The following is a 115,343-nucleotide window of genomic DNA, read 5'->3' on the forward strand; positions in this document are numbered from 1 at the left end:
GCCAGCAGTCTGGGCTGCTTAGCAGTAGCTGAAGGTTGAGCTACATTAGCAGCCAAATCTACGTCAGCTGTCTGAGCAACATCATCTGTCTGAGTGGCAGTAGCAGGCTTGTTGTGGGCTGTAAGCTGTGGTTGACTCTGGTTCTCATCGAACTGATAGAATGCAAAGAAGCCTACAAGTGCCAGAACGACTGCAGCAGCGGCCCAATAATATCGGCGCATGAAGGTAACCTTGGGGGCAGGCTTGGGCTCGAGGCCCATCTGTTGACTGATGTCCTCCCAGAGTCCGGCTGGTGGCGTCATCTCGTGCCCTTCCAGCTTCTGCTTCATTTGTTTAGTCCAATCCTCTTTCATCCCTGTTTGTTCGTTAATTCCTTTATTCTGCGTGCCAGCCATTGTTTGGCGTAATGTAGCTGAGAGCTTGATGTACTCTCCTTAATTCCTAGTAGTTCGGCTATTTGCCGATGAGAGTAGTTTTCGAACACATAGAGGTTCAACACGGTGCGATAGCCATCAGGCAGTTCGCTGATCAATTGGTGCAGCTGGTCGGCTGAGATCCGTTCTGTTTCAGGAGCTTCATCTGCGATATGGGCTTGTTGCAACTTTGTATCGTCCTGCTCTACGAACTGCAGTTTCTTTTTCTCCCTCAGGAATGATAGTGCCTCGTGGGCCACTATCCTGACGAGCCAGCCTTTGAACGCTTCTTCGCCTCTATACTCCATTGTTGCGATAGATGTGAATATCTTCACAAAACTGTTCTGCAACACGTCCTTCGCATCATCGCGATTAGGAATATAGCGGTAGCAGACCGATGACAGCTCACCGATGTACATCTGGTAGAGCTCACCCATCGCCCGTTGGTCTTTCCGACGTATACGTTCAACGATATTATTGACCATTTTCTGCTCGCGTTCTATTATAAGAAGCCAAAAGTACTCAAATCTTGTATGACACGGGCAAGTTTTTTTGTTTCTTTAACATTATTCCATACAAGAATTGCCTTTTGGGTGCATTATTAAGGCAGAATGAAACCCAAAAAACGTTGTAAGTATGAAAAAGAACCTGATTGTTTTTTCAGCCCTTGCGCTGAGTAGTGCGATGGTATCGTGTACCACCTCATCAGAGGAGCAGATTGACTTAGGCGAAACCAAGCATGTGGTAAATATGCTGTCTGAGTCGGAGCCTATTAAGTTGACTCAAGAGCAGGAGGCATTTGCCAGCAAGAATAACCGTTTTACACTGAACTTCCTGAAGACAGTGAACGATGCAGACCAGAGCGGCAAGAGCTTTATCTACTCGCCACTCAGTATTACCTATGTATTAGGCATGGTGAACGCTGCTGCCGTAGGACAGACGGAACAAGAGCTGGAGCAGACGTTAGGCTTCCAGCAGGGAGGTATCCAGGCTGTTAACGATTATTGTAAGAAGCTGATTGAGGGGCTGCCAAAGGTTGATAACAAGGTGACACTGAACATAGCTAATGCGCTGTTTGTCAATCAGGACAGAGCAACCTTGAAGTCACAGTATCAGCAGGATATGCAGAACTATTATGATGCTAAGGCAGAGAATCTTGATTTTACCTCGAACTCAGCACTCAGCACCATCAATGGTTGGGCAAGCGATCATACTAATGAAATGATTCCTGAGATTCTGGATGAAATAGATCCTAATGTAGTTACTTATCTGCTTAATGCCATCTATTTCAAAGCAGACTGGGCTTCGAAGTTCGACCAGAAGAATACGAAGGAAGAAACTTTTACCACGGATAAAGGTCGTAAGAAGTTGCCGCTGATGCACCAGAATGTGCTGATCAATTATTTGGAGAATGAAACATATAGCGCTATCGAGATGCCTTATGGAAATGGTAGTTGGCGAATGACGGTGATGCTGCCGGAAGAAGGTAAGACCACCGACGACATTATCAGTCGTATTTCGAAACGAGGTAAGTTAGAGGGGTATGGATTCTGTGGAACGATGGGTGATATCTATCAACCTTACGAGACAGATTTGAAACTGCCACGCTTTGAAACCGACTCTGACACAGATGAATTATCCATCGGTCTTATCGGCTTGCTCAAGCAGATGGGCATAAATCTCGCTTTCGACAGCGATTTTGCAGAGATTCCCAATATGTGTGAGCAAAGTGGAGTCTATATCTCTATGATGCGTCAGAAGGCGAAAATCAAGGTTAATGAGGAAGGTTCTGAAGCAGCGGCAGTTACCATAGCAGGAACAAAATACACATCTTCTATAGAGCCTGTGGAATATCCCAAGGCTACCTTCCACGCTAATCGCCCATTTGTTTATGTGATTAGAGAAGCTTCATCGGGCGTTATCTTGTTCGTTGGAAAGTTTACAGGACAATAAAAAAAAGAGGTTGAAAAAACCTCTTTTTTATTTAATCGTCTGCGAAAGCAGCTGCTTCAGCTTCGGCTATGATATCCTCACGCGATTTCTCTTTGTGCGAGATGTCTGAAAGATCGAATTCCTTTTCTGATAAATCGATGGTTGGAGCTTTCGTGGACTTCTTAGCAGGTTTTACTGCAACCTCTTCTACTGGTTCCTGTTGCTCGATGATAAAGTTCTGCTGCTCCTTCTCTGGATCGGGCACAGCCATTGCCGGCTCTTCTTCCATCTGGGTGCGAGCGGTCTTGGCGGCAAATACGGCATCCACAAACTGAGGTTCGCGCTTCAGGCGCTGCAGGGTGTCTTTCGAAGCCTTCTGCTGCGCCTCTTTCTTCGAATAGCCAGAACCACTCTCGCCACTCACGCCCTCAATCTGTACCATATAGGTAAACACAGGGCTGCCGTTCTCGTCTTTCTTCTGTTTGGTGAGCTTATACTCCAAACGTACACGATTCTTCTGGCTCCACTCAAGGAGTTTCGACTTGAAGTTGACCTCCTTGAATGCTACCTTGTCTATATCAATAAACTTGCCCAGCACCTGATTCTCGAAGAACCACAGGCAAGCCTCGTAGCCACGATCCAGATAAATGGCACCTACCAACGCCTCGAAAGCATTTCCCTCAACATAGCTGTTGTGCGAGGTTGAATGACCTGCTGAGATCAGCAGATTGCTCAATCGCATCTCGGTGGCTAACTTTCCAAGCGTTTCGCGGCTGACGAGTTTCGATCGTGTGTTGGTCAGGAATCCCTCGCGCTTACCCTCGTAGTGACGGTAAACGATGTAACCCACAGCAGCGTCGAGTATGGCATCGCCCAGGAACTCCAGTCGCTCATTGTTCAGCGGCTTGCCCTTGTCGTTGCGCTTGCGGATGCTCTTGTGCATCAGCGCCATCTTGTAATACTCGATGTTGTGGGGGTAGAATCCCAGTATCTCATAAAGAGAAGAAAAAAGCTCCTTCTCCTTGCGGAAAGGGAGCTTGATTCTATCAATGATGTTATTAAGCCTCATACTTCTTGAATACTACACAGGCATTATGACCACCAAAGCCGAAGGTATTGCTGAGACCAGCACGTACCACACGCTTCTGAGCCTTGTTGAATGTGAAGTTCAGGTTGTAATCAATCTCAGGATCCTCATCTCCCTCCTCGTGGTTGATGGTTGGAGGAATGATATCGTTCTTAATAGCCAGAACGGTAGCCATTGCCTCAACAGCACCAGCGGCACCCAGCAGGTGACCAGTCATTGACTTGGTAGAAGAGATGTTGAGCTTATAGGCAGCATCGCCGAATACCTCCTTGATGGCCTTGGCCTCAGAGATATCACCAACGTGGGTAGAAGTACCGTGTACATTGATGTAGTCGATGTCCTCAGGCTTCATGCCTGCGTCCTCAAGAGCGTTCTGCATCACGAGCTTAGCGCCCAGACCCTCGGGGTGAGAAGCAGTGATGTGGTGAGCGTCAGCGCTCATGCCAGCACCTACCATCTCAGCATAGATCTTAGCGCCACGAGCCTTAGCGTGCTCCAGCTCCTCCAGGATCAAGCAACCAGAACCCTCGGCCATGATGAATCCATCGCGGCTGGCGCTGAATGGACGGCTGGCTTTCTCTGGCTCGTCGTTGCGTGTAGAAAGGGCATGCATGGCGTTGAAACCACCTACGCCAGTAGCGCAGATAGCAGCCTCGGCACCACCAGCAACGATAGCGTTAGCCTTACCCAAGCGAATCAGGTTGAAGGCGTCGGCCAGTGCGTTTGAAGAAGATGCACAAGCAGAAGCGGTGATATAGTTGGGGCCATGGAAGCCATACATGATTGAAATCTGACCAGCTGCGATATCAGCAATCATCTTGGGGATGAAGAAGGGGTTGAACTTAGGACCATCGGCTTCGTGAACACCGTAGTATTTTACTTCGTCCTCGAAGGTCTTAATTCCACCGATACCTACGCCGTAAACCACGCCGATACGGTTCTTGTCTTCTGTCTCCAGATCCATGCCGCTGTCTTCAACAGCCTGCTTAGCAGCAATCAGGGCCAGCTGAGTGTAGCGGTCCATCTTACGTGCCTCTTTGCGGTCCAGGAAATCGTTCACGTTGAGGTTCTTTACCTCACAAGCGAACTTAGTCTTAAAATTTGTTGTATCGAAACTTGTAATAGGTGCTGCGCCGCTAACTCCGTTGAGCAGGTTATTCCACATCTCTTCAGGAGTGTTGCCCACTGGCGTAACTGCGCCAAGACCTGTTACAACTACTCTTTTTAATTCCATAAGCTTAAATTAAAGCATAATGGTTGCTTCTAAGTGTTAGAAAGCAACCATTATGTTGTGAACAAATATTATTTTGCGTTCTCCTCGATGTAAGCGATAGCATCGCCAACAGTACCGATCTTCTCAGCCTTATCATCGGGAATAGAGATACCAAACTCCTTCTCGAACTCCATGATCAGCTCAACGGTATCCAGTGAGTCTGCACCCAGGTCGTTTGTGAAGCTAGCCTCAGCCTTTACTTCAGCCTCATCTACACCGAGTTTGTCTACGATAATTGCCTTTACTTTGCTTTCAATTTCTGACATAATTGTAATACTTTAATTTGTTAATAATGATGTTGCTATCTTGAAATTTTTCCGACTTTAGGTCGAAATCGGGTGCAAAGTAACACAATTTCTTTCACTTACGCAAATTTTTTTAAGAAAAACTTGCTTTAGTTTGCACACTACGGGGTGATTTGTGCAAAAATATGCTATTTTTTGGCGCCCTTAATACTATAAAAATACAAAATATGATGATTTTATTCAATTTTAGTTGGTTATTTGAAAAACTTTCTGTAGTTTTGCAAAATAAAAACGAATACAAATATGACATTTACAGAAGAGTCTAATCAAATTTTTAATCGAGCCATCAATGATTACCATGTCACCGATGATGTAGATACACCTATAAAGAATCCGTATCAGAAAGACAGTATCCAGCATAGTCTTTATAAGAAGTGCTGGATAGACACGGTTCAGTGGCATTATGAGGATATCATCCGCGATCCCCATATTGATCCCATTGAGGCGCTGGCCTTAAAGCGCCGTATTGACCGTAGCAATCAGGACCGTACCGATTTGGTAGAGGAGATCGATTCATATTTCCGTCAGTATTATAGCGATGTGAAGCCTCAGGCCGATGCGCGCCTGAATACAGAGAGCCCAGCATGGGCTGTCGACCGTCTGAGCATTCTTGCCCTGAAGATATATCACATGCAGGAGCAGGTGAACCGTACTGATGCCGAGCCAGCGCATATTGCCAAATGTCAGGCTAAGCTCAATGTGCTGCTCGAACAGCAGAAGGACCTCTCGCTGGCTATCGACCAGTTACTGGAGGATATCGCAGAAGGCCGCAAATACATGAAAGTGTATCGTCAGATGAAGATGTATAACGATCCCGCTACTAACCCTATCTTGTATAATCAGAAGTAACAAGGCTGATGAAGAAAGAGCATATACTGGTCATAAGATTCTCTGCTCTTGGCGACGTAGCCATGATGGTGCCTGTGGTATGGGCGCTGGCTCAGCAGTATCCTGATATCCGTATCACGGTGCTGAGCCGTAAGTTTGCGCGCCCGTTGTTCGATGATCTGGCTCCGAATGTGAATTTCATGGAGGCCGATCTGAACAAGGAGTATCACGGCGTCAGAGGACTGAATGCCCTTTACCGCCGATTGGTTGCCAAGCAATTTACGAAGGTGGCCGATTTGCATAATGTTCTACGTTCAGAGTATCTCCGCATGCGTTTCAATCTGGGCAGATACCGTGTAGAGCATTTGATTAAGAACCGTAGTCAGCGCCGTAAGCTGGTTTCTGGCAAACAGGATAAGCGCGTGCAGCTCCCGTCATCGTTCGAGAACTATGCTGCTGTGTTTGAGCGCTTGGGCTATCCGGTTGACTTGAGGCAGTTCCGCTCCATCTTCTCCGCCGAAGGTGGTAATCTGAATCTGCTGCCAGCCGTGTTTGGTCCTAAGAAGAGTTTTGAGCAGTGGATTGGTATTGCTCCGTTTGCTGCTCACGAGGGTAAGGTGTATCCGCCTCGCCTGATGGAGCAGGTCATCTATCGCCTGATACAGGCCTATCCTAAAGGTCGCATCTTCCTGTTTGGCAGGGGCGAAGAGGAGGAGAAGTACTTCCAGTTGTGGTGTGCCCAGTATCGCCAGTGTGTATGTGTTGGCAAGCATTGCGAGGGGATGTATCAGGAGCTGATCCTGATGAGTCATCTCAATGTGATGCTCTCGATGGATTCTGCCAACATGCATCTGGCTTCGCTCACTGGTGTTCCTGTGGTGAGTGTGTGGGGAGCCACCCATCCTATGGCTGGATTCCTGGGTTATAACCAGAATCCGGAGAATGTGATCCAGATTGATCTGGAATGCCGTCCATGCAGTATCTATGGCAACAAGCCTTGTCAGCGCGGCGATTATGCTTGTCTGCAGAACATTCCGCCTGAGCGGATTGTTGACAGAATAATTACCATTATTAATAACTAAAAACTAAGACGCTTATGAAGTACATTTGTGAAGTTTGCGGATACGTTTACGATCCGGCAGAAGGCGATCCCGATGGTGGCATCGCTCCAGGAACAGCATTTGAGGATATTCCTGATGATTGGGTTTGCCCCGTTTGCGGTGTGGGCAAAGACAGTTTCAAGCCTGAATAATTTCATGCGAACAAATAGGTTCATCATCAGATTGACGTCGGTTATAGCTGTCTTATCGGCTATAGTGCTGGTTTCATGTAGATACGATGCCAGCGACTTCTTCCAGTCGTTTGATGATGAACCTAACGTAAGCCCACTGGCCACAGAGCTTGGTTTCAGCAAGGACCGTCCGTTGGTCATGGGTATGAATACCAGTTATGCTCCTCTGCAATATGTGAACAACCAGGGCGTACCAAGTGGTTACGATGTGATGTTCACCAAGAAACTGCTGAAGCGGATGGGCATCCCGTTTACTTTCTCACCTAACCATTGGGACAAAATGTCGCCAGGCATCATTGGCGGCAAATACGATATGGGCATGTTGGTCTATTCGCCCTATCGTAAAGATACAACCAACTATTCTGAAGCTGTATTCCGTATGTATTATCAGGTGGTTTACAGGAAACAGGACTTTTCGGAGTTTGATTTCCGTCACCTGAAAGGCAAGCATATGGCTTATATGAAATCACGTCCTATCGGCATGATGCTGAAGGACGAAGGGGCTATCGGCCATCCGATAACCGATCTGAGCGAGGCTTTTGTTGAATTGGCTGACGGTAAGTACGATGGTGTGATCTGCTATCGTTTCCAGGCTAAATATAATATCGGACTTCTGCGTATGTCGAGGCAGTTGCAGGCCGACGACCTCTCGTTAGAGCCTCGTGAATACTGTTATGCCAGTCACGACAAGCGACTGATTGATGCCATCAATGCCGAACTGAAGAAGATGGAGGCCGAAGGCATCATCGATGAGATATATGGCCAGGAAGTGGCCGAACGGTTTGGCGATATCAAGATACCCATGTGGGTTTGGTGGCTGCTCACCTGTCTGGTGTTTATGTTTATGGTGGTCTATGTGGTCAACCGCAATCGCTACAGCCACCATTTGCAGCGTGCCAACGTGCAGTTGCAACAGAAGAACAAGGCCCTCCAGCTGGCTACTGCCAGAGCCGAGGAGAGTACCCGTATGAAGAGCAACTTCATCAAGCAGATATCGCACGAGATACGTACGCCACTGAATATCGTATGTGGCTTTACACAGGTGCTGACAACGACCGATGTCGAACTGGATAAGGCGCAGAGGCGCGAGATGTCGTTGCAGATTATAGAGAACACGGAACGTATCACAGGACTGGTGAATAAGATGCTGGCGCTGGCCGATGTCAATAGTAGTGCCATATTGGAGCGTGAAGACCATACATCGGCAGCCATGATAGCCCAGGAGGCCATCAAGGCTACAGGTATCGATAAGGCATCGCAGTTCGTATTCAGACTGATTAAGCAGACGGGTACAGAGCTATTCTTTGATACCCATCAGCGCTCGGCAGTACAGGCGTTGGAGCAATTGCTTGACAATGCCAAGAAGTTTACCCAACAAGGACAAGTAACATTAACAATAAGTAATCACGACGGCCAGGCATGCTTTGTGGTAGAGGATTCAGGCATATCGATACCCGTATATCAGGCCGAGCGCATATTCGATGAGTTTGTACAGTTAGACGAATATAGCGATGGAACAGGCATCGGACTGGCTATAGCGCGTAGCTTGGCGCGCCGACTGGGTGGTGACATCGTTCTCGACACCACCTATACCGGAGGCGCGCGATTCGTGATGACCTTGCAAAGCGAGAAAGAAGAAACGGCATGAAACAACAAGTATATCCTATCATAAGGTTCCCTGAGAAGGGAACCGTTTTGTATCCCTATCGTCGTCATCCCTTAGTACAGCCAGGCGCCATCGAGCAGCATTTCGCTCGTGAGCTTTCTGCCAAGTTGCCTGCTGGCGTGGAGTGCATCCTCAATGCCTGCATCATCACTACTGATAAGCAGCCGCCTTACTATCCCGATTTGGCGCTGGTGGTAGCTGGTCGCCCTGATATCCGTATCGATGTGGAGATCGACGAGCCTTATCAGAAGAGCACGCGCGAGCCTATCCACTATCAGTCGTGTGGCGATGTGTTTCGCGATCATCTGTTGAATCGTCATGGGTGGACGGTGGTGCGATTGGCCGTTCAGCAAATCACTCAGGAAGCCAGCATCTGTGCCGACTATCTGGTGGAACTGCTTTCGGCTATGACGGCCGATATGGCTACAGCCGGGCAGCATGTCTTCACCTCTGTGCCCTTTCCTGTTGAGCCTTGGAGCCGCCATGATGCCCTGAAGATGGCGTACTGGCAGAAGGTGGCAGGCGAAGACCGCCAGTGGATAGTCGACAGATACGCCCTCGACGAGCAGGAACTGAAGTGCAAGCCGCTGGTCAGGCCTTTCGAGAAAACAGATGATATGTGCGAGAAGATGGCCACCTTTCGCGATGCTGGCTGCTACGAGCAGGATGCTTTCATTGATTTTGAGCCCGAGGAACATATCTATATATATAAAGGAATAAAGCGCATGCTGCCTGTGAGCTCGTTGATAGCCTACTTCTACGATGAGTTCCAACCTCTGTCACAGGCCGAGAACCAGTTGCGATATAAAGGCATACCCGTAGAGGAGTGCCTCGATAAGTGGGCCAAGGCAGGCCGATTGGCCAGCGAGGTAGGCACCTTTGTGCATCTGCAGACAGAGAACTACTTCCAGCGTGGATTTTTCGAGACAGAATGCCAGCTACAGTTCGGCTCTGAGACCGAAGTGGTGAACGTGGAACAGGAGAAACTGCACTTCCTGCGCTTCATCCGCGACTACGATATCGAGCCCTATCGCCAGGAGTGGCCTGTCTATGATAAGGATCTGAACATTGCCGGCACCATCGACCTGATTTGCCAGAACGACGATGGCGAGTTTACCATCTACGACTGGAAGCGTTCGTCGAAGGTGGTCAACGCCCAAGGACAACCCATCGTAGAGGGTTTCCGTGGTAAGATGAGCCACAACGGCATCAGTCTGCCCGACACCTCGTTCTATCACTACTGCATCCAGCAGAACCTGTATCGCTACATGCTCGAGCGCCATTACGGCATCCGCATCAAGGCAATGAACCTGGTGGTGCTCTGTCCCGACTATCCCACCTACTACGTGGCCCAAGTGCCTAAGATGGACCAGCTTATCCAGCAGATTGTCACCATCTGCCAGCAAAGAGACCTGGGCCACCGGTTGCTGTTGTAATGTACATTTAAATAATTAGCCAGTCCTTTCACTGAAGGACTGCAATCCTCTAACTAAAAGACTGGAGTCCTTCAGGCGGAGGACTCCAGTCTTTGTTACCAAGTACTGAACCAGTGATTAATCCACCCAGTTCAGTTTCTCTACATAAGCATCAAATTTCAGTTCTTCATGGCCAACAATCTTTAGCGCTGCCTCCACCTCTTTGATTTCGCTGGGCGAACATAGCCGCGCACCCTTGCGACGCTCGAAGTAAGGGTTTCTACCGAACTTGCCCTGAAGTCGGTAACGGAACGTATCGTACTCGCTAGGCAGCATCTTGGTCTGCATATTCTTGAAACCTTTACCATACACCTGGGGCTTATCGCTGCGATAGAACTCGCAATCTCCCGTGGGTTTTGTGTACTTTGGATTCACAATTGTCACACTATGATAATCATCGGGCAAAGCCTGCATCGCCAGCTGGCGAAGACAGTGGTCAGCCATTTTGCAATCCGACTGTATGCAATGCAGAAAACAGCCAGGCACATCTTTGTAATTAATCTTATTCTCCATTATTTTTATTTTTTATGTAAAACATACTCAACACCTCACTTTACGAGGCTGATATCCTTTGTAGCAGAGGGTTTGAGGCGAGTGAGGTGTTTGCGAAACTACTCACCTGACACCTCACTCAACACCTCATGCAATTTTCAGAGGCACCACATTGTAGAATTTCACATGTCCGCGCTCAGTATGCTCAAAGCCCAGGTCCTTCATCGCATAACCCAGATGAATCTTGGTACTCTGGTCGCTCTTTACCGAGGGGTATTCCTTGCGGATCAGCTCAATCATCTGCTTGGTGTTCATAGCCTTCACCTTCTCGCCCTCATGGGGCTTGCGGAAACAGCTCTCAACAATCTCGGCTATATCCTTCTCATCGGTATAGTTCAGGTTCAGCTGCTGGATACGCGCCACCTGCTCGTTGGTGAACCAGTAGGGTGCTTCGAGTTCGTTCACCTCGTACACCAGCTGGGCATACAGCTGTTCGTAGTCAATCTCGCCCGTATTGTCGATATACTGCCCCTGAGGGATTTCAATGCAGATATATCGTCGACTACCCGTTACATCCGACAGCGGATGAGGATTGTTGGTAGTGGCTACAAACGATGCATAGCGGGGGCGATCCTGTTGCGAACTGCCATAGATGGTACGTCCGTTGACCTTGATTTTCGAGAGCGTCTGCTTCAAGGCCGCCTGCTGACTGGGACGGATGGCGTCCAGCTCATCGAGATTCACCAGCAGATTGTTTGTCAAGGCCATCTCCTTATCAAACTTGTTCGATAGGTTCAGGTGGTCCAGATAATACTCCTGCAGTTCAGAAGGCAGCAGACGTGCGATGAAGGTCGATTTGCCACAGCCCTGCGCCCCAATCAGTGTGGGCACACTCTCGTTGGCATGCAGCCTGTCCTTCTGCAGCCAATGCGCCACAGCCGATCGGAACCAGATGACTAAGAAGTCCAACTGTTCGCTGCTGATACCTGGCAGACGGCTGAACAACCTGGCCAGATGATTCTGCCCGTCCCATTTAGGCAGATGCATCAGATACTCACTGATAGGATTGTACACGGGCGTTGCATCCGAGTAGATCACCTCTTGTATATCAGTCTTAGGACTGTTTTTGGTAATCTGCTCCTGCTTACCCTTGCGAACGATGCTGTTCAGCGCTTCAGGTGTTAGCGTTCTCCAAACAGGCTGACTATCAGGAGGTTCTGCGCTAAGGGTTACATACTCTACCTTACCATTCAGTACATTGCGACGGAACTGGTAGTTGTCACTAAGGAACTGCTCTACGGCGAGCGAGTTCTGCTGAGAGACTCCAAGAGACTCTCCGTTAATTGTTAGTTTCTCCATAAGATAAAGAATTTAATTTTAAGTTTGTTGATTATGTGCACTTTTCATACTCGCGTATGTTTTTGTGTACGGTTTTTGGCTATTGCCTTTCGGTTGGCAAAGGTACAAAAATAAAAAAGCGGTTGTCCGTCTTTCCTGTTAAATTTTTGTTAAATTCTTCAAGTGTTAAAATCGAGTGAGGTTTTAAGTGAGATGTTTAGTGAGTAGTTTGCCAAACACCTCACTCGCCTCAAACCCTTTGCCACAAAGGATTTCAGAGCCTCAAAGTGAGGTGTTGACCAGTTTCTTTTTATAACTTTTTTTTGTATAATACTTGGAAGTTTCGAATATATTTCCTATCTTTGCAGCCGAAAGGAAACCGCTTCCTCCCGCTGAAATGAAAGAGTAGCACCGTAATCGGGTTAGCAAATCAGTTCAGCGGTTTTTTTATTTCTTCAGGTTTTGTATTTCAGCGTCAAAGGTTTTCTGGTCGATAATTGCATATGGTTTGAACAAACCTGTATTCTTGATTTTGCGTATGCAGAGATAAGCTTTACCACCAAGCTCGCGGCTGAAATAGGCAAAGAATGCAGTCTCAGGATGTTTGCCAGGAATAACAGCTCGCCATCCCTCATAAGTAGCTTTTTCTATAAAGCCTTTAATATCTCGTGCAACCATATTTTTAAAAGCATTAAAGCGGTTATCCTGAGTATTTTTGCTGGCTATCGTTTTGAGGTCCGACTTAGTTATCTCAACATCCATTGTAATGCCATTAGTCACAGTAAAGCGCAAGGGGTTATCTTTTAAAGCATCTGCCATTTGTATGACTTCTGCTCTAAGCCTCTTACTTTCTATATAGTATTGCTCCTCTGTACGTTGATTAACCTTTTCCATACAATTTGCAAATATAACAAGTATTTGTGAATCTTCCAAACTTTTATCAGAAAAACTCATTTTTCTTGCATAATACTTGGAAGTATCGAATATATTTCCTATATTTGCACCGTCGCTGGTAGCCCCTAAGGGGCTAAGCGTGCGATCTTATTTTATGATAAAGACGTTTTCGAACGTCTGTCGTTGTGAGCCAAGAACTTCGCAAACTCTTAACATCACAGCAGGCAGATGGCAACGAGGCGTCTACGTGGTGCGTATCTATATACCATATTTATATAGTCCGTACTGGCGTGGGCTTCTGCGTTGTCTATCCTGTGTGATGTGGGCAATGCGAAGGCCTTTGGCTCCAGGATGGGCAAAGAACAGACACCTACGCCTTTTTTCGTATTATAAGCAGAACCTAAAACAATCTATTAACCGCCGACTTTGGGGTGTTTGTAGGCAGTAGAGATAATATGTGGTATACCTATAATCGCCGAAAAAACATTGATATTGTTTCTGATGATATGCAGTTGTTTATGAAGTCTTTATTTAACTCCATTTTATCTGTAAAGAAGAGTTTTTTGTTTTGGACTATAAATAATCAACGCATTAGTAAGAAGAATTATTCATATGTTGAAAGAGCATTTGCGTATGAACTATATTTTCAATGGAATATGGATAATACTATTTGTGGTAGTCCAATGTATATGCTCCGAAAAAAATATAGGATTAATGCTGAAATAAGAAAGGAATTCATGGAGAAACTTAATACAAGAAGTAATTATGGTTATCCAGACCTTGTCTTGCATAAAGGAAATGGCAGTGGGAAAAATTATATCGTTTGTGAAATAAAAAGAAAAGAAACTGTAGAAGTCGACAATCCTTCTTTAGTAAAGGATATTAATAAATTGGGTTTTTTCCTCCGAGATGACATACATGTAAAAGATAGCATTGTAAATTGGAATGGTTATAAATATGGTGTTTTTCTTTTAATAGGGAAGTATTTCCAAGGTGGAATTGTTGAAATTGGAGAAAAAGATATTGAGGATTATATAGATGTTTCTAAGGTTAAAGTAAAACCAGAATTACAAGAACGTATTATTTGCGCGATATACAACGGCGCAAAATTAAAATATTCTAATCTAAAAGATTTGATAGAAGCAAATAGTAAAACTAAAACAAATAAAAGCATATGAAAACTAATCGTTACCTTTTGGCAATGGCCTTGCTAGTGGTGGGGACAATGTCTGCATTTTCGCAAGTTTCAAACGACAATGAGGATGAAGTATATAAGATTGATGCACGAGTAGGAAAGAACGCCTATGTACCAGGACAGGTTTTGTTGAAGTTCAAGGATGACAGTCCTGTTAAGGTAAGCAGAACTCGTGGTGTTTTCAACTCTGTTGATAATAATGCAGTAAGTGCTGTATTGAAAGAGTTTGGCGTTAATAAGATGGATAAGCTCTTGCCAAATGAGAATCCTAATCGAACTCTCAGGAAGACACGCGCTTTTAATGGAGAAACAATCAAGGAGCATGATTTAAGTCAGCTCTATCTGGTTGAAATGGATGAGGCACACGCACCACAAACTATGCAACTCGTTGATCAATTGAAGAAACTTGATGCAGTAGAATATGCAGAGCCAAATTATAAAGTATATTTGACTGATGCAGAAATTGCTGGCAGCTTTGCTGGCAATCCATATACCACCCAACAATGGTATTTGGACGATTATGGTGTAAAGCAATTGTGGAATAAACCCATTATTAATCCTAAACGCCCTGTTATTGCTATACTTGATACAGGCGTTGATATGACCCATCCTGATTTGAAAGATAATCTTTGGACCAATACAGCAGAAGCCGAAGGTGAAGCAAATTATGACAATGATGGAAATGGTTTCGCTGGCGATGTTCATGGTTGGGACTTTATCAACAATACACCCAATATACGTGACTTTAATATGCACGGAACCCATGTGGCTGGTATTGCTGCAGCAGCAAATAATGGTATTGGCATTATTGGCGCAAATCCGATGGCACTCATTATGCCAATATCTGTGATGCAGAGCGATGGAACTGGTGATGTGGCTACAATCGTAAAGGGTATAGGTTACGCTGTAGACAATGGTGCTTCTATTCTCAACCTTTCATTAGGAACTTATTCTAATAGTATTGTTTTACGTCAGGCTTTGGAGAAAGCATACCAGACCGCGGTAATTGTGGCTGCAGCAGGAAATGATGGTAGATGTATCAATACACCACATCATCCCGTACCATGTTATGGAGCTGCTCCCATGTTTCCTGCAGCCTACTCGTTCGTTCTTGGAATTCAAGCGACAACATCTAGTGGAGGTTTAGCTGGCTTTAGTAATTACGATGATAATGGCAATACTTTTTCATCTGTTACGACTCTTCAAGACCCCGATGGTTTCAATTATGAATTGAAAGCTCCAGGAACAGACATGTTGAGTACAATACCTGGTGGAAGATATAAGGTACTGCAAGGAACATCAATGGCAGCTCCGCTTGTTGCTGGTGCTATTTCTGCACTAAAAATGGTAAAGCAATATGATACTCAAGAAATTCTATGGGGCGATTTGCTTCATACCGATAACATTGCTCAAGCATACGCCGTTACGAATCGTCCCGCGGAGCTTGATTTAATGAGAATCATGTATCGTGAGCGTAAGGAACTTACAGATGAAACAGAAGATGACTATGGTGGCGATGGTGAAATTGATGCAGGCGAGACGATATCTCTATATCCTGTAATCCGCACAACCTTTGGGGCGGCCAGCAATATTCAGATGAAACTAGAGATGGGTGATGATTTTGAAGACCCTAACACAGTAGAGATTCTGACTCCTGGTTGGATTGCCTTTGGTCAGCCACTGAGCGCTTATGCCAAGTCTGTCAGTATGAACCCTATGAAGTTAAAAGTCGCCAACAACATCGCTGATAATCGCCACATCAAGATGAAATTTACTGCTAAGTGTGATGAGACCTCTACGCTCTATGAGGGCCATTTCACAATGGTCGTGGTGAACATGAAGAAGATAAGTGGTTTGATTAGTAAGGATACTACCCTCACTGCCGACCATGTTTATCTAGTGAATGAGAATATCGGTATTCAGGAAGGTGTTACGTTGACAATCGAGCCCGGCACACGCTTGGAGTTTGAGGAAGGTATGGGGCTTGCATCATTTGGCAAACTCGTTGCGAAGGGAACTCCAGAAAATCCTATCGTCTTTACCGGTCATCATGGTGCCAATTGGGCTGGAATTAAATCTCATGAGTCAAGTGGAGAACATAAGCACGAGGCTTTTTTATATACCAATGCTGATAGAACCTTGTTTACCTTGCTTCCAACAACGCTGACACCCTTCAAAATAGGAGGAACTTATGAAGAAGCTTGCTTTAGTGATACAGAAGATGATCATAGTAAATGTTTTTGTTTGCATGACTATATTGATGACTGGAGTCCTGATATGACAGACAAGCAAAATTTGCTAACAGATCCAAATTACATAACACCGGCAGTGCTTAGGATGTTTAACGATTACAATGAATACTGCAATATGTATGCACAATCGTATACTATTGAAAAGAATAACTATGGATCAATTGAAACTACTTTTGTAAGCTGGTCAACGTATGACAATCCTCGTGATACAATTTCGTATTGTCGTATAGATGCGGCTCCAGGGGATTATCAACCATATTCGAAGGATTGTGTTTTTCATGATTGTAGTCCATTCAATGGCTTGGATGGTGTGAGAAATACAATACATAACTTTCAGACACCTTACGGTAGTAATATTAGTAATTTGTCAACAAATTTGCGATATTCAAATATAGTAAATATTTATCATGGCAAATGGAGTGCCGAAGGTTTGCCAAGTTATAGCTCATTATATAACAACAATTATTTCAACAATCTTGGTCTATGCAATGTGGGAGGTAAGTATAATGGTAAGAGCTATTGGTTGGCTAATAGAGCTTTAACGCCGAGTGTAGACAAATCAGAACATCCTTCTTATCTCGGCACAAGCCGAGAGGATATTGTCCGTCCATATGTCTATGAGATTGGCAATGCTCCTGATACCTATGGCCAGATTGACCTGAGCAATATGAGAAAGACACCCATTCCCGAGGCTCATGGCATCGTGTGGAAGGTTGTTGTTAACGGCAAGGATGCTCAGGATGAATATGAGGACTTGGCGCCGCTGGGTGTAGGTAAGCATAAGTTTGAAGTCTATTTCAACCGTCCAATGAATAAGGCGGTTGTACCACAGATTGCTTTTGGCGTTCGTGGTCCTTTTACTCAGAATGCTGTGGCAGAAGATGGCTCATGGAATACAGAAGGGACTATCTACACTGCCTATACCACTATCAATGGTAAGACAAAGAGTGATGGTGAAAACCGCATCTACGTATGGGGTGCTGAGGATAATGAATATTTCGAAATTCCTTATGAGAAAGATCGCTTTAACATCCGCATTAATGCGGCAGGAAGTCTGGCGACAGGTTTTGCTGGAGAGGCAAAGATGGGACGCGTAGAGCTTACGTGGAATAACGAAAGCAACGACTTTGAGGATGCAATGGGATTCAACATCTATCGCTATACCATTGATGAAGAAGATAAAGCTGATACGATTTGCATCAATAAAGAAATTGTAGATATTGAAACTACAGAATACGTTGATTACGATGTAACGCCAGGCACGACCTATTATTATATGTATAAGGTGCTAAGCACAGACTTGAAAGAATACGATGTCTCAAACGTTGTGGCTGTAACTCCTTTGACAGCATCTTTAGGCGATGCCAATGGTAGTGGTGAAGTTGAAGTAACCGATGTAATTACCACAGTAAACTACGCTGCTGGCATGAATCCTAAACCATTTATCTTTGAAGCTGCCGATGTGAATGTAGATTTGGCAATTGATATTCTGGATGTGGTAGGCATTATTCAGAAAGTGCTGAATCCTACTGCAGGTGCTCGTGCTGCTACACGTGTTGATGAAGAGGCTGTAGCCATCTATACCATAGAGGATGGTGTGCTGTATGTGGAGAGCCCTGTGGCACTTGGTGGCGTTCAGGTTCAACTGAATTTGCCAAGAAAGGCTGATATAGTTGTTGCAGAAGACCTGAATGGCTTTGAACATACATCTAGCTGGCTATCGAATAACGATTATCTGTTTATGGCATACAACCTGAGTGGAAAAACGCTACCTGCTGGTAAACATGCCCTACTGAAGATAGGTGAGGCAGAGATTACGAAACTGATTCTGAGTAACACCAGAGGTGGTTTGGTTCCTAACAATCCTGGTGATGGCACAACCAATGTCGATGCAATGGGGGCCAAGGTGATGCAGCAGGATGGCATCTTCAACCTGAAAGGACAGAAGATATCTGGCAAAGCCTGTGATCTGGAGAAACTGCCAAGGGGCGTTTATATCATCAATGGTGAGAAGGTAGTGAAGTAAGTATTACTAATAGGAATGCTTATGATTACGAAGATGAAGTGTATTCTTGCTGGTGTGCTCCTATGCTTAGGCATGGGAGCCAGAGCTGGGAATACTGTAACGATATCGTCGACAGAGGGAGCACCTGGCGATGAGGTGACGATAAGTGTTGGTTTGCAAAACAGCGATGCAGTATCGTCATTACAGGTGAGCATCCCACTAAACGAGAACCTAACGTTGGTGGAAGGTTCTGGACTACTTGGCAATAGGTGTGGGAACCATCAGTTAACAGTGGGTGTAAAGGATGGCGTGCTAAATGTGTTTGTATATTCGATGTCGATGGCTAGCATTAGTGGCAATAGTGGTGAGGTGGCTTCGTTTAAACTGAAGCTTGGTAACCAGCCATTATCAGCGACTTTAGCACCATCAAAATTGGTATTAACTAATAGTGCAAGTACACCTGTTAGTGCCAGTTCGCAAAGTGGTACGGTAACCATCCGTTGTGCCAAGGCGCAATATAGCGCAACAGAGATTGACTTTGGGGCTGTGCCCATTCGTGAAACCTATCAGCAGACAGTAACAGTTACGAATATTGGCAATGCTGATTTGAAGATAACAAACTTGGTGTTTTCTGATGTGATGACGTTTTTTTCGTCTACCACATTGCCATTGACAATTGGGGCGGGTGAATCGAGAGATATCAATATCACATACCAACCAACTGAGCGTGGCAATATTACCAAATCGTTAAAGGTAGAATGCAACAGTTCGTCGAAACTAAATACTATCCAGCTAAAAGCACAACCTTTTGCTGTGAACGAACTACATGTACAACCTGCATCAGGTATTAGCGATGAGGAAGTGACTGTATCTATGACTATGAACAATATGGATGCCATCAGTGGCTTGCAGTTGGAGTTTACCTTGCCAGAGCAGTTGCAGTATGTGGATAACAGTTTCGCACTTTCAAGTCGTAAACAGGACCATCATGCGGTTGCCTCGCTGAATGGGAATGTAGTGCGTATCATTGCTTATTCTGGGAATGATAAGCCATTTACAGGCGAAGATGGTGAGATTGGCTCGTTTAAGGTGAAGCTAGTTGGTCGTTATGGCGTTACGCTTACGCCAACCAAGACAGTACTTTCGGCAACAATTAATAATAAGGTAGAGAATGTGCTTTCTCAGGTTTATGGTGGAGAGATTACGATACAAAGTCCTACCATTTCTTGTGATGATGCATTAGACTTTGGAGCCGTTGCTGTAACAGAGACTTGTGAGAAGACATTTACTATTAATAACGATGGTTCTGCGCCATTGACAATTAATCGTATTGTCTTTAATAACGAGAATCTTTCGATCAAGGAGTCTTTGCCTATTGTTATCCCTGCATCTAGTAGCAGTAATGTAACTGTGGTTTATAGCAGCGAAGAACAAAAGGCTTTTGAGGCAAAGATGCAGATTTATAGCAATGATCCAGACTTGCGACTGAAAGAAGTAACGGTAAGAGGAAGTAGATTTGCGCCCAATTATCTGGCGTTAAGAGCTGATGACGTATTTCCACACGAGAATCTGAGTATAGATTTGGAATTGAATACGTATGATCCTATTATGGGATTGCAATTTGATATGGAGTATTCTGGAGAGTATTACGAGGCTTTTGATAATAACTACAAATTGGAATCAAGGGCAGAAGGTATGACTGTTGATACTCGTCAGATTGATAGTAATACACTAAGAGTGTTCTGCTATTTCTTATCGGGCAATGGTATTGCTCCTGGTAATGGGAAAGTAATGAGCCTGCTATTGAAGCCAAAGAATGAAAACATTCCGCAAGGTTCTTATAATGTTAAATTAAAGAATATCATATTCAGTGCGGAGAATCTGACTGATAAGTATGCGGGCACTGATACGCAGTGCTCATTTGTGGTCCTTGATGGTTCGTTAGTAACAATTACAGCTAAGAGCGTTTCTCGTCAATATGGTAGTGATAATCCTACCTTGGAATATGAAACAACGGGGGCCGCACTTTTTGGAGAGCCAGAAATTACATGTTCTGCGACTTCATCTTCGAATGCAGGGAGTTATAATATAGTTGTTAGTAAAGGCTCTGTAAGAAATAAAAATGTATCTTTAGTAAATGGTACTCTCACAGTTACATCTAAGATAGTAGAAACCCCATCGATAACTTTGAGCCAAACCAGCTATACCTATGATGGTACAGCAAAGGAACCAACAGTAACAGTAAAGGATGGTGGCACAACTATTCCTACATCAGAATATTCTGTCAGCTATACCAATAACACCAATGTTGGCACAGCAACTGTTACGATTACTGATGTTGATGGTGGAAACTATGCAGTCAGTGGTAGTACAACGTTTGCGATATCTTCTGCTGATGGTAGCCTGACACCTCCAGCAGGTAAGAGCGACCTGGTATATACTGGCACAGCTCAGGATCTGATTACTGCTGGTAGTACGACAACAGGTACATTGCAGTATTCTCTTGATGGAACGACCTATTCGACTACGATTCCTCAAGGCATTAATGCTGGTAGCTACATTGTTTACTACAAGGTAAAAGGTGATGCTAATCATAATGACATAGCTGCTCAGCACTTTACAGTAATTATTGCTGCAAAGACGGTTGAGAGTCCAACTATCACTTTGAGCCAAACGAGCTATACCTATGATGGCACAGCGAAGGAGCCAACAGTGACTGTAAAGGATGGTGGCACAACAATCCCCGCAACGGAATATTCAGTCAGCTATACCAACAACACCAATGTAGGTACTGCAACTGTAACTATCACAGATGTTGATGGTGGTAACTATGCAGTCAGTGGTAGTACGACGTTTGTGATATCTTCTGCTGATGGTAGCCTAACGCCTCCAGCAGGCAAGAGTGACTTGGTTTATACTGGCACAGCTCAGGATCTGATTACTGCAGGTAGTACGACAACAGGTACGATGCAGTATTCACTCGATGGAACCAATTACAGTACGCAGATTCCTCAGGGCACCAATGCTGGTGGCTATACCGTTTATTATAAGGTAAAGGGTGACGCTAATCATAATGACATCGCGGCCCAGCACTTCTCTGTGATTATCGCAGCAAAGACAGTTGAGAATCCTACGATTACTTTAAGCCAGACCAGCTATACTTATGATGGTACAGCGAAGGAGCCAACGGTGACTGTTAAGGATGGTGGCACAACAATTCCTGCAACAGAGTATTCAGTCAGCTATACCAACAATACCAATGTTGGTACTGCCACTGTAACTATCACAGATGTTGATGGTGGTAACTATGCAGTCAGTGGTAGTACAACGTTTGCGATATCTTCTGCAGATGGTAGTCTGACGCCTCCTGCAGGTAAGAGTGACTTGGTATATACTGGCGCAGCTCAGGATCTGATTACTGCTGGAAGTACGACGACAGGTACGATGCAGTATTCGCTTGACGGAACCAATTACAGTACGCAGATTCCTCAGGGCATCAATGCTGGTAGTTATATTGTTTATTATAAAGTAAAGGGTGACGCTAACCATAATGACATAGCAGCTCAGCACTTTATGGTAATTATCGCAGCAAAGACAGTTGAGAATCCTACGATTACTTTAAGCCAGACCAGCTATACTTATGATGGTACAGCGAAGGAGCCAACGGTGACTGTTAAGGATGGTGGAACAACGATTCCTGTAACGGAATACTCAGTCAGCTATACCAATAATACCAATGTTGGTACTGCCACTGTAACTATCACAGATGTTGATGGTGGTAACTATGCCGTCAGTGGTAGTACGACGTTTGCGATATCTTCTGCAGATGGTAGTCTGACGCCTCCAGCAGGTAAGAGTGACCTTGTATATACTGGTGCAGCTCAAGATCTGATAACTGCAGGTAGTACGACAACAGGTACAATGCAGTATTCTCTTGATGGAACGACCTATTCGACAACGATTCCTCAAGGCACCAATGCTGGTAGTTATACCGTTTATTATAAGGTAAAAGGCGATGCTAATCATAATGACATAGCAGCCCAACACTTCACAGTGATTATTGCGGCAAAGGCAGTTGAGAATCCTACGATTACATTGAGCCAAACCAGCTATACCTATGATGGCACAGCTAAGGAGCCAGCAGTGACTGTTAAGGATGGTGGCACAACTATTCCTACCTCAGAGTATTCTGTCAGCTATACTAACAATACCGATGTTGGCACAGCAACAGTAACGATTACAGATGTTGATGGTGGTAACTATGCAGTCAGTGGTAGTACGACGTTTGCGATATCTTCTGCAGATGGTAGTCTGACGCCTCCAGCAGGCAAGAGTGACTTGGTATATACTGGTGCGGCTCAGGATCTGATAACTGCTGGAAGTACGACTACTGGTACAATGCAGTACTCACTTGATGGTACAACCTATGCGGCAACGATTCCTCAGGGCACCAATGCTGGTAGTTATACCGTTTATTATAAGGTAAAAGGCGATGCCAATCATAATGACATAGCAGCTCAGCACTTTACTGTGATTATTGCGGCAAAGACGGTTGAGACCCCAACTATCACTTTAAGTCAGACCAGCTATACCTATGATGGCACAGCAAAGGAGCCAGCTGTGGCAGTAAAGGATGGTGGAACAACAATTCCTGCAACAGAGTATTCAGTCAGCTATACCAACAATACCAATGTTGGCACAGCAACAGTAACGATTACGGATGTTGATGGTGGAAACTATGCAGTCAGTGGCAGTACAACGTTTGCCATCTCTTCTGCTGATGGTAGTCTGACGCCTCCAGCAGGTAAGAGTGACTTGGTATATACTGGTGCAGCTCAGGATCTGATTACTGCTGGAAGTACGACTACAGGTACGATGCAGTATTCGCTTGACGGAACCAATTACAGTACGCAGATTCCTCAAGGCACCAATGCTGGTAGTTATACCGTTTATTATAAGGTAAAGGGTGACGCCAACCATAATGACATTGCAGCCCAGAACTTCCGAGTAACGATAGCTAAAGCTTTGCTAACAGTTTCGGTAGGTAATTACGAAATGACTGAAGGTGAAAGTGTTCCTCGCTTTACCATCAGCTATGATGGCTTTGTGAATAACGAGACTGTAGCCGTATTGACTATAGCTCCTACCGCAAGTTGTGAGGCAACCTCAGAAAGCAAACCTGGTACTTATGCTATCACCATCAGTGGTGGTGTGGCAAAGAACTATTCATTCAGTTATTCTGCTGGCACGTTGACTATTAAGACAAAGAAAACCTTTGTGGATGATAATAGTGGCAGCGGTGAGGGCGAGGATGATAATTCTGCCGAATACACTATTAACGAGTCGTCAGGTGGCGAAAGCGAAGAGAACACAGTTGCCATCACTAACGATGAAGGCGTAAAGGGAGCTTTCTCAATCCCAGAAACTGTTGAGCATAATGGAACGTCATACACAGTAACGGAGATAGGTGAGAGTGCCTTCGAGAACAACAAGGATCTTACGGATGTTACTATCCCAAGTTCTATCACAACCATTGGCGACAAATCCTTTAAGGGGTGCAGTAATCTGAAATCGATAACCGTTTATATAACGACACCTATCAGCTTGTCTGGTGCTGCTGCTCGTGGTATGATGACAAGGGCTGGAGATAGTTCGATATTTGATGGTGTGGATAAAGCTACATGTATACTCTATGTGCCAGAGGGCAGCGTGGAACTCTACAAAGCAGCGCCTGTTTGGTGTGAGTTCCAGAACATCCTTGCAATTGGCTCTACTGGTATTAATGGTATAATAATGAATGGTGAACCGCAGGAAATCTACGACTTACAAGGACACAAGGTAAAGGCAAAAGCCACTACGCTTGAAGGCCTACCGCGAGGTGTATACATCGTGAATGGTAAGAAGATCGTTCTTAAATAAAAGCAAAAGGGGGCGAATTCGCCCCCTTTTGCATCTCGTTTCTATTATTTCATATACTCTCTCTTAAACCACATCTTGAAAACAGGGTCTTCGAGATATACACCATCTGCATCTGTTTCTATAAGCTCTTTATCGAGTAATGATTCTTTAATGCGTGAGATATTAGACTTGCTGCCCAAATTGTACTCCTCGAGTACTGCCTTACTACCAAAATCAGAATGTACTCCATTACAGATGGCACGTATAAAATTAATCTGATATGATGTCAGGCCTTGCAACTGCTCCTGAAACAACCCTGAACACTGGGTCATTAATGCTTCTACGCCAGTATTGAATTCCTGTTCTGTTGTTTCTTGATCAGTTTCTGCTAATATGTTCCAGGCTAATTGCTGAACGTAAGACGAGAGATTTTCTACAGTTTCGCAGATTCTTCTTGCCAATTCTTCAGAGATTTTTTTGCCTTGATATTCGAATCGAGACTGAATAAAAGGAACCCAGTCTTCGGTAGAAATCTTATCGAGGTACATCATTTCGCCAAATTGATAGAAAGGCATCTTGCGGTTTTGAAATAGTTTGGTCATCAGATGCTTCTTGCTACCAAACAGACAATATGATACGTTTTGCTGATGTTGCCAAACGCCTCGTATTCGTTTCTGAATTGTTAGCGAATCTGTGAATTCTCCTATTTGCTGAAACTCATCAATACACACTACTATATGTTTACCCTGCTCTTTTGCTATCAACTCTGGCAGTTGTAGTATTTCTTCTGGTTGGTAATTCTGAGGAGTTATACCAAGCGAAAGCGAGATGTCGGACATAGGTTCTGGCGAAAATGAAATCTTAGGAGTAAGACGTACAAGGAATCGCTTGATATTCTCGATAATATGCTCTGATTTAGTAGCTGTTTCCTTCATTAGCACTGTGGCAAAGCGGTTATAGAAATCATATTCACTTCGACAATCATAAATGTCCATGTAGACCACCTTGATCTCTGGATTAGTAATCTCCGACTTCACCTTTTTGACAATCGAACTCTTGCCCATTCTACGAGGAGAAATAAGGATTACATTAATACCATTCTCGAAGTTTAACTTCAAGCGCTTAGTTTCCTTTACTCTATCTGTAAAATTCTCGCCTTCAACCGAAATGCCATATACAAATGCTCTCTTCATAAGCCATTATCTTAAGTATTTGGTTGCAAATATAAACAAAAAAACAATGGTACACAAGTATGTGGACCACAAAGTTGTGTACCGTTATGTTTTTTTAGCTTTTACGTGCTATTTTGTGGTGACGCAGCGGAGGTTCTTTCCATCGGCGTCTCTGGGTCGAAACGATGGCTGTAGAACAGGTCGACACTACCAAAGTTGTGCCAGAAACCCAGACTTACCTTGGGCAGCAACACGCCTGAACGTCCACAACGCTCATATCTTCCAAATAATTACAGCAAAAATAGTTCAGAAGTTTAGATGTTTAGATTTTTTTGCTAAAAAGTTCGTTTATTTGCAGAATTGTTGTATCTTTGCAGGCAGTAATCGGTTCTCCGTTGTGGAGATTAATAGGGAATCGGGTGAGAATCCTGAACAGTCCCGCTGCTGTAAGTCGTCCTTGATGAGGCGCAAACATATATGTCACTGAGATTTTTGGGAAGACGTTTGCTGCCAGACGATAAGTCAGAATACCTGCCGATGAAGACTATAGCCGCATGCTGTACTCTGGGGATAGGCGGTGGTGGCGCAGATAAATGATGGGAAAGCGAAAGCTTACATTGGCAATGGCTTGCGTGTTGACGATGACAACGGCAGCACAAAGCAAGTTGGACTCCGTACAGCATGTACGGGAGATTATCGTCGTGTCGAAACCTGCCATGCGTGAGGTGGTGCCCAGTCAGAAACTGAAGGGCGAACTGTTAGAACAGTTGAATACCCACTCTGTGGCTGATGCGCTGCGATATTTTTCTGGTATCCAACTGAAGGATTATGGCGGTGTGGGCGGCATCAAAACGGTAAATATCCGCTCGATGGGTACGCATCACTTGGGCATCAGCTACGATGGTGTGCAATTAGGTAATGCGCAGAACGGACAGATAGACCTGGGCCAGTTCTCATTAGACAATGTGGAGGATATCACGCTTTATAACGGACAGAAGAGTGCCATCTTCCAACCTGCCAGCGACTTTGGTAATGCTGGTGCCATCTATATCCGCACCAAGGCGCCTGATTTCACGAAAGGAGAAAAGACTCACCTGCGATTCAAGACCCAGTATGGTTCGAGCGATATGCTTAGACTGACTGGTCTGTGGGAGCAGCAGTTGTCGCAGACGGTCAGCTCGTCAGTAAGTGCCGGCTTCCTGACAGCCAGCGGTAAGTATAAGTTCCATTACGAGCGCAAGTATCCAAACGGAGAGACGGCTTGGGATACCACAGCTGTGCGACAGAATGGCGATATACACGCTGAGCGCTTGGAGGCAAACGTGTTTGGACGATTGGACCAGGGCAGTTGGCAACTGAAGGCCTACCTGTATAACTCGGCACGAGGTATTCCTGGTGCCATCGTGAACAACGTGTGGCGACGTGGTGAGCGCCAGCAGGATCTGAACACCTTCCTGCAAGCCGATTATAATAAGAATATAGGCGATGGATTCAGTACCCGTTGGCTGGCTAAGTATGCCTATTACAACACTCACTACGTGAATAACGACAAAACCCAGTTGCCTGTTGACAATCGCTACAAGCAGCAGGAGCTTTATCTTTCAACAGCCAATGTGCTGGAACTATTGCCCAACTGGAGTGCATCGCTGGCCTACGACTTCAAATGGAACAAGCTGAATGCCGATATCTATAACTTTGCTTTCCCCACGCGACTCTCCAATCTGGTGAGTTTAGCTACAGCCGTCGACTACAAGCACCTGAAGGCGCAGGGCTCTATCCTGGTCACCTTTATCCACGACAAGACCTATCGCAGGGGCGACTTTGCAAGTCTGAATAGCAGTCGTTCGCTCTCGAAACTCACGCCAGCGCTGTTTGTGAATGTGTATCCATTCCGCGGCACCTTCTTCTCTATGCGAGCCTACGTGAAGAAGAGCTTCCGCATGCCTACCTTCAACGACCTGTACTATACCGATATGGGTAATGCCAACCTGGTGCCTGAGAGTGCCCTGCAGTATGATGCCGGTTTTGCCCTTAACAAGCACTTTGAGCACGGTGTTGTTCGCCATGCAGAGATGCATTTCGATGTCTATTATAATACGATTCGTGATAAGATTGTGGCTTACCCCAAGGGGCAGCAGTTCCGTTGGACAATGCTGAACTTGGGCAAGGTGCATATCAAGGGCATCGACGTTGAGGCTGAGGCTGATTTCAAGATCGGCAAGGATCTGATAGCTACCACTCGCGCCCAGTACACCTATCAGGATGCGCGCGATGTAACTGATCCCGAAACCTCGTATTACAAGCATCAGATACCCTATATCCCCTGGCACTCGGGTTCGGCTATCGTGGGGCTTACCTACAAGAACTGGAACGTGAACTACTCGTTTATCTATGCTGGTGAACGCTACGACGAGCAGGAGAACATACTCTATAACCACATGGAGCCCTGGTACACCAGCGACCTGAGCATCATCTACCGTTTCAATTATCAGAAAGCGCGTTGCAAGGCGCAGTTGGATGTGAATAACGTGCTGGGACAGGACTACGAGGTTATCGTAAACTACCCCATGCCTGGTCGTAACTATGCATTAACCCTTAGCGTTGAGATATAATAAAGGTAAAAAAGTAAAAAGGTAAAAAAGTAAAAAGGTAAAAAGGTAAGAAAGTAAAAAGGTAAGAAAGTAAATATGGCACAAGAAAGAATACATAGCTATACAATGAAGGTAAAAAGGCTTTTACCTTTATACCTTTTTACCTTTTTACTTTTAACGGCCTGTCGTCAGGACGTGATGATTGTGCCGATAGAGAAGACCGATACGGGTGGTAAGGCGCAGAAAGGCGATATAGTGGGCATGTATCTGCTCAACGAGGGTAATATGGGCATGAACAAGTCGACCCTCGACTATCTCGACCTGTCGGGCAGGGAACCAACGGTGAGCTATTACCGTAACATCTATTCTGAGCGTAACCCCAGTAGCGTACTGTCGCTGGGCGATGTGGGCAACGATTGTAAGATATACGGTTCACGCCTTTGGCTCGTCATCAACTGTTCTCATAAGGTAGAGGTGGCTCGTGCCGATTCTGCCTTCAAAATCGGAAAGGTTGATATCCCTAACTGCCGCTATGTAACCTTCAAGGATCAGTATGCCTACGTATCATCGTATGTGGGTTCTGTGTATAGTGGTAGCAGCAGTCCGTTGGGTAGCGTGTATAAGGTAGATACGCTCACGTTGCAGAAGGTTGACTCCTGTACGGTTGGCTATCAGCCCGAGGAGATGGCGATTGTTGGCAATCTCCTCTATGTGGCCAATAGTGGTGGCTATCAGGGTATGACAGGCCAAGGCTATGAGAGTACGGTGAGTGTGATAGACCTGAAGACGATGAAGGAGACAGAAAAGATTGTGGTGGCTCCCAATCTGCATCACCTGAAAGCTGATAAATACAACCAGCTGTGGGTTACGGCTCGTGGCAACTATATGGATGAGGAATCGACTATCTGGTGGTTGGTACCCGACAGCGATGGAAGGATGACGGTAGGCGGGCATATTGACCAGCCTGTCAGCGACCTCTGTATCGTAGGCGATTCGCTCTATTTCTATGGCAGTCAGTGGAGTGAGGTGTCGATGAGCAATACCATTACTTATGGAATCATCGGTGTGAGAAAGCATCAGATAGTGAGCACGAGCCTTTCGGCTGCGCCTGAAATCAGTAAGATCCGTATGCCGTATGGCATCATCGTCAACCCCATCCATCGCGATTTCTATCTGATGGATGCCAAGAACTATGTATCGAGTGGCGAACTGCTGCACTTCCTGCCCGATGGCACCTTCGACTGGAAAGTGAAGACTGGCGATATACCAGCCCACGCAGCATTTGTATTTAATAGTAAAAAGGTAAAAAAGTAAAAAATGGCAAGAATATTGAAACATATAATAAACAGCATAATGGATAAAGGGTGGTTAAAGGTTTTACCTTTTTACCTTTTTACCCTTTTACCCTTGCACGCCCAGCGCATGGACGACGTGGCTGTACACTCCAAATATATCAAGGCTGTAGATGAATATCGTCCAGCCCCAGGACAGTATGTGAACGATGTGCCAGAATACGAGGAGGGCGATACTGAGGCAGAAATGATTCTCAAGTGTAATGAAAACCTGGCAGGTCTTGGGCCCGTAGATTCTCATCTGGTGGCACTTGGTGGCTGGGGTGGTTATATCACCTTCCATTTCGACCACTCTATTGCCAATATCCCAGGCGAGCGCGACTTTGCCGTTTGGGGTAATGCCTATCAGGAAATGCAGAATCTGGTGTTTGGCGGTATGAACGAGGCTGGTGTCGTGATGGTATCGAAGGATGTGAATGGCAACGGCCTGCCTGATGACCCCTGGTATGAAATCAGTGGCAGTTGCGATGTGGATAGCGTGGGCAAGGTGATTTATGACTACGAGGTGACCTATCATCAGAACCCTATGGGCGATATCCCCTGGGATGACAATCAAGGCCACAGCGGCACCATCGATCGCAATCACTACCATACTCAAGAGTATTATCCCCAGTGGTTGCCTGATAACCTTACCTTTAAGGGGACCCGACTGCCTGATAATATGCTGAACCTGTCGGATCAGGTTGATAAAGGCTGGAGTCCATATTATTATGTACTGATAGGCTTCCGCTATGGCTATGCCGACAATCTGCCCAACTTTTCTGATAAAGCTGATGCCACCTCTTACAATTACGAGGGGTGCGGCATCGATATCTCGTGGGCTGTAGATGAGAACCGCCAGCCTGTGAATCTGGATTTCGTCGACTTTGTGCGTGTATATACAGGACTCAATCAGAAGTGTCCCCAGCCAGAATGGTGGGGCGAGACATCCACAGAGTTTGCTGGTGCAGAGGATATTCATCTCGATGCCTCGCTCGAGGCTATTAGAAATGCCCAGACGGGAATCCATGCCGTGGGTCAGGATGATTCGTCGAAGCTGTTCTACGACCTTCAGGGACGGAAAGTGACTCCTACGAAGAAAGGGGTGTATATTCAGAACAAGAAAAAGATAGTAATCAAATAACTTTTATTTTTTACTTAAAACAAAACAGTTATGAAAACAAACAAATTCTTTGGACTCGCAGTCCTCGTGTGCGGTTTCGCCTTGTCGTTCACTTCTTGTGATAACGAAGACAACCCTGTTAACAGTTTCAAGACTTATACGATCTCGTTCGAGAATCAGGCCTTGAATAATGATGGCTATTGGTGTGGTGACGAGAGTGGTGTTAAGTTCAGTAATTGGGGCGCTGATGCTTATGCATGCAATTACGTTGAGAGTGGCGTATCTTTCCCTGCTAATTATACTCCAGCATATCTCAGTTGGACAGGTTATGCTATCTCAAATCGTACTGCAACTACTTATGCGAATATGATTCCTGACCAGTTTAATAATACCACTGGTACTGCTCATTCTGGTAATAAATACTGTGTGGTTTATACCTTTGGTGAGACTATCGACCTGAACGGTGGAGAGCCTGTATGGGTAAATGGTTTCTGGTACACAAACGATGCTTGGACAGTTGATGCCATCCTGAATGGTGATGGTATGACTCCTGGTGCTTTCGATGCTACCGACTGGCTGAAGTGCACTGTTACTGGTACAAAAGCTGATGGTACGACAGCATCTGTTGACATCGATCTGGCTAAAGATGGTGAATATGTTAGTGAGTGGAAGTACTGCGACCTCAGTAGCCTGGGTAAGGTTAAAGACCTGAGCTTCACATTTGATGGCAGCAAAAAGAACAGCTATGGTCTGACCACTCCTTCATACATGTGTATCGATGACCTTCAGATTGTGAAGTAATCATGCTGATTAAGAATAAATGAAATACATCAAACTATTATTCCTGGCAGTATTGTTTTCTGCCTGCAAAGGTGGTCAGAAGACCGCTTCGATGCAGACAGAGGGCGATACTGTCGCTTTTAAGTATGCCACACAGATCAGCGTCGTCAAGTATGACGGCTATACGGTGGCTACGTTAAAGAATCCTTGGAAGGAAGGTATGACGTTGCATCGCTATGTGCTGATACCTGCTGATCAGGCGATTCCCAACCATATCCCTAATGGAACCATTATCCGAACACCATTGAAGCAAGCGGTGATGTTTACTACCGTTCATTGCGCCATGCTGATGGAGTTTGATAAGCAGGATTGTATCTCGGGCGTTGCCGATCTGAAGTATATCAAGATACCTTGGATTCAGGAACAGGTGGCCAAAGGTCGCATTACCGATGTGGGCGATGGTATGAGTCCTGTGATAGAGAAGATTATTGATGAACGTCCTGATGCGCTCTTTCTGTCGCCTTTCGAGAATAGTGGTGGCTATGGTAAGCTTGAGGATATCAATATTCCTATTGTAGAATGTGCCGACTATATGGAGTCGTCGCCGTTGGCACGGGCTGAATGGCTGCGATTCTATGGTATGCTGTTTGGTTGCGAGCAGCAGGCAGATAGTTTGTTCCAAGCGGTCGATAAGCATTATCATCAACTGAAGCAGTTGGCTTCAAAGGCCAAAACCCAACCATCAGTGTTGATGGACAAGGTGACAGGTAGCGTTTGGTATGTACCAGGTGGCAAGAGTACGATAGGGCAGATGATTAAGGATGCCAATGGCCGTTATCCCTGGGCTGATGATGAGCATAGCGGTTCTATCTCATTACCTTTCGAAACAGTCTTGGAGCGTGCTGGTGAGACTGACGTGTGGCTTTTCAGATACAGTAGTGATCATGATATCACCTACGATGAACTACTTGGCGAACATCATGGCTACAATCAGTTCAGTGCGTTCAAACATCAAACGGCTTATGGGTGCGATGTGGAGCGTTCGCCTTTCTACGAAGAATCGCCCTTCCATCCAGAAAGACTGCTGAACGACTTTATAAGGATTTTCCATCCGGAAATCGAGGGACTTGCACCTTTGCGTTATTATGTAAAGGTTAGTCGCTGACCTCAGTCAGATGATCAAGATACGCTGTGATAGCCTCGACCAATAGGTCGTTCTCCTCAGGTGTCTGGGCTGTTACGCGGAAGTAGCTGTCGTCGAGTCCGCGGATATTCGACGCATCACGAATCAAGATGCCATGATTGTCGAGAAGCCATCGTTTCAGTTCCTGAGCTGTTCCTCTGGCGATACTCACTAACATAAAGTTGGTGTCGCTTTTCATGACCTTCAGATCGTCGAGGGCTTCCAGGTTCTGGTGCAGTCTGGCTGCCTCTCGCAAGTGGCCTTTCAGGTCGGGAATCATGTTAGTATCGTGTTGTATCAGATATTTGCCTGCCTCTATGGCCAGTGCATTGATAGCCCAAGGCTGACGAATCTGTTTCAGTCTGCCAATGATAATCGGTGACGCAACGATATAGCCTAATCTAAGGCCTGGTATGCAGTACTTCTTTGAGAGCGAATGGATCAGCATCAGATTGAACACATCTGTCATCTCCTTAGGATCCAGTGTGTTGGCCAAGGTGTAGTCGGCATACGACTGATCAATCACATACAGATAGCGTGGATGCTTCCTGACAATATGATTGAGCATGCCCTTTACCAGCACATTGCCTGTAGGATTGTTAGGATTACATATCCAATAGATACGGTCCTTAGGCAATACGTCCATCTCATCTTTCACATCGTATGAGATGATATGGTTGAACATGCGGCAAGCATCCTCGTACTCACTAAAGGTGGGATGGGGGATGATGGATGCCCAACCTCGATAAAGCTGTGCTATCAGATAGACTGCCTCGTTGGCGCCACTTGTCACCATGACGGTATTCTCTTTTACGCCCAGCTTCTCGGCAATCATGTGTTCTAACGTATGAGCATCAGGCTCTGGATAATGGGCCACCACATCGAAATGCTGCATCAGGTGCTCTTTCAGCTCTGTGTAGTCAGCCTGACTGTACACATTCGAACTGAAGTTAATCTTCACCTTATCACCATAGCGGTATATGTCATCACCGTGCCCGTATATCATAAACTTAATAGATTAAATCATTTTTGTTACTTTGATTGCCATTGTTTCAGGTTCGAAAACTATGCCGTCTCGTTCTATAAACCTACTCAGTGCGCCTTGTTCTGCCAGCATCTGAGGTGCCCCGATGGCCATTTCCTCGTTGCTGGTCATCAGCCAGATGGTATCAGCCATTTGTAGGGCCAGCTCCACATCGTGGGTTGAAAGGAAGATGACCTTCCCAGCCTCTCTGCTGATGCGGCTTAGCAGTTGCAGAACCTCTACTTTACTGGGATAGTCGAGAAAGGCTGTTGGTTCATCCAAATAGATGACTGGCGTTTGTTGTGCCAGTGCTTTGGCTATCATGGCTTTTTGTCGTTCGCCGTCGCTCAGCGTGTGAACCTTACGTTTACTAAGTGTCTCAATGCCCACCATCGCAATGGCTTCGTCAACCACCTGTAGGTCGTCTTTCGAATAGGTGCCCCAGAATCCGGTATAGGGCGATCGGCCTAAGCTGACCAGCTCGCGAACGGTCATGTTCCTCACGTCTGGTTTCTCTGTCAGCACCACACCTATCAGCCGGCTCAATTCCTTATCGCTGTAGCTCGATAGTTCGCGCCCTTCCAGCAGAATCTCGCCATCTGTCTGTGGCTGAAACGAAGATAGGGTTCGTAAAAGTGTCGATTTTCCTACACCATTGGCGCCCAGCAGACAGGTCAATTCACCACTTTTGATGGTGCCATTGATGCTCGTAGCTACCGTTTTGATTCCGTGTTTCGTCTGGTAGCCAATGCTTAGATTGTGTAGTTGTATCGTTTCGCCCTTTATCTTCACGCTGCAAAGGTAATAAAAAGTTTGAAATGTTGAATAAAAATCGCAAACTTTTTTCTCTAATTGAGTTTTGTGCTATGACAAAAGGTGGGTAATCAGTATTTTTATACCAATTGTAATCAATATGATACCGCCTAACAGTTCTGGTTTCAGCTTACGTGCAATCGATTTGCCGAACTTTACACCAAGCTGATAGCCGAATAGGCTGAACAGGAATGACACAAGACCGATAACGCATAAAGGACTGATAATCTGGGTAACGGCATTATAGCCTGTGCAAGCAAAGGAAATGCCGATGGCAAGTGCATCAATGCTTGTGGCTACGGCTAACAGCAGTTGGGTTTTCAGGTTCTGGGGGTTAAACAGCTTTTCTTCTTCAGGGCCAAACGACTCACGAATCATTTTTCCGCCGATAAAGGCCAGTAAGCCAAAAGCTATCCAGTGGTCTATTGCCTCCAGTTGTTCACTGAAGTGATTAGTGCCTAACCAGCCAATTAAGGGCATCATGGCCTGGAATAATCCAAAAAGGAAAGCCATGCGGAGAATCATAGCCCATAGCCAGCGGCGTACAATCACCCCGCTTACGATAGAAACCGTAAAGCAGTCCATAGCCAGTGCAACGGCTAACAACCAGATATCAAACGAGTTCATGATGTACTTATTTTGCTCTTTCTTACACTTTGGGCTGCAAAATAACAACTTTTTTTTGAGATAACCAAATTTTTTCTTACCTTTGCGCTCTGATAATCTCTAACAACTAAATTCGTAATCCTAACAATGAAAAAGATTCTTTTCTTAGGTTTTCTTTTGGTCACAGCCTTTTCTGCAAGGGCTGAGCAGGTAGTTATCCAGACCAAAAACACCACGATGGTGCTGAACGTTGAGGGCGATAAGCAACCTCAGTATGTGTATTATGGTCATAAACTGAGCACCTTTGATCTGCAGAACCTGCAGATGCCTCGCAATGGTCGTATGGATGCTTATCCGGCTTATGGCATGAACTGTCCAGCTGAGGCTGCTATCGCCATGACGCACAGTGATGGCAATCTGTCGACAGAACTCTTTGTCGATCATCTTGACAAGATTGAGGCTGATGCTCAGGGCAATCAGGAGTTCCGTATTCATCTGGTGGACCATGTGTATCCCGTTTCTGTCGACCTTTGTTTCAAGTCCTATTTTAACGAGGATATCATTGAGACCTGGTCTGAGATCAGGAACAACGAGAAGAAACCAGTTACGCTGACCCAGTTTGCCTCATGCGCTCTGCCCATTCGTCGTGGCAATGTATGGCTCTCGCACTTCTATGGTTCATGGGCCAACGAGGCTCGATTGGTGGAAGAGCCAATCCTGCCAGGTGAGAAGGTTATCAAGAATAAGGATGGTTCGCGCAACTCGCATACAGACCATGCCGAGGTGATGTTCTCGCTCGACGGTAAGGCTCAGGAGAATCGTGGCGACGTGATTGGTGCTGCTCTCTGCTACTCTGGTAATTACCAGCTGAAGGTGGAGACCGACGATACGGAATACCACTATTTCTTTGCCGGTATCAACCCCGATAACTCGGCTTATCATCTTAAGAAAGGTGAGCTTTTCACTACGCCTAAGGTAGCGTTCAGCTTCTCTAAATGCGGTTTGTCAGGCGTATCGCGTAACTTCCACAAGTGGGGACGCAAGTATATGCTGGCTCATGGTGACAAGGAGCGTAAGATATTGCTCAACTCCTGGGAGGGTGTATATTTCGACATCAATCAGCAGGGTATGGACCAGATGATGGGCGACATTGCCTCGATGGGTGGCGAACTCTTTGTGATGGATGATGGATGGTTTGGCGATAAGTACCCACGTAAGACTGATAACTGTGCGCTTGGCGACTGGGTGGTAGATAAGAACAAATTGCCAGAGGGTATCGAGGGATTGCTTCGCGATGCCAGGAAGCACGGCATTAAGTTCGGTATCTGGATTGAGCCAGAGATGACCAACTCTGTATCAGAACTGTACGACGCGCATCCGGATTGGATTATCAAGGCCCCCAAGCGAGCTCCTGTTCAGGGACGTGGCGGTACTCAGCTGATACTGGATATGGGCAATCCTAAAGTGCAGGACTTTGTGTTCTCGATTGTCGACAATCTGATGACCAAGTATCCAGAGATAGATTATATCAAGTGGGATGCCAATATGCCGATCCTGAATCATGGCTCACAGTATCTGACGATGAACGATCAGAGTCATCTCTATATAGAGTATCACCGTGGTTTTGAGAAGGTTTGCCAGCGTGTACGTGCCAAGTATCCTGACCTGACTATCCAGGCTTGTGCTTCTGGTGGTGGACGTGCCAACTGGGGGGTGCTGCCTTACTTCGATGAGTTCTGGGTGAGCGATAATACCGATGCCCTGCAGCGTATCTATATGCAGTGGGGAACCAGCTATTTCTTCCCTGCTATCGCGATGGCTTCGCACATCTCGGCTACACCTAACCATACCGTATTCCGTACCACAGCCATGAAGTATCGTATCGATGTGGCTATGAGTGGGCGCTTAGGAATGGAAATCCAGCCAAAGAACATGACTGATGATGAGAAGGAACTCTGTCGGAAGGCTATTGCTGAATATAAGCAGATACGCCCAATCGTACAGTTTGGCGATATCTATCGTCTGGTTTCGCCTTATGATAAGGTGGGACTTGCTTCGTTAATGTACGTCAACGAGCAAAAGTCGAAGAGTGTGTTCTTCTGGTGGAAGACAGAGTCGTTCCAGAACGAGCATCTGCCTCGTGTAAAAATGGCTGGTCTCGATGCATCGAAGAACTATAAGATTCACGAGTTGAACCGTATCGACTTGAAGCCTCTTGATGTAGAGGGTAAAGTGTTCAGCGGTGCCTACTTGATGAATCACGGACTTGAGATGCCTTATCGCAACGAGCCCGAGTGGTCGAAGAAAAACGATTGGAGCAGTCGCGTATTACTGCTCGAAGCACAATAACGGATTGTTTACAAACTTAGAACAAAGGTGACATGGCAGCCTGGTAGATTCTTTTCTGCAAGGTCGAGCATGCCACCTTGTTTTATCATGATGCGGCGGCTCAATGATAGGCCTATACCGCTGCCAGTGCGCTTGGTAGTAAAGAATGGTACGAACAACGACTGACGATTCTCGGCAGGAATGGGTAGTCCGTCGTTGCCGATGAAAAGGGTGCTGGCTGATGGTTCTTGCTCTACAATCATTTTTGTAGCTTCGGCCTCGATGGCGTTTTTCGCAAGATTCATCAGTACTTGGCGCAACATTCCCTTGTCGGCAGTAACGGTGGTGTCTGCAGGCACGTCGATGGTCCACTCCAATTGCTGGTAGGTCTTGCTCAGGTCGTCAATCATCGAGCGGAGATTGAAAGCAGCTAATACTGGTTTCTCGAGTTCCGACATCTTGCGATAGTTCACCACGAAATCGCTGAGATGGCGCGAGGTGTCATGGATGGCCTTGATACCATCCTCTAATGGCGTGTTCTTAACATCGGGACGACTTAGTAACGATTGGCTGATGCTGGTGATGGGCGCAGTGGCGTTCATCATCTCGTGGGTCAGCACACGAGTGAGTCGCTCCCACGATTCTACCTCATTCTTGTTGATTTGTTGACGGATGTTCTCGCCCAACTGGTTGAGTGCTTCCTGCATGGCACGTTCGCCAGGCAGCAGATTGTTGGTGGGCAGACGGAACGAGAAGTCTTGATTGCGAATGGCTTCCTGCATCAGGTGGGCACGCAAACGGAGTCTGTGCTGATGGTGAATGATACCACTTACCAGCACTACCAATACGATGCATAATATGATGAGAAGCCACGTCATAGGCGTTTCATCTTGTTGTAGAGTGTCTGACGAGTGATGCCAAGCAGTTGGGCTGCTTGGGTGAGATTACCGTGACAGTGGTCGATAGTGCGGCGGATATGCTCCTGTTCCACTTCGTCGAGACTGACGATTTCGTTCTGCATATCCAGCACATCCTTCAGTTTGCGCAGTAGCTCGTCGTTATCCCAGGGTTTGGTGATAAAGTCGGCAGCGCCATTCTTCAGTCCCTTCACGGCCAGATTGATATCTGCATAGGCTGTGAGCAGAATGACAGGTGTCTGCGGATGCTGCTTGCGAACAGCACGCAGCCAGAACAGTCCCTCATTACCATTGTTTACGCCAAGAGTATAGTTCATGTCGAGCACTACGATGTCGATGGTCTGTTGGGCCATCGTTTTCAGGATGTCATCTGGGTTTGTTAAGGTCAGCACTTGTTCGAAGGTGCTGTCAAGCAGATAACGCATAGCGGTAAGGATGGCTGCGTTATCATCAACGATTAATATAGTTCCGTACTTATTCATAATGATGATTTTTGTGTGCAAAGATACGAATAAGTGAGCAAAAAGCCAAATTTTATTTGAGCTTTTTCGGACGAAAGTATCTTCGGCGAAGCCAAAGTAATACTTTCTGTCTAAAAGTCATACAAATGGGTGTATAAATTTTAGACAATCAGCCTTTGGAGCCCTATTTTTGCTTGGCTCGTAATATTTATTACCCTATCTTTGCACCAGAAAATTTTAATGGTAACGCTATATGAAAAGGTTTTTATTATTCTGTACCTCAGCATCTCTGTGTTTCAGCACCAGTCTGGCGCAGAGCTTCAACATGCAGCAATGCATGCAGTATGCGGTGCAGCATAACCACGAGGTGAAGCAGGCCGAGCTGGAACTCGACAACTATAAGGCATCGAAGACGGGTGCTATCGGTAAATTCCTGCCTTATGTGGATGCTGGCATCGGTGCCCAGTATAACTTTGGTCGTGCCATCGATCCTGAGACCAATGGCTATACCGATGTGAGTACCTTTTATAATGGCTATCAGCTCTCGGCATCGTTGCCCATCTTCGATGGCTTCAGCCGTCTGCATGCTCTCAAGGCCGCCAAAGCCAGCGAGCTGATGGGACGCGCCAGTCTGCGCCAGCGTCAAGATCAGACTGCCCTCGACGTACTGCAGGCCTATACCAGCGTGGCTTATTACGATGGATTAGTAAAAATGGCCGCGGAGAAAGTTGAAGAGACGTTGTTGTTGCTCAAGCAGGTAAAAGTGCTTGAAGAGGTGGGGCGAAAGAGTGCTGCTGATGTGGCTCAGGTGGAATCGCAACAGGCTGAGGCCGATTACGAACTGACACGCCAGCAGAACCTTTATGCCTCGGCTATATTAGAACTGAAAAAGGCCATGAACTATCCTTTGAGCGATAGTCTGAGCCTGGAATATATTCCCAACGTGGGAATGTTTGGTTCCCAGTGTGGGAACAATTCATTCCCAACGTGGGAACAAAATCTGGATAACGAGCGCCATCCAGAACTGCAGGTGGCCCGTTATCGCATGCAGACATCGAAACATGAGTGGCATCAGGCTCGCGCTTCTCTTTATCCATCACTCTCTCTGAGTGCGGGCCTGAGCACCACTTATTACAAAACGCTGCATAACGATGCTGCAGAGACTTTTCGCAACCAGCTGAAGAACAATATGGGTGAGTATCTTGGTGTATCAGTCAGCATTCCGCTCTTCAACCGTTTGCAGACCCTTACCAGCATTCGCAAGGCCAAGAACAACTACAAGATTGCCCAGGAGGCTTACGACCAGAAGCAGTTGGAACTGACCAAACTGAGCAGTGAGGCTTGGAACGACTGGCAGGGCTATCAGAAGCAGACCATACAGATGGAGAAGAAGGTGCAGGCCGACAGTTTGAGCTATCAGCTCACACGACGCCAGTTCGAAGAAGGTCTCTCAACAGCTATCGATGTGCATACCACATCGGCTCAGCTGCTCAACTCGAAGGCCACCCTGCTGCAATGCCAGTTGATGGCTATGGTAAAGGAACAATTAGTAAGATATTATAAAGGAGAAACAATATGGACAGAGTAATCGAAAAAACTAAGAGTCAGCAACTGAAGAAGTATTGGCCATACGCCGCAGGCGGCAGCTTGTTGTTAGTCATGCTGATTTGGCTGATATTCGGCAACCACGCCTCGACGCTCAAGGTGAGCAAGGACGAGATGACCATCAGCGAAGCACAGCGTGCCGAGTTTAAGGACTATGTACGTACCAACGGGCAGGTGCTGCCCATCCAGATAGTACAGATTTCGCCTGAGGAGGGTGGTATCGTGATGGAGAAGGTGGTTGAGGAAGGCACGATGGTGCATAAGGGCGATGTGATTGTACGTCTGTCAAATTCGAACCTCGACCTGCAGATCCTGAATGCTGAGGCTGAGCTGGCTGAGAAGCAGAACCTGCTGCGTAACACCCAGGTGGCTATGCAACAGGACCGACTGAACAACCAGACCGAACAGGCTCAGTTGGATATGGACACCCATCGCAAACAGCGTACCTATGATCAGAACAAGCGTCTGTATGCCGAGAAGCTGATCAGCAAGGAGGATTACATCAAGTCGCAGGAGGATTACCAGCTCTCAGCCAAGAAGCGCTCGCTCATTACCAAGCGTCTGAAACAGGACTCTATCTATCGCACTGTTCAGATGGACCAGATGGAGGACAACCTGCAGAACATGCGTAAGAATGTGGTGCTGGTGCGCCAGCGTAAGGATAAGCTCGAGATACGCTCTGCTATCGATGGCGAACTGGGGCTGCTCGATGTGGAGCTGGGGCAGAGCATCCAGCCAGGCCAGAAGATAGGACAGCTTAACGACCTCTCGGATTATAAGGTACAGGCCAGCATCGACGAGCATTATATCGATCGCGTTCGTCCAGGTCTTACCGCCACCTTTACCCGTGGCGACAAGCAGTACCAACTCCAAGTGCGCAAGGTGTATCCAGAGGTGCGCGATGGCAAGTTCCGCTGCGATTTCATCTTCAAAGGTGCGAGACCTGAGAACATCCGTTCAGGTCAGACCTATTATATCGACCTCGAACTGGGTCAGCCCGAGCAGGCCATCATCATTCCTCGTGGCACTTTCTTCCAGACCACCGGTGGCCAGTGGATATTCGTGCTCGACAAGAGTGGACAGAAAGCCTATCGCCGCCAGATTCGCATAGGGCGCCAGAACCCTCAGCACTATGAGGTGCTCGAAGGTCTTGAGCCAGGCGAGCGTGTAGTGACCAGCGGCTACGAGGCATTTAAAGATAACGAAGTATTGGTCATCAAATAACCAAAAGATATGGACGTTTCCAGAAATATGCTTTATATGGCGCGTCGCTTCAAGACGGCGACAGTGCTCAACTTCATCGGACTCACGGTAGCCTTCGCAGCCTGCTATCTCTTCCTGACGCAAGTCGCGTACAACCATTCCTATAATAAAGGACTGACCAACTATCAGCAGCTTTATCGCGTGGAAGTGCCTGCGATGTTTGACCACAGCAAGTGGCAGTCGATTGTAAACCGCTTCTTGGCAGACGAGTTGGCTAAGTTGCCTCAGGTGGAAGGTATGGCCTTGCTGCAGTGTTGGCAGAATGATTGTCGTTTTACGAAAGACGGTACTGAGTTTACATTTAAGTCTTGTAAGGTTAGCAATGATGCGCTGAAGACTATGGCTCCACGCCTGCTCGACGGCAAACTCGGTTGGAAGGATGGTGAACAGAAAGGACTGATCATTCCTGCCTCAGTAGCCGTAAAGTATTTTGGGACTACGCAAGTGGCGGGTCGCTGTATGTGGAACGACAAGGACAGCATTGTTGTGAGAGGTGTCTATGAAGATTTTCCTGACAACAGCATCATCGACAATTACGTCTATGGCTGTATGGGAGACGAGAATGAGGGAAACTTCCAGAACTACAACTATAACTGCTATCTGCGCTTGAGGGAGCAGATGGATACGGAGAAAGCCAAGCAACAGATTCTAACCCCGTTGGTAGAGAAGATGCATCAGATGTACATCGAACACGGTGCTGAGGATCAATGGGATGAGGGAAAAACGAAAGAAAGTCTCAACCTGCGCCTGCAACCCATCACAGAGACTTGGTTCGCAGGTGTTGACCCTGAGCATGACAGAGGTAACAAGGCTGTTGACTGGATTCTCCAACTTTCGTGCCTCTTGGTACTGATAATCGCTGCCATCAACTTTCTGAACTTCACGCTGGCTGAGAGTCCGATGCGTATCAAGAGCATCAACACACGTCGCGTGTTGGGCAGTTCTGTGTCATCGCTCCGCCTGGGCGTTGTCGCTGAGTCTGTATGTACTTCGCTTTTAGCATTTCTGTTGGCAGTCATAGTCAGCTATCTGTTGTCGCAGTGGCCATTCATTAGCGAACTCACCGTTGGCAGCATTGCCTTAGGCGATCATCCATTGCTATTGGTGTGTCTTTGTTTGGCAGCCATTGTTGTTGGTATCGTTGCTGGTGTCTATCCAGCTTTCTATGCAACCAGTTTCCAACCTGCACTCGTCCTGAAAGGTTCCTTCGGACTTACGCCTAAGGGGCGCCAACTGCGCACCTTATTGCTTTGTCTGCAGTTCCTTATCACCAGCGTGATGGTGGTCTATATCGGCATCCTCTATCTGCAAAGCCACTACATCTTCAACTCCGACTATGGTTACGACAAGGACGAGATTCTGTATGCGGATACTTGGGAACTGTTAGACAAGCAGGATGCCCTGCGCTCGGAGCTGATGCAGCAGACGGGTGTGGTTGATGTGGCCTATTCGCAGTTCTCTCTGGGAACTGGCGACAGATATATGGGTTGGGGACGCGGTGACAAGAATCATCAGGTGCAGTTCACGGCTCTGCCCGTAGACTGGCACTATCTCCGCACGATGGGCATTGAGGTGATTGAAGGGTGCGACTTCAACGAGCACGATGGCGACGTCATGATCATCAACGAGTGTGCCCGTAAGAAATGGGACTGGGTAAAGATGGACCAGAAACTGCTGGATGAGGAGATGTCAATGACGGTCGTAGGTGTTTGCCGTAACGTGCGCTTTGCCTCTACCCGTATTGATAACAATGATTCGCCGATGGTATTCCTTGTCTATGGCGAGAAATATCTGAAAGAAGGATGGACCAACAATCTTGGTGTGATTAATATCCGCGTGGCAGCAGGTATCGACAAGGTAGCGATGCGCCAGAAGATCAAGGACATCTTTATGAAGTTAGGTGCCAAGCACGAGCCGGATGTGAAGTTCCTCGATCAGCAATTGGAAAATACCTATCAGGAGGAGTTCCGCTTCATCCGTCAGGTGCTCGTCTTTTCTGTCATCTGCCTCATCATCACCCTGATTGGTGTGTTCTGCATGACGATGTTCGAGACGGAGTATCGCCGCAAGGAGATTGGCATCCGCAAGGTGATGGGCTCATCTACGGGCGAAATCCTCACGATGCTCTCTCGTCGCTACATCTGGTTGCTCATCGGTAGTTTCATCGTCGCCGCTCCATTGGCCTGGTATATCGGCAACCAATGGCTTCAGGGCTTCGCTGAGCGCACACCTATCTATTGGTGGCTCTTCCCCTCAGCCCTCCTCGCCGTCGCCATCATCACCCTCGCCACCATCATCATCCAGAGCTGGCGCGCTGCCACCGAGAACCCTGTCAACAGTATCAAAAACGAATAACCCATAAAACCGCATGAAAAGTTATTTCCGATTCCTATCGCGCAACAAGCTCTACACACTAATTAATGTGGTAGGGCTTGTGGTGTCGTTGACGTTTATCATCCTGCTGGGCGACTACACCTGGCGCCAGTACAGCATCGACTCGTGGCACAAGAATGCCGATCGTATTTATCTGGTGGGTCATCAGGAGGCTTTTGCCATGTGGCCCGAGGCTGTGAAGAGCATCAAGGATATGTGCCCAGAGGTGGAACAGACCTGCTGTGTACTCAGTCAGAAGGGTAGAGTAAAGTACGGACAGCAAGAGGTGACCGAGGCTGATGACGAGAATGCCATCATTATGCTGACCGACTCTGCTTTCTTTAAGTTCTTCGACTTCCCTTTGCTGGCAGGCGACAGACTCTCGGCGCTTGATGCACCTGATAAATGTGTGATTACAGAGCGACTGGCCAAGCACTTGTTTGGTGCGAAAGACCCGATAGGCGAATCGTTGCAGCTTGTAGGCGAGTGTTCGAGCGACTATGCAAAAGAAGATTTCGACACGACGCTGGTTTATACCATCAGCGCAGTAGTGAAGGACTTCGACCATACGGTATTGCCTAACGAGACACAGGTGATAGCCAATATGGCACGTTATCCACAGTTGTTAGGTTATCATTTCCAGAATTATAATTTCGCCAGTACTGCGTTTGGTAGCTGCAAGGCTTTCTTTATGCTCCGTCCTGGCATGACACTCGACAGCAAAACCAAAAACATCGACAACTATATCTCCAAGAACTACCATCCCCTGATGGGTGAGTTCAAAACAAGTATCACCCCCTTGAAGGATGTGCTGTTTGCACCGCAGAATGGTGGTAAGGATCTGGTGAAGGGCGATAAACAGCGCCTGCACATCTTGTTGGCGGCAGTATTGATTCTGCTATTCTTTGCGATTACCAACTACATCAATCTGACGGTAGCCAACACAGGTTTCCGTGCCAAGGAGATGGCCACCCGGAAGCTGTTTGGAAGTAGTCAGATGCGTGTGTCGCTCAAGCTGATTGTTGAGTCGACATTGATGGTGGCACTCTCGTTTGTGATAGGTCTGTTCCTGGCGGTAAGTCTGCAGGACGATGCTGCTAACCTGTTTCGTGGAAAGATCGCCCTGTTAGAGGATATCAATGTGGTGAGTGTAAGTGTTAGTCTGGCCTTTATCCTGCTAACGGGCATTGTGTCGGGCATCCTGCCATCTATGCAACTCTCGCGCTATCAGCCTATCGACATAGTGAAAGGTAACTTCCGCTACCACTCAAAAATGGTGCTGGGACGTTTGTTTATCATTCTGCAGAGCGTGATTACGATAACCATGCTTACTGCCACACTCGTTGTATGGTTGCAACTGAACCATCTGATACATGCACCACGCGGTTTCGATGCCGAGAACCTGTATTGTATTATGAGTCCTGATGGTAAGAGTCAGACCATCGGAAAACAACTGGCCGAGATGCCGTTTGTAGAGAAGGTAGGTACCTACGAGGGAGGACTGTTTAATTACACCTTCCCTGTGGCTATGGGTATCATGCGGGGCGACAGTTTCATGATGCTGTTTTGCACCACCATGGACCAGGCCTCTTTCGACCTGTTGGGACTGAAGATTATCAAGGATCATGGCTCGAGCAATGGTAGTTATTATCTTACCGAGAATGCGCTGCACCAGTTGGGTTATAATAATGAGACGCGCGTGTTGGATTTTGGTACCGGTAGCACCGCTCCGATAGGTGGTGTGTTGAACGAGATCAAGCTGGCCAATGTGCTCGAAGGCGAAGTGCCGCCTTTTGCTATCTGTATAGATAAGCATAAGACGTTCCCTTATTTCCTGGTAAAGACCAATGGCGATAAGAAGGCCAAGGCTGTTTTCCAGGAGATGGTTAAGAAACTCGAAGATCCTAATGCCCCCAAAGTATTTGGTCTGGAACGTGTGCAGAGCGTTGAAGAAACAATAGCAAAAGCTTTTGAGAACGAGCGTAACACCCTGCGCATCGTGTCGCTCTTCACGCTCATTGCTGTTATCATCTCTATCTTGGGTACCATCGGCATGTCGCTCTTCTTCATCCGTCAGCGCCAGAAAGAGATCTCTATCCGTAAAGTGATGGGATCTACTTCGACCGAAGTACTGATGTTAATGCTCCGTATCTTCTCAATACCTATGCTGATTGCGTTTGTCATAGCTGTACCCATCTCGTGGTATGTGATGACCGACTGGCTCAGCAATTTCAGTTATCGCATCGCGCTCAGTGTCTGGATATTCGTAGCGGCTGGGTTTACCTGCTTCATCATCTCGCTGCTTACCGTTGTTTTCCAGAGCTGGCGCGCTGCATCTGAGAACCCTGTGAACAATATCAAAACCGAATAATCAGGGGAGTGTAAATAAATCATACGATGGTGTGTATAAAGATTAGACGAACGCCCTCTGGGCACTCAAAAAAGCTTGCATATCATATAAAATGATCGTAACTTTGCAATGTGAAAATTAAAAAACAAAGTAATAACAATAAAAAAAGTACGATTATGAAAAAGTTTATGATTAGCTCAATGATGTGCCTGATGGCTCTGACCTCAAATGCACAAGTGATGACATCTGCAACTGTGGATAAGGTTTACAACACAGTCTCTCAAGCTACCGATGCCGCGTTCGTGTATAACGCTGATCGTGACGCTGATGGAAACATTGCTACGATGGTGGTTTATCAGGAGAAGACTCTACGCAAGGGTAACTTCACCCTGACGCCCATCTACCGTTACCAGTACACCTATGCTACCGATGGTATGCTTATCAGTCGTACTAAGTACGTGTGGCACAAACAGCAGTGGCAGTGTGCAGGTCGTCACAACTACTCTCTGGATGCCGATTTCTATACTGCTACTTATAGCCGCTGGAACAAGAAGAAGGCTGATTTTGACGAACCTGTAGGTAAGATAACCTATACCCTACAGCCCGATGAGAGTGTTGTCAGTGTGGCTTGTTACAGTCGCCAGTACAACAAAGCCGATATGCAACTGGAGTGGCAGGCACCTATAGAAAGTTATACGATGAACATGGATTATTATCTTACACAGAAATAAATAAAGAATAAAAAATGAAGAGTTATTTCCGATTCCTCTCACGCAACAAGCTCTACACATTAATCAATGTGGTAGGGCTTGTAGTGTCGTTGATGTTTATCATCCTGCTGGGCGACTACACCTGGCGCCAGTTTACGATCGACTCGTGGCATCAGCAGGCCGAACGAATCGTTCTGGTAGGTAGTCAGGACAACTTCTTTATGTGGCCACAGGCTGGTGGCGATATCAAGGCCATGTGTCCTGAAGTGGAGCAGTCGTGTGCCGTGATGAGCCAGAGTGGAAAGATAAAATATGGCGAAAGGGTGATAGAAGATGGCGACGACAAGAGCAGTATCCTGTTGGTTGATTCTTCTTTCTTCAACATCTTCGACTATGAGTTGACGCAGGGTAACAAGCGTTATGCACTTGATAAGCCTGATAAATGTGTGATCACCGAGCGACTGGCCAAGCGCTTGTTTGGCGATAAGAACCCTATGGGTGAGTCGATTCAGATTACTGGCGAACGCCATGTGCGTATCGGAAATGATGATCCTTACGATAGTACGCTGGTATATACCGTTAGTGCGATAGCCAAGGACTTTGATCATACGGTACTGCCCAACGAAACGCAGATTATCGTGAACATGCAGCGCTATCCACAGGTGATGGGCTACAAGCTCGAGAACTATACGATGGCCTATGGTCCCCATGGTTATAGCAAGGTGTTCCTGATGCTGCAATCAGGCACCAGCCTCGACAGCAAGAAAGCTGTTGTCGCCGATTATCTGGCCAAGAATTACTATGGTAAGTGGGAGGCAGAGAACCTGACCTTTACACCACTCAAGGATATCATGTTTGCCCCACAGAACAATGGCACAGGTATGCTGAAAGGCGATAAGACGCGACTCCACATCCTGCTTGCAGCTGTGTTGGCCATCCTGTTCTTTGCCATCAGCAACTATATCAACCTGACGGTTGCCAATACGGGTTTCCGTGCCAAGGAGATGGCCACCCGTAAACTCTTCGGCAGTAGTCAGAAGGATATCTCGCTGAAGTTGATTGCCGAATCAACCCTGATGGTGGCCGTATCGTTTGCCATCGGTCTGGCTTTAGCCTTTGCCTTGCAGGATGAGGCTATCGATTTGTTTAAGGGTAAGATCGACCTTGCTGGCGACATCAGTCTGGGCACCGTTAGTGTCAGCATCGCTTTCATCCTGTTGGTGGGTATCATCTCAGGTATCATGCCTTCGTGGCAGATTTCTCGTTTCCAGCCCATCGACATCGTGAAAGGTAGTTTCCGTTTCCGTTCCAAGATGGTGCTGGGTAAGATCTTTATCATTCTGCAGAATGTAGTTACGGTAGTGATGCTTACTTCGGCGCTTGTTATCTGGTTGCAACTCAATCACCTGATCCATGCCCCGCTGGGCTACAACACCGAGAATCTGTTTGTTATTAACGCCCCTGATGGGAAAGACCAAACAGTGAGAAACCTCTTGGAAAAGATGCCTTTTGTGGAGAAAATAGGTAGATTCGAGAAAACCTCGCTGGCTACTGGTACCTGTAGCATGCAAAGTGTGACGCGCAACGATAAAGTCATCACTCTCTTCTTGTTAGACCTTGACAAAACGGCCTACGATCTTTATGGCTTGAAAAAGAAGAAAGACTATGGACAGACCAGCGACGGCTACTATCTGACGGAGGAGGCTATGCGCCAGATGGAATATACCGACACCACCACACAGACTGTTTGGAATAAACCTATCGCTGGTGTGCTTAACGATATCCATCGTATCAATGTGTTGCAAGGTGTGGAGCCTTTTGTCATCCAATTCAAGGATTCGTTCAACTATCCTTCGTACTTGGTGAAGACCAATGGCGACAAGCAAGCCAAGGCGGCATTCCTCAACATGATGAGGGAACAAGGGGTGCCTGAGGCTGATCTTGAGTGGAATGTGCAGTCGCTCGAGGAGAGTATAGCCGAAACCTTCGCCGATCAAAAGAATACGCTCAAGATTATCTCGCTCTTTACCATTGTGGCTATCGTCATCTCTGTATTGGGCTTCATTGGTATGTCGCTCTTCTTTATCCGTCAGCGACAGAAGGAGATTGGTATCCGAAAGATTATGGGCTCTACCTCGCACGAGGTGATGACGCTTATGCTGCGCACGTTCTGTGCACCATTGCTGGTATCGTTTGTCATCGCTATCCCGCTGTCGTGGTACGTGATGACCGACTGGTTGAGCAACTTCAGTTACCGCATCAACCTGAGTGCTTGGATATTCGCTGTTACCTGTGCTTTTGCCCTGCTGGTAGCTGTACTCTCGGTTAGCATCCAGATTATCAAAGCCGTGCGTACCAACCCGGTGGAGAGTATTAAAACCGAGTAACAGATGGTAAGTGTATAAAAATCATACAGTGAACCGTATAATGTTTAGACATACCGCCTTTAGGGCTTGCAAAAATCTTGCAGATATAGGTTAATAGCCGTATCTTTGCAGCGTAAACATCAACAAATAATGAATATGAACGTTATCAAATCTCTCAATCAGCGTGGTCAGCACAACTGGATTAAGATCCTTTGTCTGGCTGTTGGTCTGGCTACTGGAATAGTATTAATAGGTAAGGCTGGTTTCGAACAGTCGTGGGATAAGGACTTTGATACGAGCGACCGCATCTATGTGCTTTACGAGGATGTGATTCGCGATGGCGAATACCAGCATTACTCACAAACATCGGGTGCTATCGCTCACGGCTTGAAGCGCTACTGCCCGCAGGTTGAGGCCGCTACCCGCTATACAGGCTTTGGCTGGGACCTGCCACTGGTTACCGAAGACGATAAGCGCATACGTACCAATTTCTTCTTTACCGATAGCTGTTTCTTCGATGTGTTTCCCTACCGTATTCTGGCAGGTAATCCAAAGAAAACGCTCAGTCAGCCCAACTACTGCATGATTCCGCAGTCGATAGCCGAGAAACTGGGTGGCGACGTGATTGGTAAGAAGGTGTATTATAATAAGCGTGGCAATCTGGCACTCACTATTGGCGGTATCTACGAGGATATCCCCCTGAATACCCGACTGCACGATTTGGAGGTGCTGGTATCGATGCCTACACTGCCCCAGATAACCTGGGATGGTCGCGACAACTGGGTGGGTAACGACCGCTACTTCGGCTATGTGCGCCTGGCTAAGGGTATCACCCCCGACGACCTGAAACCGCAAATAAAGAAGATGCGCCATGATAACCTGCCTGCCGACGAACTGAAGAAGGCCGGTGTGGATCTCGACTACTCGCTGCGCCCGTTGGCCGACTATCACACGCAGGACGATGCTACACGCCGAATGATTTGGATTATCTCGTTGCTGGCCATGGTGCTGATTGGCTGTGCGGTGATGAACTATCTGTTGCTGGTGGTTGGTGGCATCAGTCGCCGAGCTCGCGAGATGGCTGTACACCGTTGCTATGGTGCCGAGGCACGTAACATCTACGGACGCGTGATGATCGAGAGCGTGCTGCACCTGCTGTTATCGCTGGCACTGGCCGCAGGCTTGTTGTTCATCTTCCAGGATACGATCCAGGAGCTTACGGGCACACCACTACCGGTCATCCTTACCACAGGTCATAACATCTGGTTCATCGCCCTCACTTGTCTGGTGGTGTTGGTCATCACTGGTCTGGTTCCTGGTTGGGCTTATACCCACATCCCCATGACTGCCGCCTTTAAGCATTACAATCATTCTCACCGTGTGTGGAAGATGCTGTTGTTAGGTTTGCAGTTTGCTTCGGCCACCTTCCTCTTTGTGTTGTTGCTGGTGGTAGGTCGCCAGTATCAGCTGATGGTGAACGACAATCCTGGCTACGACTATTCTACTCTGGCTGATATCAATACCGACGAACTCTCGTTGGCACAGACACGATTGGTGGTTGATGAACTCAAGAAACTATCGGGTGTGAAAGGTGTTACTACATCTTATGCCTATCTGCCCGAAATGCAGAGTGGCGATAATATCTTCCTGCCAGGCGATGATAAAGAGTACATGAATGTGGCCGACCTCTTTGATGTGGGAGATGGCTATTTCGAGGTGATGGGCATTCCTGTGATTGCCGGTCGTAGCTTTACTGAGCAGACTGATACCATGCGCGAGGCAATGGTAAGCCGAAAGTTCGAGGAGCGTATGAAGCAACTGGCTGGCTGGGATCAGGCTGTAGGCAAGCAGGTAATCTGTACATCATACGAAGGTCCTTACACCATCGTGGGCGTGTTCGACGATCCTCGTATTGGCAGTATCACTCATCCTGATAATCGTCCAAGTATCTGCTTCTATGACCATAGAATGAGGTACACACATCATATTACTGTGCGTTTTCACGATATGGATGCACTCGATGCGGCTAACAAGCGGTTGCACGAACTGATCCCTGAGAGTCCTGAGGTTTCGCTCCGTCCCTATACCATGTTGATGACGCAGCTTTATACCGATGCGCAGCGTTTCCGCAGTACCGTGATGATTGGTGGAATGGTAGCTTTGATTATTGCCCTGATCGGACTGATTGGTTACCTGGCTGGTGAGATGGCTCGCCGACAGAAGGAGATTGCCATCCGTAAGGTGAACGGTGCCCATATCATCGATGTTCTACAGCTCTTTATCCGCGACATTCTGCGCCTGGCTTTGCCTGCAGTGGTTATCGGAGCCATTGGTGGCTGGTATGTATCGCGCTTGTGGTTGGAGCAATTCAGCGAAAAGGCTGTCCTGTTGCCAGTACTCTTCGGTCTTTGTGCCCTGGCAGTAGTGGTGATTATCCTCTCGGTGGTTTGCATTGGCTGCTATCGTGTGGCCAGCAGCAATCCGGTAGATTATCTTAAGAACGAATAAATAGTAAATCTTTAAATAATAAAACTTATGATTAAGTTAGAAAACATTCAGAAGGTGTTCCGTACCGAAGAGGTGGAGACCGTTGCATTGGGCGGTGTATCGCTCGAAGTAAAGAAAGGCGAGTTCGTGGCCATCATGGGTCCATCGGGCTGTGGTAAATCAACCTTGCTTAACATTCTGGGCTTGCTCGATAATCCTACCAGCGGCCAGTATCTGCTGGATGGTCAGAATGTGGGCTCGCTCAAGGAAAGTCAGCGCACCAAGGTTCGCAAGGGCCAGATTGGTTTTGTGTTCCAGAGCTTTAACCTGATTGATGAATTGAATGTTGAAGAGAATGTAGAACTGCCTCTCACTTATCTGGGTGTGCCCAAGAAGGAGCGTAAGGCAAGGGTAGAGGAGGTATTGCGCCGTATGGCTATCAGTCATCGTGCCCACCACTTCCCTCAGCAGCTTTCTGGAGGTCAGCAGCAGCGTGTAGCTATTGCTCGTGCCGTTGTGATGAATCCTAAGATTATCCTCGCCGACGAGCCCACAGGTAACCTCGATTCAAAGAACGGACTTGAGGTGATGCAGCTGCTTACCCAACTGAATCAGGAAGGCACCACCGTGGTGATGGTGACCCACTCGGAGCGTGATGCCGGTTATGCCCAGCGCACCATCAACTTGCTCGATGGTCAGGTTGTGCCCGAGGTAACACTCTAAGAAAGAGCCTCTTTTACGCCTTGCATATTGCTACGCGATACCGGTATAGCATCGTTAGTATGCTTCATGATAAGTTGCATGGCGTGTGAGTTAGAGATAATCTGCTCTACTTGAGCCAGATTTACTAAGAATGCGCGATGGCAGCGTACAATCATGGGATAGGCTTTCAGATCGTCCTCCATCTGTTTGGAAGTGGCACGTAGCATATCAGTGTGTACCTCACCATCGCGCATATAGCATACCTTTACGTAGTTGCCAACAGCCTCGATATATTGCAGGTTGGCAATGTTGAGTTCAATCGTATCGTTGGTATTGCCAGAAAGTGTTATGGTATCAGGGGCTTTTGTTTCGTTGCTGGGTTGTGGTGCTGATGCTGTAATTTTTTTCAGCTGCTCGTTAAGCAGGCGCATTTCTTCTAGCTCAACAGCCAGATACTTGCTGCGGAACTTAAAGCGCCAGTACAGTCCGATGGTAAACGAGCAGAAAGCGATAATCAGGAGCGTTTCGATGTAGTTAATCACCGAAAGCTGGTTGCCCGCCACGTATTCGTTGATTACAAAGTGGCGATACAAGCAGATAGCCAGCGATACTAGCGGGGTGTTGATCAACTGGAAATATAGGTTTCGACGGATAATATAGCCAATGCCTTTCTTAAACGATCGCGGCATGCGAACAATATACTTCAGAATCAAATCGGCGATGATACAAACAGCTACGCCGATTGTCCAGATGGCCAGCAAATGGATATAGGCCTGCCACTGCCAGGTGTCGAGTCCGAATGGCTTAAAAACTGCCAGTGCAACGGCTACAAAGGATACACTGGTTATGCGGGTCATCATTGTTTCTTTGCGTCCTTCTTTCATCTTAAATCCGGTCTATGGCTTTTCTACACTTCAGTTTGTCTTTCTCGGTAAGTTGGGGATGCATGGCTGTGCCACCACGTTCGATGGTGCTTACAATCTTGAAACCTGCATAGCGGGCAATCTCGCGCATGGAACGGATGGCGCCACGCGACTGCTTGAACAATATGTTCCAAGGCCAGGGTGTGGTGCAGGTGCTGATAAGAATACACTTTTTACCTTTCATTAGTGGCTCTGGAAAGCGGTTCGTATCGCGCATCATGCCATAAACCTGACGGTCGAACATCAGTTTCATCTGTCCGGGTATGTTCCCCCAGTAGCATGGTGCGCCCATAATAATGGCATCGGCCTGCTGCATCATCCTCAACACTCGCTGCGAATCGTCCTCAGCCAGTACACACTTCTGCTTTGTTCTGCAGGCCATACAACCAGTACAAGGCTTCACGGTCAGGTTGTTGGTATGTACCATTTCCACCGTGTCGCCTCGCTTCTCGGCCTCTTCGCTCATCATAGCGAGCATCTGCGAAATGAGTCCATTCTTTCGTGGGCTACCGTTTATGATCAGAATATTCATTCCCTTTTCAATCCTTTACCATTACAATAAAACGCTGCGAAGATACATATATTTGCCGAAACAACCAAACCATCCGTCACAAAAGTGTACCATTTGTCCCAGAAATTTGCATTGTATGGTAATTCTATGTATTTTTGCACCGTCAAAACCATTAAAAGGTAAATAATTAATAGTAACAATATGGATAATAAGGAAATGTATCTTCGACCATTCAGTGAAGCCGTCTGCTGATAGCATCGCAAAGGCATTAACTTTGCCTCAAGACACTATCCGTCAGGATTTGCCTATCCGCATGATTGATGCAGGATTACGCACCCTGCTGGTGCCGGTGAACGATCTGGAAACTGAGATTTCGGTCTTTCCTGACGAACAGCAACTCAAAGCGTTCTGCTTAAGCAATGATATCGACATCATCCTTGTTTTCTCCCAGCAAACAGCCAATGCTGATGCTTTTGCCCACACAAGGGTGTTCGCGCCTAAGTTCGGTTATCTGGAAGACCCTGCCACGGGTTCGGGCAATAGTGCCTTTGCTAACTATCTGCTGAGCGAAAACCTCTGGGATGGTCACCCCATCACCATCGAACAGGGTGGTAACGACCGTATTTTCAACTCAGTAAAGCTAAAGCATGTAAACGACCAGGTGCTCTTTGGTGGCAAGGCCACAGTTAGAATCGAAGGAAATTATTTATTGTGAGCAGATCGGTCATTTCAAAGTGAAAAGAGATAGCAGGTTGTTTGCTGCCACAGGCGATTGAGTAGGTGTTGCGGAGTGATAAGAAAATATAGTTCGCCACAATCGTGGAACGTCAGATGCCAGTCGTCGTTCTCGTCAATCTGTAATAGCGAGAGCATGTCAGGCATGGTTTCGCGTACATCTTCAATGTATGGATATCCTAACAGGCGTAGACCGTCATCTGCTTCATCGCTAGGGGCGAAGGTGATGGATTCGGCAGCGCGGGTGGCTGTTGTGCCATCAGGATAGTAGAGATGATGGGTGTGTAGTTGGTCGCACGTTGGGCTATAGAGTACCTTGAAATAATCTGGGTTCCATTGCCCCATGCCAGGATAGACGGGACTGTCGATATCGCCGAGGAAATAGTCGAGCGCTGCAAAGAAATAGAGCATGCCCTCGTGAGGCAATAGACCCTCTGGGTCGAGCATAGCTATATCGTTGCAACGAATCTGACAAACAAAGGTCAGTGGGTCGCTGTATGGCTCACCGTTCTCGTCGTTTATCGTCACTTCGGGCCAGTCTAAATCGTCTGGCATATCAGGTTCGCCCCACCATTTGCTTTGGCCGAAGAGGGACTTCTCTGCAGGATGTGTCTTGAGGCTAATCATATGCGTCGTATCGTCCATCATCATCTATGTAATTGTCGTCATCTATCAGTCTGACGCAATGCAGAATCGTGCAGATCACGCCGTAGTCTTCTGGACCAGAGCCTTCGCTGATCAGCACCTCTTCGCCCAGATGAACGCTGAACGTCTGACCGCCATATACTAAGTCGAGGCGCAGCTCATCGTAGTAGGTGATTTTAGGCGCAACTCTTGGGTCCCAATAGGGCAGGTGTTCGCCCGCTTTCAGTATGTTCGGATCGACATCGACTGTATCCCACAGCTCCTTGAACATGAAGGCACCGCGGTCGCTATAGCTCTTGTAATTGACTATCTGACAGGTGGTAGGCATAGGTATTAATCGAAATGTACACGGGGATTCATGATGTTTGGTGAGCGCCACTCGATGCCGTATGTGGCGAGGATGGAGCGCTTGAGCGACCAATATTGGAAACAGAACCCCATATGGCGAGGCTCACCTTTGAGTTCTTCATAGAGTTTTTTCTCCACTTCGTCGATAACGGCCAAATAATCCTGACTGTCTTCTATTGGGTCGTACTTCAGCAGGGGATCCTTAATTCTTTCCAGCTGGTAGTCGCAGTCTTCAGTATCCAGTCCTGCCGATGTTGCATGTACTAGCGCTTGTTGGTAGGCGTGCTTGGCCTGCTGGCGGCGCTGGTTGGTGTAATAGCATTCGCCGATGGTGTACCATGCCTCGTACAGCCACTCCTGATTTTCTTCGGTATCAGGCACATCGTTCAGCAGCAGGATGGCCTGCTCCAGCAGCGGTGTGGCCTTCCACGTCTGCTCGTCGTTATTCAGTTGGTAAGCTTCCTCAACCAGACTTTCTATTTTTTTGAGTAGGTCGTTTTTTTCCATACATTCTGAATGTTAGAAGATGACATCATCGCTAGCCTGTCCGCTTTTTGCTTCTTCAACTACGTCCTCAGGCGTAGCCTGCTTCTTGGTAGTAGGCTGTTCCTCAGCAGAACTCTCATTATGATTCAGCTCGTTGCTCGATGAGGCATTCTTGTTCTTCTTGTTTTTTTTGCCTTTGGTAGCCTTCTTCTTTGAGCTCTTAGTGGTCTGTTCCACCTTTGCTTTCTTGTTGGTACTGTCGCTGCTGCATTTCTTGTAAACCCAGCAGCAAATCAATACGATAATCACAAACTTGATAAAATTCTTCATATCTGATCTACTTTTGTTTTTGGTTTTTCTTCACGCTCATATCGTAGAGCACATACTGGCCAGAGCGTACGTCACCGCACTCCAACCAGAACATCAACTGGGTGCCTTTGTTTACAGGTACGGTATAGGTAGTAGGCTTCATGTCGTCTGTCAGCATAAACTCGCCCACCTTTACTTGGTCGGCAAACACATCGAGGCGTACGGGTGGGGCTTTCGCCTTCTCGCCGAACACACCGCCAAGTACCTCTTCGTAGGGGTCGACAAAGACCGACTTGTTGGCAACGGTAAAAGTACAGGTATCGTACTCACCATAGATATTGAAGGCTGCTGCTGACGACTGGTAGCCACCGGGACCGAAGAGCGACAGGGTGCCTAGTTTCAGACCATGAGCTTTGGCTCTGTCCTGTACGCGGTCACCTTTCTTCTTGGCTTCCAACGACAGGTTGAGCATCGTCGTAGGCAAACTAGAGGCGCCACCTGTGACACCGGTTGTTGCACTGACATCACTATTTGATAATTCACCACCTGCACTGGTCAGGAACATGAACATCAAATCCATAAACGTCACATTCTCGAATGCAAATGGGATGTTGGTTTCCAACATCACACCCTTGTAAATCTTTGAACCGTCTTTCATGTGAAAGTAGCGGCGTAACGATTCTCCATTATGGAAACAGTCGTTGAAGTCGAAGTTGGTCATCCTGCTCAGATAACGCCCCACAAAGTGGAAGTAGGGACGCTTGCAGAGATCGATAAGGTCGACTGAATCAGGACATTCGGGTTTGGGATGCTCATAGAGATTGTTGGCTACCACCTCACCACGGTAGAGCGTGATGTCGCCAAATCCATAGTAAGGCTGGGTGTCGCTGCCTGTACCAGGCTTGGCGAAGGTGAGGGTACGGCATTTGTTGAGCGGGATGGTAAAGTGCTGATTTGGCCAGGTGCAGTGGATGACCGTGTCGAGTACCACCTTACCGTCGCAATAGATGCGGATGTCTTCATCCGACATGACGCGACGGTTGGTGAGCGCTCCAACGGTGAAGGTCATGTAGTCGAACTCGCCTGCCAGGTCGAATTTGTAATATGAACTGATATCTTCGCCCAGCAGTGTGGAGCCGCTTGTAAGCACAAAGCCTTCGTTAAACTTCTCGCCTCCCATTGAGAAGGTGATATAGTCGCTCTCGCCATCGAACACGCTGTTCTTGTAATTTACGATGCCTTGAACGGAGTACGGCTTAATATTCGACACCAATCTACACACATCGGGCAGTTGCGAGATTCTGCTCTTGGAGCCGTTTACCTCGCCTGGGGTTGGTAGCAAGGCCATGTCGTAATTGTTTGGATAGGCAAACATATTGACAACACCGAATACGAGACCGCCTCCTAAACGTGCATTTTCATCGATACTATGAAACGACAATTGATTGACATTGGCGACATCAAGCACTACCTGTTCCGCCAGATCGAGTTGGCTGATTCGTTTCTCGTAGATAATCTTGCCGTCGGCCTTCACCGTCAGCCAGCCTGTGGCACCGCTAGCCTGGTTGTCGCGCGGGCCGATGATAAACGACACCTTGCCATATTTCTTCTGTAGCCAGAAGTAGGCCCATGCCTCATTGTTGCCTACGAAAGCTTGGTCGGCAGTGAATGCCAAGCCCGTTTTGTACTCCACGCGGTTGATGCTGATCTTTTCGGTCTTCTCGATACCCTTTACCTCTTTGGCTGTGATGGGGTGTACCCATCCGGAATGGCGGATAAAGTGCGGCCAGATTTGTCCCACCAGTTGAACACGGTCGTTGGTAGGGATGGCGCGATGTGGATCGGCAGAAGGTTTGAAAACTTCGTTAGCTTTCCATAGTTTGACGGCGCCGAATGCCAGATCGGCAGATCCCTTGGGCAGGTCAATGCGCAATTGGCGAGCTCCTTTCAGGTCAATCACACATTCCTGTGGCGCATCGTGCTGCCAGATGACTTTGTCGAGCACTTTTTTTCCGTCGGCCTTCATGACCAGGATGACATTATACTGATCGCTAGCCGAGTTGGGGGCATTGGGGCCAACCACGAAGCTCATTTTGTCGTAGCTCTCAGTCAGATTGAATACCACAAAGCCTGCTTTGTCACCTGCAATAAGACCACTACGACCTGTTTCCAGTGTGAATCCGCCTTTGTATTTATAGGTGGCTATCTGCATCACGTCAGTCCCCTTTGTAGGGTAGGCCTTATACAGATATGAGTCGGTAGGCTTGTATTTATCGGTGAGATAAGTCTGTGCTTTGCTGGCAATAACAATTGTCAGCAAGAGTAATAATAGGCATAGTTGTCTTTTCTTTTCCATTATGAATGTCGGTCTATTAGTTACTATCTGTTTGCAAAAATACGAAAAAAAATGAAATGAATATCTTTTTTGTTGAAAAAAGACTATCTTTGCGGAAAAATATATCTTAATAAAAGTAACAATATGCCGAAAAGTACTACTGACAACAAAACATGGTCGCAGCTCTTGCTGAGCATTGACTGGCAAGCTGACCGTCATAGTGAATATCACGCTATTGAGTTCCAACGGCCTACGAAGGGTCTTCCTGTGCCAGAATTCCCTGTTATTGAAGGCGAACCGTTGTCTGTAGAGCGGCTACCGATGAGCAGTGGCTGGCGACATCTGTTTGCTACCATCGTAGTAAGGACCTTTGATGAATATTCGCTGACCATCCAATATGGCACCATGGAATACACGATAACACCCGATGCGGGAAAATTTTCGTTAGGTGAGAAAGGGAGGGACTACGCAACGTTAGAGTTATCTCTCAGGCTGAAAGAGGATGAAACCGTTACTAACGATGATACAAGTAGCCTTTTTTCGTTCATACACTAACCGACGATGGTGTTACCTCCGACTACGCTGATGCCAAAGAAGCATACGAAGGGAGGTAACATCATCATCGATGAGTCAGTTATTACTTAATAGGCTTGCTCGTGCACACCTTTAACGGCACGGCCTGAGGGGTCGTTTAGGTTTTTGAAGGCCTCGTCCCATTCCAGGGCGATAGCGGTAGAGCATGCTACGCTGGCTTCGCTGGGCACGCTTAGGGCAGCTGAGTCGCTGGGGAAATGCTCGGCAAAGATTGAGCGGTAGTAGTATTCCTCTTTATTCTTTGGTGGGTTGATGGGGAATCGCTCGGCGGCATGGGCCATCTGCTCGTCGCTGACGGCTTCAGATGTAATCTGTTTCAGAGTGTCGATCCAGCTGTAGCCGACGCCATCGCTGAACTGTTCCTTTTGTCGCCATGCGACTGCCTCTGGAAGCATGTTAGCAAAGGCCTCGCGTACAATCTTCTTTTCGACGGTTTTACCTGGGCACATCTTGGCTTCAGGGTTGGTACGCATAGCTACATCGAGGAACTCTTTGTCGAGGAAGGGCACACGTCCCTCAACGCCCCAGGCACTCAAGCTCTTGTTGGCTCGTAAACAATCATAAAGATGTAGCTTAGAGAGTTTGCGTACAGTCTCCTCGTGGAAGTCTTTGGCTGTTGGGGCCTTATGAAAGTAGAGATAACCACCGAAAATCTCGTCGGCACCCTCGCCTGAGAGTACCATTTTGATACCCATCGACTTGATGACACGCGCCAGCAAATACATAGGTGTTGAGGCACGTACGGTGGTCACGTCGTAGGTCTCGATAAAGTAGATCACATCGCGGATGGCATCCAAGCCTTCCTGTATGGTGTAGTTGATTTCGTGGTGAACGGTACCGATGTGGTCGGCCACCAGCTTGGCCTTGGCCAGATCGGGTGCCCCCTTCAGACCGACGGCAAACGAGTGCAGGCGGGGCCAGTAGGCTTTGGTTCTCGAGTCGTCCTCGATACGCATTTCGCTGTATTTCTCGGCGATGGTCGAGATAACGCTCGAGTCGAGTCCGCCCGAAAGCAACACACCGTAAGGAACATCGCTCATCAGCTGGCGTTTCACCGCACCTTCGAGTGCATCGTGGATAGCTTCAACCGATGCGGGATTGTCTTTCACGGCATCGTACTCCATCCAGTCGCGCTTGTAGTAACGCTTCTGTCCAGGGTCTGCACTCCAGTAATAATGGCCAGGAAGGAAGGGCTCGTAGTGCTCACACTGCCCCTCAAGAGCTTTCAGTTCTGAAGCTACGTACACCTTGCCGTCGGCATCGCAGCCGATGTACAGGGGGATGACGCCAATGGGGTCGCGAGCAATAAGGAACTCATCGGTCTCTTCATCGTAAAGGGCAAAGGCAAAGATGCCACTCAGGTCTTCAAGGAAATCGATACCCTTTTCGCGATACAAGGCTAGGATTACTTCGCAGTCGCTACCTGTCTGGAAGTCGTACTTGCCGGCATAACGGCGGCGGATCTCCTGATGATTGTAAATCTCGCCGTTAACGGCAAGCACTTGTTTGTGGTCGGGCGAGAATAGGGGTTGGCCACCCGACTCTGGATCAACAATACTTAATCGCTCGTGAGCTAAGATGGCTGAACCGCCACAGTAGATGCCACTCCAGTCGGGACCACGATGACGGATTTTCTGACTCATCTTTAATGCTTTTTGTCGCATTTCTTGCGACTGCTCCTTGATGTTGAAAATACCTACTATTCCACACATAATATTTTGTTTTTTTATAGTTGTTTGAATGTTTGCTTTTTTAAAAGAGTCCTTGGACTCACGGCTGAAGCGTGAATCCAAAGACGAAGAAAGCTTTTTCAGTTCTTGGGTTGGCCGCAATCTGGCCGAACACAGGAATACTGAACGTGTCGGTTATCTTGATATCCTTTGTGGCTTTCAGTGACACGTTGGTTACTGCAAAGCCTGTTGTATCGTAGAAACTGGTGGCGAAAGGAACGGCACCAACGGCTGCGCTCCAATCGACTGAGGCGAGTTTGAAGGGTACGCCTAATTCTACGTAGCTTGAATAAGCGCGTTTACCATCCTTATTGATGCCATCGTTGCCTGCAAAGTTGGTGAACCACTGGATGCTGGCAGCACCAAAGTCGTAGCCAACGTTTGCTTCGAAGATGTGGCTGGTCTTGTGGGCATCGTAGAGGAAGTAGCGCTCCTCAGGGCTGTTAAACCAGTAGTCGGTTACGCCGATGTTGAATCCACCTGTTGTGTAACCCAAAGTCAGATCGAACTCCTTGGTATCATTGGCATCAACCAGTCCGTAACTACCCCATGCTGAGAGTGAGAGACCTTTGTAACCGATGCCGAGAGTTGGCTGGATAGCTGCGCTTCCACACTCTGTACCACGCCAGACGTATGAACTTACTACATCAGCAGCTACTGTTGTTTCTACTTCATCCTGTGCCGTAGCACTCATTCCTGCGGCAAGCAATGTTGCCATTAAAACAATCTTTTTCATAATTCGTTCTCTTTTAACTATTCACTTTTCACTACTTAGTTATAACACATTTCTCCATGCTCGTAAATATCCAGACCTTCTTCCTCAATACGCTTGCTAACGCGCAGACCGTGAATCTTCTTGATACTGTAGAACAGAACTACACCGCAGGCAGCAGCCCAGAGGTCGATAACCAGAACACCGAACAGTTCAGCTCCGAAGAATCCAAATCCGTGACCGTAGAAAGCACCGTTAGAGGTTGACAGCAGGCCGGTCATCAGTGTTCCGAGGATACCGCAGACACCATGTACAGAAGATGCGCCAACAGGGTCATCGATATGCAGTTTGTGATCTATAAACTCAATCGCGTAAACCAGTACGATTCCGCAAACCAAACCGATGATAACAGCTCCGAAGGGTGATACCAGGTCGCAACCAGCGGTTATACCTACCAATCCTGCCAGCACACCGTTAAGGGTGAGTGAGAGCGATGGTTTGCCATACTTTATGTAGGTAAGGAACATGGTTGCAGTTCCACCAGCTACAGCAGCCAAGTTAGTGGTAAGGAATACGTGGCTGATGGCAATGCGGTTAACCTCGCCGCTGGCAGCCAGCTGTGAACCAGGGTTGAATCCGAACCATCCCAACCAGAGAATGAAAACGCCCAGTGCAGCCATGGCTAAGTTATGACCAGGAATAGCACGGCTTTTACCATCCTCACCATATTTACCTACACGGGGCCCCAGTGCGATAGCACCTACCAAAGCAAGCACACCACCTACGCTATGTACAATAGCTGAACCGGCAAAGTCGTGGAACACATCGCCAAAGGTGGTCATCATGAAACTGTCAGCTGCGTCGTTGCAGAGCCAACCGCCACCCCAGGTCCAGTGCCCTTCAACGGGATAGATAATCAGCGAAATAACTGCGCTGTAAACCAGATACATTGAGAACTTTGTACGCTCGGCCATAGCACCGCTGACGATAGTTGCGGCGGTAGCACAGAATACGGTCTCGAAAATCAGGAATCCTTCAACAGGCAGGTCGCTCTTATAGAAACTCAGGTCGCCCCAGTTAGGCATACCAATAAAACCGCCTAATACGTCGCCGCCAAACATAAATCCGAAACCTAAGAAGAAGAACAACAGAGAGCCGAACATGAAGTCGACAAAGTTCTTCATCAGGATGTTAGCGGTGTTCTTACTGCGTGTAAATCCTGCTTCACACAGCGCAAAACCAGGCTGCATCCAGAAAACCAACATTGCTGCCAATAGCATCCATACGGTATCGAGTGATATTCCAATTTCGTTCATAATCCTGAAAATTTAGTTTGTTAATACCTTAGCTTATCACTATTTACTTCTTGTCTCTTAGTACAGTGTCACCATGTTCGCCTGTGCGGATGCTCCATGTGTCGATGATGTCGCTCACAAAGATGCGACCGTCGCCGATTTCACCCGTATGGGCAACTTCTAAAATAACCTTGACCGTTGGATCGAGGAACATGTCGCGGCACACAATGGTGATGGCGACACGCTCGATCACGTCGGTACTGTACTGTACGCCACGATAGATGCGCTCCTGACGGCTCTGGCCGATGCCGTGCACGTCGTGGTACTCAAACCAATCGATGTCGGATGATAGCAAAGCTGCTTTCACCTCCTCGAACTTAGTCTTTCGGATAATCGCTTCAATCTTTTTCATACCTCTTAAACTTTTACCTATTTATAATATAAACCATTAAATTGATTACACTTTGTTATTTCTTGGGTGCAAAGTTAATGCATTTTGTAAGTAAAACAATGTATTTCTTTTGCATTTTGATATTAAACATTTTCTTTTGTTATCCTTTTGTAATCGTTAATAGTGATTTTCTTTTAAACTGTAAGCAAAACACATTATGGTGCTTACAAATTGTTACTTTTCTATAAATTGAAGGTGATTATGCTAAGTATTTTTTGAATTTTCTTCCAAAAAGTACTACCTTTGCAGCGTAAACTTAAATAAGGTATATATTAATTATGGCATTAGTAAACGACCACTTCTTGAAGCTGCCGAACAATTATCTGTTCGCCGATATTGCAAAAAAGGTAAACGCCTTTAAGGCTATGCATCCTAAGGTGGATGTCATTTCGCTGGGCATAGGCGATGTAACGCAACCATTAGCACCTGCCGTTATCGAGGCTATTCATAAGGCAGCCGACGAGATGGCCACCCGTCAGGGGTTCAGAGGGTATGGTCCTGAGCAGGGCTACGATTTTCTGCGCGATGCTATCTTGAAAAATGATTTCCTGCCACGCGGTATTCACTTGGATCGCGACGAGGTGTTTATCAACGATGGTGCTAAGAGTGATACTGGTAACATTCAGGAATTGGTACGCTGGGATAACTCTATCGGCGTTACCGATCCTATCTATCCTGTTTACATCGATTCGAATGTGATGATTGGTCGTGCTGGTGTGCAAGAGGATGGCCGTTGGTCTAATGTACTTTATATGCCTTGTAATGCCGAGAACGGTTTCGTGCCCCAGCTGCCTGATCGCCGTGTTGACGTTATCTATCTGTGCTATCCTAACAACCCCACAGGTACTGTTATCTCTAAGGCCGAGTTGCGCAAGTGGGTAAACTACGCGCTTAAGAATGATACACTCATTTTCTACGATGCTGCTTATCAGGCTTATATTCAGGATGATGAGATCCCTCATAGTATCTACGAGATTCGTGGTGCCCGCAAGTGCGCTATCGAGTTCCACTCGTATTCCAAGACGGCCGGTTTCACCGGTATCCGCTGCGGCTACACCATTGTGCCCAAGGAGGTGACGGCTGCCACGCTCACGGGCGAGCGCATACCGCTCAACCCGCTATGGAACCGCCGTCAGTGTACCAAGTTTAATGGTACCAGTTACATATCGCAGCGTGCAGCTGAAGCTATTTACACCCCCGAGGGTAAGCAGCAGGTGAAGGAAACAATCAACTATTACATGCAAAATGCCAAGAAGATGCTTACTACTCTACGTGGCTTGGGTTTCGAGTGCTATGGTGGCGAGAATGCTCCTTACATCTGGGCGAAGACCCCCGAGACCTCAAGTTCTTGGAAGTTCTTCGAAGAGATGTTGTATGGTGCCCATGTGGTTTGTACGCCAGGTGTGGGTTTCGGTCCATCAGGCGAGGGTTATGTTCGATTCACGGCCTTTGGTAGTCATGAACAGACTGACGAGGCATTGTTGAGAATAGAAAAATGGCTTAAGAAATAAGCTGTTAGTAATAAGAGAGAGTGAAAAAAAGTAGGTCATCCGACCTACTTTTTTGTTATCTTATCCACATAGTTTATAAACGCTTGGTTTACCAGTTTCACACCGCCTGGAGTGGGGTAGTGTCCTGTAAAATACCAGTCGCCAGGATGGTTGGGGCAGGCTTTGTGAAGTCCTTCGATACTCTGGAATACAAGTTCGATGGGTGCCTGCATGTCGGCTGGTCGTAACATCTCGACGATTTTCTGATTGATTTCGTCGACAGTGAAGGGCTCGTATACGGCGCGCACGCAGTTCTGCATCTGCTCCTTCGGCTTCGTTAGCTCGCGTTTGCAGGCCAGATAGGTGTCGTTTACCAATTGCCACATGCCGCGCTCTTCGATGAGAGCCATTGTGGCACGGAAAGCGCAGAACTCCTCTAATCGTGCCATATCGATGCCGTAGTAGTCGGGGTAGCGGATTTGAGGCGAACTTGATACCATTACAATCTTCTTGGGGTGTAGGCGGTCCAGAATCTTAAAGATGCTCTCCTTCAGTGTGGTGCCGCGTACAATCGAGTCGTCGATAATCACGAGGTTATCCACGCCTGCCTGCAGTGAGCCGTAGCTGATGTCGTAGACGTGGGCAGCCAGATCGTTACGTTCGCTATTGTCTGTGATAAAGGTGCGCAACTTGATATCTTTCCACACTACTTTCTCTGTACGTACGTCGCCGTGTAGTTTGCGGAACCCGTCTGTCATCCCATAAAAGGCCACCTCGGCGGTGTTGGGGATATAGGAAAAAACTGAATGGGATACATCGCCGTCGATGGCCTTTAAGATGGGTTGCGTCAGCTGTTCGCCCAGTCGTTTGCGCTCCTGGTAGATGTCGCAGTCGGAGCCGCGACTAAAGTAGATGCGCTCGAACGAGCAGGCGCTCAGTTTCTGGGCAGGCATAATCTGCTCCAGTCGGCTTTCGCCGTTCTTATGTACTATCAGTGCTTGACCTGGCATCAGTTCATGCACGTCGTTACTGTCAATATCAAATGTCGTTTGCAGCACGGGGCGTTCGCTGGCCAGTGCTATAATCTCGTCGTCGCGATAGTAGAATGCGGGTCGGATGCCCCAGGGATCGCGTACGCTGAACATCTCGCCACTACCTGTCAGTCCGCACATCACAAAACCACCATCGTAGTGCTGCATGGTGGTGCGCAGTACGTTGGCCATCTCAATGTGGTCGTCAATATAGTTGGTAATGTCGATGCCTGTTAAGCCCTGTGCAGTGGCCTCCTGATACAGGCGCTCCACTTCGCGGTCCAGTCGGTGTCCCATGAGCTCCAGGGTGATGTATGAGTCGCCGTAGATACGTGGACTCTGTCCCTGGGCGGTCAGGAAGTCGAACACCTCGTCGATATTGGTCATGTTAAAGTTACCGCACAGACAGAGGTTTTTGGCGCGCCAGTTATTGCGTCGCAGGAAAGGGTGCACAAATGTCAGTCCGCTCTTGCCGGTGGTCGAGTATCGCAGGTGGCCCATCAGCAGCTCGCCTTTCATCTCCTCGGTCACGCGACTGAATATCTCGGTAATGGCGTTCTTGCCCTCTGCCTTTTCGCGGAACATGTACTCGGTGCCGGGCTTGTTGTTCAGGTTCACGCTGGCTATCCCGGCGCCCTCTTGTCCGCGGTTGTGCTGTTTCTCCATCATCAGGTACAGCTTGTTAAAACCGTAGGCCCAGGTACCGTATTTCTTCTCGTAGTAATCCAGCGGCTTCAGCAGGCGAATCATCGCCACTCCACACTCGTGTTTCAGTTGTTCCATAGTTGCTTATTTACAGGCTTTAATGAAATTCATAAACAGTGGGTGGGGGTTTAGTACCGTAGATGAGTACTCGGGGTGGAACTGAGTACCGATGTACCAGCGCTTCTCAGGTATCTCTACGATTTCTACCAGGTTGGCATCGGGGTTGATGCCTACACACTTCATGCCCTTGGCCTCGTACTCATTCTGGTACTTGTTGTTGAACTCGTAGCGGTGGCGGTGGCGCTCCTTAATTAGTGCCTCCTCGCCGTAGGCCTCGTACACGCGGCTGCCCTTAACCAGCTCGCACTCATAAGCGCCCAGGCGCATGGTACCGCCCATCTCGGTAATATTCTTCTGCTCCTCCATGATGTCAATCACGTTGTGGGGTGTCTTCTCGTCCATCTCCATGCTGTTGGCATCCTTGTAGCCCAGCACGTTACGGGCAAACTCAATCACCATCATCTGCATGCCCAGACAGATGCCGAACGTTGGGATATCGTTGGTGCGGGTGTATTCGGCGGCAATAATCTTGCCCTCGATACCACGCTGGCCAAAGCCCGGACAAACCACAATGCCTGCCAGACCCTTCAGTTTCTCGGTCACATTGGCTTTGGTTATTTCCTCGCTGTTCACAAAGTGCATTTTTACCTTTACATCGTTGTAGATACCAGCTAGGTTCAGACTCTCGCGAATACTCTTGTATGCATCCTGAAGGTCGTATTTTCCTACCAGTCCGATGTGTACCTCGTTGGTGGCATGGCGCTGCTTTTCGAGGAAATCGCGCCAAGGCTTCATGGCTGGTGTCTCGCCTACGGGGATGCCAATCTTACGCATGATGGCAGCATCCAGTCCCTGATGCTGCATGTTCACGGGCACCTCGTAAATGCTGGGCAGATCCTCGCTCTGCACCACGCACTCCAGGTCCACGTTGCAGAACGATGCCACCTTCATGCGCATGCCGTCGTCCAGATGGCGCTCGGTGCGCAGTACCAGGATATCGGGCTGGATACCCATGCCCTGAAGCTCCTTCACGCTGTGCTGTGTGGGCTTGGTCTTCAATTCGTCGGCGGCTTTTAAGTAAGGTACGTACGTGAGGTGTACGCATACGGCATTGCGACCCAGCTGGTAACGCAGTTGTCGGATGGCCTCCATAAATGGGGCGCTCTCAATGTCACCGATGGTGCCGCCCACCTCGGTAATGATAAAGTCGAAGCCTTCGTCCAAGCCCTCGCGCAGCATGCGGTGCTTAATCTCGTCGGTAATGTGTGGCACTACCTGGATCGTTTTACCCAGGTAGTCGCCGCGACGCTCACGGTCAATCACCGTTTTATAAATGCGTCCTGTTGTTATAGAGTTGTTTCGTGTTGTGTGTATGCCTGTAAATCGCTCGTAGTGTCCCAGGTCCAAATCGGTCTCAAAACCGTCGGCAGTCACGTAGCATTCGCCATGCTCGTAGGGGTTCAGTGTACCTGGGTCGATGTTGATATAGGGGTCGAATTTCTGTATAGTGACTTTGTAGCCGCGTGCCTGCAGCAACTTGCCTATGCTGGCTGATATGATTCCTTTGCCAAGTGATGAAACCACACCGCCTGTTACGAAAATGTACTTTGTTTCCATAAAATCAATCTATTTTATGGACTGCAAAGGTAAGCATTATTATAATAATACGCGTACATATCATAATAAATAAACAAACAAGTTCTAAGCTAACTGCATTTCTTTAGTATTGAGGCTTGTTTTTGTTTTGAATTGTAAGTAAAATAACTATATTAGCTTACAGATTGTTATTTTTGCGAAAAAAGTAGATAAAAACGTTACGTGTTTAGTCGTTTTGATTACAAAATGCCATACCTTTGCACTCAAAATGTAACAAAAAGTAAGGTTAATGAAGGATAATATGACAAAAAGAAAGCAAACTCAAACCAAAAAAGGACTCTACCAGAGCGACTATGAGCATGATGCTTGCGGCGTGGGTATGGTGGTTAACATACACGGCGGAAAAAGTCATGATCTGGTTGACAATGCACTGAAGGTGCTTGAGAACATGGAACACCGTGGCGCCGAGACACGCGACAAGACCGGTGATGGTGCGGGTATCATGGTACAGATACCCCACGAGTTTATTTTGTTACAGGGTATCCCTGTGCCCGAGAAAGGTAAGTATGGCACAGGTTTGGTTTTTCTGCCTAAGGCTGCGAGTAAGCGAGAGCAGGGCCAAACAAGTTTGAGCTCTGCCGAGCGTGAGCAGGCTCGACCGGAGGTCAACGACGAGAGGCAGCAGCAGATCCTGAGCGTGATGATCGAGGAGATTGAGCGTGAGGGACTGCAGCTGATGCATCTGCGCACGGTGCCCACCAATCCTGAGGTGCTGGGTGTGGCTGCCCGCGAGGTGGAACCCGACATTAAGCAGATTTTTGTAACGGGCGTAGCTGAGGACGATGTGCCTGTGTTTGAGCGTATATTATATAAAGTACGCAAGCGCATAGAGAACCGCATCAATGATGAGGATTTTTATCTCTGTTCGCTGTCGAGCAAAAATATTATCTACAAGGGAATGCTTACCAGCGGACAGCTGCGACGCTATTTCCCCGATCTTTCTAACGATTACTTTACGAGCGGACTGGCCTTGGTTCACTCGCGTTTCTCTACCAATACCTTCCCCAAATGGAAGCTGGCACAGCCCTTCCGACTGCTGGCCCACAACGGTGAGATTAACACCATTCGTGGCAACCGCGGCTGGATGAAGGCAAGAGAGAGTGTGCTCAGCAGCGAGGCGCTGGGTGATATCAAGGACCTTCGCCCCATCGTGCAGGAGGGCATGAGCGACTCGGCCAGCCTCGACAACGTGTTCGAGTTCCTCATGATGAGCGGACTCTCGCTGCCGCAGGCTATGGCCATCCTGGTGCCCGAGAGCTTTAACGATAAGAATCCTATTTCAGAAGATTTGAAAGCCTTCTACGAATATCACTCTATCCTGATGGAGCCGTGGGACGGTCCTGCCGCACTGCTGTTTAGCGATGGTCGCTACGCAGGCGGAATGTTGGACCGCAACGGTCTGCGCCCCAGCCGCTACACCATCACCAAGCAAGGTATGATGGTGGTAGCCTCTGAGGTTGGCGTGATGGACTTTGAACCCGGCGACGTGGTTTCGAAGGGACGCCTGCAGCCAGGAAAGATTCTGCTGATTGACACCCAGGAAGGCAAGATTTACTACGATGGCGAGATTAAGGAGAAGCTGGCCAAGGCTCATCCTTACCGCGAGTGGCTGGCCGAGAACCGCGTGCAGCTTGAGAAACTGAAGAGCGGACGTAAGGTTGACAACGGCGTGAGCGACTTGCAGCAGAAGCTGGTTACCTTCGGATTTGGTCAGGAGGATATCGACAAGACTATCATTCCTATGGCCACAGCTGGACAGGAGCCTGTAGCTGCGATGGGTAACGACACTCCGCTGGCCGTTATCAGCGACCGTCCACAGGTGCTGTTCAACTACTTCCGTCAGCAGTTTGCGCAGGTTACCAACCCTGCCATCGACCCTATCCGCGAGGAGCTTGTAATGAGTCTTACCGAATACATCGGTGCTGTAGGTACCAATATCCTGACACCCGATGCATCGAACTGTAAGATGGTACGTTTGCCGCAGCCAGTTTTAACCAACACACAACTTGATATACTTTGTAACATCCGCTACAAGGGCTTCAACACCAAGAAGTTGCCTATCGTGTTTGAGATGGCTAAGGGTGAGGAAGGTTTGCGCCAAGCTTTGGACGACTTGTGCCATCAGGCCGAAGCCAGTGTAGACGAGGGTGTTAACTACATTATTCTGAGCGACCGCGACTTGGACGATACCCATGCCGCCATCCCATCGCTGTTGGCCGTTAGTGCTGTTCACCACTACCTGATTAGCGTAGGTAAGCGCGTGCAGACAGCCCTAATTGTTGAGAGCGGTGAAATTCGTGAGGTGATGCACGCGGCTCTGCTGCTGGGTTACGGTGCCAGCGCCCTGTGTCCATACATGACGTTTGCCGTGCTCGACGATCTGGTGAAGCACCACAAGATTCAGGAGGAGTACGCTACTGCCGAGAAGAACTACATCAAGGCCGTGGACAAGGGCTTGAAGAAGATTATGAGTAAGATGGGTATCAGTACCATCCGCAGCTACCGCGGTGCCAAGATTTTTGAGAGCATCGGACTGAGCGAAGACCTACTGCGCCGTTACTTCGGTACCGAGGTGAGCACCATTGGTGGTGTGGGTCTGAAGGAGATTGCCCGCGATGCTATCGCATTGCATGAGGCTGCCAAGGAGCAGACACTGCTACAGAACCAGGGACAGTTTGCATGGCGTAAGGATGGTATCAAGCACGCTTGGAACCCAGAAACTATTGCTAAGCTTCAGTTGGCTACCCGTCAGGGTAACTACGATAAGTTTAAGCAGTGGGCTAAGCTGGTTGACGAGAAGGAGAGTCCCATCTTTATCCGCGACTTCTTCGGATTCAAGAAGGCTGCCAAGCCAACCCCAATCGACGAGGTTGAAAGCGTAGAAAGCATTGTTAAGCATTTTGTTACAGGTGCCATGAGTTTCGGTGCCCTGAGCATCGAGGCCCACGAGGCACTGGCACTGGCCATGAACAAGCTGGGCGCCCGCAGTAACACCGGTGAGGGTGGTGAGGACAACGCACGCTACCACTCGGAGGTTGACGGTGTAAGCCTGAGCTCGAAGACCAAGCAGATTGCCAGTGGACGTTTTGGTGTAACCGCCGAGTACCTGGTGAATGCCGAGGAGATACAGATTAAGGTGGCACAGGGTGCTAAGCCTGGTGAGGGCGGACAGCTGCCTGGCTTTAAGGTTAACGAGATTATCGCCAAGACACGTAATGCCATCCCCGGTATCTCGCTTATCTCGCCTCCACCACATCACGATATCTACAGTATCGAGGACCTGGCACAGCTCATCTTCGACCTGAAGAATATCAACCCCACAGCTGCCGTAAGCGTAAAGCTGGTGGCCGAGAGTGGTGTAGGAACCATTGCCGCTGGTGTGGCTAAGGCCAAGGCCGACCTGATTGTAATCAGTGGTGCCGAGGGTGGTACTGGTGCCAGCCCTGCATCAAGTATGCGATTTGCAGGTATCAGTCCTGAAATCGGACTGGCTGAGACCCAGCAGACACTGGTGATGAACGGTCTGCGTAATCAGGTTCGCCTGCAGACCGACGGACAGCTGAAGACAGCCAAGGACGTGATTATCATGGCGATGCTTGGTGCCGACGAGTTCTCGTTCGGAACACTGCCCCTGATTGTGCTGGGTTGTGTGATGATGCGTAAGTGTAACACCAATACCTGCCCGATGGGTGTGGCTACCCAAAATCCCGAGCTGCGTAAGCATTTTGAGGGTAGAGCCGAGTACGTGGTTAACTTCTTTACCTTCCTGGCCGAGCAGGTACGCGAATACCTGAGTGAAATCGGTGTGAAGAGTCTGAAGGAGATTATTGGACACACCGAGTTGATTGAGGTGAACACCGAGAACGCTACCGATAAGCAGAAGACCATCGACTTTGCCCGCTTGCTGCACAAGCCTGCAACCGACAAGGCTCTGTACTGGGATCGTGGCGCCTACACCAAGGTAACAGGTGTGAAGGACGAGGAGATGATTCGTGCTGCACAGAAGGCTATCGAGAATCAGGAAGAGGTAACACTCGACTATGCCATCAAGAATACCGACCGCGCTGTGGGTACCATGCTGAGTGGTGTGATTGCCCAGAAGTATGGCGAGGCTGGACTGCCCGACGGAACCATCAAGATTAAGTTCAAGGGTTCGGCTGGTCAGAGTTTCGGTGCCTTTGCCGTGAAGGGACTGGATTTGCGCCTCGAGGGCGAGACCAACGACTACTTCGGTAAGGGTCTTTCAGGTGGTCGTATCTCTATTCTGCCTCCTGCCCGCAGGAGCGACGACTTTAAGGCTGAAGAAAATATTATCGCAGGTAACACCGGACTGTACGGTGCTACATCGGGCGAACTCTATATAAATGGTAAGGTAGGCGAGCGCTTCGGAGTGCGTAATTCGGGTGCCATCGCTGTGATTGAAGGTGCCGGCGACCACTGCTGCGAGTACATGACTGGCGGACGTGTGGTAGTGCTGGGTAAGACGGGCCGTAACTTTGCCGCCGGTATGAGTGGTGGTGTAGCCTATGTTTACGACCCCGATCACACCTTCGACTATTTCTGCAACATGGATATGGTTGAACTCTCGCTGGTTGAGGACAGTGTAAGCCGCAAAGAGCTGCTTGAGCTGATTCGCGAGCACTATCTGCACACAGGCTCGGCTCTGGCAGGACGTATGCTCGACGACTGGCACCGCTACATCGAGGACTTTATCCAGGTTGTACCTATCGAGTACAAACGCGTGCTCGAAGAAGAGAAGATGGCGCGCCTGCACGAGAAGATTGCCGACATCCAGCGCGACTATTAAATGGTAAATTGTAAATTGTAAAATTGTACATTGAAATGGGAAATCCAAAAGCATTTTTAGAGATACACCGCCAGGAGGCGGGTTACCGTCCGATTCACGATAGAATCCACGATTTTGGCGAGGTAGAGCAAACGCTCAGCACTCGCGAACGCAAACTGCAGGCCAGCCGCTGTATGGATTGCGGTGTGCCCTTCTGCCATTGGGCCTGTCCGCTGGGTAACAAAGCACCCGAGTGGAACGACGCCCTGTACAAAGGCGACTTTGAGTTGGCCTACCAGTTGCTGAACACCACCAACCCCTTCCCTGAGTTTACTGGTCGTATCTGTCCTGCACTGTGCGAGAAGGCTTGCGTGCTGAACCGCTTTAACCACGAGCCAACCACCAACCGCGAAGATGAGTGCGCCATTACCGAGATGGCATTCCAGGAGGGCTTTATCGTGCCTAAGACCGATATCGCCCGCAACGGAAAGAAGGTGGCTGTGATTGGTGCCGGCCCTGCCGGACTGGCTGCTGCCAACGACCTGAACCACATGGGATATACCGTTACCGTGTTTGAGAAAAACGAAGCTGCAGGCGGATTGTTGCGCTACGGTATTCCTAACTTTAAGCTGAACAAGGCCGTTATCGACCGTCGTATCGCCCTGCTGGAGCAGGAGGGTATCGAGTTTAAGTACGGTCAGACTGTAGAGGTGAACGACGCCTTTGCCAAGGAGTTCGACGCTGTGGTAATCTCAACAGGTACACCAACAGCCCGTGATCTGAAGGCTCCTGGCCGCGAACTCAAGGGCGTACACTTCGCACTCGACATGCTGTCGCAGCAGAACCGCGTGCTGGCAGGCATGGAGTTCAGTAAGGACGAGCGCGTTACAGCTAAGGGTAAGGATGTACTCGTAATTGGTGGTGGTGATACTGGTTCTGACTGTATCGGAACCGCCCATCGTCAGGGTTGTAAGAGCGTTACCCAGATTGAGATTATGCCTAAACCCGTTGAGGGGCCCGAAGACCCACAGAACCCTTGGCCCGAATGGCCTCGCACTCTGAAGACTACATCGAGTCATGAGGAGGGCTGCACCCGCCGTTGGAATATCAATACCCTGGAGTTCCTGGGTAAGGACGGTAAACTTACTGGCGTAAAGGTACAGGAGATAGATTGGAAACCAAATCCCGAAGGCGGACGTCCCATCATGGTTGAGAAGGGTAAGCCCGAGATTATAAAAGCTGAACTGGTATTGTTGGCTATGGGATTCTTGAAGCCAGAGCATCCGCAGTATGCTGATAATGTGTTTGTGTGTGGCGATGCGGCCAATGGCGCCTCTCTCGTAGTGCGCGCTATGGCTAGCGGCCGCCAAACGGCCCAAAAAGTTAACGTATTCCTGTCTAAATAGTTAAACATGAAAGTTCATTTCACCAAGATGCACGGCTGTGGTAACGACTACATCTATGTTGATACCACGAAGTACAATATACCCGACCCTGAGGTGGCCTCCATTAAGTGGAGCCACCGCCACAAGGGCATCGGTTCCGATGGACTGGTGCTTATTGGCAAGTCAACCGTATCTGAGGCTGACTTTACCATGCGTATTTTTAATGCCGACGGTAGCGAGGCTATGATGTGCGGTAATGCCAGCCGCTGTATTGGTAAGTACCTTTACGAGCGCGGCATGACCAATCAGACAGAGATTTGCCTGCTCACCCTCTCGGGTGTTAAGGTGCTCAGTTTGCATGTAAACGGTGGTATTGTAGAGAGTGTTACCGTAGATATGGGTGAGCCCGTGCTCGAAAATGAGTCGCTGTTTTTGTCGTCACGTTGCCCCGGTCACGGCACATTCGTATCAATGGGCAATCCTCATTACGTGATATTTACCGATGATGTAGATCAGGTAGGTGAAACGGGTAGGGCCTTGGAGCATCATCCTGCATTTCCCCAGCGCTGCAACATTGAGTTTGCCCGTGTTGAGCCCGACGATAGTTTGCGTACTCGTGTTTGGGAGCGTGGCAGTGGTATTACTCAGGCTTGCGGTACTGGCGCCTGTGCCACCGCTGTGGCCGCTGCACTTACAGGTAAGGCCGGACGTACATCGCAGATTGTGATGGATGGCGGCACGCTTACCATCGAGTGGCGTGAGAGTGATAACCACGTGTACATGACTGGCCCAGCCGAGTTTGTGTGTGATGGCGAAATCGCCTTATAAAAGGTATTAGTTAAATCCCGTATTTTGATTACAATCTGTAAGAAAATGCATGTACAGAACTTACAATTTGTAATTTTGTTGTAAAAACAAGATAAAAAGTGTCGATAAAATAGGTAATTTACTTTCAATTTGTAGTACCTTTGCATCGAAATCATAGCAAAGTGTAAGCAAATTGTATAACAACATAAACAGTAATTATGGAAGCATTAAGATTTCAGGTTGTCGGCGAGGCTTTTAAGAAGAAGCCACTCGACGTAAAAGCACCAAGTGAGAGACCTTGCGAGTATTTTGGCAAGAAGGTCTTTAATCGTGAGAAAATGTACAAGTACCTGCCCAAGGATGTGTATGAGAAGATGGTTGACGTTATTGATAATGGCGCACGTTTGGATCGTACGGTTGCCGATGCAGTAGCTGCAGGCATGAAGCAATGGGCCACCGAAAATGGCGTTACTCACTATACTCACTGGTTCCAGCCCCTGACTGAAGGTACTGCCGAGAAGCACGACTCATTTATTGAGCATGATGGCAAGGGTGGTATGGTTGAAGAGTTTAGCGGAAAGCTGCTCGTTCAGCAGGAGCCTGATGCTTCTTCATTCCCCTCTGGTGGCATCCGTTCTACATTCGAGGCACGTGGTTATTCCGCATGGGATCCCACTTCTCCAGTTTTTATTATAGATGATACGCTTTGTATCCCCACAGTATTTATCAGTTATAGCGGCGAGGCTCTCGATTACAAGGCTCCGCTGAAGCGTGCGCTTCATGCAGTGAATGTGGCTGCTACTGATGTTTGCCATTACTTTGATCCTACTGTGAAAAAAGTAACCTCAAACCTCGGATGGGAACAGGAGTATTTCCTCGTGGATGAAGGACTCTACGCTGCTCGCCCCGACCTGCTGCTGACTGGTCGTACCCTGATGGGACACGACTCTGCCAAGAATCAGCAGATGGACGACCACTACTTTGGCGCAATTCCTGAGCGTGTAGCTGCTTTTATGCGCGACCTCGAGATTCAGGCTCTTGAGCTCGGTGTTCCTTGTAAGACCCGTCACAATGAGGTGGCTCCCAATCAGTTCGAGCTGGCACCTATCTTTGAAGAAACAAACCTGGCAGTTGATCATAACATGATGTTGATGTCGTTGATGAAGCGCATCGCCCGCAAGCATGGTTTCCGTGTATTGCTGCATGAAAAGCCATTTGCTGGCATCAACGGGTCTGGTAAGCACAATAACTGGAGTCTGTCTACTGACAATGGCATTCTGTTGCATGCACCTGGTAAGACGCCTGAGGCTAACCTGCGCTTTGCAACCTTTATCGTAGAGACCCTGATGGGTGTTTACAAGCATAACGGACTGCTTAAAGCATCTATCATGAGTGCAACCAACGCTCATCGTCTGGGTGCTAACGAGGCTCCCCCAGCCATCGTATCTTCGTTCCTCGGAAAGCAGGTTAGCGAGTTGCTCGACCACATTGAAATGGCCGATAAGGACGATATCCTGGCTATGGCAGGCAAGCAGGGTTTGAAGATGGATATCCCAGAGATTCCTGAACTGCTCATTGATAACACCGATCGTAACCGTACTTCTCCATTCGCCTTCACTGGTAACCGTTTCGAGTTCCGTGCCGTAGGTTCTGAGGCAAACTGCGCCAGCGCAATGATTGCCCTGAACGCTGCTGTTGCCGAGGCTTTGGTAGAGTTCAAAAAGCGTGTGGATGCTCGTATTCCTGAGTTCGAGAAGAAGTTGGCTGGTACAGGTCATAGCGCAACTTTCCACGCTATTATCGACGTGTTGCGCGAGGATATCAAGACCTGTAAACCTATTCGCTTTGATGGCAACGGTTATTCAGACGAGTGGGTTATTGAGGCCGAGAAGCGCGGTCTGGACGTAGAGAAGAGCTGTCCAAAGATCTTTGAGCGTTATCTCGACGAGGCTAGCATCAAGATGTTTGAGAGTCTGGGTGTAATGACCAAGAAGGAGCTTGAGGCACGTAACGAGGTGAAGTGGGAGACTTACACCAAGAAGATTCAGATTGAGGCTCGTGTACTGGGTGATCTGTCGATGAATCACATCATCCCAGTGGCAACCCGTTACCAGAGTGAGTTGCTAAGTAACTTGAACCATATGGCAGTAGTATTCCCTATCGATACCGCCGATAAACTCTCGGCTCGTAACAAGAAAATCATCCAGGAGATTGCTGAACGTACCTTTGCCATTGAGAAGGGTGTAGAGGAACTGGTTGAAGCACGCAAGAAGGCCAACAAAATTGCCGACGAGCACGAGAAGGCTATTGCTTATCATGATACAGTAGAACCACATCTCGACAGCATTCGCTATCAGATTGACAAACTTGAGCTGATTGTTGACGATGCACTGTGGCCACTGCCTAAGTACAGAGAATTGCTGTTCATCCGATAATCGATAAATCAAACAATTCTTTTTTTGGTTGTTTGAAAATCGCGATTGAGCGAAGAAGCCATGCAAGTTGGCTTGTAGATGGCTGAATCGTGAGCGATTTGTTAAAGTTTGCTTTGGGGCTCGATACTGAGATAGTATCGGGTCCTTCTTTTTTATCGTTTACGGGCAATCACATAAATGATAACGGGGGCACCGATGAGGGGGGTGACGGCGTTTAGGGGGATGACACCACTCTCGCCTGGCAGATAGCAGATGAGATTACATATTAAGGCAACTACCGAACCGCAGAGTAAGGTGGCGGGGAGCAGTTGACGATGGTTGTCGGTGGTGAGCAACAGGCGGGCGATGTGGGGGACAGCCAATCCGATAAAAGCTACAGGACCGCAGAAGGCGGTGGTGATAGCAGTGAGCAGGCCAGTTACTATCAGCAACCAGTTGCGAACACGCAAAATGTTTACGCCTAAGTTCTCGGCATAACGATCGCCCAGCATCAGGGCATTCAGAGGTTTTATCAATAATAAAGCGCCTAAAAGGCCTGTTAGCGTTACAATCGCAAACACAGGCATATTGGCCATCGACACACCACCAAACGAGCCCATACCCCATACCATATACGATTTTACACCCTCGTCGGTAGCAAAAAAGTTAAGTAGCGATATAGCCGAGTTGCTGATGTAGCCAATCATAATACCTATAATTAATAGCATCACACTATTGCGAACCAAGGTTGAGAAGAAAAAGATGATGGCCATCACCGTCATGGCGCCCACAAAGGCAGCCAGCAGGATGGCGGCAAAACCTGTTATGCTGACCGAACCTACAGAAAGTCCGCCACCTAAAAACAACATGACCAATGCCACACCTAATCCAGCACCGCTGTTTACACCAAATACACTGGGACCAGCCAGCGGGTTGCGGAAAGCCGTTTGCAGCATCAGTCCGCTTACAGCCAAAGCAGCACCACATAAGGTGGCTGTGATGGCTTGGGGCAATCGCGACTCTAAAATGATGAACTGCCACGAGGCTTTGGCGGCTTCGTTACCCAGAAGAATACTCACTACGTCGCCTGTAGGAATCGATACCGATCCCAATAACAGATTGAGGGCAAAGAGTACGATGACCACTAATCCCAATCCTATGCAATAAACAGAACCTTTGTTCATACAGTGGGCAAAAATACAAAATAATTATCAATTATGAATTATCAATTATCATTTTTCTACGCCATTCGTCACAAAATTACCGTTTATCACACCGTTCGTCACAAATCTGCACAGAATATCCCCAAAATTTGGAGTGTGTTGCAACTATATCTACTTTTGCAACGTCAAAACGACAAAGCTCGAGTTGCAAAATTTAATTGATGAAAGTTATGAAAAAGTTAAGTTTTAGACTGATGGCCCTGATGGCCACAATGATGATGACGCTGACAAGTTCCGCTAAGACACAGGACTGGGGCGGACGCGTGATAGATGAGAATGGCGAACCCATGCCATTTGTAAATGTAGTGCTGCTGTCGCTGCCTGACTCGGCCTTTGTGCAGGGTGCGATGACCAACGAACAAGGCGTGTTTAAGATTGTAACTGATGTAAACGAGGGCTTGTTTAAGGTAACGAGCGTAGGCTATCAGACCTTATATATTAAGGCCGGACAGGATCTTACCCTCCAGATGAAAGAGGATAACCAGCTGTTGAAAGAGGTGGTAGTAAAAGGTCAGTTGCCTAAAACTCATGTTAAAGGCGATGCCATGCGTACTACTGTGGCAGGAACCATCCTTGAAAAAGCCGGAACCGTGAGCGATGCTTTGGCAAAGATTCCTTCGCTCGAAGCCGAGCGCAATGGTGCAGTAAAAGTGCTGGGTCGTGGCGATGCCGAGGTGTATATCAATGGCCGTAAGGTGCAGGATATCTCTGAGTTGTCGCGCTTGCGTTCCGATCAGGTGCTACATGTAGATGTGGTTCAGAATCCAGGAGCCCGCTATGCCGCATCAACTAAGGCTGTGGTTCGCATTACGTTGAAGAAGGCGCAGGGTGAGGGTATCAGTTTCCAGGATAATGCTGGTGGCATGTATCAGTATGGTCATACGCTTACCAATAACCTCGATGTGAATTATCGTACTGGCGGATTGGATCTAACAGCATCGTTCTGGACTGGCAGATATGGTCACAGCAAGTCGTTACAGGAGGATGATATGTATTATATGGTGCCAAATGGCAATGGCAAAGATGTGGTTACCGGCTATACCAAGCAGGAAACCAAACAGATATGGAAAGGTCTCTCGCCACAGCTTCAGGTAAACTACATGATTGACGAGAACCATAGTTTGGGTGCTTTCTACAAGTACGACTATCACCCCAGTGGCAGCCTGACCAGCGATTTTAACACCGACGAGTATCAGAATGGCGTCTTTATGGAGCGTTCGGAGAGTAAAATTAACCAGGATGATAAGTTTAAGAAACACATCTTTAATGCCTATTATAATGGTAAGATTGGTAAGTTGGGTATCGACCTGAATATCGACGGACTTTTCGACGATACCGAAACTCCAGGCAATACCAGCGAGTTTGCCACATCGCCTACTGGCGAGAAAACGCAGCGCACTATCAATAGCAATACCAAGAGCGGTAATAATTTCTGGGCTTCGAAGCTTATCTTCAGCTATCCATTGCTGCAGGGTAACCTCTCTATCGGTGGTGAATATAGCTACAATCATCGTACCGATGCCTACTCGTTTACCGCCTCTGAGGCAGTGCCTGTAACAGCTACCGATACAGAGATTAACGAGAAGTCGGAGGCCGCCTTTATCGAATATGGACATCAGTTCGGAAAGCTGTATGCCCAGGTTGGTTTGCGTTACGAGCATCTGAAGAACGACTATTATAACTTTGGTAAGCGTATGGACGATGAGAGCCGCGACTATGGCGACTGGTTCCCCACCGCTACCCTCTCGGCGCCTATCGGTAAGGTTCAGCTGGCACTCTCTTATCGTCGCGATATCAAGCGCCCAGCCTACAGCAGCTTAACAAGCTCTACCATCTATCTGAACCGTTATGCCTATCAGAGTGGTAACCCATATCTACGCCCCACTTACACTCACAGTTTAGAGCTGAACGTAAACTATAAGTGGATGGGAATGAGTATGAACTACTCGCGTATTAAGGATTTGGAGACGATGTCGTCAGAACCCTTCCCTGGTGCCGATGATCCGCTGGTATGCCTGGTTCGTCCCATCAATACCGAGGAGGACTTCAATCAGCTGGGCCTGAATCCCTATGCCAGTCCGGTTATTGGCTGTTGGCATCCTACCTGGTACGTCTATGTTCAGTTCCAGGATTACAAGGCGCCTCGTGCAGATGGTTCTACCATCACCCTCAATCATCCTTATTGTCAGGTAGGTTGGAATAATACCATCCAGCTGTCAAAGGGTTGGCGTATTAATGCCGGATTGAGTTATGTGCCTAAGGGCGATGCTAATAACTTCCGCATTCACAAGCAGCAGTTCCGTTCTAACCTCGGTGTACAGCACGATTTCAACCTGCGTCGTTTGGGTACACTTACTGCCGATGTACGTTGCAATGATATCTTTAATACCGATAAGACTAACGCCACCCTGTTTGGCCAGCGTGAGTTGACTGTTCGCAATCCAGCCCGTCGTACCTTCATGCTCGACCTGACTTGGAAGTTTAACGAGGCTCATAGTAAGTATCGTGGAAAAGGTGCTGGCGAAAAGCAGAAGGCGCGTATGTAATTTGTGATTAATCATTTTTGCATTTGTAATTAGAACATATTTAAGTTTGTATGAAAAGATTGTTTTTAGGTGCAGCTATTGTTATGCTGCTCATCCCTGCAGTGGCAGGGGTACAGACCAATCAGGCCACTCAGACTGTTCGTGGACAAGTTTGTGATATTGCGTCGGGCGAGCCCATGATTGGTGTAACGGTCACAGTAGAGAACGGTAGTACTATGGCTACCGTCTCTGATGTGGACGGAAATTTCGAAATCAAGAATGTGCCTGTGGGGCGTCATTCCGTCAGAGCCAGTTTTGTAGGCTACGAACCAGTACTGCTTAAGGAGCAGCTGGTTACATCTGGTAAAGAGTTGGTACTCAATTTGCGTATGCGTGAGAGCATCTCCGAGCTGGGCGAGGTGGTTATTAAGCCACGTGTAAACAAGCAGCAGCCATTGAACGAGATGGCTCAGGTTGGTGCTCGTATGTTCAGTGTCGAGGAGGCCAATCGCTATGCAGGCGGAATGGCCGACCCTGCCCGTACAGCCTCTATGTTTGCTGGTGTGGCCACAGGTGGTGCCACCAACGGTATCTCTATTCATGGTAACTCGCCCCAGATGCTGCAATGGCGTGTTGAGGGCGTTGAGGTGGCCAATCCCAACCACTTTGCCGAGATTACCGAGGCTGGCGGCGGTGTGTTTACCTCGCTCAATGGTACCGTGTTGGCTAATAGCGATTTCCTCACAGGTGCCATGCCTGCCGAGTATGGTAACGCCCTCTCGGGTACCTTTGATATGAAGATGCGCGTGGGTAACAATACCAAGTACGAGCATGCCATCCAGGTGGGTACGCTTGGTGTGGATTTTGCCTCCGAGGGGCCGTTGGCAAAGGGTTCTAAGGCATCGTATTTGGTAAACTATCGCTATAGTTTCCTCGAGATAGCCAAGAAACTGCATGCTATCAATATGGAGAACGAGACGCTCGATTATCAGGATCTGAGCTTTAAACTCAATATGCCTACCAAGAAAGCAGGAACCTTTGCCGTGTGGTTTTCCGGACTGATTGACCGCTACGAGAATAAGGTTCCAGATATGTCGGAGTGGGAAACACTTTGGGACATGAACGACTCGTGGTCGCGCCAGCGCAACTGCGCTTTGGGCGTAAACCATACCTACCGCTTTAAAACAGGTGGTACGCTGCACTCAAGTATGGCATTTACAGGCGCCTATCGTAAATTGGGTGTTAACGATTATGATGCCGAAATGAACATGATGCCAGAAATGGCCGGTCGCAACTCACAATGGAATGTGATTATCAGCACCCAGCACCAACACAAATTTTCATCAAGATATACCATGCAGAATGGCTTTGAACACCAGCACTTAGATTTCCACACTTGGATGGATTACATCCACTATACGGGTGGTCCACTCTATCGTGTGTACGATTCTGAGGGCAATACAGGCCTTACCCGCCTTTATACCAACCATAAGGTGGCACTCAGTCGTAAGCTTTCGGCTGTGGCTGGTGTCAATGTCATGTGGTTTAACCTCAACAACCAGTGGCTGGTTGAGCCTCGTGTTAGCATGCAGTACAAAACATCGGCATCCAGCACGCTCTCGCTGGCCTATGCCATGAACAGCCGCAAGGAAACTACCGATACCTATTTTGTATTGATGGACGGTAAGAATCCCAATAAGGATTTAGGATTGACTCGCTCGCATCATATCTCAGCCTCGTTCGCTCAGCGTTTGGGCGAGAACGCTATGCTGAAGATTGAACCCTATTGGCAGTGGTTGTTCGATGTGCCCGTGGAGTTAGGCACCAGCTATTCTATCCTGAATCATCGCAAGTTCTTCCAGGATCGTGCTTTGGTTAACGAGGGTGCAGGTCGCAACTATGGTATCGACTTTACCTTGGAGCGCTACCTCAAGGATGGTTTCTATGGTATGATTACTGCCACTCTGTTTAAGTCGGAGTATCGCGATGCACAGGGCCAGTGGCACCACTCGCGCCACGATCACCGCTACATTACCAATATCCTTGGGGGTAAGGAGTGGATGATGGGAAAGGCCAAAAAGAATGTGTTCGGCATCAACGGCCGATTAACCATGATGGGAGGCGATCGCTATACCCCAATCCCAGATGGTATCACTTTTGAGAAGGTGATGATGCGCCCAGATAAGTCGATACCCGAAGACGAGAGTATGGATCCCTTTACCAAGCAAAAGGGTATGAACGTGGGTTATGCTTTCTCGGTTAAGTACACTATCAACAAGCGTCACACCTCGCACCACTTCATCCTGGAATATCTGCAGATGAAGACGTTCCAGGGGCAGACGTTTGATCTGCGTTCCCACGAGATTGTCGACAAATTCACCTCGCTCACATTCCCGAATATAGCCTATCGTGTAGAGTTTTAGTAGATGATAATTGTCCCGTTCGTCACAAATCTGCACAGAATATCCCTAATATTTGGCATGTGATGTAGTTATTTATATCTTTGCAGCGTCAAACAATCGAAATGTGGAATTTCAAAAATAAGAGAGTTATGAAACCAAGAACGATTATCGGATTAGTTTTAGTTGTGGGCGGCCTGGTTAAGTTGGCTACCATCTGGGGAATTATTCATTGGGAGTGGTTCGAAACCATGACTGAAGGTCCTTGGAGCATGTACTTCAGCATCTGTTTGATAATATATATAGGTGCGCATCTGATTGTCGACAGTTATCGTCGCGACCCCGACCAGTGGTTGCAGCGCCCTCTGCCCATTGGCGAGGATGGCAAGCGTATTTGTTGTAGCGTGCATTATGGTGGCGATGAGTATATCTTCCGTGGCGAGCAGTTTCATGGTGCCCGTCTCGACGCTTTCTGTGGCGGTATCCGTATGGACTTGCGCGAGGCTGTGATTACAGAGGACGAGGAGATTGATATCCACACCTTCTGTGGTGGTGTCGAGCTCTTTGTGCCAGCTCATGTCAATGTATTGATAAAGAGTCGCAGTTTCATTGGAGGCGTAGGCAACTCAACCGTGCATGTGCCTGATAAGGATGCCCCTTGTCTACACGTCGTAGCCAGTAACTTCTTTGGGGGAGTTGATGTCAAAAACTAGTATGAAGTTTTGTTAATATCAAGTTAGAATAAATTTCTAAAAGGCAGTATTCGTCGCGATGATGCGTGCTGCTTTCATGGTAAGAACAAATATCGTTGAACTAATTATAGATTGCGAAGTATGAAAAAAATGTTTTTTGCTGTAGCTATGGCCTTTGTTAGTTTGGCCGGCTCAGCACAGGATCTGAAAGCGAACATGGACCCGAGTGTTAAACCTGGCGACGACTTCTGGCAGTATGCCGTTGGCGGCTGGCTCAAGGCCAATCCGCTGGATAAGCAGCATGCTGAGAATGGTGCGTTTACCGACTTGGAGGAGCTGAACAACGATCGTATTAAGGAACTGATTATGAAGTATGCCGAGAAGCAGATGCCACAGGGAACCGACGGACAGAAGATAGGTGCTCTCTATCGCTTATATATGGATAGCGTAAGCCGCAATAAGATGGGCTACGAGCCAATCAAGCCCTACCTCAAGCAGGTACGCGACGTTAAAAACCGCGAGCAGTTGCTTAAGCTGATGTGCGATTTCGATGCAAAGGGATTCAATACCGCTCCATTCGGTATCAGTCTGTCACTCAATCCATTCAACTCGTCAGAGTATATGATTGGTGGCGGTCATGGTGGTGCCTCGCTGCCACAGGAGTACTATGCCAACCCTAACGAGCAGCAGAAGAAGACAGTTGAAGCCAAGAAGGCCCTGTATAAGGATTTCTTCAAGATGGTAGGCTACAGCGAGAAAGAGGCTCAGAAAAAGATGGAGGCCGAGTGGACCATCGAGCACGCTATCGGCATTAAGACCCTGAATCAGGTAGAACGCCGTAACCCCATGGCTACTATCCACATCATGCCTTGGCAGCAGTTGCTCAACGATTTCAAGGGTATCGACTGGGTGGGTTATCGCGATGCCTTAGGTATGCCAAAGGATATCGATCAGGTGAACATCAGCCAGTTGGAGCCTCTACACGAGGTTGAGAAGATTCTGGCCAACACCAGTCTCGACGATCTCAAGTCGTATGTCGAGCTTCAGATTATCCGCTCTTATAGCGGTTTCCTGAGCGATGCTTTCGAGGATCGTGCTTTCGAGGCCCAAAAGGCCATCAGTGGTGTACAGGAGCAGCAGCCCCGTTGGAAGCGTGCTGTTTCAACCATCAGCGGTAGTCTGGGCGAAACCATCGGTAAACTGTACGTTCAGGAGTACTTCCCCGAGAGCAGCAAGCAGCGTGTGATACGTTTGGTTAAGGACCTGCAGCAAGCCTTTGAGGACCGTTTGAAGGAGAACACCTGGATGAGCGATAGCACCAAGGCCAAGGCGCTCGAAAAGCTGCACGCCATGCATATTAATGTAGGTTATCCTGATAAGTGGGAGGATATGGAGAAGTTTGTGGATATCTGTGAGAACGAGAATCTGGTTGAGAACTTCATCCGTATCACTCAGGAGGCACGCGCTGCTATGTTCCGTAAGTACTGGCACCAGCCTGTTGATAAAACCCGCATGGTTTGCACACCTCAGACTGTTAATGCCTTCTATCATCCCCTCTTTAACAGCATCAACTTCCCTGCAGCCATCTTGCAGCCACCGTTCTTTGATGTAAATGCCGATTATGCCAGTAACTACGGTGCCATTGGTATGGTAATGGGACACGAGATGACCCACGGATTCGACGATCAGGGTTGTCAGTTTGATAAGGATGGTAACCTGAAGAACTGGTGGACAGCTGATGATAAGACCAATTACGATGCCCGTACCAAGGTGATAGCCGACTGGTTTAGCGAGCAGGAGGCTGTGCCTGGTTTGAAGGTGAACGGACAGAAGACTCTGGGCGAGAACGTGAGCGACAATGGTGGTTTGAAGATTGCCTATCGTGCTTACGAGAACCGTATGAAGCAGGAGCCATTGAGTAATGTCGAGGGCTTCACCCCTGCACAGCGTTTCTATCTGGCCTATGCCCGTGTATGGGCTTGTAACAGCACCCCTGAGTACACCGCCATGCTGGTTAACAGCGATGTTCACTCACCTGCCCGTATCCGTGTTATGGCTGCTCTGCCTATGATCGATACCTGGTACGATGCTTTTGGCATCAAGCAGGGCGATAAGATGTTTATCCCTAAGGAGAAACGTGCATTAGTATGGTAAAGAAATATGTTGTGGTAACTGCCCTGGCACTTGTTAGTACAACAGGCAGGGCGCAGGAGCCTCAGGACTCAATAGAATCTGTAGACAAGTATTTAAATCTGAAGGAGGTCGTCGTTAAAGGCGGCCTCCCTCACACTCGCCTCAAGGGTAACGCTATGGTTACCCGTGTGGATGGTACGGTGCTGGCATCGGCAGGTACACTGGGCGACTTGCTGGTAAAGGTGCCAGGCATGACTGGTACCGATGAGGCTCCCGAGGTATTAGGCAAGGGTACGCCTCTTATCTATATTAACGGTCGTAAGATGCGCGACGACAGCGAACTGAAGCGCCTACGCAGCGAGGACATTCGCGATGTAGAGGTGATTAACAACCCAGGAGCCCAGTACGATGCACAGATACGTGCCGTGGTGCGTATCAGAACCAAGAAGCTGAAGGGTGAGGGTCTGGGACTGAATGCCACACTCTCGAACGAGCGCGATCTGCGTTACGATTTCGACCGTCCACAGGTAAAGCTGGGGGCCAACTACCGCAAGGATGGGGTAGATGTGTTCGGACAGGTATATTTCTACCATCAGGACTACCGCCAGTACAGTACGATTGAGGATAAGACCATGACCGATGTGAAGACATTTTATCAGCATGGCCCTTACACCATGACGTGGAAGTACAACCAGCTGAACTATAGTGCTGGTGTGAACTGGCAGCTGAACGAGAACCACTCATTAGGTGCGCGCATAGACCTGACACACCGCCCCAAAAGCGGTACCAACCAGGTGATATACGATGAGGATGTGATAGAGAATAACGTGAAGATCGACCATCTGTACTCGCACCAGACCAGCAAAGAAAGCAAACCTCTGGGCATACTCACCAATACCTATTACAATGGTAAGGTGGGCAAGTTAGGTATCGACTTTAACTTCGACTTTATGAAGGGGGGTACCGATACCGACCGCGAGAATGTGGAGCTGAGTCAGATTCAGAACGACTATGTGCTCAGTAAGTCGGGTACCAACAGCCATCTGTATGCCGCCAAGCTGGTGCTGTCGTACCCCATCTGGAAGGGTTCGCTGGATGCAGGAACCGAGATGAGCTTTGTGAAGCGTAATAACACATACTGGATTGACAAGGCTACCATTGCCAATACCGATGCCGACATTAAGGAGAATAACATGGCGGCCTTCGCCGAGTATGGTTGCGACTTTGGCAAATGGGGACAGGCCAGTGCTGGTTTGCGTTACGAGCATACGCTGTTGGATTACGACGATGCCAGCAACGACGACTATCTGCACCGTTCGATGGACGAGTGGTTTCCCACAGCATCGTATGCAGTAACGTTAGGCAAGGTTCAGGCAGGCCTCTCATACAGTATGAAGACCGAGCGCCCCAGCTTTTTTGCCATGAACGATGCCGTTACCTATATCAGTCGCTATACCCTGCAGGCTGGTAACTCGCAGTTGCAGAACGAACGTATCCGCGATCTGACGCTGAATCTGGCCTGGAAGTGGATTAACCTCTCGGCCTCGTACGAGCACACCAATAACGCCATTATCCAGTGGACGGAAATAAATACCGCCCAGAAGGATGCCACACTTGTAAAGCATCGTAATTTGGATAAACCCATCAAGACGCTGAGCGCCTATCTGTCGCTCACACCACGTGTGGGCATCTGGTCGCTCAATGCTACGTTGGGTGTTGAGAAGCAGGATTTGTATCTGGATGTAGAGGGGCCGCACAACCACCAGTATCGTGTGTATTGCAACAAGCCCACTTATACCGTGAACGCCTTTAATACCTTTACACTCAAGCATGGCTGGCAGTTTGATGCCAACGTGATGTTCCGTTCAAAAGGTAACTCGTATATTTTCTACAACGACACCTACAGTCTGCGTTTGGGATTGGTCGTACAGAAGAGTTTCCTGAAGGACCGCTCGCTCATAGCCCGTGTGGGCGTAGTCGACTGCTTGCAGCGCCATCATGTGAACGAGGTTGGCGATCTGGGTTACAACTGGTTCAAACAGACCAATCGTTACTCAACCCATAAGTTGGTAACTACGCTCATCTACCGCTTTAACGCCACCCGCAGCAAGTACAAAGGTACTGGAGCAGGCAAGGATGTGCAGGCTCGTATGGGATCATAACATATCCTTAATCGCAGCCTTGAACTAAGTTCGAGCCTGTTCATGCTCAGCAGTCGATGCAAGCATCACTGCATTCGCTTAATCACAGCCTTGATTTGTGCCATGTTACTGCGCGAAACAGGTATGGTATCATGGCAATTCTTCATTACAAGCTGGGTGGTGCCAGTGTGCGAGATAATCTGCTCTACCTGTTGGAGGTTAACAATAAAGGCGCGATGGCAGCGTACCATCATAGGATAGGCGCTTAGTTGTTCCTCAATCTGTTTTGAGGTAGCGCGCAGCATATCGTTTTTAATTTTCCCATCAAGCAGTTGGTAAACTTTCACATAGTTGCCAACAGCTTCTATATATACCAGATTGGCGATGTCGAGCGATAACGTATCGCTGGTTGAGCCAGTAAACGTGATATGTGTAGGTGCTGCATGTTCGGCTGTGGTAACGGGTGTTTCCTTACGTACATTCTGCAGACTCTTTAATTGCTCGTTCAGCAGCTTCAGTTCCTCTTCCTGCTTGGCCAGCAGCTTTTTGCGCTTGCCTGCCAATACCGATAGTCCGAATATAATGCTTATCAATGCTAAGGTGAGTGCCAGGAAGAAGATGAGTTGGCGCTGGCGCGAAACGGTTAGCATCAGCTCATGGTCGCGCAGATTATGCATCGACCACTCTTTGGCTTCGGCCACAGCTTCGCTCTTTTCGCGTTTATCGCGTTTATTGTTGGCATACTCGGCTATTTCGGTCATATCATATCGCCCTGTAGTGGCATAGTTCAGTACCATGCGGTGGGCTATCATGCAGAATCGGGTGGCATCGGTAGTTTTTTCTTCATCTACCATATCCATATACTGGCGGGCCTTCTGTTTGTCGCCCTTCAGCAGCCAGGCATGCGACAGCGAGAAGAGTGCGCCAATCTTGTTGTCTTCAAGAATCGTGGAATGCTGATAGTGATCTAATATATACTCTTGCAGCTGGATGCCTTTATCCAGCTGTCCCATGGCTACAAGCATATCAGCATAGTTACGCATCACATCATTCCAGATATAGATGGAGTCGGCGGCTGTATCCCTATAAGCTACGATACGTTCCATCGTGGCGATGGCTGCATCGTAGTTGCCATGATAGAAATATTCTATAGCCAGACTGTTGAGCAACTTGGCCTGGTTCTTATCGCCGCCATCCAGTTTTACCACCTCTTCGGTATAGCGTTTCAGACCATCCAGATTACCTTCGAGCGATTCCATGCGGGCCAGGCTTCGAAGTTTTGAGATGGTGCCTTCGCGATCGTTGGCGCGCTTACTCTCTTCTACCGACAGGCGCATCATATCCTTGGCTTTGGCAAAGCTGTCGCGCCACCAGTAGTACGACGATGCCAAAGCATGGGCCTTGCACAGCATGGCGCTATCCTTATCTTGATAATATTCGGTAGCATAAAGCACCAACGAGTCTTCCGACAACGCTTGGTAGGTGCCAATGTGTGCCTGGGCCATCGCCATCCAGTAACGAGCCTTCCATTCGCCTGAAAGGTGGGTGGCATCTTCTACCTTATTTAGTATACACAAGGCGCTGTCGGCGTGTTCTCCAACAAGTGTCTCTGCTTCGATAATAAACTGTTTGTCTGTTTTGCTGCATGCAGCCAGCAGTAATGTAATGAGTAGCCAATTAATTCGTTTCATGCCGCAAAAATAATGTAAATTAGTGATTTAACCAAGCTATTCATCACAAAAATGTGCAGATTATCCCAAAAACTTGCTTCGTATTGCAACAATACGTATCTTTGCAACGTCAAATGGCAAATATTAAAAACGAATGTTATGAATAAAACGAGATTATTGGTTGTACTAACCATTGGTTTGTTGAGTGTGATGAGCGTCATGGCTCAGGGACAGCGAATGAATGAATTCCAGGATGAGTTCAGCAAATACCAGACACAGTATCGTGAGCTGATGCATAGTGGAAAGCATAAGGAGGCGATGGCGCCACTGGCTAGTTGCATCGCACTGCTCGACACCACTACTATTTTCAAGGTATCGCCTATTCCTGAGGGAGCCATTCTGGAGCAGAAGGGGCTGCTGTACTACGACTATGCGTGCTGCTATGCACTGGTGGGACAGAAGAAACAGGCGCTTGCTGCATTGGAGCAATCGGTGATGCTGGGCTATAAAGATTATAATAATATGGTGAACGACAACGACCTCCGTTCGCTGCGCAAGGACAAGAAATATCTGTCGTTACTGGCTCAGGTAAATGACCGTCAGCCGCTTGGCGTACTCAAGAAATCGGCTCCATATGCAAAAGACAATACCAAGATAGAGTTTCTTTATCAGCCCAAGGTATCGAAGAACCTGCAGATGGTTCGCGACTATTTTAAGCTCGACTCAGTAGCTGGTCAGGGCGATGAACTGTCGAAGATTATCAATCTGCTGCACTTTGCTCACGACAACATCCGTCACGATGGCGGAAACCAGGCGTTTGCCGAGTTGGATGCCATCGATCTGTATAACTATTACAAGACTACCGGTAGGGGCGTGAACTGTCGCCAGTTGGCCATATCGCTCTGCGAGATGTACCTGTCGATGGGCATTCCTGCTCGCTATGTGACTTGTATGCCTGCCGACTCGCTCGACTATGAGTGTCATGTGATCAACACGGTGTGGTCGAGTCAGTTGCAGAAATGGCTCTATATCGACCCCACGATGGATGCTTGGGTGACTGATGAGAACGGCACGATGCTTAGCATCGCTGAGGTGCGCGAACGACTCATCAACGACCAGCCTTTGGTGCTCTGCGAAACGGCCAACTGGAATCATGAGAGCCAGCAGACAAAGGATAACTACTTGGATACCTACATGGCGAAGAACCTGTACTACTTTGTTTGCAAGAAGCTGAACCGTTTCAATCCCGAGAGCATCTATCGTAATAACGATCCAGCGGCCGATGTGCGTCTTATCCCCGTTGGCTTCGTTAACAACAACTGGAAGTGTGATACCACGACCGACCCAGAGGTATTCTGGGCAAAACCTGAATAAAAAAAAGAACAATGAATATAAGATTAGAAGAATCAAAAGATTATCGTGAAATAGAGAACCTTACACGCGAGGCGTTCTGGAACGTCTATCGTCCAGGTTGCACAGAGCATTACGTGCTCAATCAGTATAGAACAAATCCCGACTTTATCCCAGAGCTGGATCTAGTGATGGAGGTAGATGAAAAGATCATCGGTCATGTGATGTTCTCGAAGGCCGAACTTGTGCTTGATGATGGCAGCAAAAAGGCTTCGTGGACATTCGGTCCCATCAGCATTCATCCTGACTACAAGCGCAAGGGCTATGGTCTGAAGTTGCTGCAATATGCCTTAGATAAGGCTCGTGGCATGGGCATCGGTTTTATCTGTATGGAGGGGAACATTGAGTTTTACAAGCATGCAGGCTTCGACCTTGCCAGCAAATTCAATATCCACTATCATGCTGAGCCAAGAGATGCCGAAGTGCCTTATTTTCTGGCTCAGGAACTAATTCCTGATTGGCTTCAGAATAATGGTATCGCCGAGGCAACATATTGCCCTCCAAAAGGCTATTTCGTAGCCGACGAAAACCCAGAGGCTTTCGAAGCTTATGATGCAACCTTCCCGCAGAAGGAAAAGCTCCGTCTGCCAGGGCAATTAGGATATGAAGAATAAGAGTTACGATGGCGATAACAAGTGAGAGATTGAACCAGGCTTTTAGTGAGGGCGGAGCACAGGAGATATACCAAGAGATTAAGTCGAAAGGTGATTTCCTGGGCTTTGCCCAACGCTATGCCTTCGACACCGACTATCGCGTGGCGAGGACTGCTTTGTGGGGCTTGACTAAAGCTAAGGACGAAGAGTTGTCGGAATTGCAGGTGATACACAATGAACTGATAGATCAGGCCATGCAGGCGGAGAATTCGTCGGTGAGGCGGCTAACGCTGAACATCATCGAAAAGCTGAAAATGAACGAGGATGATTTGCGGACTGACTTCCTTGATTTCTGTTTCGAGCACATGGTCAGCATCGAAGAGTTTCCTGGCATCCAGACGCTCTGCATGAAACTTGCTTTTCGCATGTGCACCTTCTATCCAGAACTGATGGACGAGCTGAAACGTACCCTCGAAGCAATGGAGATAGATTATTATAAACCCGCCATAAAGTGTTTGCGTAAAAGGATTCTCAGTGGTAAATATAAATAATTAAAGGATATGAATCAGAAATTTTGTCAGAGTTGCGGCATGCCGCTCACAGAAGATGTTCTCGGCACAAATGCCGATGGCAGTAAGAACGAAGATTATTGCATGTACTGCTATAAGGATGGGAAGTTCTTGCAGGATTGTACGATGGATGAGATGATTGAGCATTGTGCTCAATTTGTGAATGCTGTAAATGAAGGGTTGGAAAAGCCTATTACCAAAGAGGAGTACATCGGAATGATGAAAGCGTACTTCCCCCAGCTTAAGCGTTGGCGCCAAACGCTGGATGTTAATAACGATGAAGCGATGAATGCTAATCCCGCTTTAGCCGGCATTAAAGAACTCATTGTAAAGATGGCCGACAAACTGCCTATCGCTTATATCTCGTCAGTAGACCAAGAAGGTTTTCCTTGGACCAAGGCCATGTTGAAGCCACGTAAACGCGAGGGCATCAAAATCTTCTACTTTACAACCAACACATTCTCAATACGTGTGGCTCAATACAAGGCCAATCCCAAGGCCAGTATCTATTTCTGTGATGCTAAGGGTTTCAAAGGTATGATGCTGCGTGGCACAATGGAGGTGCTGACGGATGCCACCTCAAAGGAGATGATCTGGCGCGATGGCGACACAGAGTACTATCCTGGCGGCGTCACCGACCCTAACTACTGCGTGTTGAAGTTCACCGCCACCGATGGCCGTTTCTATAGTGATTTCTATCCACGTAGTTTTATAATTGAATAAATGATGAACAATAAAGCACCGGTCATACTCATTGGCGAAAAGAGCGAGAAAGTATTTCTTTATGTGCATGGGTTGCATGGACACAAGGAAGAGGCATTGGCTTTTGCAGAGGTGGCTGTGCCTAAAGGTTATCAAGTTTTGGGTATCGACCTGCCTGTAGAGCGCAAGCCTTGGGAGGTACTGCCTTTGCTGAACGATATTTGTGATTATCTATATGATAATTGGCAATCGGTATCTGTTCGTGCTAACAGTATAGGTTCGTGGTTTACGTTGTTGGCTTTCCAGAGCAAGAAAGTGGAGCAGGCATTGCTTGTTTCTCCAATTCTCGACATGAAGCGGTTTATAGAGCTGATGCCACAGCGCGAGGACGACTATTACGAGTGGGTTGTTAATAATCCAATTACAAGTTGGGTTGCGCCCACATACATCCTTCGCCCAGAAGTGGATCTGATTGTCAATGAGGAAGTAGGTTACGACTTCATCAGTCAGCATCAGTGTCAGGTCACCATCATGCCTGATGGAGAACATTGGTTTCATACGCCAGAACAGCTTGCTTTCCTGAAAGCATGGGAAGAGAAAATAATAATATCGATAGAATAACAATGGAAACAAATCGCATTATATTACGCCCTTGGCGCGAATCGGATGCGGAGACACTGTATAAATGGGCTTCTGATCCTGATGTAGGGCCTCGTGCTGGATGGGCGCCGCATAAGAGTGTGGAGGAGAGTTTGGAGATTATCCGCACAGTGTTTAACGATGCCTTGCACACTTGGGCTATCGTGCTGAAAGAGACGGACGAGGCTATTGGTGCCATGGGCTACGGCCCATCGTGCGAATGCGACCTACCTGCTCGTGAAGGTGAACCGCTTATTGGCTATTGGGTGGCCAAGCCCTATTGGAATAAGGGCATCTGTACGGAGGCTCTGCGGCTGATGTTAGACCACATCTGCCAAACGACGGACATCCAATCGCTCATTAGCGGCCACTTCGTAGATAATCCAGCTTCTGGTAGAGTAATGGAAAAGTGTGGTTTCGTTCCCACAGGCGAGATTTGCATAGACGCAAACCAGTATCAAGGTGAGAACAGACCTATCAGAGTGTTGAGATTAGAATTGTCATTATTGCATGGTGCTACTGGCCGGGAGCTATGAAAGCCTTTCAAGAGCAATACCAAATGTTCTATAAGGAGTGGCTGCCCCAGCACTCGGAATTCCATTGCCCCAACAACGCTATGACGATGGAATGGTACAACGGTACCGACATCGACTCGCCCAATTACCAGTGTGGCGTGATGATGCCATTGGAATAAAATAAAGGATAAGAAAGACAATGCCTATGAAACACCTGCCGAATATCCTGTCGTCGCTCCGAATTGTCGGAACTGTTGTTCTGTTGTTAAGTGATGTGTCAAGCATTCTTTTTGGGGTGCTTTACATCGTTTGCGGCATCAGCGACATAGCCGACGGGTGGCTGGCTAGGAAACTGAAGTGCGTTACCAGGACTGGAGCATTGCTAGATAGCGTGGCAGACATCTGCTTCGTAGCATGTTGTGCCTTGAAGCTCCTGCCGATACTCGAACTGCCACAATGGCTATGGTTGTGGGCAGGAGTAATCGTCGCGATTAAAGTCGTGAATCAGCTTTCAGCACTTGTGATGTATGGGCGCTGTTGCTTCCCTCACACCCTCGCGAACAAGTGGGCGGGATTCCTGCTATTCATTACGGTACCCATGACATTGTGGTCTATCGCCCCCATCTCAATAGCTGCAATCGTAGCCACATTTGCTGCTGTACAAGAGGGATATTTCATAAGACGGAACGCTCCCCGCCAAACGGGGAGGTGGCTTCCGCCGGAGGGACAATGAAACTATATTATATGATATGAGAAAGATAGTAACTATAGTTTGTGCATTGATTGCCACATCGTGTTTGGGCCAAGACCTAATTTGCGACAGTACCAGCTATGGTGCGTGCATCATGCGTGATGGCTCTTTTGTTGGCATTAATGAAAACGAGCATTTTGCCATGCACAGTGTGATGAAGTTCCCGCAAGCATTATGTGTTGCCGATTATCTGAGTCGGAAAGGGCTGGATCTCGATGACACTATCGTTGTCGATAAGGCAGACCTGATGCAAGACACATGGTCGCCAATGCTAAAACGGTTTGAATGCAAAACGACCTTTTCGTATGCGCAACTGCTGGAATTGTCTCTCGGACAGAGCGACAACAATGCCAGCGAACTCCTTTTCAAGTTTTGCGGCAAGCCCAAAGCGGTAGAGAAGTACATGAGAAAACTTGGATTCCACGATATCCATATCCGTATGACAGAGGAACAGATGCACAAGAATCCGGCAAAGGCTATCGAAAACAGTTCTACCCCCACTGAGATGGTTCGTTTGTTCGAGTGGTTTTATCATCATAAAGATGACAACCGATATCTGACATTCATCTGGAAGGCGATGGCAGACTGCTCAACAGGACAGAAACGAATCCCTGCAGCCATACCTGCAGATGCTCGAATCGTACATAAGACAGGTACGGGATTCCCATCTGCTGAAGGATTGCAAGACATGAACGATGCTGGTATCATTCTCATGCCTAATGGAAGCCACGCCATTATCGCCATTTTCACCACGAATTCATCATCTGAGGCAGTGATAGCAAATATTACCAGACAACTGTTAGACGCCATAATAAAATAAGATGAAAAGATTACGACTCGGAGCAGTGCTCCACTTCCTTATCGCCATTGGCCACATCGGCTGTCTGTTTGCTCTGGACGAGGCGTTCGAAGCTTATGGCATCCGTGAAATCATGTATCAGATGGTATCAGGACATGTTTGGATGCTGTATGCCCTGACCATAGGTCTTGTCCTCGCTTTCTGCCTGGCAGGACTTTATGCCCTCTCTGCTACAGGCGACATCCGTCATTTGCCCTTGACGCGCCTGGCCATCATCACCGTCGTTGTGCTCTATAGCCTTCGTGCGCTGGCTGGAGGCATTAGCTGTATCTATGATTTCACCTGGCTACAATGTATCTCATCCCTCATTCCCGCCATTATCGCATGGTGCTACTGGCCGGGAGTAAAAGAAAGAGCAAAGATGTGTTAAATCCGTGTTAAAGTATTCATTTCTCTTGACTCGTCCCTAAGGTCATGCCTTATTTTTGCAGTCGCTTAGCAAATACATCGCGCGATTATGAATTTTAAAAAGAAATTAAAAATCGGAGAGTTCTCACAGTTGATGCAGGTAACAGTTAAAACCCTGCGTCATTATGAGCAGAAGGGACTACTGGTACCTGACGAGGTGGACGAGTGGACTGGCTATCGCTATTACAGCATCGACCAGATGCAACGGCTGAAGACCATACGCGACCTACAACGTCTCGGTTTCTCGCTGGATGAGATTAAGGACCTGTGCGATTCATATTCTCACACTCCAACCATCCGCCAGCTTACTGAGAAAATAAAGGAAACAGAGGCTGAGCTGAAACTACTGATCGCCCGTCGTAACCAACTGCTCGACTGGAGGAACGCTCGCAAAGAAATGAAGACAATGGAAAAGATTAGTATTCAATCTCTGCCCGAAATCATCGTGGCAAGTCATCGTGAAGTAATTCCTAACTACGCCGCTATCGGCCCTATGTGTGTCGAGAAGATTGGTCCTGAAATGCAACGTTTAGGATGCAAGTGTCCGCCACCAGGTTACTGCTTCACCATTGAGCACAACAAGGAGTACACCCCCACCAACATCGATATCGAGTATTGCGAACAGGTGGAGGAGATGGGCGAAGACAGCGCCATTATCAAGTTCAAGCGCTTGCCAGCCGTACCCAAGGCCCTCTGCATGAAGCACGTTGGTCCTTACGAACGCTTCTACGAGTCGTTCACCGAGGCCTTCCGTTATATTGAGGAGCAGGGCTATAAGGCGGTCGGGCAACATCGTACATGCTACATCGATGGAGCCTGGAACCAAGAAGACCCTGAGAAATGGCTGTCGGTGATTCAGATACCAATAGAGTAATAATTCGCCCTGATCGTCCCATATAGTTTGGGGCGGTCAGGACAAAATGAGTTACAGAATGAAAGAAATCACAATTAACCCTCAGCAGATTGCCGCATGTGGATTATATTGCGGAGCATGCAAAAAGTTCCTCAATGGCAAATGTCCAGGATGCAAGGAGAACGAGAAAGCATCATGGTGCAAGATTCGCAAGTGCTGTCAGGAGAAGGACTTGCATACTTGCGCCGAGTGCGACAAGGATGTGAAAGAATGTATGATTCACAACAACTTTATCGGCAAGATCTTTGCTTTCCTGTTCAATAGCGACAGAGCCGCCTGCATCCGTTATATCCGCGAAAACGGAGAGGATGCCTTCGCGGAGAAGATGGCAAAAGATCAACAGATGACGATGAAAAGGGAATGAGGTTAGAATTAGCAACACAAAACGACTTTGATGCCATCATCGCCTTCTATGATGATGTGACGGAGCGTACGCCAGAGATGGCCACATATGCCAGATGGAGCAAAAGGAAACACCCCACGATTGAAAGCATCAAGGTCTATATCAACGAGGGTAGCATGTACATTTACCGTGAGCAAGGTGTCATCGTCGGCGCGATGGCAGTGACGATGTTTCAGGGTGAGGATTATCACGCCATCGACTGGTCGCAGCAGGTGCCAGACGAAAAGGTGGCTGTGATTCATATCCTTGCCGTCAGTCCTGGCTATCAAGGCAAAGGTATCGGTTCAGAGATGATTCGAGAGGCTATCCTAATTGCACTAAGTAAAGGCATGCAGGCCATTCGTCTTGATGCCCTTGCTTCGAACACACCCGCCCACAAACTCTACGAACGTCTTGGTTTCGAGTATCGCGGCAAGCAGCACCTCTACGCCGAGAACACTGGCTGGACAGACTTCTATTTCTTTGAACTTAAACAATGAATGATATGAAAGAAAGATTCAAATTCAACACCGTGGGGCTTTTCACCCACGACAACAAAGCGACTGTCGATTTCTACACGAAAGCCTTTGGTTTTACCACCGACTGGGATGGCATTCAGCCAAACGTGGAGATGATGTTGGACGACATGCGCATTATCCTCTTCCCGCGTGATGCTTTCGAGCAGATGGTCGCTCAGAAATTCCAATATCCCGAGGGGTTCAATGGTACAGTAGAATTGGCATTCGACGTGCCCACCTTCGCTGATGTCGATAAAGAATACCAGCATGCACTCACGAATGGTGCCGCCTCCGTTCTCCCTCCCACCACAGAGCCTTGGGGACAGCGTACCTGTTATGTCGCTGATCCTGATGGTAATCTGATAGAGATAGGGTCCTTTACGGAATAGTGAAATAGTACATATCGCAGATTGTCCATTCGTCACAAAATGTTGCAATTCATCCCAGAAATGGGGTAGATTGCAACTTTTTTATGCTGGTGTGACGTCAAACTGGCAAAACATTAAATAATTAGAAAAATGAAAAAGATCAGTTTGAAAATGGTAGCTATGACAGCTGCAATGATGATGTGTTTAACAGCCGATGCTAAGACTGAGGATGTAGGTGGACGAGTAATTGACATGCAGGGTGAACCTCTGCCATTTGTTAGTGTGGCCCTGCTTACGGCCGACTCTACTTATATACAAGGTGCAACGAGCGATGTGGATGGATTTTTCCAGATTAACACCACTGACGCCTGCTGCATCCTGCGATTCTCGTACATTGGATATCGCACCAAGTATGTTGACGTAAGGAGCTCAGAAATAGGAACCATCCAGATGGAGCAAGATCAGACAATACTGAATGAGATAGTGGTGAAGGGACAGATGCCAAAAACTAAACTGACGGGCAACTCGATGATAACCACCATTCAAGGTACCGTCTTGGGCAAATCGGGTACAGCAAAGGAAATGCTGGCCAAAGTACCAGGAATGACGCTGAAGGGTGAAGACCTGGAGGTGCTGGGCAAGGGTACACCTATCTTTTATATTAATGGTAGAAAGATGCAAGATAAGGACGAACTGAAACGACTCCGTTCAGAGGAGATTGCGAGTGTGGAAGTGATTACCAATCCTGGTGCTCAATACGATGCCACCATTTCGGCAGTGGTACGTATCAAAACGGTTCGTCGTGAGGGGGCAGGTTTCGGTTTCGACCTGATGGCAGCCAACAACCAGGACTTAGCCTTTGGCTTCAGCGATCCCAGTAGCACGCTGAACCTGCGTTATCGCCACAACAATCTGGACCTGTTTTGTATGGTGAACTATTGGTCGTGGGATAGTCCTAACGACCTGCGTATTACGCAATCTACCTTTCTTAGGGCGGATGAAGGTATCAGGAATATTCTTCAGGACAGTCACATACGAAACGACTGGCACGGACAGGGCATGAACTACAACCTGGGCTTTAATTGGCAGATTAACGACAAGCACTCGCTAGGTGCCAGAATTGAGCGCCACGATCAGTTTAAAACGCACAACAACATGTGGGTGGATACAGAGAATAATCTCACAGGGCGTGACCTTTCACACCAAGACGATCATACCCATTATCCATATAACTGGCAGAGTAATGCCTATTATAATGGTCAGGTGGGCAAACTGAACATCGACCTGAATGTAGATTTCACAACAGCTAAGGAAACCACCGACAACCAGATAGATGTGTATTTGCCTGAAACTCAAACCATGCAGCAGAACTCGCAAACATGGTCACGCCTTTGGGCTGCTAAACTGGTGCTGAGCTATCCTGTGTGGAAGGGACAGTTGCAGGCGGGAACAGAGATGAGTTTCGTGAAGCGACAGAGCAGTTCGGCTATCACAAACTACCCTCTTCCCTCTACAGATACGGATGTAAAAGAAAACAATGTGGCTGCTTTTGTGGCTTACAATGCTAACTTGGAGAAATATGGTACCGTAAGTGCCGGACTGCGTTACGAGCATGTGGGTTTCGACTATGTGGACAACCTGGATGCCAATAATAATATGACGCGCTATCAGGATGAGTTCTTCCCTAATATTACCTGGGCAAAGCAGTTTGGACCTATCCAGACTTCGCTGAGCTACACCATGAAAACCGTTCGCCCGAACTATAGTGCACTGAGCGACCATATTTATTATCTGAACTCGTTTACCCTGCAGCAGGGCGACTCGAAACTGAAGAATGCTACGATGCAGGAAGTGAGCATCAATGCCCGTTGGAAATGGATCAACCTGTTTGCCGCCTACGAACGTCGTGATAACACCATCACACAGGTGCCAATGGTCTATAACAACGAGGGTATCATGCTGCTGAAGCAGGCCAATCTGCCTGACCCTGTTCGTAATCTGGCCATCTTCCTCTCGGCCAATCCCACATGGGGTGTATATAGCCCAAGCTGGACGATTGGCGGACAGAAGTTCTGGAACACGATGACGTTCGATGATCCTCGTAGTGATACAGGTAAGACGGATGTGACCTTCACTAAGCCCATTTTCTTCTTCGACCTGAACAACACCTTCCGCTTTAAGCATAGTTGGCAGTTGGAGGCTAATGCGAACATCCAGACCAAAGGTGACGTACTGAACTTCCGTATGCTCTCGCCCTCGTATAATGTCAGTTTTGTGGTACAGAAGTGCTGGCTGAAAAACGATGCTTTATGCTTGCGTGCCAGCATCAGCGATGTATTCCAGCGTAGCGTGCAGGATGTAGCACAGGACTGTGGCTTCTTCTACGGTGTGCAGACAACACGAAGCCGCAGTCACCGTTTGGACATATCCATCCGCTACACCTTCAACGCCTCGAAGAGCAAGTATAAGGGCACTGGTGCTGGACAGGCAGAGCGTCAGAGAATGTAGGAAATGTGCTATTCATCACATAATTGTGCAGAATATCCCAGAAATTAGGAGGATTAGATAACATGTCATATCTTTGCAATCGAAAAAAATAAAATAAGAAAAGATGAAAAGAATTAACGTAAGACTGGCAGTTCTGATGACTGCTATGATGATGACAATGATGAGTTTCGCTGAGACACAAGACTTTGGCGGACGAATATTGGATGAGAAGGGCGAGCCGATGCCCTATGTGAACGTGGTGCTACTGTCGCTGCCTGACTCGGCCTTTGTGCAGGGTGCGATGACTGACGAGCAGGGCGTGTTTAAGATTGTGACAGATATAAGCGATGGTCTGTTCAAGGTGACCAGCGTGGGCTACCAGACCTTATATATCAATGCTGTCAACGACCTGACCATCCAGATGAAAGAGGACACCCAACTGCTGAAGGAAGTCGTAGTAAAAGGCCAGTTGCCCAAGACGCATGCCAAAGGTGATGCCATGCGTACCACTGTGGCAGGAACCATTCTGGAGAAAGCCGGAACCGTGAGCGATGCCTTAGGAAAGATTCCGTCGCTCGATGCTGAACGCGATGGTGGCGTCAAGGTGCTGGGGCGTGGCGATGCCGAGGTGTATATTAATGGCCGCAGGGTGCAGGACATGAAGGAGCTCTCGCGTCTGCGCTCCGACCAGATTCAGCACGTCGACGTGATTCAGAACCCAGGTGCCCGATATGCCGCCTCGGTAAAGGCCGTCGTCCGCATCACGCTGAAGAAGGCACAGGGCGAGGGTTTCAGTTTTCAGGATAACGCTGGTTTCATCTATCAATACGGTCACACGCTGAACAACAACCTCGACGTGAACTTCCGCACGGGCGGTCTCGACATTACTGCCTCGCTGTGGGCTGGGCGCTACAATCACTATAAGTCGATGCAGGAGCATGAACTGACTTATTTTGTCGGCCCGGATTACATCAAGAGCAACACCTCGCAGGAGTCGCAGGGCATCTGGAAGAGCTGGTCACCTCAATTGCAGGTGAACTACATGGTGAATGAAAACCACAGTTTTGGTGCATTTTACAAATTCGACCGTCATCCGAGTAGTGACTACAATGGTATAATCTTAACAGACAATTACGAGAATGGCCTGTTCATGGAGCACTCAGAAAGCCGTGTCTGGCAGGACGAGACTATCAGCAAGCACATATTCAATGCCTACTATAACGGCAAGATAGGACAACTGGGTATTGACCTCAACGTGGATGGTCTCTTCGACGACACCAAGACGCCAGGCAGTACCACAGAGACAACAAAGGATGCCATAGGCGGTTCTACGGAGCGTAGCTTTGAGAGCAGCACCAACAGCGGCAACAACTTCTGGGCCACGAAACTCATCCTCTCCTATCCTGTATGGAAAGGTAATCTCTCTCTGGGTGGCGAATATAGCTATAACCATCGCACAGATGACTACACGTTTACATCCAACAACTATGTGCCTGTGAAGACCACCGACACAGAGATCAATGAGAAATCATCGGCCGTCTTCTTGGAGTATGGTCGCTCTTTTGGCAAAGTCTATGCACAGGTAGGACTGCGCTATGAACACCTGACAAACGACTACTTCAATTTTGGTAAAAAGGAGGATGAGGTCTGTCGCAACTATGGCGACTGGTTCCCTACGGCAGTCATCTCTGCCCCTATAGGCAAGGCACAACTCTCCCTCTCCTACCGTCGAGACATCCAGCGCCCGGCCTACTCAAATCTGACCAGTTCGACGGTTTATGTCAACCGTTATACTTACCAGAGTGGTAATCCATATCTATTGCCGACTTATACCCAAAGTCTGGTGCTCAATGCTGCCTACAAATGGGCAAACCTGACGCTGAACTATGGCCGAGTGAAGGATGCCCTCACTATGTCGACAGAGCCTTTCCCTGGTTCAGAAGATCCCCTTGTCAGCCTGGTGCGTCCCATCAACAGCTGGGAGGATTACAACCAGTTCAGCATCCAGTTGTCTGCACGCCCCACCATTGGCTGCTGGCATCCGGCATGGAGTGTCATCACCCAGATGCAGGACTTCAAGTCGCCTACTGCTAATGGCTCTACCATCACTTTAAACCGCCCCTGGTTCATTATCGGCTGGCAGAATGACATCGAATTACCTCAAGGTTTCCGCCTCAATATCTCTGCCCAGTGGTATTCTAAAGGTGACTACACCAATTTCCGCATGACCAAGACCCGTCTCTTCACCAACATCGGACTGCAGCGCGACTTCAACCTGAAGCGCTTGGGCGCGCTGACCTTCGACCTCCGTTGCAGCGATCCCTTCCATACTAACAAGACGGATGCTATCGTCTACGGCATCCGCGAGCTGACAACGCACAATCCTGCCCGTCGCACCTTCACGCTCGACCTTACCTGGAAGTTCAACGAGGCCCGTTCTAAGTATCGTGGCTCTGGTGCCGGAGAGAAGCAGAAGGCAAGAATGTAGTCAAATAGCATAATTATTTGGCAATAATCGAAATTCTTCGTAATTTTGCAACCGATGAAACGACTTTGCTATCTTGACAATCTGAAGGTCTGCCTGACCGTCTTGGTGATTATGCACCATGCCGGTCAGGCTTATGGTAATGGTGGCGACTGGGCTTACCATCCCAGCAATCCTGCCGAGTTTATGCCTTGGATATGGCACTTCTTCTCGGTCAATGCAGCTTTCTTTATGGGACTGTTCTTCCTGATTTCAGGTTACTTTGTGCCTATGAGTTTCGATAAGCAGGGGGCAAAGGTGTTTGTACAGAAGAAACTTATCCGCTTGGGAATTCCACTATTGCTGATGGGCGGACTTATATCTGTTTTAACAGGCAAACCGGAGATTGGACATATGTGGTATATCGAGAGTCTGCTGGTGTTCTGTCTGATTTATGCCTTGATACGATTGATATGTAAACCTATCGATGGTGAGTGCACATCGAGCCCCACCATCATCGGCCTGCTGATATTTGGCGGCGTGATGGGTATCGGCAGTTACTTCATCCGTCAGGTCAGCCCGCAGGATCATTGGATATGGCCCTTTGGCATTATCCCTTTGCCAATGGAGTCCGCCCACTATCTGCAATATGTCATGATGTTCGTTATCGGCATACTGGCACGTCGGTTTGCCTGGCTCGAAAAGATGGGTAACACCACGGGAAGCATTTCGCTTGCAATAGGATGCCTTTTGGCTTTAGGTATCTATCTGCGTGATGGTGGGGCTTGGAACGCTTTCGTTACTGAGTGGTTTGGCATCTACGAATCGCTTTTGTGCGTATTTATCTGTTTTGGGCTGCTATGGCTGTTCCGCCAGTATGGTAATTGCGATAGCAAGTTCTGGCAGTGGTGCGCCGCCCAGTCGTATGGTGCCTACGTATTCCATTTGATACTGATGATCGTTCTACAGAATATGGTAGATGGTATCTGGATGGGGGCCTTTGGCAAATTCTTATTTATCGGAGTCGTTACCACCATCTGTTCGTTCGTGCTCACTTGGTTGGTAAGGCTGATTCCCGGAGTAAAGAAACTTTTATAATACAAATAAGAATATGAGTGATATGATGACACTCCGACCATTTAACATCAACGATGCAGAGACGATTCTGAGCTGGTGCAAGGACAAGCATACCTCTCACAGCTGTGACCGTGACCGTCTTTCTGTGGGTGTTAGGTCTCGCAGGGGAAAACATTAGGTCTCGCAGGGGAGAACCCTATGGGTAACAGGGAGAAAGACGGTATCTTTCTATTGTTTGCCTATACGCAAATGATTGTCCGCCTATACGCAAACGATTGTGTGCCTATACGCAAACGACTGTACGACTATACTCAAATTGAAACGCTTTTCAAAAGAAGGTTATTGAATTACAAATAAGTTCGCGAAGCCAAGAAACAAATGCAGTCGCAGGGTATAGGCAGCGACCTCAGCAGCACGCTGAACCTGCGTTATCGCCACAGCAACTGATATGGATTAATAAAATGAGCGAAACGCTATAAAGGTGTCTTAAAAATGGCAAAAAGGGGTGGATATTAAATTGTTTTTACTATCTTTGCAGGCAGAATTCATTTACTCAACACATTTATGAAGAAAACAATTTTATCGATTGCAATGATTTGTGCTGCAACCATAATGCAAGCACAGAAACCAGCCATCCCCCGTGATGCGGCGCTGGAGGCGAAGATTGAGAAAACATTGGCTAAGATGACACTCGACGAGAAGATTGGTCAGATGCTGGAACTGAACCTCGACATTATTGGCAAGATGACTGTAGAGAATGCCAAGGTGGATCGTGAAAAGGTTCGCAGCGTTCTGCAGCAGTACGGTCGCTCGGATGCCGAAGTAAAGGAGATGCTGAAGAAGACCGATCAGCAGATTATCGATCAGTTGGGTGGATTCCCAGTAGATATCTATCAGGGCGATACTAAGCGTGTGTGGAAACTGAACGAGCAGATGCTCGATACACTGATTTCTAAGTGGAAGGTGGGATCTATCCTGAATGCACCAGGCACAAAGGCTCCAACAGTAGCCCAGTGGCAGCAGTGGATCCAGCTGATTCAGAAAAAGTCGATGAAGTATCTGGGCATTCCTGATATCTACGGACTGGATCACAACCACGGCGTAACCTATACTCAGGGCGGAACACTCTTCCCACAGCCCATTAATCTGGGTGCATCGTTCAATACCGAACTGGCTCGCAGAGGCGCTGAGATTACAGCTTACGAGAGTCGTGCAGCCAACTGTCCTTGGGTGTATAACCCTGTAGTTGACCTGAGTCGCGACCCACGTTGGCCTCGTGTATATGAGAGCTTTGGCGAGGATGCCATCGTAAACTCAAAGATGGTAACAGCTGAGATTAGGGGTTATCAGGGCGATGATAATAACCACATCGACCAGTATCACGTAGGTACCAGCACCAAGCACTACTTTGCCTATGGTGCTCCCTGGACAGGTAAGGACCGTACCCCAGCTTACCTCTCGCCACAGATGATTCGTGAGAAATACTTCGAGCCTTTCAAGGCAGCTGCTTTGGCTGGTACACTCACCATGATGGTTAACTCGGCCTCAGTCAACGGCGTGCCTGTTCATGCCAGCTACGAGTATCTGACCAAGTGGCTGAAAGAAGACCTGCAGTGGGATGGATTCCTGGTTACCGACTGGGCTGATATCAACAACTTGTTCTCTCGCGAACATGTAGCTAAGGATAAGAAAGATGCCATCCGTATCGCTATCAATGCAGGTATCGATATGTCGATGGACCCCTATAGCGTTGAGTTCTGCATTCTGCTGAAGGAGCTGGTACAGGAGGGTAAGGTGAAGATGAGTCGTATCGACGATGCCGTTCGTCGTATCCTGCGTGCCAAGTATCGCCTGGGTCTCTTTGATAAGCCAAACACTGGTGGCAAGGGCTTTGAGAAGTTTGGTAGCGCCGAGTTTGCTGCCGCCTCGTTGAAGGCTGCTGAGGAGAGCGAGGTTCTGCTGAAGAACGAGGGTAATATCCTGCCTTTGGCTAAGGGAAAGAAGATTCTGCTCACTGGTCCTAACGCCAACCAGATGCGTTGTCTGCATGGTGGTTGGAGCTACACCTGGCAGGGCTCAAAGGCAGAGGAACTCTCAGAGAAATACAACACCATCTACGAGGCTCTGTGTAATAAGTATGGTAAGGAGAACATCATCCTTGAGCAGGGTGTAACCTATAATGAGAATGGTGCTTACTACGATGAGAATGAGCCTGAGATTGATAAGGCTGTATCCGCTGCCGCCAAGGCCGATGTGATTATCGCTTGTATTGGCGAGAACTCATATACTGAGACACCTGGTAACCTGAACGACCTGTGGTTGTCGGCAAACCAACGCAATCTGGTAAAGGCACTCGCCAAGACTGGCAAGCCCATCGTCATGGTGCTGAACGAGGGTCGTCCTCGTCTGATTGCTGATATCGAGCCATTGGCTAAGGCTGTGGTTGATATCCTGATTCCTGGTAACTATGGTGGCGATGCACTGGCCAACCTGTTGGCTGGCGATGCCAACTTCTCGGCCAAGATGCCTTACACCTATCCTCGTGAGATCAACTCGCTGAACACCTATGATTATAAGGTGTCTGAGGAGGTGGGTACCATGGCAGGTGCTTACAACTACGATGCAAAGGTTTCGCTCCAGTGGCCATTCGGCTATGGCATCAGCTACACCACCTATGAGTACAGCAACCTGAAGGTGGATAAGAGCAAGTTTACTGCAGCCGATGTGCTGACAGTAAGCGTAGATGTAAAGAACACAGGTGCCAAGGCCGGTAAGGAGGCTGTACTGCTTTACAGCAGCGACCTGGTAGCATCAATCGTACCAGACAACAAGCGTCTGCGCGACTTCACTAAGATTGAGTTGCAGCCAGGCGAGGTAAAGACTGTTACCTTCCAGTTGCCTGCCAAGAACTTAGCCTTTGTAGGCGCCGATGGAAAGTGGACCCTTGAGGAGGGCGACTTTATCCTGAAGGTTGGCAATCAGACTGTAGGTACTGCTTGCACACAGACAAAGATCTGGGACGAGCCTAATATTTAATCTCGTCCTGAGTGATATAGTTCCGATGAAGGGGCAGGGAGTTTGGCGTTATCGTAAACTTCCTGCCTTTTTCCATGTTCAGTGTTACTTTCTGGAATCTGGGGGCGGCTAACATATAGCGATCGGTAGCCGGACAAACAGGATAGAATCCGATAGAACCAAACACATACCAAGCCGACATCTGTCCGGCATCGTCATTACCAGATAATCCACCTGGAGTGTCGTTGTATTCTGTGTCGAGGATATGGGCTACACGCTCGATGGTCTTTTCGCGTTTGCCGATATAATCGTAAAGCCAAGGTATCTGATGACAAGGCTCGTTGCCGTGCCAATAGCGGCCCTCGGTAAACATCGAGTCGAGCTTGGTTTCGAACTTCTCTTTGCCACCAAGCATATCGATGAGGCCTTCTACATTCTGTGGCACATACCATGTATAATGGCAGGTAGCACCCTCAGTAATATATGATTTGCGATGGATAAAGTCGGTGTTGTTCTCGAACTTACCGCCATCGGTCTTCTTGCGCGAAACCTGTTTTGGCGCATGGCGACCATCGCAATAGCCTGTCTTGGGATTAATCACATTGCGCCAGTTTTCCGATCGGCGCATCAGTTCCTGGTAATCCTTGTCCTTACCCATGGCCTTGGCCAACTGGGCCACAGCAAAATCGTCGAAGGCATATTCGAGGGTTCGCGATGTCTGCTCATCCTGATGGAAAGCCTCCTTCACGCCATCCTCTAAGGGAATATAGCCGTACTTGAGGTACGAGGTGAGTGCTCTGCGACCCATACCGTTCTTGTAGTCGTTATAATTGGCTGGCGTCTCGAAAGCGTTCTTACGCATCGCCTCGTAAGCCTTTTCTATGTCGAAGTTTCTGATACCTTTAATATAAGCATCAGCCAGTACAGCGCTACAGTGGTCGCCAATCATTGCGGCGGTATAAGAGTTCCAGCAGGGGAAAATAGGTAGCCAACCGCCCTGTTCGTACATAGTTACTAACGATTGCATCATATCCGCAGCCTTGTCAGGGGCAATGAGTGTATAGAGTGGATGCAGGGCTCGATAGGTATCCCACATTGAGAAGTCTCCGTAGTAGGTGCGTGGTTCAGCAGGAAATTCAATGGTGCCATTGGCAAACTGAGGGTAGCTGCCATCAACATCACTCATCTCTCTGGGCAGAAACGAACAGCGATAGAGAGCGCCATAGAACTGGTCGATGCGAGCGGTGTCGCCATCCTCTACGTCGATAGTATGCAAGCGGTTAATCCATTGTTGGGCAGTTTGGGTCATCATACTTCCAAAGTCGTGCCCTTCTGTCTCGAAAGCGAAGTTGTTAACGACACCTTCTTTCGAGGTGAATGATGAGGCTGCTTTTAGGATGATGGGCTGATGAGCCTTGCCTTCGAAGGTGAACCAGGCGCAGAGACTATCGATGCCATAATCCTTGATATCATCGTAGGCCTGTAACAGATAGTGCCCATCAAAGCCTGCCTTCTCGCCCCAGCCCTGATAGATGCGATGCACAGGGTTGTAGCCATAGATGGTCTTGGCCTTACTGTCAATCTCTAAGTGGCCTTGCTGCTCGTCGCTGTTGTGGTTCAGTACGATGTGTATAGGTCCGTCCTGCTCGGGGGTGATGCGGAAGATGGCGGTATGACTCGTTCCTGTCATCTCTATCTTCAGATGTTCCTTGGGCAGCCTGACGGCATAGTAGTGAGGATGTGAAATCTCTTGTGCATGCGAGAAAGGAGTGGCGCGCTCTTCTGGCTTCAGACGTAGTTGTCCGCTAAGCGCAGCTAATGTGAACGAACCATAGTCCTGTGTGCATCCGCCAACTATCCAATGGCTATTCCGGATTCCCTGGAACAGCGAGTCGGTATAATAATAAGGTGCGATGCATTTCTGCTCTGTGTCACGAGTCTGTGGTGTCCAGAAGTTCTGTCCGTTGGGCACGAGGACGGCTGGTAGCGTTTGTCCATGCTCCTCTGACCCTTTGCCAAACAGTCCTGCTGTCTTGGTGTTGGCAGGGGCTGTACCCACCATGGTGTTTAGCGCACAGAGCTGACGAAGATGCTCGAAGTGATGGATGCGGTCAGCTACCTGCTGCTTGAGTGCCTTCCAGCTCTTGAAGCCCAATGACTTCTCATTGTGGAGTAATTGCACAAGCACGTCGCCTTGTGCATTCTTGTAGAATATCATCTGCAGATTCGCTGCCATCGGCAGAATCTCATCCATCTTATCGAATCTGATGCCGCTTTCTACCTGCCATAAGTCACGTATGCCCATGAGGGTGAACAGACGATAGAGGTTGGAATCGTGTCCGAATCGCAGATCGGCTCCCACACCTCCTCGAACGATAGCTGCATCCGCATCGGCTTCGATACGTCTCCAAAGTGAAAGAGCACATCGGGCAGGGATACCTTCGTTTTCAATCACATCGCCGTGGACGATGGTCATACCGATGTTGTTTTTTTCATAGACTGCCTTAAATTCCTCTGGTGTGAAGATGTCGTAGAGTGATACATTCAATTCTACATCCTGCATATCCGAGGCGATGGTATGGAGTTCCATCAGCAGTTTGGCTGGCTCTTTTACTTTCGAAGGATCCACAAACAGCGCTTTGATGAATCTGTCAGGTGATATTTGGAGTGGGATGTTGGTACGACTCTCCAAGGCCTTTTCTTCTGGTGAGGTGTAGGCTATCCAGGCCATATCTTCTTCGCGAGTGATGGGTGTTAGATGTTGGACTTTGGAAAATTGTTTGAGTTCATCCACAAAGTTCTCCATACTCACCTTACATCTGTTTACGGTACTGCTATGAGCCGTCAGATGGGCATCTTTCGTAAACAGCTGCGGGAAGTTCTGGTACATACGACGGGCTATGCCGCGATGTTGGCGGGCACCTAAGGCGGTGAGCTGTCCGCCGTTACCTTTGGCGTTCTTCCAGATTCTGATCAGACGCTTGCGAACTTCCTTGCCAAGTATGGTTAGGTTGTTGGCATCAGTAAACTGGTTGTTTACCCAGGTGTATCTCGCGTCGTTGGTGAGCCAGCGTGAGCCATGCCTGCCATAGTGTGAGATGTAGAAGGGTTTGTAGCCCTCAGGTGCTGCTTGAAGTTGCGGTGTTGCATCGCCTGATTCAATGGGATAGGCATAATACACGCCGCCTAATTTCTCGTATTGTGCGAACACAGGACTGGCTGTCAGGCAAGCCAGCCCCATCAGTAAAATGGTATATATTCTTTTTTTCATATTCTCTATGATGTTTGTGGGCTATCCTCGCGATAATTCGAAAATAAAGCGAGCGCCTTGTTTGTATGATGTGTCCAGCCATAGTTTGCCGCCCATTCGCAAGGCGACAGAACGTGAAATGGTCAAGCCGGCACCTGTACCATCTGCAAACTCGTCGAGTTGCACGAACTCTTCGAAGATGTGCTCTGCCTCTTCAGCAGGAATGCCAATGCCAGTGTCCTCAACGATAAATCGTATGACATGATTGGTAAACTCTGTTTTGAGGGTGATGCTGCCTTCGTGGGTGAACTTACAAGCATTCTCCAATAGTTGCCCAAGAATGCGCGATGAGTGTTGCTTGTTGGTAAGCATGGTAACGGCGTTAGTGCTATCGTCGTTAAGTATCTGGAGCGTTACAGCCGAAGTCTTATTGCCAGGCCGGGTATGGTGATCGATGCCTGAATGGCTGATAGCCATCTTGATGATGGTCTTGACGTCGGTATGGTCTTCACGTTCAATCTCAGTTTCGCTGTTCACGTCGCTCAGCATCAGCATGCGGTCAACCAGTTTAATGATGCGGTCTGTACTTTCTGTCACTCGCTCCTGAATATCCCGTTTCTCGCTCTTTGGCAGATCCATATCTGTCGAGGTGAGAACCTGCGTGAAGCCTGATACGATGTTCAGCGGTGTACGAATCTCATGCGAGATGTTACGGATAAACTCGCTTTTCATCTTCGATGATACTTTTGCTTTCTCGTTGGCGATACGCAGTTTGTCGTTGATCTTTTTCAGTCTGATGGCCGTGCGCCAGCCGAAGATGAGTAGCACCAGTAGTGCCAGTACGATGGACGATGAGGCAACAATGGTGTATAAGAACTTGGTATGTTGTTGTTCTGTTTTGAGCTCGTCGACTTGGAAGAGGGTGTTCAGCTCGTCGAGGTGCTGACGGGTCTCGCGTCCGAACACAGAGTCTTTCTCGTGATACAGTCGCTGATAGATGCTTGCTGCCTCTGCCTCTTGTCCTAATTGCATCAGCGACTGGGCTCTGATTTCGTCGGTATGGTCATCCTTCTCATCGGTAATCATCTTGACGCTATCTGTATAGAGCAATGCCTGATTGGCATCGCCTTTGGCCTGGAAGTAGCGGGCCTGCATCTTATAATAATGGTGCAGACTGAGTGGCTTGTTGATGATATGGGCGTGGTGTCCGGCTGTATCAAGGGATAGTTTGGCATCTTCGAACTTCTTCAGTCCGATATAGGCGGCAGCGCGAGCCTGATAGCACGAGTTATAGCACTCGCGCACTTCGGCAGTTCTTCTTTTTCCTACCTTCTTGATAAGAAACTTGTACCAGTCATTGGCTACTTGGAGTTCCTTGTCGAACTGCTTGTCGTAGTCGTAGGCTTTGGCAATGCGATAGAAGATGTTGCTGAGCGAACTGATGTCATCGTCGTCCTTCATCAGCTCGGCATAGTGTTTCAGCGCCTCGACGGCAGGCTCTGTTTGTTTCATGTTGAGATAGATGACGCCTATCTGTTTGTAGGCCATCGCGCGTCCCAGCTTGTTGTTGCGCTTCTTGGCGTCGCTTAGCATCTGCTGTGTTTCTTGTAGCGACAGCTGTAGCTTGCCGAGGGCGCTCAGGGTGTTGGCCTTGAGTTGCCAGGTACGATAGTAGTTCTCCCATTGGTTGTTCTTTCGGAACCATTCCATCTGGGCATTAGCTTCATCGGCAAGTTTTTGTATCTGCGAGTTGTTTTTCAGGCTGACCATCTGTTGCCATCTGGCTTCGCTCTCTTTCTCAATGCTCGTAGCATTCTTATTCTCTATGGGTTGAGCATAGAGTATCAGGCATCCAATTAAAAGGTTAATAACAGATAGTATTCTTCTCATCGTTCTATACGCCAATCGATTCCCAGAGGATTGTTTCGCATTTCGAGTACCACGGGTAGCTCGTCGTCGAGAGAGATCCACATTTCTGTGCGGTCGATGTCAGCGCAGACGTGGATGGTATGATTTGTCGAATCCAATTTTCTCCAGGTGATGCCGTCATAGAGGCAGAAGCCATTCTGTTTCAGCTCGCGCAGGGCTTTCTTTGAAATAAAGGCGAACGTACCTTTCGCATCGTATGCCACTCCGTCGGCAGGGATGTTCCAGCAGAAGCTGTTGCCATTCTCCACGATGGGGCGTGGGGTCTTGTAGCGTGCCTCTTTGCAGGTAACAAACAAGGTATCTCCCTGCCACGTGTAGGATAACGGCCAGGTGCGGAACTGCTTGTTGAGCGTAAAGCTGATAGCGGCTTTGAGCGATGGGGTTGTCTTTGAGTAGTTTCCTGCCGAGAAACTGGTAGTTTCCTGCCGAGAAACTGGTAGTTTCTCCGTAGGAAACAGATGGTGCCCTTCTTTGAAACTCTTCTTTGAAACGTAGAACACCAGTTCGCCGCCTTTCATCAGGTCGGCGTGCTCCAGTCTTGCATCATCCAACAACTTGCCATTCAGGGTAATCTTCTCAAAGTGTGTGCCTTTGCCTTTAATGATACCTTGTAGCGTCTGACCGTTCGACAGTTGTAACGTCCACTCTGGAATCAAAGGTGTATGCAACAGGTAGTAGCTCTGTCCGGCATTGGGGTAGAGGCCCATCATGTGAAAGGCCAACCATGATGACATGGCGCCGCTATCATCATTGCCTGGTAATCCATCAGGCTTATCGCTATAGTTCTGTGTGATAATCTGGCGAATACGGTCGGATGTCAGGTCAGGGCGACCTATCCAGTGATACAGACAAGGCGTGAGGAACGAAGGCTCATTGCCTACGTTATAGCGCTTGCGGTCGAAGAACAGATCCAGTCGCTTACGGAAGGTTTCTTCGCCACCACAGGCCTCAATCAGTCCTGGCACATCGTGCGGAATACTGAGTGAATACTCTGCCGAGAGAGCTTCGTAGAAGAAGGTGCTCCACCAAGGCAGATACCAGGGAGCAACCTTGGTGATAGGGGTATATGGGATCTGTGGATGATAGACCTTCGACTTGCCCCAAGGTACTGAATCCAGCCAACGTCCATTAGCATCCTTGGGCATGATGTAGCCTTTCACATCGTCCCACTCGTAGTCGGCACGCCAGAGGTTCTTCCAGTTCTTTGATTGCTGGATGTAGCGGTCGTAGATATCCATACGTCCTAAACCTTTGGCAACTAATGCGATGCAATAATCGTTATAGGCGTATTCGATGGTGCGCGTGCCGGCACGGTCGATGCCATAGGGCAGATAACCGTATTTCAGGTATTCGTGCAGTCCACCTCGTCCGTGTTTCTCGTGGTCGGCACCTGGATCGGCCTCCGCATCCTTCAGCATAGCTTCGAGAGCGAAGTTGTAATCGATGCCTTCCACACCTTTAGCAAAGGCGTCGGCTATCACCACCTCGGCATTCGAACCGCCTTGGGTACGACCGTTGCAATCGCCACTACGGGCGTCTGGCATGTATCCCTCTCGTTTATAGATGTTTAGCAGCGAGTTTACGATATCCGCCTCGCGTTTAGGGTCAATCAGTGTGATGAGTGGCGAACTGGAACGGTAGGTGTCCCAGATGGCATAGTAGTCATCGTAGTAAGGTTTCTCTGTCCATTTGGGGTTTTCGCCAGTCTTATCCACAGGCATGATCATGGTGTGGTAAAGAGCAGTATAGAACATGCGCTTATCAGTCCCTGAAC

85 protein-coding genes, 2 pseudogenes and 1 riboswitch (2 of these 88 cut by a window edge) are annotated in these 115,343 nt (G+C 48.0%); of the genes and pseudogenes, 55 read left to right on the forward strand and 32 right to left on the reverse strand.

The window, feature by feature from the left end:
• Positions 1-329, reverse strand: partial view of an outer membrane beta-barrel protein gene (locus T495_RS15025; RefSeq protein WP_197020322.1) — the start only. 883 nt of this gene lie to the left of the window's left edge; 329 of the gene's 1,212 nt are visible here — the first part of the coding sequence; it begins with the start codon at positions 327-329; its stop codon lies off the left edge, out of view.
• A 20-nt stretch (positions 330-349) separates the two neighbouring features.
• On the reverse strand, positions 350-898 hold the full coding sequence (locus tag T495_RS0102695) for an RNA polymerase sigma factor (protein WP_033147479.1): 549 nt from the start codon (positions 896-898) through the stop codon (positions 350-352).
• 151 nt (positions 899-1,049) lie between these two features.
• Here T495_RS0102695 and T495_RS0102700 point away from each other — a divergent pair, with 151 nt between their 5' ends.
• On the forward strand, positions 1,050-2,366 hold the full coding sequence (locus T495_RS0102700; protein ID WP_033147480.1) for a serpin family protein: 1,317 nt from the start codon (positions 1,050-1,052) through the stop codon (positions 2,364-2,366).
• A gap of 31 nt (positions 2,367-2,397) precedes the next feature.
• Here the strand turns inward: T495_RS0102700 and rnc are convergent, their stop codons facing one another.
• The 3 genes from rnc to T495_RS0102715 all read right to left on the reverse strand — a co-directional run bounded on the left by rnc (position 2,398) and on the right by T495_RS0102715 (position 4,971).
• A complete protein-coding gene (gene rnc / locus T495_RS0102705) occupies positions 2,398-3,414 on the reverse strand; it encodes a ribonuclease III (protein WP_028902636.1) in 1,017 nt (338 codons plus the stop codon).
• Entirely contained in the window at positions 3,404-4,666 is a 1,263-nt protein-coding gene (fabF, locus tag T495_RS0102710; protein WP_028902635.1) for a beta-ketoacyl-ACP synthase II, read from the reverse strand. The genes rnc and fabF overlap by 11 nt, the downstream gene beginning before the upstream one ends.
• Positions 4,667-4,734: 68 nt before the next feature.
• On the reverse strand, positions 4,735-4,971 hold the full coding sequence (locus tag T495_RS0102715; protein ID WP_013065488.1) for an acyl carrier protein: 237 nt from the start codon (positions 4,969-4,971) through the stop codon (positions 4,735-4,737).
• 282 nt (positions 4,972-5,253) lie between these two features.
• On the opposite strand from T495_RS0102715, the gene T495_RS0102720 reads away from it, so the two are divergent.
• The 5 genes from T495_RS0102720 to T495_RS0102735 are packed head-to-tail and all read left to right on the forward strand — an operon-like array spanning position 5,254 to position 10,231.
• Positions 5,254-5,859, forward strand: a complete 606-nt coding sequence (locus tag T495_RS0102720) for a DUF4254 domain-containing protein (protein WP_033147481.1) — start codon at positions 5,254-5,256, stop codon at positions 5,857-5,859.
• Positions 5,860-5,867: 8 nt separating this feature from the next.
• Positions 5,868-6,920, forward strand: coding sequence for a glycosyltransferase family 9 protein (locus tag T495_RS0102725; RefSeq protein WP_033147482.1), 1,053 nt, complete (start codon positions 5,868-5,870; stop codon positions 6,918-6,920).
• Positions 6,921-6,934: 14 nt separating this feature from the next.
• Positions 6,935-7,090: a rubredoxin gene (rd, locus tag T495_RS15485; RefSeq protein ID WP_081773222.1), complete on the forward strand. Its 156-nt coding sequence runs from the start codon at positions 6,935-6,937 to the stop codon at positions 7,088-7,090.
• 4 nt (positions 7,091-7,094) lie between these two features.
• Positions 7,095-8,777: a transporter substrate-binding domain-containing protein gene (locus T495_RS0102730; RefSeq protein WP_197020323.1), complete on the forward strand. Its 1,683-nt coding sequence runs from the start codon at positions 7,095-7,097 to the stop codon at positions 8,775-8,777.
• The gene (locus T495_RS0102735; RefSeq protein ID WP_033147484.1) at positions 8,774-10,231 is read left to right on the forward strand and encodes a PD-(D/E)XK nuclease family protein; all 1,458 of its coding nucleotides are present in this window, start codon (positions 8,774-8,776) and stop codon (positions 10,229-10,231) included. The genes T495_RS0102730 and T495_RS0102735 overlap by 4 nt, the downstream gene beginning before the upstream one ends.
• Before the next feature lie 117 nt (positions 10,232-10,348).
• Here the strand turns inward: T495_RS0102735 and T495_RS0102740 are convergent, their stop codons facing one another.
• From T495_RS0102740 to T495_RS0102750, 3 genes are all read right to left on the reverse strand, one after another.
• Positions 10,349-10,783 carry a DUF6078 family protein gene (locus T495_RS0102740; protein ID WP_033147485.1) on the reverse strand — a complete coding sequence of 145 codons (435 nt, stop codon included), beginning with the start codon at positions 10,781-10,783 and terminating at the stop codon, positions 10,349-10,351.
• Between the two features lie 126 nt (positions 10,784-10,909).
• Positions 10,910-12,121 (reverse strand): VapE domain-containing protein, encoded by a 1,212-nt coding sequence (locus T495_RS0102745; protein ID WP_033147486.1) that lies wholly within the window; start codon positions 12,119-12,121, stop codon positions 10,910-10,912.
• 426 nt (positions 12,122-12,547) lie between these two features.
• Positions 12,548-13,054, reverse strand: a complete 507-nt coding sequence (locus tag T495_RS0102750) for a hypothetical protein (RefSeq protein WP_155993404.1) — start codon at positions 13,052-13,054, stop codon at positions 12,548-12,550.
• 395 nt (positions 13,055-13,449) lie between these two features.
• On the opposite strand from T495_RS0102750, the gene T495_RS0102755 reads away from it, so the two are divergent.
• The 3 genes from T495_RS0102755 to T495_RS0102765 are packed head-to-tail and all read left to right on the forward strand — an operon-like array spanning position 13,450 to position 24,365.
• Entirely contained in the window at positions 13,450-14,172 is a 723-nt protein-coding gene (locus T495_RS0102755) for a hypothetical protein (protein ID WP_033147488.1), read from the forward strand.
• Positions 14,169-18,467, forward strand: a complete 4,299-nt coding sequence (locus tag T495_RS15030; protein ID WP_081831977.1) for a S8 family serine peptidase — start codon at positions 14,169-14,171, stop codon at positions 18,465-18,467. Before T495_RS0102755 ends, T495_RS15030 begins: the two co-directional genes overlap by 4 nt.
• Positions 18,468-18,500: 33 nt before the next feature.
• Positions 18,501-24,365: an MBG domain-containing protein gene (locus T495_RS0102765; protein ID WP_197020324.1), complete on the forward strand. Its 5,865-nt coding sequence runs from the start codon at positions 18,501-18,503 to the stop codon at positions 24,363-24,365.
• Positions 24,366-24,409: 44 nt separating this feature from the next.
• On the opposite strand, the gene T495_RS0102770 is transcribed toward T495_RS0102765, so the two are convergent.
• Positions 24,410-25,537: an ATP-binding protein gene (locus T495_RS0102770; protein ID WP_033147490.1), complete on the reverse strand. Its 1,128-nt coding sequence runs from the start codon at positions 25,535-25,537 to the stop codon at positions 24,410-24,412.
• 347 nt (positions 25,538-25,884) lie between these two features.
• Positions 25,885-26,070, forward strand: a riboswitch (cobalamin riboswitch).
• 39 nt (positions 26,071-26,109) lie between these two features.
• Between T495_RS0102770 and T495_RS0102775 the strand changes: the two genes are divergently transcribed.
• The 5 genes from T495_RS0102775 (at position 26,110) to T495_RS0102795 (ending at position 32,506) form a co-directional block, all read left to right on the forward strand.
• Positions 26,110-28,128 carry a TonB-dependent receptor plug domain-containing protein gene (locus T495_RS0102775; RefSeq protein WP_033147491.1) on the forward strand — a complete coding sequence of 673 codons (2,019 nt, stop codon included), beginning with the start codon at positions 26,110-26,112 and terminating at the stop codon, positions 28,126-28,128.
• Between the two features lie 75 nt (positions 28,129-28,203).
• Positions 28,204-29,421, forward strand: coding sequence for a YncE family protein (locus tag T495_RS0102780; protein ID WP_231495033.1), 1,218 nt, complete (start codon positions 28,204-28,206; stop codon positions 29,419-29,421).
• Positions 29,422-29,529: 108 nt separating this feature from the next.
• Complete coding sequence (locus T495_RS0102785) at positions 29,530-30,582, forward strand: hypothetical protein (RefSeq protein ID WP_231480248.1); 1,053 nt, start codon at positions 29,530-29,532, stop codon at positions 30,580-30,582.
• A gap of 30 nt (positions 30,583-30,612) precedes the next feature.
• A complete protein-coding gene (locus tag T495_RS0102790; protein ID WP_051651813.1) occupies positions 30,613-31,362 on the forward strand; it encodes a DUF4465 domain-containing protein in 750 nt (249 codons plus the stop codon).
• Between the two features lie 19 nt (positions 31,363-31,381).
• The gene (locus T495_RS0102795) at positions 31,382-32,506 is read left to right on the forward strand and encodes an ABC transporter substrate-binding protein (protein ID WP_033147493.1); all 1,125 of its coding nucleotides are present in this window, start codon (positions 31,382-31,384) and stop codon (positions 32,504-32,506) included.
• On the opposite strand, the gene T495_RS0102800 is transcribed toward T495_RS0102795, so the two are convergent.
• From T495_RS0102800 to T495_RS0102810, 3 genes and pseudogenes are all read right to left on the reverse strand, one after another.
• Entirely contained in the window at positions 32,496-33,530 is a 1,035-nt protein-coding gene (locus tag T495_RS0102800; protein WP_033147494.1) for an aminotransferase class I/II-fold pyridoxal phosphate-dependent enzyme, read from the reverse strand. The genes T495_RS0102795 and T495_RS0102800 overlap by 11 nt on opposite strands.
• Positions 33,531-33,557: 27 nt before the next feature.
• A pseudogene (locus tag T495_RS0102805) lies at positions 33,558-34,334 on the reverse strand (ABC transporter ATP-binding protein); the annotation flags it as partial.
• A gap of 78 nt (positions 34,335-34,412) precedes the next feature.
• The gene (locus tag T495_RS0102810) at positions 34,413-34,988 is read right to left on the reverse strand and encodes a manganese efflux pump MntP family protein (protein ID WP_033147495.1); all 576 of its coding nucleotides are present in this window, start codon (positions 34,986-34,988) and stop codon (positions 34,413-34,415) included.
• Between the two features lie 126 nt (positions 34,989-35,114).
• Between T495_RS0102810 and T495_RS0102815 the strand changes: the two genes are divergently transcribed.
• Positions 35,115-37,316: an alpha-galactosidase gene (locus T495_RS0102815; protein ID WP_028904132.1), complete on the forward strand. Its 2,202-nt coding sequence runs from the start codon at positions 35,115-35,117 to the stop codon at positions 37,314-37,316.
• Positions 37,317-37,324: 8 nt separating this feature from the next.
• On the opposite strand, the gene T495_RS0102820 is transcribed toward T495_RS0102815, so the two are convergent.
• Positions 37,325-38,173: a PAS domain-containing sensor histidine kinase gene (locus tag T495_RS0102820; protein WP_033147496.1), complete on the reverse strand. Its 849-nt coding sequence runs from the start codon at positions 38,171-38,173 to the stop codon at positions 37,325-37,327.
• Positions 38,170-38,694 carry a response regulator transcription factor gene (locus tag T495_RS0102825; RefSeq protein ID WP_028904130.1) on the reverse strand — a complete coding sequence of 175 codons (525 nt, stop codon included), beginning with the start codon at positions 38,692-38,694 and terminating at the stop codon, positions 38,170-38,172. Before T495_RS0102825 ends, T495_RS0102820 begins: the two co-directional genes overlap by 4 nt.
• 232 nt (positions 38,695-38,926) lie before the next feature.
• Between T495_RS0102825 and T495_RS0102830 the strand changes: the two genes are divergently transcribed.
• From T495_RS0102830 to T495_RS0102865, 8 genes are all read left to right on the forward strand, one after another.
• Positions 38,927-40,261: a TolC family protein gene (locus T495_RS0102830; RefSeq protein ID WP_033147497.1), complete on the forward strand. Its 1,335-nt coding sequence runs from the start codon at positions 38,927-38,929 to the stop codon at positions 40,259-40,261.
• Positions 40,249-41,502: an efflux RND transporter periplasmic adaptor subunit gene (locus tag T495_RS0102835; protein WP_033147498.1), complete on the forward strand. Its 1,254-nt coding sequence runs from the start codon at positions 40,249-40,251 to the stop codon at positions 41,500-41,502. Before T495_RS0102830 ends, T495_RS0102835 begins: the two co-directional genes overlap by 13 nt.
• Before the next feature lie 9 nt (positions 41,503-41,511).
• Complete coding sequence (locus T495_RS0102840; protein WP_033147499.1) at positions 41,512-43,896, forward strand: ABC transporter permease; 2,385 nt, start codon at positions 41,512-41,514, stop codon at positions 43,894-43,896.
• Positions 43,897-43,909: 13 nt separating this feature from the next.
• Positions 43,910-46,285 (forward strand): ABC transporter permease, encoded by a 2,376-nt coding sequence (locus T495_RS0102845; protein WP_081831980.1) that lies wholly within the window; start codon positions 43,910-43,912, stop codon positions 46,283-46,285.
• Positions 46,286-46,440: 155 nt separating this feature from the next.
• A complete protein-coding gene (locus tag T495_RS0102850) occupies positions 46,441-46,995 on the forward strand; it encodes a DUF3836 domain-containing protein (RefSeq protein ID WP_155950127.1) in 555 nt (184 codons plus the stop codon).
• Between the two features lie 14 nt (positions 46,996-47,009).
• Positions 47,010-49,361: an ABC transporter permease gene (locus T495_RS0102855; protein WP_033147502.1), complete on the forward strand. Its 2,352-nt coding sequence runs from the start codon at positions 47,010-47,012 to the stop codon at positions 49,359-49,361.
• Positions 49,362-49,496: 135 nt separating this feature from the next.
• Positions 49,497-51,848, forward strand: a complete 2,352-nt coding sequence (locus tag T495_RS0102860) for an ABC transporter permease (protein WP_197020325.1) — start codon at positions 49,497-49,499, stop codon at positions 51,846-51,848.
• A 27-nt stretch (positions 51,849-51,875) separates the two neighbouring features.
• Positions 51,876-52,550, forward strand: a complete 675-nt coding sequence (locus tag T495_RS0102865; protein WP_028904122.1) for an ABC transporter ATP-binding protein — start codon at positions 51,876-51,878, stop codon at positions 52,548-52,550.
• On the opposite strand, the gene T495_RS0102870 is transcribed toward T495_RS0102865, so the two are convergent.
• Both T495_RS0102870 and T495_RS0102875 read right to left on the reverse strand, forming a co-directional pair.
• Positions 52,547-53,413 (reverse strand): LytTR family DNA-binding domain-containing protein, encoded by an 867-nt coding sequence (locus T495_RS0102870; RefSeq protein ID WP_033147503.1) that lies wholly within the window; start codon positions 53,411-53,413, stop codon positions 52,547-52,549. The two genes, T495_RS0102865 and T495_RS0102870, sit on opposite strands and share 4 nt — an antisense overlap.
• Position 53,414: 1 nt before the next feature.
• On the reverse strand, positions 53,415-53,984 hold the full coding sequence (locus T495_RS0102875) for a flavodoxin family protein (protein WP_028904120.1): 570 nt from the start codon (positions 53,982-53,984) through the stop codon (positions 53,415-53,417).
• Positions 53,985-54,198: 214 nt separating this feature from the next.
• Here T495_RS0102875 and T495_RS15490 point away from each other — a divergent pair, with 214 nt between their 5' ends.
• On the forward strand, positions 54,199-54,678 hold the full coding sequence (locus tag T495_RS15490; RefSeq protein WP_255347576.1) for a PhzF family phenazine biosynthesis isomerase: 480 nt from the start codon (positions 54,199-54,201) through the stop codon (positions 54,676-54,678).
• 14 nt (positions 54,679-54,692) lie between these two features.
• Here T495_RS15490 and T495_RS0102890 read toward each other — a convergent pair whose 3' ends face one another.
• Genes T495_RS0102890 through T495_RS0102910 form a run of 5 tightly spaced genes read right to left on the reverse strand, consistent with a single transcriptional unit; the run spans position 54,693 to position 58,842 of the window.
• A complete protein-coding gene (locus T495_RS0102890; RefSeq protein WP_197020327.1) occupies positions 54,693-55,325 on the reverse strand; it encodes a DUF1963 domain-containing protein in 633 nt (210 codons plus the stop codon).
• On the reverse strand, positions 55,318-55,671 hold the full coding sequence (locus T495_RS0102895; RefSeq protein WP_033147506.1) for a hypothetical protein: 354 nt from the start codon (positions 55,669-55,671) through the stop codon (positions 55,318-55,320). Before T495_RS0102895 ends, T495_RS0102890 begins: the two co-directional genes overlap by 8 nt.
• A 5-nt stretch (positions 55,672-55,676) precedes the next feature.
• Positions 55,677-56,198, reverse strand: coding sequence for a hypothetical protein (locus T495_RS15035; protein WP_051651817.1), 522 nt, complete (start codon positions 56,196-56,198; stop codon positions 55,677-55,679).
• Positions 56,199-56,210: 12 nt separating this feature from the next.
• Positions 56,211-56,507, reverse strand: coding sequence for a hypothetical protein (locus T495_RS0102905; protein ID WP_033147507.1), 297 nt, complete (start codon positions 56,505-56,507; stop codon positions 56,211-56,213).
• A 7-nt stretch (positions 56,508-56,514) separates the two neighbouring features.
• Positions 56,515-58,842, reverse strand: a complete 2,328-nt coding sequence (locus T495_RS0102910; protein WP_028904115.1) for an NPCBM/NEW2 domain-containing protein — start codon at positions 58,840-58,842, stop codon at positions 56,515-56,517.
• Between the two features lie 123 nt (positions 58,843-58,965).
• Here T495_RS0102910 and T495_RS16030 point away from each other — a divergent pair, with 123 nt between their 5' ends.
• On the forward strand, positions 58,966-59,376 hold the full coding sequence (locus T495_RS16030; protein WP_033147508.1) for a hypothetical protein: 411 nt from the start codon (positions 58,966-58,968) through the stop codon (positions 59,374-59,376).
• 86 nt (positions 59,377-59,462) lie between these two features.
• Here the strand turns inward: T495_RS16030 and asnB are convergent, their stop codons facing one another.
• Genes asnB through T495_RS0102935 form a run of 4 tightly spaced genes read right to left on the reverse strand, consistent with a single transcriptional unit; the run spans position 59,463 to position 63,564 of the window.
• On the reverse strand, positions 59,463-61,127 hold the full coding sequence (gene asnB / locus T495_RS0102920; RefSeq protein WP_033147509.1) for an asparagine synthase B: 1,665 nt from the start codon (positions 61,125-61,127) through the stop codon (positions 59,463-59,465).
• 58 nt (positions 61,128-61,185) lie between these two features.
• Positions 61,186-61,881: a hypothetical protein gene (locus T495_RS0102925; protein WP_033147510.1), complete on the reverse strand. Its 696-nt coding sequence runs from the start codon at positions 61,879-61,881 to the stop codon at positions 61,186-61,188.
• Between the two features lie 35 nt (positions 61,882-61,916).
• Entirely contained in the window at positions 61,917-63,173 is a 1,257-nt protein-coding gene (locus tag T495_RS0102930) for an ammonium transporter (protein ID WP_155950125.1), read from the reverse strand.
• A 43-nt stretch (positions 63,174-63,216) separates the two neighbouring features.
• Complete coding sequence (locus tag T495_RS0102935) at positions 63,217-63,564, reverse strand: P-II family nitrogen regulator (RefSeq protein ID WP_033147511.1); 348 nt, start codon at positions 63,562-63,564, stop codon at positions 63,217-63,219.
• A 317-nt stretch (positions 63,565-63,881) separates the two neighbouring features.
• Between T495_RS0102935 and T495_RS0102940 the strand changes: the two genes are divergently transcribed.
• Positions 63,882-65,114, forward strand: coding sequence for an LL-diaminopimelate aminotransferase (locus tag T495_RS0102940; RefSeq protein WP_028904109.1), 1,233 nt, complete (start codon positions 63,882-63,884; stop codon positions 65,112-65,114).
• Between the two features lie 44 nt (positions 65,115-65,158).
• Here T495_RS0102940 and T495_RS0102945 read toward each other — a convergent pair whose 3' ends face one another.
• Together T495_RS0102945 and T495_RS0102950 are read right to left on the reverse strand one after the other, a co-directional pair.
• Positions 65,159-66,907, reverse strand: a complete 1,749-nt coding sequence (locus tag T495_RS0102945) for an amidophosphoribosyltransferase (RefSeq protein WP_028904108.1) — start codon at positions 66,905-66,907, stop codon at positions 65,159-65,161.
• Between the two features lie 6 nt (positions 66,908-66,913).
• Positions 66,914-68,506 (reverse strand): CTP synthase, encoded by a 1,593-nt coding sequence (locus tag T495_RS0102950; RefSeq protein ID WP_033147512.1) that lies wholly within the window; start codon positions 68,504-68,506, stop codon positions 66,914-66,916.
• A gap of 280 nt (positions 68,507-68,786) precedes the next feature.
• Between T495_RS0102950 and gltB the strand changes: the two genes are divergently transcribed.
• From gltB to T495_RS0102970, 4 genes are all read left to right on the forward strand, one after another.
• Positions 68,787-73,352 carry a glutamate synthase large subunit gene (gltB, locus tag T495_RS0102955; RefSeq protein ID WP_028904106.1) on the forward strand — a complete coding sequence of 1,522 codons (4,566 nt, stop codon included), beginning with the start codon at positions 68,787-68,789 and terminating at the stop codon, positions 73,350-73,352.
• A gap of 35 nt (positions 73,353-73,387) precedes the next feature.
• The gene (locus tag T495_RS0102960; RefSeq protein ID WP_028904105.1) at positions 73,388-74,737 is read left to right on the forward strand and encodes a glutamate synthase subunit beta; all 1,350 of its coding nucleotides are present in this window, start codon (positions 73,388-73,390) and stop codon (positions 74,735-74,737) included.
• 6 nt (positions 74,738-74,743) lie between these two features.
• Positions 74,744-75,544, forward strand: coding sequence for a diaminopimelate epimerase (dapF, locus tag T495_RS0102965; protein WP_033147513.1), 801 nt, complete (start codon positions 74,744-74,746; stop codon positions 75,542-75,544).
• Between the two features lie 197 nt (positions 75,545-75,741).
• Positions 75,742-77,958: a glutamine synthetase III gene (locus tag T495_RS0102970; RefSeq protein ID WP_028904103.1), complete on the forward strand. Its 2,217-nt coding sequence runs from the start codon at positions 75,742-75,744 to the stop codon at positions 77,956-77,958.
• Between the two features lie 152 nt (positions 77,959-78,110).
• Here T495_RS0102970 and T495_RS0102975 read toward each other — a convergent pair whose 3' ends face one another.
• Entirely contained in the window at positions 78,111-79,121 is a 1,011-nt protein-coding gene (locus T495_RS0102975) for an iron ABC transporter permease (RefSeq protein WP_028904102.1), read from the reverse strand.
• 209 nt (positions 79,122-79,330) lie between these two features.
• On the opposite strand from T495_RS0102975, the gene T495_RS0102980 reads away from it, so the two are divergent.
• The 5 genes from T495_RS0102980 (at position 79,331) to T495_RS0103000 (ending at position 89,071) form a co-directional block, all read left to right on the forward strand.
• Positions 79,331-81,706, forward strand: a complete 2,376-nt coding sequence (locus tag T495_RS0102980) for an outer membrane beta-barrel family protein (protein WP_197020328.1) — start codon at positions 79,331-79,333, stop codon at positions 81,704-81,706.
• Between the two features lie 50 nt (positions 81,707-81,756).
• Positions 81,757-84,108 (forward strand): carboxypeptidase-like regulatory domain-containing protein, encoded by a 2,352-nt coding sequence (locus T495_RS0102985; RefSeq protein WP_033147514.1) that lies wholly within the window; start codon positions 81,757-81,759, stop codon positions 84,106-84,108.
• Between the two features lie 128 nt (positions 84,109-84,236).
• A complete protein-coding gene (locus T495_RS15040) occupies positions 84,237-84,797 on the forward strand; it encodes a LiaF domain-containing protein (RefSeq protein WP_197018868.1) in 561 nt (186 codons plus the stop codon).
• Positions 84,798-84,917: 120 nt separating this feature from the next.
• The gene (locus tag T495_RS0102995; RefSeq protein WP_033147515.1) at positions 84,918-86,930 is read left to right on the forward strand and encodes a M13 family metallopeptidase; all 2,013 of its coding nucleotides are present in this window, start codon (positions 84,918-84,920) and stop codon (positions 86,928-86,930) included.
• On the forward strand, positions 86,924-89,071 hold the full coding sequence (locus T495_RS0103000) for an outer membrane beta-barrel family protein (RefSeq protein ID WP_033147516.1): 2,148 nt from the start codon (positions 86,924-86,926) through the stop codon (positions 89,069-89,071). The genes T495_RS0102995 and T495_RS0103000 overlap by 7 nt, the downstream gene beginning before the upstream one ends.
• A gap of 65 nt (positions 89,072-89,136) precedes the next feature.
• Here T495_RS0103000 and T495_RS0103005 read toward each other — a convergent pair whose 3' ends face one another.
• Entirely contained in the window at positions 89,137-90,741 is a 1,605-nt protein-coding gene (locus tag T495_RS0103005; protein ID WP_033147517.1) for a LytTR family DNA-binding domain-containing protein, read from the reverse strand.
• A gap of 138 nt (positions 90,742-90,879) precedes the next feature.
• On the opposite strand from T495_RS0103005, the gene T495_RS0103010 reads away from it, so the two are divergent.
• The 20 genes and pseudogenes from T495_RS0103010 to T495_RS0103090 all read left to right on the forward strand — a co-directional run bounded on the left by T495_RS0103010 (position 90,880) and on the right by T495_RS0103090 (position 108,411).
• Positions 90,880-92,094 (forward strand): transglutaminase-like domain-containing protein, encoded by a 1,215-nt coding sequence (locus T495_RS0103010; RefSeq protein WP_033147518.1) that lies wholly within the window; start codon positions 90,880-90,882, stop codon positions 92,092-92,094.
• Positions 92,095-92,105: 11 nt separating this feature from the next.
• A complete protein-coding gene (locus T495_RS0103015) occupies positions 92,106-92,744 on the forward strand; it encodes a GNAT family N-acetyltransferase (RefSeq protein ID WP_033147519.1) in 639 nt (212 codons plus the stop codon).
• A gap of 8 nt (positions 92,745-92,752) precedes the next feature.
• Entirely contained in the window at positions 92,753-93,274 is a 522-nt protein-coding gene (locus T495_RS0103020) for a hypothetical protein (RefSeq protein WP_033147520.1), read from the forward strand.
• A gap of 9 nt (positions 93,275-93,283) precedes the next feature.
• Positions 93,284-93,535 (forward strand): annotated as a pseudogene (locus tag T495_RS16095) (zinc ribbon domain-containing protein); the annotation flags it as partial.
• Between the two features lie 42 nt (positions 93,536-93,577).
• Positions 93,578-94,015 (forward strand): pyridoxamine 5'-phosphate oxidase family protein, encoded by a 438-nt coding sequence (locus tag T495_RS16100; RefSeq protein WP_033147691.1) that lies wholly within the window; start codon positions 93,578-93,580, stop codon positions 94,013-94,015.
• Positions 94,016-94,615, forward strand: a complete 600-nt coding sequence (locus T495_RS0103030) for an alpha/beta hydrolase (protein WP_033147521.1) — start codon at positions 94,016-94,018, stop codon at positions 94,613-94,615.
• Between the two features lie 2 nt (positions 94,616-94,617).
• Entirely contained in the window at positions 94,618-95,169 is a 552-nt protein-coding gene (locus T495_RS0103035; RefSeq protein WP_033147692.1) for a GNAT family N-acetyltransferase, read from the forward strand.
• Complete coding sequence (locus T495_RS15765; protein ID WP_155993408.1) at positions 95,166-95,327, forward strand: hypothetical protein; 162 nt, start codon at positions 95,166-95,168, stop codon at positions 95,325-95,327. Before T495_RS0103035 ends, T495_RS15765 begins: the two co-directional genes overlap by 4 nt.
• 26 nt (positions 95,328-95,353) lie before the next feature.
• Entirely contained in the window at positions 95,354-95,881 is a 528-nt protein-coding gene (locus T495_RS16320) for a CDP-alcohol phosphatidyltransferase family protein (protein WP_051651819.1), read from the forward strand.
• Between the two features lie 16 nt (positions 95,882-95,897).
• Complete coding sequence (gene bla / locus T495_RS0103045; protein WP_081831987.1) at positions 95,898-96,719, forward strand: class A beta-lactamase; 822 nt, start codon at positions 95,898-95,900, stop codon at positions 96,717-96,719.
• A 1-nt stretch (position 96,720) separates the two neighbouring features.
• The gene (locus T495_RS0103050; protein WP_033147523.1) at positions 96,721-97,128 is read left to right on the forward strand and encodes a hypothetical protein; all 408 of its coding nucleotides are present in this window, start codon (positions 96,721-96,723) and stop codon (positions 97,126-97,128) included.
• An 87-nt stretch (positions 97,129-97,215) separates the two neighbouring features.
• Positions 97,216-98,040 (forward strand): MerR family transcriptional regulator, encoded by an 825-nt coding sequence (locus tag T495_RS0103055; RefSeq protein ID WP_028904092.1) that lies wholly within the window; start codon positions 97,216-97,218, stop codon positions 98,038-98,040.
• 58 nt (positions 98,041-98,098) lie between these two features.
• Positions 98,099-98,443, forward strand: a complete 345-nt coding sequence (locus T495_RS0103060) for a DUF3795 domain-containing protein (protein WP_033147524.1) — start codon at positions 98,099-98,101, stop codon at positions 98,441-98,443.
• Entirely contained in the window at positions 98,440-98,961 is a 522-nt protein-coding gene (locus tag T495_RS0103065; RefSeq protein WP_033147525.1) for a GNAT family N-acetyltransferase, read from the forward strand. The genes T495_RS0103060 and T495_RS0103065 overlap by 4 nt, the downstream gene beginning before the upstream one ends.
• 5 nt (positions 98,962-98,966) lie before the next feature.
• The gene (locus tag T495_RS0103070; protein ID WP_033147694.1) at positions 98,967-99,368 is read left to right on the forward strand and encodes a glyoxalase/bleomycin resistance/extradiol dioxygenase family protein; all 402 of its coding nucleotides are present in this window, start codon (positions 98,967-98,969) and stop codon (positions 99,366-99,368) included.
• Between the two features lie 129 nt (positions 99,369-99,497).
• A complete protein-coding gene (locus T495_RS0103075; protein ID WP_033147526.1) occupies positions 99,498-101,855 on the forward strand; it encodes an outer membrane beta-barrel family protein in 2,358 nt (785 codons plus the stop codon).
• A gap of 103 nt (positions 101,856-101,958) precedes the next feature.
• Positions 101,959-104,322 carry a TonB-dependent receptor domain-containing protein gene (locus T495_RS0103080; RefSeq protein ID WP_033147527.1) on the forward strand — a complete coding sequence of 788 codons (2,364 nt, stop codon included), beginning with the start codon at positions 101,959-101,961 and terminating at the stop codon, positions 104,320-104,322.
• 54 nt (positions 104,323-104,376) lie between these two features.
• Positions 104,377-105,396 carry an acyltransferase family protein gene (locus T495_RS0103085; RefSeq protein WP_033147528.1) on the forward strand — a complete coding sequence of 340 codons (1,020 nt, stop codon included), beginning with the start codon at positions 104,377-104,379 and terminating at the stop codon, positions 105,394-105,396.
• A gap of 13 nt (positions 105,397-105,409) precedes the next feature.
• Entirely contained in the window at positions 105,410-105,553 is a 144-nt protein-coding gene (locus tag T495_RS15770) for a hypothetical protein (RefSeq protein WP_155993410.1), read from the forward strand.
• A gap of 434 nt (positions 105,554-105,987) precedes the next feature.
• Positions 105,988-108,411 (forward strand): glycoside hydrolase family 3 N-terminal domain-containing protein, encoded by a 2,424-nt coding sequence (locus T495_RS0103090; RefSeq protein WP_231495034.1) that lies wholly within the window; start codon positions 105,988-105,990, stop codon positions 108,409-108,411.
• On the opposite strand, the gene T495_RS0103095 is transcribed toward T495_RS0103090, so the two are convergent.
• The 3 genes in view from T495_RS0103095 to T495_RS0103105 are tightly spaced (at most 21 nt apart) and all read right to left on the reverse strand, a layout consistent with a single transcriptional unit that may run on beyond the window.
• Positions 108,401-111,661 carry a GH92 family glycosyl hydrolase gene (locus T495_RS0103095; RefSeq protein WP_033147530.1) on the reverse strand — a complete coding sequence of 1,087 codons (3,261 nt, stop codon included), beginning with the start codon at positions 111,659-111,661 and terminating at the stop codon, positions 108,401-108,403. The genes T495_RS0103090 and T495_RS0103095 overlap by 11 nt on opposite strands.
• Before the next feature lie 21 nt (positions 111,662-111,682).
• The gene (locus T495_RS0103100) at positions 111,683-113,530 is read right to left on the reverse strand and encodes a HAMP domain-containing sensor histidine kinase (protein WP_081831988.1); all 1,848 of its coding nucleotides are present in this window, start codon (positions 113,528-113,530) and stop codon (positions 111,683-111,685) included.
• On the reverse strand, positions 113,527-115,343 hold the 3' portion of the coding sequence (locus T495_RS0103105; RefSeq protein WP_033147532.1) for a GH92 family glycosyl hydrolase. It continues 796 nt past the right edge of the window; 1,817 of the gene's 2,613 nt are visible here — the last part of the coding sequence; the start codon falls outside the window, past its right edge — the gene reads right to left on this strand; it ends in the stop codon at positions 113,527-113,529. Before T495_RS0103105 ends, T495_RS0103100 begins: the two co-directional genes overlap by 4 nt.

Source organism: Prevotella sp. P6B1, assembly GCF_000702825.1.
In the GTDB taxonomy this organism is placed as follows: domain Bacteria; phylum Bacteroidota; class Bacteroidia; order Bacteroidales; family Bacteroidaceae; genus Prevotella.

Excerpts from the sequence above, each read along its gene's own strand:
- T495_RS0102695 (WP_033147479.1), bottom strand. The coding sequence starts at position 898 with ATGGTCAATAATATCGTTGAACGTATACGTCGGAAAGACCAACGGGCG.
- T495_RS0102700 (WP_033147480.1), top strand. The coding sequence starts at position 1,050 with ATGAAAAAGAACCTGATTGTTTTTTCAGCCCTTGCGCTGAGTAGTGCG.
- rnc (WP_028902636.1), bottom strand. The coding sequence starts at position 3,414 with ATGAGGCTTAATAACATCATTGATAGAATCAAGCTCCCTTTCCGCAAG.
- fabF (WP_028902635.1), bottom strand. The coding sequence starts at position 4,666 with ATGGAATTAAAAAGAGTAGTTGTAACAGGTCTTGGCGCAGTTACGCCA.
- T495_RS0102715 (WP_013065488.1), bottom strand. The coding sequence starts at position 4,971 with ATGTCAGAAATTGAAAGCAAAGTAAAGGCAATTATCGTAGACAAACTC.
- T495_RS0102720 (WP_033147481.1), top strand. The coding sequence starts at position 5,254 with ATGACATTTACAGAAGAGTCTAATCAAATTTTTAATCGAGCCATCAAT.
- T495_RS0102725 (WP_033147482.1), top strand. The coding sequence starts at position 5,868 with ATGAAGAAAGAGCATATACTGGTCATAAGATTCTCTGCTCTTGGCGAC.
- rd (WP_081773222.1), top strand. The coding sequence starts at position 6,935 with ATGAAGTACATTTGTGAAGTTTGCGGATACGTTTACGATCCGGCAGAA.
- T495_RS0102730 (WP_197020323.1), top strand. The coding sequence starts at position 7,095 with ATGCGAACAAATAGGTTCATCATCAGATTGACGTCGGTTATAGCTGTC.
- T495_RS0102735 (WP_033147484.1), top strand. The coding sequence starts at position 8,774 with ATGAAACAACAAGTATATCCTATCATAAGGTTCCCTGAGAAGGGAACC.
- T495_RS0102740 (WP_033147485.1), bottom strand. The coding sequence starts at position 10,783 with ATGGAGAATAAGATTAATTACAAAGATGTGCCTGGCTGTTTTCTGCAT.
- T495_RS0102745 (WP_033147486.1), bottom strand. The coding sequence starts at position 12,121 with ATGGAGAAACTAACAATTAACGGAGAGTCTCTTGGAGTCTCTCAGCAG.
- T495_RS0102750 (WP_155993404.1), bottom strand. The coding sequence starts at position 13,054 with ATGAGTTTTTCTGATAAAAGTTTGGAAGATTCACAAATACTTGTTATA.
- T495_RS0102755 (WP_033147488.1), top strand. The coding sequence starts at position 13,450 with ATGTGGTATACCTATAATCGCCGAAAAAACATTGATATTGTTTCTGAT.
- T495_RS15030 (WP_081831977.1), top strand. The coding sequence starts at position 14,169 with ATGAAAACTAATCGTTACCTTTTGGCAATGGCCTTGCTAGTGGTGGGG.
- T495_RS0102765 (WP_197020324.1), top strand. The coding sequence starts at position 18,501 with ATGAAGTGTATTCTTGCTGGTGTGCTCCTATGCTTAGGCATGGGAGCC.
- T495_RS0102770 (WP_033147490.1), bottom strand. The coding sequence starts at position 25,537 with ATGAAGAGAGCATTTGTATATGGCATTTCGGTTGAAGGCGAGAATTTT.
- T495_RS0102775 (WP_033147491.1), top strand. The coding sequence starts at position 26,110 with ATGATGGGAAAGCGAAAGCTTACATTGGCAATGGCTTGCGTGTTGACG.
- T495_RS0102780 (WP_231495033.1), top strand. The coding sequence starts at position 28,204 with ATGGCACAAGAAAGAATACATAGCTATACAATGAAGGTAAAAAGGCTT.
- T495_RS0102785 (WP_231480248.1), top strand. The coding sequence starts at position 29,530 with ATGGACGACGTGGCTGTACACTCCAAATATATCAAGGCTGTAGATGAA.
- T495_RS0102790 (WP_051651813.1), top strand. The coding sequence starts at position 30,613 with ATGAAAACAAACAAATTCTTTGGACTCGCAGTCCTCGTGTGCGGTTTC.
- T495_RS0102795 (WP_033147493.1), top strand. The coding sequence starts at position 31,382 with ATGAAATACATCAAACTATTATTCCTGGCAGTATTGTTTTCTGCCTGC.
- T495_RS0102800 (WP_033147494.1), bottom strand. The coding sequence starts at position 33,530 with ATGATATACGGGCACGGTGATGACATATACCGCTATGGTGATAAGGTG.
- T495_RS0102810 (WP_033147495.1), bottom strand. The coding sequence starts at position 34,988 with ATGAACTCGTTTGATATCTGGTTGTTAGCCGTTGCACTGGCTATGGAC.
- T495_RS0102815 (WP_028904132.1), top strand. The coding sequence starts at position 35,115 with ATGAAAAAGATTCTTTTCTTAGGTTTTCTTTTGGTCACAGCCTTTTCT.
- T495_RS0102820 (WP_033147496.1), bottom strand. The coding sequence starts at position 38,173 with ATGACGTGGCTTCTCATCATATTATGCATCGTATTGGTAGTGCTGGTA.
- T495_RS0102825 (WP_028904130.1), bottom strand. The coding sequence starts at position 38,694 with ATGAATAAGTACGGAACTATATTAATCGTTGATGATAACGCAGCCATC.
- T495_RS0102830 (WP_033147497.1), top strand. The coding sequence starts at position 38,927 with ATGAAAAGGTTTTTATTATTCTGTACCTCAGCATCTCTGTGTTTCAGC.
- T495_RS0102835 (WP_033147498.1), top strand. The coding sequence starts at position 40,249 with ATGGACAGAGTAATCGAAAAAACTAAGAGTCAGCAACTGAAGAAGTAT.
- T495_RS0102840 (WP_033147499.1), top strand. The coding sequence starts at position 41,512 with ATGGACGTTTCCAGAAATATGCTTTATATGGCGCGTCGCTTCAAGACG.
- T495_RS0102845 (WP_081831980.1), top strand. The coding sequence starts at position 43,910 with ATGAAAAGTTATTTCCGATTCCTATCGCGCAACAAGCTCTACACACTA.
- T495_RS0102850 (WP_155950127.1), top strand. The coding sequence starts at position 46,441 with ATGAAAAAGTTTATGATTAGCTCAATGATGTGCCTGATGGCTCTGACC.
- T495_RS0102855 (WP_033147502.1), top strand. The coding sequence starts at position 47,010 with ATGAAGAGTTATTTCCGATTCCTCTCACGCAACAAGCTCTACACATTA.
- T495_RS0102860 (WP_197020325.1), top strand. The coding sequence starts at position 49,497 with ATGAACGTTATCAAATCTCTCAATCAGCGTGGTCAGCACAACTGGATT.
- T495_RS0102865 (WP_028904122.1), top strand. The coding sequence starts at position 51,876 with ATGATTAAGTTAGAAAACATTCAGAAGGTGTTCCGTACCGAAGAGGTG.
- T495_RS0102870 (WP_033147503.1), bottom strand. The coding sequence starts at position 53,413 with ATGAAAGAAGGACGCAAAGAAACAATGATGACCCGCATAACCAGTGTA.
- T495_RS0102875 (WP_028904120.1), bottom strand. The coding sequence starts at position 53,984 with ATGAATATTCTGATCATAAACGGTAGCCCACGAAAGAATGGACTCATT.
- T495_RS0102890 (WP_197020327.1), bottom strand. The coding sequence starts at position 55,325 with ATGATTAGCCTCAAGACACATCCTGCAGAGAAGTCCCTCTTCGGCCAA.
- T495_RS0102895 (WP_033147506.1), bottom strand. The coding sequence starts at position 55,671 with ATGCCTACCACCTGTCAGATAGTCAATTACAAGAGCTATAGCGACCGC.
- T495_RS15035 (WP_051651817.1), bottom strand. The coding sequence starts at position 56,198 with ATGGAAAAAAACGACCTACTCAAAAAAATAGAAAGTCTGGTTGAGGAA.
- T495_RS0102905 (WP_033147507.1), bottom strand. The coding sequence starts at position 56,507 with ATGAAGAATTTTATCAAGTTTGTGATTATCGTATTGATTTGCTGCTGG.
- T495_RS0102910 (WP_028904115.1), bottom strand. The coding sequence starts at position 58,842 with ATGGAAAAGAAAAGACAACTATGCCTATTATTACTCTTGCTGACAATT.
- T495_RS16030 (WP_033147508.1), top strand. The coding sequence starts at position 58,966 with ATGCCGAAAAGTACTACTGACAACAAAACATGGTCGCAGCTCTTGCTG.
- asnB (WP_033147509.1), bottom strand. The coding sequence starts at position 61,127 with ATGTGTGGAATAGTAGGTATTTTCAACATCAAGGAGCAGTCGCAAGAA.
- T495_RS0102925 (WP_033147510.1), bottom strand. The coding sequence starts at position 61,881 with ATGAAAAAGATTGTTTTAATGGCAACATTGCTTGCCGCAGGAATGAGT.
- T495_RS0102930 (WP_155950125.1), bottom strand. The coding sequence starts at position 63,173 with ATGAACGAAATTGGAATATCACTCGATACCGTATGGATGCTATTGGCA.
- T495_RS0102935 (WP_033147511.1), bottom strand. The coding sequence starts at position 63,564 with ATGAAAAAGATTGAAGCGATTATCCGAAAGACTAAGTTCGAGGAGGTG.
- T495_RS0102940 (WP_028904109.1), top strand. The coding sequence starts at position 63,882 with ATGGCATTAGTAAACGACCACTTCTTGAAGCTGCCGAACAATTATCTG.
- T495_RS0102945 (WP_028904108.1), bottom strand. The coding sequence starts at position 66,907 with ATGGAACAACTGAAACACGAGTGTGGAGTGGCGATGATTCGCCTGCTG.
- T495_RS0102950 (WP_033147512.1), bottom strand. The coding sequence starts at position 68,506 with ATGGAAACAAAGTACATTTTCGTAACAGGCGGTGTGGTTTCATCACTT.
- gltB (WP_028904106.1), top strand. The coding sequence starts at position 68,787 with ATGACAAAAAGAAAGCAAACTCAAACCAAAAAAGGACTCTACCAGAGC.
- T495_RS0102960 (WP_028904105.1), top strand. The coding sequence starts at position 73,388 with ATGGGAAATCCAAAAGCATTTTTAGAGATACACCGCCAGGAGGCGGGT.
- dapF (WP_033147513.1), top strand. The coding sequence starts at position 74,744 with ATGAAAGTTCATTTCACCAAGATGCACGGCTGTGGTAACGACTACATC.
- T495_RS0102970 (WP_028904103.1), top strand. The coding sequence starts at position 75,742 with ATGGAAGCATTAAGATTTCAGGTTGTCGGCGAGGCTTTTAAGAAGAAG.
- T495_RS0102975 (WP_028904102.1), bottom strand. The coding sequence starts at position 79,121 with ATGAACAAAGGTTCTGTTTATTGCATAGGATTGGGATTAGTGGTCATC.
- T495_RS0102980 (WP_197020328.1), top strand. The coding sequence starts at position 79,331 with ATGAAAAAGTTAAGTTTTAGACTGATGGCCCTGATGGCCACAATGATG.
- T495_RS0102985 (WP_033147514.1), top strand. The coding sequence starts at position 81,757 with ATGAAAAGATTGTTTTTAGGTGCAGCTATTGTTATGCTGCTCATCCCT.
- T495_RS15040 (WP_197018868.1), top strand. The coding sequence starts at position 84,237 with ATGAAACCAAGAACGATTATCGGATTAGTTTTAGTTGTGGGCGGCCTG.
- T495_RS0102995 (WP_033147515.1), top strand. The coding sequence starts at position 84,918 with ATGAAAAAAATGTTTTTTGCTGTAGCTATGGCCTTTGTTAGTTTGGCC.
- T495_RS0103000 (WP_033147516.1), top strand. The coding sequence starts at position 86,924 with ATGGTAAAGAAATATGTTGTGGTAACTGCCCTGGCACTTGTTAGTACA.
- T495_RS0103005 (WP_033147517.1), bottom strand. The coding sequence starts at position 90,741 with ATGAAACGAATTAATTGGCTACTCATTACATTACTGCTGGCTGCATGC.
- T495_RS0103010 (WP_033147518.1), top strand. The coding sequence starts at position 90,880 with ATGAATAAAACGAGATTATTGGTTGTACTAACCATTGGTTTGTTGAGT.
- T495_RS0103015 (WP_033147519.1), top strand. The coding sequence starts at position 92,106 with ATGAATATAAGATTAGAAGAATCAAAAGATTATCGTGAAATAGAGAAC.
- T495_RS0103020 (WP_033147520.1), top strand. The coding sequence starts at position 92,753 with ATGGCGATAACAAGTGAGAGATTGAACCAGGCTTTTAGTGAGGGCGGA.
- T495_RS16100 (WP_033147691.1), top strand. The coding sequence starts at position 93,578 with ATGAATGCTAATCCCGCTTTAGCCGGCATTAAAGAACTCATTGTAAAG.
- T495_RS0103030 (WP_033147521.1), top strand. The coding sequence starts at position 94,016 with ATGATGAACAATAAAGCACCGGTCATACTCATTGGCGAAAAGAGCGAG.
- T495_RS0103035 (WP_033147692.1), top strand. The coding sequence starts at position 94,618 with ATGGAAACAAATCGCATTATATTACGCCCTTGGCGCGAATCGGATGCG.
- T495_RS15765 (WP_155993408.1), top strand. The coding sequence starts at position 95,166 with ATGAAAGCCTTTCAAGAGCAATACCAAATGTTCTATAAGGAGTGGCTG.
- T495_RS16320 (WP_051651819.1), top strand. The coding sequence starts at position 95,354 with ATGAAACACCTGCCGAATATCCTGTCGTCGCTCCGAATTGTCGGAACT.
- bla (WP_081831987.1), top strand. The coding sequence starts at position 95,898 with ATGAGAAAGATAGTAACTATAGTTTGTGCATTGATTGCCACATCGTGT.
- T495_RS0103050 (WP_033147523.1), top strand. The coding sequence starts at position 96,721 with ATGAAAAGATTACGACTCGGAGCAGTGCTCCACTTCCTTATCGCCATT.
- T495_RS0103055 (WP_028904092.1), top strand. The coding sequence starts at position 97,216 with ATGAATTTTAAAAAGAAATTAAAAATCGGAGAGTTCTCACAGTTGATG.
- T495_RS0103060 (WP_033147524.1), top strand. The coding sequence starts at position 98,099 with ATGAAAGAAATCACAATTAACCCTCAGCAGATTGCCGCATGTGGATTA.
- T495_RS0103065 (WP_033147525.1), top strand. The coding sequence starts at position 98,440 with ATGAGGTTAGAATTAGCAACACAAAACGACTTTGATGCCATCATCGCC.
- T495_RS0103070 (WP_033147694.1), top strand. The coding sequence starts at position 98,967 with ATGAAAGAAAGATTCAAATTCAACACCGTGGGGCTTTTCACCCACGAC.
- T495_RS0103075 (WP_033147526.1), top strand. The coding sequence starts at position 99,498 with ATGAAAAAGATCAGTTTGAAAATGGTAGCTATGACAGCTGCAATGATG.
- T495_RS0103080 (WP_033147527.1), top strand. The coding sequence starts at position 101,959 with ATGAAAAGAATTAACGTAAGACTGGCAGTTCTGATGACTGCTATGATG.
- T495_RS0103085 (WP_033147528.1), top strand. The coding sequence starts at position 104,377 with ATGAAACGACTTTGCTATCTTGACAATCTGAAGGTCTGCCTGACCGTC.
- T495_RS15770 (WP_155993410.1), top strand. The coding sequence starts at position 105,410 with ATGAGTGATATGATGACACTCCGACCATTTAACATCAACGATGCAGAG.
- T495_RS0103090 (WP_231495034.1), top strand. The coding sequence starts at position 105,988 with ATGCAAGCACAGAAACCAGCCATCCCCCGTGATGCGGCGCTGGAGGCG.
- T495_RS0103095 (WP_033147530.1), bottom strand. The coding sequence starts at position 111,661 with ATGAAAAAAAGAATATATACCATTTTACTGATGGGGCTGGCTTGCCTG.
- T495_RS0103100 (WP_081831988.1), bottom strand. The coding sequence starts at position 113,530 with ATGAGAAGAATACTATCTGTTATTAACCTTTTAATTGGATGCCTGATA.